Genomic DNA, 115,343 nt, shown 5'->3' on the forward strand with positions numbered 1-115,343 from the left:
CATCACGGGCGACCAGCCCGCGAATTTCGAGGATGGTGATCTCCGAGAGCAACGCTGCGGGGGGCATCTGCACCGCGTGGGCGAGAAAGTCCGTGAGCAATGGCGTTTCCGCGTCCTGAAGGGCGGCGACGATGGCCCGTTGGCCGTCCGTCAGGTTGAGTTCGCGCAACGATGGCGCGCCGTTGGGCGGCGCGGCGGCGGCCTCGAAGGCCCCCCGCACCAGGTGTCCGGCCGACTCGAGCTGCGTCAGAACGTCCGCGTGGCTGAGCACCATGCCTGCCCAGCCGTCGCGGATGGCCTCGAGGCATCCCATCGCCGACGGAGAATCAACCCGACCGGGCAGCGCCATCACCTCGCGTCCATGCTCCTCGGCGGCGAGGCGCGCGGTGATGAGCGCCCCGCTGCCGCGACCCGCCTCGATGACCAGCACTCCCAGCGACAACCCGGAGATGATCCTGTTCCGCCGGGGAAAGTGCTCGGAACGCGGCATGACGCCCATGGGGTACTCGCTGACGACCGCGCCGCGCTCGACGATGTGCATGAAAAGGTCGGCATGCTCCGGCGGATAGTCGTGGGCGAGTCCGCAGCCGCACACGGCGATGGTCCGTCCACCGGCGCGCAGCGCCGCCCGATGGGCCTCGGCGTCGATGCCCCTCGCTCCGCCGGAGACGATCGTCAGCCCGCACTGGGCCAGCATGGAGGCGAACCGCGCCGCCTGGTCCCGTCCGTACGCGGAACAGTGTCTCGATCCCACGATGGCCAGTGCGATCGAGTCCTCCGGCGCCAATGTGCCTCGGACCCACAGCGCCACGGGAGGGTCGGCGATCGACTCCAGCAGCGGCGGATAGTCAGAATCCCCCCGCAGAATGATGCCCACGCCGCGCGCCGACATGGCGTCTCGTTCAGCATCAGGGGTGGTTCTGGCCAGTTCCTCTTTCAATCGAACCGCGCGGGTGGGGCCGATGCCTTCCACCGCGGCAAGTTCCGTGGCGGATGCGCCGACGATTGCGGCCGCGCCGCCCAGTCGCGCCATCAGCCGTCGATACGTGACCGGACCGATCCCCGAGGTGAGGGCCAGGCGGAGATGGGCATCGTCGATCTGTTCGGGTGTCCGGGGCATGACGATCTGGTGGAAGCATCGCATCCTACCGGATCAGCCCGCGGCGTCCCAGCGTCGTGGCCAACGAGCGGGGGCGAGGTACGGTTGGTTCGTGGGGACGCCCGCGCTCAGGCGGGCTCGGGACCGAGGCGCTCGACCGCAGATGCCGGCGCGGGGTTCGTACGCATCGTGTCAGGATGATGCTCAAGGGCCTGATCAGGCGCCTCGATGCGAACGCTCTCGGAGCGTGCCTGGCCCGAGGGACCAAGCAGGAGTCCGATAAACAAGGCGGCGATGGAGCCCGCCAGAACCCAGTGTCGATGCTCGCCGGTCACCAGTTCGACGAGATCGGACTGAACAGGGTCATGGGGTCGGAACTCGACAGGTGGAACGGTGGCCTCGATCCACTCCGTCACCGGAGCAGCGGCGGAGCCGGCCGCCAGAATGGGCACGTCGCCCGCTGGCGCCAGGTTGAGCTGGGCGGCGGCCAGGCGGCGAAGCAGCACCGGATCGCCCTGCTCCAGTCGCTCGATGAACTCGGCGTAGGCCCGCAGTCGCTCCACGCCCACGCGTTCATGCTCCCGGAGCAGGCCCAGTTGATCCCGCATCTCAGCCAGTTGCCGCTGAGGCGGGATGAGAACGGCCGCGCAGACCATCACCAACCCGGCGGCGATGAACAGCCAGCCGGGGTCCAGCCGCACCAGTGGACGGGTGACGCGCATGGCGTCATTGATCGACCATATGGGACGGTTGGATTGAACGACTCGAACCGGGATTCTCGGTCCCATCGACACGGGCCGCGCCCGTCGCCCGCGTCGGCGCTCCTGACGGCGGAGATGGGTGTTGCGGACCGCGACGTGGGCCGATCATGCTGCATGATGGCCGATGAACGCACCGATCCCGCCCTTCTGAGACTCGCCGCCCAGGGAGTCAATCAGCGTCAGACGGGTCGTCTGCCGCAGGAGTCGCTGGCGTGTTCGCTCGGCCCGGTGCTGGACTTTTCCGCCGGGGGAATGCGCGTGAAGACCCGGCGCGTTCCGAAAGGCCGGTTCGAGGTGGAGCTGTTCGGGTTGGGCGGGCGCATCACCGTGCCTGCCGAAGTGATCTGGACGAAGCGATGCGGGCTGTTTTCGCGGATTGTGGGCGTCCGCTTCGTCAACCTGGATCAGGGCATGCTGGCGACGCTGAAGCGGATGTCCTCGGAGAACCGATCCCGGCGTCTGCTGGCGTCCGAGGTCAAGAAGGCCGCCTGATCCCCGATTCCGTACCTGCGAAGTCAATCATTCTCGATCAACCGGACGTCTGGCCGCTCGCACCTCCGAGGTGGCGGCCGCAGATGGCCAGCAGTTCGTCAACCCTGGCCTTGAGTGGTTCGATGGATTCGACCTTGGGGGCGGCCTGGGCGATGCCCTGGGCGGCCTCTCCCACGTCGTCCATGCCGTATCCGACGGCGCGGGTGCGCACCGCGTCGCACAGGATTCGAACCGACTCGCGCCATCCTTCATCATCCAGGGCCTGCTTGAGCGAGTCGACCTGGGCGCGGATCTCACCGACGAACTCGTCCGTCAGGTCGTCCGCTTCCGGGCAGTAATCACGGATGCGGATGGGGGACTCGAATCGCACGCCCACTTCATGGACGCCCTGTCGCAGGTAGCGGCAGGCGACGACCCGCCCCTCGATGTGACGTGTCTCCCCATTCCGCGCGGTCAGCGCCACGCGGGCGCAGACGCCGGGATGAATGAACGCCCCGTGCAGCAGCGAAATGCCCATGACGCTCAGATTGCGCGTCTCCATCAGGAAGATGCGGGGGCGCACCTCGGCCCGAGGCCAGATTTCGACCCGCCCGCCGGAGCCGGAGCGGAATGACGGCATGGTGCTCGGATCATCCACGTGCCAGAGCAGCACTTCGCAATGACGCTGGCGAAAGCGGAATCGTCTGAACTGCCTGCGCGACACCTTGGGGCGATTGAAGCCATGCTCCAGCTCGCCCAGCAGATGCTCCATCTGGTGGCGGTCGATCCTGAGTGTCTCTCGCGCTTCGTACCTCTGCGTCATGCCTGGGCACCCTTGTGCTGGAATCCCGGTCAATCGTGGACGGATCCCTGGCGTGAGACGCGCCCGCATTCATGTCGGCGACGACACCACGGCTCTCCCCAGGCGTGAGATCGTCACATGGTCACGACGGATTGAGGGTTTCTCCCGATCATCACGCGGAACTGGCGCAAAGATGGAGGCCCGATTCATCAAGCCATGCTGTTATGGGGACTTCCGTTGGCCATGCCTCACCGCCAGGCGCGGCGGCTGGTCAGCTCGGATCAGTCCAGCGGCATCGGTCGACGAGGGCCTTGCACTCACGCTCGACCGGCTCCAGGTTCTCGGACGAGGCCTGGATCACTTTCAGAAGCGACTCGGCGCCCTCGGCGATGGCCTGATACCCATATCCCAGGGCGCGGGTTCGGACCGCTTCGCCGAGCACGCGCAGGGCGGCGATGTTGCCCGCCTCGACTTCGAGAGCCAGCCCCTCGGCGCGGGCCTGGAGTTCGGCCAGGAAATCGCGGGACATGGCGTCGGCTTCGGGACAGTACTCGCGCAGGCGGATGATGGCGTCGAAACGCACCCCCAGTTCATGCACGCCGCCGCGCAGGTAGCGACAGGCGACCACCACGCCGTCCACCGGCCGGCGCTCTCCCTTGCGATCGGTCAGGGTGACGCGGCATCGTGTTCCCGGATGCACGAATACGCCATGCAGCAGTGAGATGCCCTGAATGCTGAGGTTTCTGGACTCCATGACGAATGGACGTCCTCCGCTGGCGGCTGAGCGCCACACGTCCACCTCGCCGTGCGTTCCGGTTCGGAAGTGACGCGCCTCGCCGGCGGTCGAGTGCTGCCACAGCAGCACCTCGCAGTCGCCGCGCCGATAGGGCAGACGAACGGACTGTCGCCTGGATGACGCAACAATCCGGGCATCGCGCCCCAGTTCATGCATCAGCTGATCGACGTCCGACGGTTCGAGACGAAGCGTTCGTTGCGGCAGTGGTTGTGTCATGACATGATGCCCGAAGGGCGTTCATGCCGGTGTTGGGATCGTGCCCCTTGCAGGATCCCGATTACCTCCCCGCAGAGGTCCGGAATGAGTCTCCCATCGCGCCATCGGCGAAATCAGGCGGCATGTTGACGATGCACGCCATCGTGCGTGTACGTCATGATCCGATCGCGTCGCGCAACCCCGCCAGGATGTCATCCGTGTTCTTCTTGGCGTCGCCGAAGAGCATCCGCGTATTCTCCATGTAGAACAGCGGATTATCGACCCCGGCGTAGCCGCTGGCCATGCCGCGTTTCATCACGATGGCGGTCTTGGCCTTCCACACCTCCAGCACGGGCATGCCGGCGATGGGGCTGGCTGGATCGGTCAGTGCGCTGGGATTGACGATGTCGTTGGCTCCGATCACCAGCACCACGTCGGTGTGCGGAAAGTCGTCGTTGATCTCCTCCATCTCATGCACGATGTCGTATGGCACGTTGGCCTCGGCCAGGAGCACGTTCATGTGTCCCGGCAGTCGTCCCGCCACCGGGTGAATGGCGAACAGGACGTCGATTCCCCGGGAGCGCAGGATGGAGGTGATCTCGGCCACCGGGTGCTGGGCGCGGGCGACCGCCATGCCATACCCCGGCACGATGATGACCCGCCTGGCCTGGCGCAGCAGGGCGACCGTGCCGGGTACGTCGATGGCGTGGACTTCACCGACCGGGGCGGCGCCTGCTCCGGCGGCGGGCGCAGCGCCCTCGCCCGCGCCGAATCCGCCCAGAATCACGCTGAGGAACGATCGGTTCATGCCGCGGCACATGATGTAGCTCAGAATCGCGCCGCTGCTGCCCACGAGCGCCCCGGTGATGATGAGCAGGTCGTTGGAAAGCATGAACCCCGCCGCCGCCGCCGCCCAGCCGGAATAGCTGTTGAGCATGGACACGACGACGGGCATGTCGGCCCCGCCGATGGCCATGACCAGGTGGATGCCGATCAGCCCGGTGAGGATGGCGGCCAGAAGCAGGTCGATTGTTCCGCCGCCCTCGCCGGCCGAGACGAACCGCACGCCCAGCCAGACGGTGACGGCGAGCGCGAGCAGGTTCAGCCCGTGTCGCGCGGGCAGCAGAAGCGGCTTGCCCGAGATGAACCCCTGGAGCTTGCCGAACGCCACCACGCTGCCGGTGAACGTGATCGAGCCGATGCACACGCCCACGTAGACCTCGATGGCGTGGATGACGTGCGCCGCGGAACTGGCGGTCAGCTCCGCACCGCTTCCTGGCGGAGCCCCGGCGGTCAGGTGGCTGGCGAAGCCCACCAGCACGGCGGCCAACCCCACGAAGCTGTGGAGAATCGCCACCAGCTGGGGCATGGAGGTCATCTGCACGCGCGAGGCGAGGAACGCGCCGATCAGCGCCGCGGGAAGAATCGACGCCGCCAGGATCGCGTACCCGCCGCCGGAGACGCCGGGACCGAGGATGGTCGCCGCCAGCGCGATGGCCATGCCCAGCATTCCGAACAGGTTGCCGCGACGCGCCGTTTCCGGGTGCGACAACCCGCCCAGCGAGAGGATGAAGAGCACGCCGGCGGTCAGGTAGGCGCTGGTGACCAGTTCGTGGGAGAGCAACCGTCACCTCCGGAACATGGCGAGCATCCTCGACGTGACGAGGAAGCCGCCGGCGATGTTGATGGCCGCGATGAAGACGGCGACCGCCCCGAGCACCGTGGGGGCCGAGAGCGGCGCGCCCGACACCTGCAGCATGCCGCCGATCAGGATGATGCCGCTGATGGCGTTGGTCACGCTCATCAGCGGGGTGTGCAGCGCGGGGGTGACGTTCCACACCACCTGCCACCCCACGATGCACGCCAGGATGAACACCGTGAAGTGATTGAGAAACGAGGAGTCGCCCACCAGACCCGCGGCGATCAGCCCGAGGCCGGCGAGCAGCGTCCACGCCAGTCCGCCCGATCTCCTGGTCGTGGCGGCAGCACCCCGGGCGGCGAGTTCCTTCGGCTTGACGTCCACCGATGGCGGGCGTTCATGCACCACCGGCTGCTCGGCCGGCTTGGGCTTCGGGGGCGGCCAGGTGAGCCGGCCCTGATGAAGCACCGTGGCGCCGCGGACGACCTCGTCCTCCAGGTCGATGTGGAAGTTCGTGCCGCCGCCCATCTCCTCGAGCAGGTTCACCAGGGTGGTGCCATACAACTGGCTGGCGGTGCTGGCCATGCGGCTGGGCAGGTCGGTGTAGCCGATGATGGTCACCCCGGAGTGGACGGTTTTCTCGCCCGGCGTGGTCAGGGCGCAGTTGCCGCCCTGCTCCGCCGCCAGGTCGACGATGACCGAGCCCTCCTTCATGCTCTCCACCATGCCGGCGGTGATGAGCTTGGGGGCCTCTTTTCCGGGAATCAGGGCGGTGGTGATGATGATGTCCACGTCCATCGCCTGCTGGGCGAAAAGGGCCATTTCGGCCTCGATGAAAGCGTCGCTCATGACCTTGGCGTAGCCGCCTTCGCCGGAGCCCTCCTCCTCGAACTGAAGTTCGAGAAACTCCGCGCCCATGCTCTGAATCTGCTCCTTCACCTCGCGTCGCACGTCGAAGGCCCGCACCACCGCGCCCAGCCCGCGGGCCGCGCCGATGGCCGCCAGACCCGCCACGCCCGCCCCGATCACCAGCACCTTGGCTGGGTTGATCCTGCCCGCGGCGGTGATCTGCCCGGCGAAGAAGCTGGGGAACGCGTTGGCCGCCTCGATGACCGCCCTGTACCCCGCCAGGTTGGCCATGGCCGAGAGGGCGTCCATCTTCTGCGCCCGCGTGATGCGGGGCACGCAGTCCATCGCCAGCGCGGTGACCTTTCGCGACCCCAGCAGGGCCAGCAGGGGTTTGTTCTGAGCCGGCCAGAGGAAGCAGATGAGAATGCCTCCCTCGCGGATCAGGTCCGCCTCGAACATGCCCGTGGCGGGGTTGGCTTCCGGAGCGCGGACCTTCAGGATGATGTCCGGCTCTCCCCACACCTTCCGCGGGTCGGACTCGATGGTCGCGCCCGCCTCGGCGTAGGCGGCGTCGGAAAAATCGGCGGCCTTGCCGGCGCCCTGCTCCACCACCACCTCGAAACCCATCTTGACCAGGCGCACCACGGTCTGGGGCGTGGCGGCGGCGCGACGTTCGCCAGGCGCGACTTCTTTCGGGATGCCGATCTTCATCAACGGTGATCCGGGTGCGATTCCAAGACCTGCGGGACGGTGTGCCGGAGTCGTGGGAAAGGACTATCGTGCCCCGGTCGCGGCCGGAATCAACCTTCGGCGATTCCCTGATTCGACTGTACGTTTTGGCCTGTCGGGACGTGTCGCCTGTCACAGGCGCCGGATTCCTGGGTCACGGATGGCCCGCGGCGGTTATAGTGGAGGCGCCTCCGGACTTCCGGTTGCGAGGAGTCGCCGCATGGTGAGTTTCACGTGGTTCGTGACGGGCATGGTCGCGGCTGCCGCCGGATCGGGGTCGCCTGACAAGGTGGACTTCGTCACCCAGATCAGGCCCATCTTCGAGTCGCGCTGCATCGAGTGCCACGGCGAGCGGGTCAAGAAGGGCGGTCTGCGGCTGGATCGACGAAGTCAGGTGTTCCACGCAGGCGGGCCTGACAAGTGGGCCATCAGGCCGGGTGATCCCGCCGGCAGCGCGGTGTTCGAGCGCATCTCGCTGCCCGCCGACGACCTGGACATCATGCCCGCCGAGGGCGACCCGCTGACTCCCGCGCAGATCGACCTGATCCGCCGCTGGATCGAAGAAGGGGCCGAATGGCCCGAGGACGCTCCTGAGCAGGGCAAGGAGGACGCCCGCGTGGTCATTCCGCCTCTCACGACGGCGGAGCAGGCCGCCGAAGCCGCGGCGATCGAACGCCTGCGCCAGCGCGGCGTGCTGGCGCAGCGCATCGCCAGCGACACCAGTGCGTTGTACGTCAATTTCTCCCTGTTGGGGAAGGAACTGACCGGCGATGACCTGACGCTGCTCGCCGGGCTGGAGCCGACGCTGGCGTGGCTCAATCTGGGGCGCACGCCCGTCAAGGATGAGTGGCTTTCGCACCTGCCGCGCTTCAGGCAGTTGCGACGCATTCACCTGCAGCAGAGCGGTGTGACGGATGAAGGGCTCAGGCACCTGGCGCCGCTGGAGGAACTGCGATACCTCAACCTCTACGGTACGAATGTGACGGACGCCGGGCTGGCCCACCTGCGGAAACTCGCCAAACTCCGCAACCTGTATCTGTGGCGGACGGGCGTGACGGAGGAAGGCGTGTCGGCGCTGCAAGCCGTGCTGCCCGAACTGCGCATCGACACGGGAAGGGGCACGCTGGTGACGCCGGTGGAAACCGCGGCGGAATCGGCTCAGCGCGAACTCACCTGCTGTGAGAAAGCCAAGGCCGCGGGCAAGGAGTGTGACCACCCCTGCTGCATCGAGGCGGCGAAGAAGGGTGAGGTGTGCCTGAAGTGCAACCCCAAGGGAGCGCCAGGGCCGTGACGGGGCGGGCGCGGGCGAGCGTGGTGGCTGCTCTCGTCGTCACGGTGGGCGCAACCGTGGGTGAAAGCCGCGTTTCGCCCGATCCGATCGTGATCGACTTCACCCGCGACATCCGCCCGATCCTCTCGAACAACTGCTTCAAATGTCACGGGCCGGATGAGGCCACGCGCCAGGCGGGTTTGCGGCTTGATACGCGCGATGGCGCCGTGGCGGCGCTGCGCTCGGGAGCGTTCGCCGTGACTCCCGGCGACCCTGCGTCCAGTGAGCTGCTCGCGCGCGTCCTGCACGTCGATGACGGGAGACGGATGCCGCCGCCCGAGACGGGACGCGCGCTGAGCGGGGGCGAGATCGACCTGCTCCGCCGGTGGATCGAGCAGGGGGCCGAGTACCAGCCGCACTGGGCGTTCGTGCCGCCCGTGCGGGCTGAGCCGCCCGCGGTGCGGCAGCATGACTGGCCGACCAACTTCATCGATCACTTCGTTCTGTCCCGGCTGGAGCGGGAGGGGCTGGCGCCGTCACCGCCGTCGGATCGGGCCACGCTTCTTCGACGACTTTCGCTGGACCTGATCGGGCTGCCGCCCACGCCGGAGGAGGTCGCCGCGTTCGAGCGGGATGAACGCCCGGATGCCTACGAGCGCGTGGTGGATCGGCTGCTCGCTTCTCCTCACTACGGCGAGCGCTGGGCCCGCGTATGGCTCGACCAGGCCCGCTACGCCGACACCAAGGGGTACGAGGCGGATCGGCGGCGCACCATCTGGCCCTGGCGCGACTGGGTGATCGACGCCCTCAACGCCGACATGCCATTCGACCAGTTCACGCTGGAGCAGCTCGCCGGCGATCTGCTGCCCGATCCATCGCCATCACAACTGGTGGCGACGGCCTTTCATCGAAACACCATGAACAACGACGAGGGCGGTACGGATGACGAGGAGTTCCGCGTCGCCGCCGTGGTGGACCGCGTCAATACGACCATGCAGACGTGGATGGGTCTCACGATGGGCTGCGCTCAGTGCCACACCCACAAGTACGACCCGATCACGCAGCGCGAGTACTACCAGTTCTACGCGGCGTTCAACCAGACGACGGACGCCGATCAGCCCGACGAGTCGCCCACGATGGCGGTCATCACGCGCGACCTGGCGCGGCGGCTCGGCGCGATCGACGCGGAGCTGGCTGAAGCAAGATCGCAGCTCGAAGCGGAGACGCCGGAGATTCGCGCGGAGCGTGAGCGGTGGATCGCCGCCCATGCCGGACGCGCCGTGGAATGGGTGACCCTGACGCCCGAGTGGATCATGTCCACGCACGGGGCGGAGTTGACGAAACTGGACGACGGATCAGTGCTTGTTCACGGCGCGTCCGTGCCGTCGGATGAGTACGTCATCTCCACGTCCACGTCGCTGCGCGGCATGACGGCGCTGCGGCTGGAAGTGCTGCCGGATGACCGGCTGCCGGGCCCCGGCCCGGGCCGCACCGCACATGGCAACTTCGTTCTGACGGAACTGCTTGCTTCGGCGTGGCCGAGCGGCGCGACGCACCGCGCGCCCAGGGCCCGATTCGTGCGCATCGACCTGCCGGGCTCGGGGCGCATCCTTTCGCTGGCGGAGGTGCAGGTCTTCAGCGGGCTGGACAACATCGCACCGAGCGGCAGGGCGGATCAGTCCAGCGTGGACTTCGAGGGTGACCCGTCGCGCGCCATCGACGGCGTCGTGAGCGGGCGGTACGAAGACAACTCCGTCACCCACACGCGGACCGAAACCGACCCGTGGTGGTCGCTCGACCTGGGCGAAGCGCGGCGGATTGAGCATCTCGTGATCTGGAATCGCACCGATGGCGCGCTGCACGAGCGTCTGCGTGGCGCGCACGTGACGCTTCTTGATGACAACGGAGCGGAGGTGTGGCGTGCGGAGATCACCAGGCCGACGCGCGAGCGCCTGATTCTTGACACCGCGGGTGACCGACTTCTGCGATTCTCGGCCGCCCAGGCGACCTTCAGCCAATCAGAATGGGGTGTCGAGCGCGCCATCGACGGCGACCTGCGCCCGGGCAACGCGAGCCGCGGCTGGGCCGTGGGGCCTCGCTTCGGGGCGCCGCATCATGCGGTGTTCACCCTGGCGGACGATCTGGGCTTCGAGCCGGGCGTGCATCTGTCGTTCCGCCTTGTGCAGCGGTACGGCACGCAGCACACCATCGGGCGGTTCCGGCTCTCCGCCACGTCAGCGCCGCGCGAGATGCTGTCGCTGCCGCCCGAGGTGGCGTCCGCCCTGCTCGTGTCGGACCTCGATCGCCCGTTGGAGCAGCAGCGTGTTCTGAACGAGTACTTCCGCACCATCTCAACGGAACTGGCGCCGCTGCGCGAGCGCGTGGCCCGGCTCGAGCGGGAGCGCGAGCAACTGGCGCGCTCCGCCCCGGTCATCCCCGTCATGCGTGAACTTGAGCCGGAGCGGCGGCGCGTCACCCACATTCAACGGCGCGGCAACCACCGCGACCCCGGCGAAGTCGTCGAGCCGGACGTGCCCGCCGCGTTCCACCCCTGGCCGGAGGGTGCGCCGCGCGATCGACGGGGCATCGCCGCCTGGCTTACCAGTCGGGAGAATCCACTGACCGCGCGCGTCGCCGTCAACCGTTCCTGGGAGCAGTTGTTCGGGATGGGGCTTGTCGAGACGGTCGAGGATTTCGGCGTGCAGGGCGCGCTGCCGACCCACCCCGAGCTGCTCGATGCGCTGGCGGTCGAGTTCATGAACACCGGCTGGTCGATGAAGCAGCTGTGCCGGCTGATCGTCACCTCGGCGACCTATCGGCAATCGTCCGCCATCACGTCCGGGCATCTCACGGTCGATCCACAGAATCGACTGTTGTCGCGCGGCCCCAGGTTCCGTCTCGAGGCGGAGATGATCCGCGATCAGGCCCTGGCGGTGAGCGGATTGCTCAATGCCTCGATCGGCGGTCCGCCGGTGTTCCCCCCCCAGCCGGAGGGCGTGTGGTCGATTGTCTACAGCGACGATCGGTGGGTGACGACCGATGCCGATCGGCATCGGCGCGGGCTGTACACATTCTGGAGGCGGACAAGCCCGTATCCGTCGATGATGACGTTCGACGCAGGCAGCCGGGAATCGTGCCTGCCGCGCCGGCTGCGCACGAATACGCCCCTGCAGGCGTTTGTCACGCTCAACGATCCCGTGTATGTGGAGGCGGCTCAGGCGCTGGCGCGGCGCATGATGCGCGAGGGCGGGGCTGACGGGTCTGATCGTGTACGCCGCGGCATGCAACTCTGTCTCCTGCGTGATCCCACCGGGCAGGAGACGACGACCTTGCTGCGGCTGTACGAGGAAGCGCGGGCCGACCTGGCTGGTCGCCCCGAGGATGCGGATCGACTGGCGGGAGCGCTGCCTCGCGATGGACTGGATGTCATCGACCTTGCCGCGTGGACGACGGTGGCCAACGTGCTGCTCAACCTGGATGAGTTCCTGACCAAGAACTGAGAATCATGCCCGCGAACCCACGACACGACCTGATGCTTGACCCCCGGCTGGAGCATTACCGTCTCCTCACGCGCCGGCACTTCCTGGGTCGCTGTTCACTGGGCGTTGGCGGTCTCGCACTGGCCTCACTGCTGGGGGAGGCGCTGGGCGGCTCGGCCTCCGCGAACGCGCTGGCGGGCGATGGTCCGCTCGATCCGAAGTCGCCGCTCTTTGTTCCGCGTGCCCGGCGCGTGATCTACATGCACATGGCCGGATCGCCTCCCCAGCAGGACTTGTTCGACTTCAAGCCCCGGCTGACGGAACTGAACGGCCAGCCCTGCCCCGCCTCGCTGCTGGAGACGGAGCGGTTCGCCTTCATCAAGGGCCACCCGAAGATTCTCGCCTCGCCTTACAAGTTTCAGCGGCACGGTTCAAGCGGTGCGTGGGTGAGCGAACTGCTGCCGCACTTCTCGCAGGTGGTGGATGACGTCCTGTTCATCCGGTCAATGCACACCAGCGAGTTCAACCACGCCCCGGCGCAGTTGTTCCTGTACTCCGGCGCGCCGCGTCCCGGGCGTCCTTCGATGGGATCGTGGGCGGTGTACGGGCTGGGCACGGAGAACCAGAACCTGCCTGGATTCGTCGTGCTGGTGTCGGGCGGCAACAACCCGGATGCGGGCAAGAGCGTGTGGGGCAGCGGATTTCTTCCGAGCGTGTATCAGGGCGTGCAGTGCCGATCCAGCGGCGACCCGGTCCTCTATGTGTCCGACCCGCCCGGCATGTCGCGCGACCTGCGCCGGCGGGGGCTGGACGCCCTGCGCGAGATGAACGAGCTGGAGCACATCCGCAGCGGCGATCCCGAGACGCTCACCCGCATCGAGCAGTACGAACTGGCCTTCCGCATGCAGATGGCGGTGCCGGAGGTGATGAACATCGCCGACGAACCGAAGCACGTGCTTGATGCCTATGGCGCGCAGCCGGGCGCAAGCGGGGGGGCCTCCTTCGCCAACAACTGTCTGCTGGCTCGGCGTCTCATCGAGCAGGGCGTGCGCTTCGTGCAGCTTTTCGACTGGGGGTGGGACACGCACGGCACGGGGCGGAGCGACGACATCATCCACCAACTGCCCCTCAAGTGCCGGCAGGTGGATCAGCCCATGACCGCGCTGTTGCGCGACCTCAAGCAGCGCGGGCTGCTGGATGACACGCTCGTCGTCTGGAGCGGGGAGTTCGGACGCACCGCCATGAACGAGGAGCGCAACGGCTCCACGTTCCTCGGGCGGGATCACCATCCGCACTGCTTCACCATCTGGATGGCGGGGGGCGGCGTTCGGGCCGGGCATGTCCACGGCGAGACTGATGAGTTCGGCTACCGCATCGTCAAGGCGCCGGTCCACGTGCATGACCTGCAGGCCACCATCCTGCACCTGCTGGGGCTGGACCACGAACGGCTGGTCTACCGATATCAGGGGCGGGACTTCCGCCTGACGGACGTGCATGGCCGGGTCGTTCACGACCTGCTGGCGTGAATCGGAAGGATTTGTCCATCCGGCGCTTGCGGGGATTCGTTAGAATGCGGTGCTTGGAGGTTCTTTCGTGGGCACGCCCCGTCGCGCGATGACATCGTTCGGGCTGACGGCCCTGGCGCTCAGCGCCGGAGCGATCGGCCTGTCATCATTCGGTTCCGCGGCGCTCAGCACCCGGTACGCGGCGCCAGGCGCGTCGTTCCCGGCGCCCTCGAACGAGGGCGCTCGCGGTTCCGAGATCCCCTCCTACAACCGCCAAGTCCGGCCGATCCTGTCGGACAAGTGCTTCAAGTGCCACGGGCCGGATTCGGCCGCCCGTCAGGGGGGGTTGCGGTTGGATTCCTTCGACGGCGCCACGGCGCTGCGCGAGGGTTGGGCAGCGATCATGCCCGGCGACCCGGACGCGAGCGAACTGATCCGCCGCGTCTCCTCAGCCGACCCCGATGAGGTGATGCCCCCGCCATCGGAGCACAAGTCGTTGACGGCGGCGGAAGTAGACATCCTGCGCCGCTGGATCGCCGCCGGGGCGTCATACGAGCCGCACTGGTCGTTCATACCGCCGATCCGTCCCGCTTCTCCGGCGGTGCGTCACGCCGGCTGGGTCCGCAACCCGGTCGATCAGTTCATCCTTGCGCGCCTGGAGCGCGAGGGGCTCTCGCCGTCGCCCGAAGCGGATCGTCGCACGCTCATCCGGCGGCTGTCGCTCGACCTGACGGGCCTGCCTCCGACAGTTGAGGAGATCGAGGCGTATCTCGCCGACACACAGCCGGGCGCGGATGAGCGGCTGATCGACCGCCTGCTCGCCTCCACGCGCCATGCCGAACACATGGCCCGCATCTGGCTTGATGCCGCGCGCTTCGGCGACACGCACGGTCTGCACCTGGACAACTATCGCTCGATGTGGCGCTGGCGTGACTGGGTCATCGACGCGTACCGGCGCAACATGCCATTCAACCAGTTCACCATCGAGCAGCTGGCGGGCGACCTGCTGCCGGAGCCGACGCTGGAGCAGCGCATCGCCAGCGGCTTCCATCGCAACAACGTCACCACCAGCGAGGGCGGGGCGATCGACGCCGAGTACCTGGTGAAGTACGCCGTCGATCGGGCCGAAACGACAGGCACCGTGTGGCTGGGTCTGACGGTGGGCTGCGCCGCGTGTCACGATCACAAGTTCGACCCGATCACGCAGCGCGAGTTCTACCAGTTCTTCGCGTTCTTCAACAACGTGGCCGAGAACGCGATGGACGGCAACCGCCACGATCCGCCGCCCGTCATGCGGGCGCCGACGGCTGAGCAGGCCCGCGAACTGGACGTGCTGCGAGACGCTGTCCGCGCCATCGAGGAACGCATCGACGCGGCTGACCCCGCGATTGACGCGGCCCAGGAGGCGTGGGAGAGCCGGTGGCGAACCACTCTTGGTTCGACGTGGCAAGTTCTGTCGGACATCTCGGTCGAATCCACGGGCGGAACCGCGTTCACGCGGCTGGAGGATGGCTCATACCTTGCGAGCGGCGTCAATCCCGATCGGGATACCTACGAGATCGTCGCGCGCATTCCTGAAGGGTTGACCCACGCGCTGCGGCTGGAGGCGCTCACGCACGAGTCGCTGCCGCACAACGGCCCGGGTCGGGCGGACAACGCCAATTTCGTGCTCAGCGAAGTCGAAGTGACGGCCGTCAGCACCGCCGATCCGGCACGATCGAAGCCCGTCGAGTTCGTGATGGCGGCGGCCGATCATTCCCAGACGAGCGGCGAGTTCCTCGTCCGCAAGGCGATCGACGGCGTGACGGACGCCGCCAACGGGTGGGCCGTCGAGGGATACGCACGTCGTGAGCCGCGCGTGGCGCTGTTCATTCCGAGCGAGCCAATCGGGTTCGAGAACGGCACGGAGCTGCGCATCCGGCTGCGGCACGAAACGCAGTTCAAGGGGCACGGCATCGGGCGGTTCCGCCTGTCGGTCGCCGCCAGCGACGAGGTGCGAACTGCGCTCGCGCCGTCCGTCGCCGGGCCGTGGCACATGGTCGGGCCGTTCGCCGCGGAGGCGGGAGTTGATCCGTTCCTGGCGGACTTCGCGCCGGAGAAGTCCCCGGGCCAGTTTGACGAGGCGCAGGTGTTTGAGGGCGGCCGGGCATGGCGGCCGAGGCCGGAGTTCATCGACGGCAAGGTTCACATGCTCTCTGGCGAACAGTGCGCCACGTACCTGGCGCGGGAGATTCACTGCGATACGGCGCGGCGGGTAGCGGTCTCACTGGGGAGCGACGACTCGATCCGCGTGTGGGTGAACGGCCGCGCGGCGCATGACCAGCCCGCGAAGCGGCCCGTAGGGCCGGATCAGGATCGCATCACGATCGACCTCTCACCCGGTCGCAATGTCATTCTTCTCAAGGTCGTCAACTATTCGGGCGGCTACGGGTTCTTCTGGTCGCCGGGGGAGCATGATCACGCCCACGCGGTGGCGGCCGTGCTGCGGCTGCTGGAACGCGACCCCGCCACGCTGGCGACGGATGAGCGTGAGTCGATCCGCCGCTTCTTCCGACGCAATCACTCGCCGGCGATCCGTGGGTTGTACGACGACCTGGCGGCCGCCGAGGCGCGTATGGCGTCATATGAGCAGTCGCTGCCCGTTACGCTGGTGATGCAGGAGCAGATGACGCCGCGCCCGACGCACGTGCTGCACCGGGGCGAGTATGACAAGCCGCTGGATCGGGTGATGCCGGGCATCCCCGCCGCCCTGGGGGCGATCGAGTCCGATGGCGCGGCCTCCTCGCGTCTCGACCTGGCCCGTTGGCTGGCGGATCGCAACAACCCGCTCACCGCCCGCGTGGTCGTCAACCGTCTCTGGCAGCAGATGTTCGGCATCGGGCTGGTGAGCACGGCGGAGGACTTCGGTCTTCAGGGCGAGTGGCCCTCGCATCCCGACCTGCTCGACTGGCTGGCGGTGGAGTTCGTCGAAAGCGGTTGGGACGTGCGGCACATGCTGCGCCTGATGGCGTTGTCGGCGACGTATCGGCAGAGTTCGCGTGTCGCGCTCGACCTGCTCGGGCGCGACCCGGCCAACCGGCTGCTGGCGCGAGGCGGACGCTTCCGGCTGGACGCGGAGGTGATCCGTGACCAGGCGCTGTTCATCAGCGGGTTGCTGGTGGAGAAAGTCGGCGGGCCGAGCGTGAAGCCCTATCAGCCCCCCGGCATCTGGGAGGCGGTGTCGTACCCGTCAAGCGACACGGCCCGGTACCGGCGGGACTCGGGCGAGTCGCTCTATCGGCGCAGCATGTACACGTTCTGGAAGCGCACTGCGCCGCCCGCCAACCTGACCACGTTCGACGCCCCCTCGCGCGAAACCTGCACGGTGCAGCGCGTCCGCACCAACACGCCCCTGCAGCAGTTGGTGCTGATGAACGATCCGCAGTTCGTCGAGGCGGCCCGCGGTCTGGCCCAGCGAGCGCTGTTGCGGTCCGGTGCACTGTCCGACGTGGATCGACTGGCATGGGTGTTTGAAGCCGCCACCAGCCGAACACCGGCGACGGATGAACTGGACGTGCTTCTGCGCCTGCTGGCGACTCAGCGGGAGCGTTTCTCCAATGACGCCGACGCCGCGGCTCGATTCATCGGAGTGGGCGAGTCGAAGCCCGACCCGTCACTGGCCCCGGCGGAACTGGCGGCGTGGACCACCGTGACGGGCACGATTCTCATGCTGGATGAAGTGATCACCAGGAACTGACGCATGGACCCGCGACTGGAACAGTGGATGCTCTGCAATCGACGCCAGTTCTTCGGGCGATGCGCCTGCGGCATCGGCACGGCGGCGCTGGCGTCGCTGCTCAACCCGGCGGCGCTCGCGGGAGCCGCGGCGGACGCACAGCGCCGCGGTGGGGGCGGCGCGCTGGGCGCGCCGCACTTCGCGCCCAGGGCCAAGCGCGTGATCTATCTGTTCCAGAACGGCGCGCCATCGCAGCTGGATCTCTTCGACTACAAGCCGGGCATGACGGACTGGTTCGACAAGGATCTGCCTGACTCGGTCGTCAACGGCCAGCGATTCACGACCATGACCTCCGGCCAGGCGCGGTTTCCCGTCGCGCCTTCCATCTTCAGGTTCACCAGGCACGGGCAGAGCGGCGCCTGGGTGAGCGAACTGCTGCCCAACATCGCCCAGATCGTCGATGACGTCACGTTCATCCGAACGGTTCACACCGAGGCCATCAACCACGACCCGGCGGTCACCTACATCCAGACCGGCCACCAGCAGCCGGGCCGCCCCAGCATGGGCGCCTGGCTCAGTTACGGGCTGGGCAGCGAGAACAGGGATCTGCCCGCCTTCGTGGTGCTGATCTCGCAGGGTTCATCCAAGCGCGACGCCCAGGCGCTCTTCTCCCGGCTGTGGGGCACGGGATTCCTGCCCTCGGAGCACCAGGGCGTCTCGCTTCGGTCGCAGGGCGACCCGGTGCTGTATCTCACCGATCCGCCGGGGGTGGACCGTGCGACGCGCCGGCACATGCTCGATGCGCTCGCGGCGCTCAATCGACGCCAGTATCACGAAGTGGGCGACCCGGAGATCAACGCCCGCATCGAGGCGGCGGAAATGGCGTATCGCATGCAAGTGTCGGTGCCCGAACTGACCGACCTGCGCGATGAGCCGGAGGAGACCTTCCGACTCTATGGCGAGGACGCCCGCAAGCCCGGCACCTACGCCGCCAACTGCCTGCTGGCCCGCCGGCTGGCGGAGCGCGATGTGCGCTTCATCCAGCTGTATCACCGGGGGTGGGACCAGCACGGCAATCTGCCCAGCGACATCCGGCTTCAATGCGGCGACGTGGACCGCGCCTCCGCCGCCCTGGTGATGGACCTCAAGAACCGGGGCATGCTGGATGACACGCTGGTCATCTGGGGCGGCGAGTTCGGCCGCACCATCTACTGCCAGGGGACGCTCACCAAGCAGGACTACGGGCGGGACCACCACCCGCGCTGCTTCACGGTGTGGATGGCGGGAGGCGGAGTCAAGCGCGGCTTCACCTACGGCGCCACCGACGACTTCAGCTACAACATCGTCGAGAACCCGGTGCATATCCACGACCTCAACGCGACCATCCTGCATCTGCTGGGCATCGACCACGAGCGACTGACCTATCGTTTTCAGGGGCGCGATTTCCGCCTGACCGACGTGCATGGCCGCGTCGTGCATGACATTCTCGCATGAGACCCGTTCGACTGACGTCAGCCCGAACGTGGGGGATGGCGCTTACGATCGCATGGATCGCTGGCGTGGCGCGCGCCCAGCCGACGTCAACCGCTCCATTCTGGTTCGGCGACTTCGAGCGGGAGATCGCCGGACTGCACGATCCGGTGGACGCGGCCGTGGATGGCGAGGGTCGCATGCACGTGCTGGAGCGTCTTGCCGCGCGCGTGTCGGTGTATTCCCGCGGCGGTGAGCGGCTCGGCGCATGGGGCGTGCGCGGCGACGCGCCGGGAGAGATGCTCGCTCCGCGCGGCATCGCTCTGGCCGCGGGGCGTGTGTTCATCACGGATGAAGGGCTTCACCGCGTCTGTGTGTTCGCCCCCGACGGGACGTTCATCAGTTCCTGGGGCCGTTTCGGATCGGAATCAGGCGCGTTCTGCGACCCGTCCGGCGTCGCGGCGGACGCGGAGCGCGTCGTCGTCTGCGATACCGGCAATGATCGCGTGCAGGTGTTCGACCACGAGGGGCGGCTGGTTCGCGTGATCGGCTCGCGCGGGACGGGCGAGGGCCAGTTCCGAAGGCCAGTCGATGCCGCCATCGCGATGGACGGGTCGATCCACATCGTGGACGCCGACAACGCGCGGGTGCAGGTGTTCGACGCGAACGGACGGTTCGTGCGCGCGTTCGGCGAGTGGGGGCCGTTCGTCGGGCTTCTGGATGATCCCACGGGCATCGTGCTGCACGGCGGCGAGGCGCTGGTGGTCGATCATCGCAATCACCGCGTGCAGGCCTTCAGCAGCGCCGGGGGTTTTCTCGGCGCGTGGGGCATCCATGAGGTTGAACTGCACGAGGGCCAGGGCAAGGTGCATTACCCCACCGCGCTCGCCGTGGACCCGCGAGGCGCCTTCGCCGTGCTCGTCGAGCGGGTCGAGGACCGGGTGCAGGTCTTCGGCGCGGTCGTTCCGCCGCCGGGGCTGGATCGGACAAGCGCGCTGGTCACCCCGCCCAAGGCGGATCAGACGCACTTCGGCAGGGCCATCACGGCGGACGGCCCGCTGCTGATGCTCGCCGATCCTGAGAATCACTTCACCGTGACGTACGACATGCGCCACGAAGCGCCGGTCATCATCAACCAGTTCGGCGAGCGGGGGGATCGGTCGGGCCTGCTGCGGCTGGCGTCGTGCTTCGACCTGGACCTGTCGCGCGGGCGGCTGCTGATCGCCGACCCGGTGCAGCAGCGGCTTCAGGAGTGGTCGATCACCTATGACGCCGCCGCGCCGCTCAAGTTCGATCCCGACATGGCGTCCTTCTCCGGGGCGATCGACCTGGACCGCCTGCGCGCCAGCGTCTCCGATGCTCCGCTCGCCCACGCGATGGAGCCGGTCGGTCTGGGGCGGCTGAGCGGCGGCGAACTGGTGGTGCTGGATCGCCGCAACCGACGAGTCGTGCTGTTCGACCGAGCGATGAACTTCGTGCGCTCGTGGGGCCGCATGGGCGGCGTCGGCGGCGGTGAGTTTCTCGACCCGGTCGCCCTCGCCGTCGATCGAGTGCGAAGCGAGATCGCCGTGCTCGATGCGCTGCGGCGCGATGTCCAGATATTCGACGACGCGGGGATTCTCCGCCGCGTCTGGCGCGTGATCCCGCCCGAAGAAAGCCGGACGCCGACCGACGAGACGACGGCCCCGTCCGGGCTGGCCATCGCCCCGAACGGCGATGTGCTGGTGACCGACGCGGGCGGGTGCCGGGTGCTTCGATTCAGCCGGGATGGGGAGTTCAAGGCGACGTGGGGCAAGCGCGGCGTGGGCATGAGCGAGTTCTGGAAGCCCGGCGCCTTGACCGTGGCGCACGATGGTTTGATCGTTGTCGTTGATCAGGGCAATCATCGGGCGCAGTCGTTCGAAGGAAGCGGCGAGTGGATCGCGACGTTCGGGCTGGGCCGGGCGTTCACCCGAAGCAACCCGCCGCGACAGGTCCGGGAGGAGGGCGACGACGATGACTGATCGGTTCCGGTGGTGTGTGATGGTGGTGACGGCCGCCGCGGCGCTCGGGGCCTGTCGATCCGGCTCGACCAGCGGCGAAGGGGCGTCAGCCGGATACCCGGATCCGCCGGTCGCCATCGAGTCGGCCCGGGACGGCGACGGCGCGTGGACGGTCCTGCGCACGCCGCGCTCCGGGGCGGAGGTACGGTATCGGAGCGATCCTTCACCGATCCCGCTCAACGAACCTTTCTCGCTCGAAGTCGAGCTCCGTTCAGCGGACGGCGCCGCTCCGCTGGAGGTTGAAACGCTCGAAGTCGATGGGCGCATGCCGCACCATCGGCACGGCATGAACACCGTTCCGCGCATCACGTCGATGGGCGGGGGCCGATACAGGGTGGACGGCATGTTGTTCCACATGCCCGGTCGGTGGGAGCTTTCCTTCGATCTGACCCGCGACGGCGTGACCGAGCGGGTGCTGCAAGTGGTGATGCTCGACTGATGCGAGGCGCATGGGCTTCCATCGCGGTCATCGGCGTCGGCGCCTCGGCGCTCGGCTTGGCGCGTGGCGGCGCCGGTCCGACGTGGGGCCACCAGGTTGATCGGGCGTCCACAGGCGACGCGCCGGAGTTCACCGAGATCGAGATCCGACGCATCCTGCAGCACGAGTGGCGTGCGATCCCGCCTGACCCGACCAACCGATTCGCGGATGATCCGCGGGCTGCTCACTTTGGCCAGTATCTGTTCTTCGACACGCGATTCTCGGCCAACGGGCAGGTATCGTGCGCCACCTGCCACGACCCCGCCAAGGGGTTCGCGGACGGGCTGCCGCTCGGCAAGGGGCTGGCGGAGTTGACGCGCCACTCCATGACGCTTTGGAACGTGGGGCGCAATCGCTGGTTCTTCTGGGATGGCCGGATCGACACGCTCTGGGCGCAGGCGCTCCAGCCCTTTGAGAACGCGATGGAAATGGGAACCAATCGCGTGCGCGTGGTGCGTCAGATCGCGTCTGATCCCGTTCTGCGCGAGGCATATGAGGCGCTCTTCGGCTCGCTGCCAGGCGGCGAGGCGATGTCGCAGTTCCCACCGGATGCCCGACCCGTCCCCGACGATCCCGATCATCCGCACCACAAGGCATGGGAATCCATGCCGGAAGAGAACCGGGAAGCCGTCAACCACGCCTTTGTGAATCTGGGCAAGGCCATCGCGGCCTACGAGCGGCGGATCGTCAGCCGCAACGCGCCCTTCGACCGCTTCGTCGAAGGGTTGCGCACGGGGGATGCGGCGTTGCGTCAAGCACTCACCCCGCAGCAGCAGCAGGGGTTGCGTCTGTTTATCGGGCAGGCCAACTGTCGTCTGTGCCACTTCGGGCCTGACTTCACCGATCACGAGTTCCACAACAACGGGGTGCCACCCTTGAGAAAGGGTCTGCCGCAGGACGCGGGACGTTTCGACGGCATCGGTCGGCTGCGGTCCGACCCGTTCCGGGCTGAGTCGTCGTACAGCGATGATCCGACAGGCCCGGTAGCGCAACGAGCGGGCTTTCTGGCGCGGACGCCGGAGTCATGGGGGCAGTTCCGGACCCCGACGCTCCGTAACATTGGGCAAACCGGCCCGTACATGCACCAGGGACAGTTCGAAACACTGGAGGATGTGGTAGAGTTCTACTCGACCCTGCAGGGGCAGGTACGCATCGGGCATCATCAGGAGACGATTCTGACGGCGTTGAACCTCTCGACGGAGGAGAAAGCCGACTTGGTCGCGTTTCTGAAGTCGCTGACCGGCGAACCCCTGCCGGAACGGCTCCTCCTAAGGCCGGATGATCCCCGGTGGCTCGGGGATTGACAATCGGACCTGTTCCTGCGATACCACTCGTGCGGGGTGTTGAGGAGACATCCGTGATCACACGCAGCATGGTGGCGGTTCTGGCTGGTTCCATCGGGTTTCTGGGGCTGGGCTCCCTGTTCGCACACCCCGACGACCCCAAGGAGCGGGATCGCCAGCCGCGCTACGAAGGCCCCGCATGGCGTCTGGATATCGACGGTCAGGGCGACACGCCCGGGCCCGCGTTTCCATCGCAGAACATCCAGTTGATGAGCTGGCTGCCCCTGGGTGAGTTCGGCAATCACACGTCGGGCAACAGCGTGTGGGGGTACGTTTCCCCCGGCAAGCGGGAATACGCGATCATGGGGTTGTCGGGCGGGACCGGATTCGTGGATGTGACCAATCCCGGCAACGCCCAGATCGTCGCGGTGCTTTCCGGTCCCACCAGCACCTGGCGCGACATGAAGACCTACGGCCAGTACGCCTACGCAATCAGTGAGGGCGGCTCGGGCATCCAAGTCTTCGACCTTTCCCGTATCGACGAGGGCATTGTGACCCATGTCAACACGGTGCTGACCGGCGGCACCGCGGCCACGCACACGCTGGCCGTCAATGAGCAGAGCGGCTACCTCTATCGCGCCGGCGGCGGAAGCAACGGCATCCGCATCTACAGTCTCGCCGACCCCGCCAACCCGGTGCTGGTCAACCAGTACACCGAGCGCTACACCCATGAGGCCACGGTCGTCACCTACACCGAGGGGCCGTATGCAGGGCGCGAGATCGCCTTCCTGTGCGGCGGCTTCAATGGCGGATGGAACCAGACCGGCCTGACGATTCTGGACGTCACCGACAAACAGAACTTGCAGGTGCTCGCCCATCTCCAGTACTCCGACAACAACTACTCCCATCAGGGCTGGCCTTCCGCTGACATGCGGTATTTCTACCTGAACGATGAACTGGACGAACAGAACGTCGGCTTCACCACGCGCACGCGCATCATCGACATCAGCAACCTGAACAACCCCACCGAGGCGGGGTGGTTCACCAACGGGCTCCGCGCCGTCGATCACAACCTCTATGTGCTCGGCAACCTGATCTTCGAGTCGAACTACCGCAGCGGCTTGCGCGTCTTCGATAACTCCGCGGACCCGCTCAATCCCGTCGAGATCGCCTACTTCGACACCTACCCGGACAACGACAATCCCAACTTCAACGGGCTTTGGAACAACTATCCCTTCCTGCCCAGCGGCACCATCCTCGGAAGCGACATCGAACGTGGGCTCTTTGTGTGGCGGCTGGTGCTGCCCCTGCTGGCCTTCGACTATCCGGACGGCCGACCCGACCTCGTCGATCCGCACGGCGGAACCCGCATGCTGGTGCAGGTCAGCGCCGACCGGGAGACGCCGCAACCCGGCACCGGCGTGCTGCACGTGTCCGTCAACGGCGGCGACTTCGTCGAGTTTCCCATGACTCACCTGGGGAATCACCTGTACGAGGCGACGTTCCCCGAGGCGCCGTGCGGATCAACGGTGCGGTACTACGTCAGCGCCGAAACCACGCGCGGCACGCGCTTCACCAATCCCATCGGCGCGCCCGCCGACGCCTTCAGCGCCGTCGCGGCGGTCGGGTTCGCCACCCTCTTCTCCGACCCCTTCCAGACCGACCAGGGCTGGACGGTGCAGAACGTTCAGCTCACCGACGGCGCCTGGGAGCGAGGCGTGCCCGCCGGCGACGGCAGCCGCGGCGACCCCACCAGCGACTTCGACGGCTCGGGCGCCTGCTACCTCACCGGCAACCGGGCCGGCAACAGCGACGTGGACGGCGGCCCCACCCGCCTCCTCTCGCCCGTCATCGACCTCTCCAGCGCCCCCGAGGCGGAGGTCTCCTACGCCCGCTGGTTCACCAACGACGACCGCGACATCGACCGCCTCGACACGCACATCTCCAACGACGGCGGGCAGACCTGGGTGCTGGTCTCCAGCGTGGGCCACTTCGACGGCTGGCAGGAGCACGCCTTCCGCGTCGCCGACTTCGTGACGCCGACGAACCAGGTGCGTCTGCGTTTCAGCGCCACCGACAACCCCAACGACTCGGTGACCGAGGCGGCCATCGACGCGGTGCGCATCCGCACGATTCAATGCGACTCGACCGTGCTGACCGGCTTCACGGTGTCGCGCGGCACGCTGATGTCGGGCACGCTGGATGACCTGCGCGAGTCCGACGACGCCTCGCTGCGCGTCAAGTCGGGCTTCGGCAACACCTTCACCGACCTGCACAGCATGTTCCTGCGCGTGGACGGCGAGACGACGAACGCCAGCCCGGCGGAAGTGGACGTGCGGATCGAGACGCGCATCAGCCACCAGACGGGCATCGGCCGCGTGATGATGCAGAACTGGAACACCAGCCAGTTCGAGCAGGTGGGCACGTACGCGGTTGGTCAGACGGATGTCGTGGCCAACGTGAACGGGCTGGACGCGGGCAAGTACGTGCGCGCCGGCGACGGCCGGGTGCGGGTGCAGATCCGCCACATCGTGGTGGTGCCGGTGTTCGCCTTCACCTTCGACACGTGGGTGGACCAGGTGCGCTTCACGGTGCGGTGAGCGACGGCGTCCGGCGGTCGGCGCCGGGTGCCGCGCGGGGTGCGTCGGTTGGTCGCGGTTCCGGCCGAGGTCGCCAGCCGACCGCCTTGCTGCCTGTCCGTGGCGGCCCTCGTACAATCACCCTCGGTGCGCCCGTAGCTCAGCTGGATAGAGCGGCGGTTTCCTAAACCGCAGGTCGGAGGTTCGAGTCCCCCCGGGCGCGTTGGCGGCCCCGCATGCGTCGCTTGATCGCCATGCGGCTGTTCTCTCGTCCCTATCGTCCGTTCAGCGCCGCGGCCAGGGCGCGCGCCTCGTCACGAATCGCCCGCAGGGCTTCGAGGTGCTCCGGCCTCCACGCCGGGCGTGCCGCGAGATTGACGCGCTGATTCTCCCGCCGGTCCGTTGATTGGACCGCCTCGGCGCGTGATGCCCGTTCCTCATCCCCCAGCCCGGCGGACTTGGACTGTTTCAGCCGCGACAGGATCAGATCCCGCAACGCCGGGGCATCGGCCACGCCCTCGATGCGGGCCTGGTTGCCCACGCCCGCGCCGCCCTTCTGCACTGCGGCGGCGCCGGCGGTCTCGATGATCACGTCCGCGATGCCGAAGTGCCGCTGCACCGGGCCCTGCTGCACCTTGACGTTCTGCACGTTCTCGAACGTCACCGTGGTCTCACGGATGCTGATGATCCCGCGGCGGATGCGGATGCTGCGGTCCGTCATGACATACCACGTGGCGTCGTATTTCAGGTGAATGGCGATGAACGCGATGATGTCCGGTACGATGATCAGCACCAGCACCGGCGGCAGCAGCAGGGCGGCCACCCACCACAGCCCCTCGAAGATCAGCGCCGCCGCCGCGGCCACATAGCCGATCGCCAGACCGATGTCCGTGATCGCCAGCACGATCCAGAACCAGAACTTCATGTACTTCAGCCACCCCGGCGCGGGCTGGAAGGATCGCACTTCGCCGCCTCGCGACGAGTTCACGGGAATGGTCGGCGGCTCCTTGGGAACCCGCAGCAGGGGCACGATGACCGCCCACAGCCCGCGGTACATCTTCTCCGTTGCTTCCTCGATGGGCCGGCTCATGCGTCGCCCTCCGGTCTCCCGCCGGGGGCGGCAGCGGCACTGGCGCGGGCGGAACGGATCTCCCACAGGGTGTCGCGGATGTCGCGCAGCAGCGCCAGGGCTTCGTCGTCGGGGTCGTCACCTCGGCCCGTCCTCGGTGCTGACGTAGTGCAGTCCGGCGCGGCATCGCCCTCGTCATGCCCATCGCCTGATTCCAGCCCTCCGACGCCTTTTGCTCCTGCTGCGACCGGTTCGGAACCATCGTTCAGCGAGGCCGCGTCATCCTCCACGCCCCTCATGCGGGCGTAGAGGAAGTCCCGCAGCGCCTCCGGGTTGCGGATGCCCTCGATGGTCATCTCCGCCCCGGACGAGCCGCTGGCGGTCTGCACCGCCACGTCCGCAAGCCCCAGCCAGCGGTGGAAGATGTTGCGCGTGACGTGGATGTCCTGGATCCGCCGGTAGGTCAGGTAGACCTCCTTGCGGAAGAACATGCCGTACGCCATCGACACGCCCTTGTCATCGAACTTGTAGATCAGCGTGCGGTACTTGAGCCACCCCGCGATGGCCACGAAGGGGAAACCCACCAGCGTCAGGGCCGCCACCAGCAGGTAGTAGGTCATCAGCGCAGGGTCGGGGCGTTCGGCGTCGGCGGGGTTGAATCCGGCCGCCGGCACCGGGGCGCCGGGCTTGGTCGTGGTGGTGGCGGCTGCGGCGTCCCGTGTCATGGCGTCTCTCCGACATCATCTTGGGAGAAACGCGATGCGATTGCAAGCAGGGGTTCAACACCGAGGACTACGGAGAGCCACGGAGAGGTGGTGGAGCAGGATCAGGAACGCCGCGACGGCTCAGGGGGACACGACGAATCGCGTGCCGCTTTCCACGTAGCAGTTCCACAGGTCGCCTTCACGGAACTGATCGATGGCGTTGTCCTTGTGCAGCGTCATCCACGCAGGGACGGTCAGGTCGAGCAGCACCCGGTTGTTGGCGGCGTCCACCGCCAGCACCGCGCCCTGCACGATGCGCGGGGGGCCGTACACCGGCTCGATGAAACAGCCGCCGGTATCGCTGCGGTGCATGCGCAAGGCGCGGGCGTGAATCTCGCCGCTGACCCGCCGGCCGATGTGCGAGGCGTCGATTACGCCGCCGTCGCGCACCAGGTGAAGTTCGTAGTCCGTGCCGGGCACGCACAGGATCAGCAGGTCGCCCTTGATCTCCTTCAGCCGAAGCGAGACGCGGGCGCGGGAAGAAGCGGCGGCGGGTGCGGACATACTGGACACGGGAAACCTCCGGTGTGAACGGAGGCGAGTATATGAGCATGTGACGCCGGTGTGCAGGCGCCGCATCGAAGCATCGAAACGCTGAATGACGCCGGTCGATCTCCGTCCGTGTTACCGACCGCCGCCGGCGTTGCCGCCTCCGCCGGGACGACGGGGCGGGGTGGTGCGGCCTTCGTCCGTCGCGGGCGGGCGATCTGTCCCATCCGCGGGCGGCTGCCCGGGTCGCTGGGGCCTGGCCTGCTGTCCGCCGCGTCGGCCCAGCGGCCCGTCATCGCCCGTGGCCTCGGCGATGCGCGTCACCACCGGGGCAAGCGCGCCGCCGAGATGCCGGTCGAAGAACTCGGCGCAGCGGATGGTCGAGTCGGCGTCGCGGAAGCCGTGTCCCGCGCCTTCCACCACGATCAGTTCCGCCTTCACGCCCGCCTCGTGCAGGGCCTTCTCGAAGATCTCCGACTGGCTGAGCGGCACCAGATTGTCCTGCGAGCCGTGGACGATGAGCACGGGGGGGTCGTCGGCGTCCACCCAGTGAACCGGGCTGGCGCGTCGGAGTTTCGTTTCGATGTCCTCCACCGCCTCGCCGAAGAGCTGGGTGCGCAGACGCTGAATGTCGCGTCCGCGACCCGTGAAGAGCGATGGGAAATCGGTGGGTCCGAAGTAGTCGATGACGCAGGCGACGGATGAGTCGACCTCGGGCGTCTCGCCCACGTCGCCGTGGGTCTCGGGCGCGTTGCCGGTGACGCCCAGGTAGGCGGCCAGGTGGCCGCCCGCGCTATGCCCCCACACGCCGATCTTCTTCGGGTCGATGCCCAGTTCCTCCGCGTTGGCGCGGAGGAATCGCACCGCCGCCTTGCAGTCGTGCATCGCCGCAGGGAAGCGACCCTGCTGCAGCAGCCGGTACTGGATGGTGCAGGCGAAGTACCCGCCCGCGGCGACGATGGCGCTCAGTTGGTCGCCCGCCTCGCGCGAGCCGCCGGTGAAGCCCCCGCCGTGGATGTAGATGACCACGGGGAGTTTCCTGCCCGCGGAGTCCTTGGGAAAGTAGACGTTCATGTGCAGGTCGAGGTCGCGGCCGGCATCCGTCCTGACCGTGGCGTAGACCACGTCACGCACCTGCTCGACGTTGGGGAGCAATCGCAATGGCTCGCCGGACTGACGGACGCCGGGACGCTGCGGCTCACGCTCGACGGGGGGCTGGTCTGCCGGGGGGCGATCGGATGGGGGGCGCGTCGGGGGGGAATCTGGTGGGGGGGAACCCGGCGGGGGGGTTTGCGCCATCGCTCCGCCCGTCAGAATCGAGACGAGCGACCAGCACAGCACGCGTTTGTTGAGCATCGGACGGCTCCCGGTTCAGGTGCGACAGGTCAACGAACGGTCGATCAAGGGTATTGCGGGTATTGTTCAGACGGCTCAGGGCGAACCGCAGGGGTCACCGGCGGGATGCCGGCGCCACAGAACTGCGCCGTCGAACCGGGTCGCCAGCCGGAAACAGGCGCCACCTGCTCATGCTCATTCTCCTCATCGACAACTACGACTCGTTCACCTACAACCTCGTGCAGCGGATCGGCGAGTTGAGGCCCGACTCGCCCCCGCCCATGCGCGTGGTCCGCAACGACAAGATCACCGTCGCCCAGGCGGCCGATCTGGTGCCGACGCACCTGATCCTTTCGCCCGGCCCCTGTACGCCCAAGGAGTCAGGCGTCTGCCCGGACCTGATCGCCCACTTCCGCGGGCGCATCCCCATCCTCGGCGTGTGCCTGGGCCATCAGACCATCGGCGATGTGCACGGCATGACCGTCAGGCGCCACCACACGCTCATGCACGGCAAGACCTCCGAGATCTTTCACGACAACCGGGGCATTTATCGCGGTCTGTCCAACCCCTTCGTCGCCACACGGTACCACTCACTCATTGTCGAGCGGGATACGGTGCCGCCCGCGTTCGAGGTGAGCGCATGGACGAAGGACGGCGAGGTGATGGGGCTGCGGTGGCGGAGAGAGGGAGGAGCCGTCTGCGTACAGCAGGCAGCCGAGCGGCGTGAGTCGATGGCGCCGGCGGCCTCCCTGGACGGCGTGCAGTTCCACCCGGAGAGTTTTCTCACGGTGGAGGGGCCGCGCCTGCTGGCGAACTTTCTGGGCATGGCGGCGGCATAGAACTCCGCGGCGCGGGCGGGCGATGCCCGGCGGGCAGCACCGTTCATCGCGCACCAAGCGACTTCAGGCGCCGTCGCGCCACCTTGATCGCCTTCGCGCTGCGGTCGATGCCGACGGCGTTGCGCCCGGTCTGCAGGGCCGCCACGAGCGTGGTTCCGCTGCCGCAGAAGGGGTCGAGCACCGTTCCGCCTGGCCGGCAGCAGGCGTTGACGAGGAGCGTGAGCAGTGCCAGCGGCTTCTGCGTGGGATACCCGGTTCGTTCGCTGGCGAGGTTGTTGAGCGCGGGGATGTCCAGCACATCCGTGGCCTTCTTCTCCCGACCAGCCATGCGACGACTCGTCGCGGGCACGCGCGGCGGCGCGAAGAAGTACCGATCCGACCGGGCGTAGTACAGGATGTCATCGTGCTTGCGCGCGAAGCGGCGCGGCGAGGAGCCGCCCAGCCCGTAGCGCCAGATCAGGTGGTTGACGAATCGCTCGGGCCCCAGCAGATCATCCAGCAGCAACCGCAGGTGGTGGCAGGCGCGCCAGTCGCAGTGGAGCAGGATGGCTCCATCGGGCGTGAGCGTGTTCAGGGCGGCGATCAGCCGCGGCCGCAGGAAGCCCAGGTACGAGGCGATGTCCGGCCAGCGGTCGGCGAACGCGCCGGCCCGACCGGACTTCGGGCGACCCGTGTTGAAGGGCGGGTCGAGGTAGAGCAGATCGACGCCGCCTGCCGGGATGGATGACAGTGCGGTAAGACAGTCGCCGACGCAGAGTCGCAGTCGCGCGACAGGCAGCGAGACGTCGCTGGGACGAAGCGGCGGCCTCATGCCTTCCGATCATCCGGGCCCCGGCGCTGATTCTTGATCGTCATGGACAAAGCCGTCAGCGCGCTGATGGCCTCGCGCACCTCGTTGATGTCGAGTTCGGAAATCTGGCCGTCGCTGATGGCGACGATGGCTTCGGCGCACTCGCGCACGGCGTTGACGGCGGCCATGTCCACCGCTTCCATGCGGACGAAGTGGCCGCCCATCTCCTGGCAGATGTAGTCCAGGGCCTGATCGCCGGCGTCCACATCCGCGCTCTGGAGCGACCTGATGAGCCGCTCGATGGGGTTGGGCTGTGCGCCGGAGAGAATCCGGTTGACCTGTCGCGTGGAAAGCCCCATCGAGGCGGCGAAACGCTTGATGCCCACGCTCTCCACGAGCGCGGCGAACCGGCACAGGGCGTCGTGCTCCAGCGAGTCTCGGGATGAACGGTTGGTGCCCCGCATGAACCCTGCTCCACGGTGTCCTTCCAGCATACCACAGGACGCCCGGCGTGGACGCTTCAGAGCAGCGGACTGAAGAGCCCAGCCACATTCTGGGCCAGCCGACGCGGCCAGGGGCGCTTCGCCCACCGGAGCGGGTCGATCCGCCGGGAGCGGCTCATGTAGGTGCGCTGCAGCAGCCGCAGGTGGCCGGTGAAGTCATCATCATAGACGATCACGCTGGATTCGAAGTTGAGGAACAGCGAACGACGGTCGAGGTTGGCGGAGGACATGATGGCCAGTTCGCGGTCCATGGTGAGCGTCTTGGCGTGCAGCAGCCCGGCGGCGTATTCGTGGATGTGAACTCCCGCCTCCAGCAGCGGTTCGTAGTAGGCGCGGCTGGCGGCGGCCACCAGGCGCGAATCGTTCCGCTTGGGCACCACCAGTTCCGTGGTCACGCCGCGCCGCGCGGCGGTGGCCAGCGAGACGACCGTCGCCTCGTCCGGGACGAAGTAGGGAGTGGTCAGGATCAGTTCCTCTCTGGCGAGCTGGCAGGCGGCCAGGTACACCTGCCGCATCGCCTGGTTGTAGGCGTTGGGGCCGGTGCCGATGAACTGGGCGATCACCCCTCCGGGAATGGGAGAGGGGGGGTTGAGCAGCGTCTCACCCAGCCATTCGTCGGTGTCCAGGTACCAGTCCTCGGCGAACAGCCGCGCCAGGTCGTGGACGAGCGGGCCTTCAATCCGCACCGAGGCGTCCACCCACGGGGCGTAGCGACGTTTCGGGGCGAATGCCGCGTCCGCGATGTTCTGGCTCCCGGTGTGCCCGATGCGTCCGTCGATGACCGCGATCTTGCGATGATTGCGAAGATCGAAGCGGGCGAACTTGGAGCGCAGCGGGTTGACCGGCAGGGCGCCAACCACCTGCACGCCCTCCATGCGCATGGCGTCGCACAGGTCGGAATCGAGAAACGCCGCCGACCCGACCGAATCCACCAGCACGCGGCACTGCACGCCCCGGCGCTCGGCGCGGATCACGGCGTCGGCGACGGCCCGGCCCGTGGCGTCGGTGAGGTAGATGTACGTGACGATGTGGCAGTGATCACGCGCCTGGTCGATGTCGCGGATGAGGGATCGCATCGACTCCTCGGAGTCGCCAAGCAGCGTCAGCACGTTGCCTTCGGCGGGGAGGTCGCCTCCCACGGATTCGGCCAGCAGAGCGATCTGGCGCAGGGGCTCGGCGATGACCGGCGCATGGCCCGGAGCGGGCGGCGTATTGGCCGTCTCGCGCCGCGTGAGCACGACCTCGCGGTGGCGCCGGATACGCCGTCCGCCCAGGCGGGCCTCTCCCACGAGCAGGTAGGCGATGATGCCGACCACCGGCAGCAGCACCAGCACGGTGAGCCACGCCAGCCGCGTGGCCGGGTCGAGATTGCGCCGCAGCAGCACCGTGACGACCAATGCGCCGACGGCCAGCACTTCCGCCGCGATCAGGGTGATGGTGAGGGTCACGCCCAGCAAGCCGCCCCCTTGCTTTGCCGCGCCTGCCCGGCGGCGTGCTGCCGCGGAGCCCGTCGGCGCGCGCCCCGGCGCTACAGCAGCTCGATGATCTCGAACTGCTTGGGTCCGCGCGGCAGATCGACGCGGATGGTCTCACCCACCCGCGCTTTCATGAGCGACACGCCCATGGGCGAGTTGGCCGAGACTTCGATGTACTCCAGCGTCATGTCCACCTTGGCCTCGCCCACCAGCCGATACACGTCCTCGTCGCCGGTGTCGGCGTCGCGCAGCCGCACGGTCGCGCCGATGAAGACCATGCCGTCGGGAATCACGCTGGAATCCGCCACCTTGGCGGTGCGGAGCTTCTCTTCGAGCTCGCGGATGAGCCGGTCGTTGAAGGCGTGGTCCTCGCGGGCGGCGTGGTAATCCGCGTTCTCGCGCAGGTCGCCCTTGGCGCGGGCCTCCGCGATCCGGTTGACCAGGTCCAGCCGCTTGGCGTGCAGCTCCGCGAGCCGGGCTTCGAGTTCCTGCTTTTCCTGGGCCGTGATGAAATCCATGTCGCTCCGTGCCTCCCGGGGAGACTGGCTGTCCGCCTTCGACAGAATATGGGTCAAGCCGCCACGCCGCCACTGGCGGCGAGCGATTGTGGTCGGCGCGTCAGGGCCAGGGCGATCCACGCCGCCACCGCCGCCACCCACAGCCACGTGATGGACGCCCACTGAGCCGGGGTGATGGGCGCGCTCTTGCCGTCCCCCAGCGTGTTGATTGACAGCAGCGGACTGAGGTCGATCAGGTCCAGCGCCTCCACGCGGAACTGCAGCCCGAGCCAGGCCGCCAGCGGACCCGCCAGACAGAGTCCCAGGCATCCCAGCATCCCCAGGACGCGCACCCTTCCCGGTCTGGCGCCGAGCGTGGAAGCCACCAGCGCGCCGGCCAGCAGCGTCCAGGCGATGATCGTCAGGTCCATGGCGGCGGTGCGCTCGCGCGTCCACGACGTGATCAGGCGCAGCGGCCAGATGACCACCTGCGTCATCGACAGCATCACCGTCAGATCCAGCAGCGTCTGGCGGATCGGGGCCAGCGAGCGCGGCTGTGAGAGCCGGTAGAGCGGCCACGCCACCATCAGCCCGATCACCACGCCCAGCAGCATGCGCTTCACCCCCGGCTCGTAGCTGGCCGCGCTCGGAAACACCGGCGGACGGACACCGATCGACGCCGACCACGACGCCACCAGCCACAGGAACGACAGAAAAATCAGCCCGCGCGGCAGCGTCACGGGCGTTGCGGCATGGTCCATGCCATCATGCTACGCGACCCCGGTCTACCGGGCGTACACGCGGTCCGTGACCAGGTCCAGTTCGCGCAGATCGCGGTCCACCCGTCCGTAGTCCCGGTGCAACTGCTCAAGGTACGCGAACTTGGTGGTGGCGGGCACCTCGATGCCGCGTTCCTCCCCGGGCGGGCGCCCCCAGAGCAGACGAGCGCCCTTGTTGGTCGTCAGCCAGAGCGCCTCGGTGCGGTTGTACTCCGAGGCGTCCACTTCGACGATCTGCGACAGCCACGGACGAGCGCCGCGATCATCGGGACGCTCCAGGAACGACACCAGTCGCAGAGCGGCGGCCACGTCCTTGCCCTCCCACTTCATGCCCGGCTGCGACGGACGGGCGAAGCGGACGCCGGTGATGACGGGCAACCGCGCCAGGCGCGACTTGGCCGGGTAGTGCAGGGGCAGCAGGCGACCCTGTTCATCCACCAGGTGGCTGCCCTGTGCGTCGCGCACCATCGTGAAGGGCTGCACGAAAGTGGCCTCGATGACCACCAGGCCGGGCTGATCACGCCGGATCGAATCCACGGACTGGAACCAGCCCGTCGCCATGAGCGATTCCCGCGTGGCGATCAGATCGCCACGCACCAGCGGATCGCGCCCAAGCCGGGCGCGGGCGGCGGTGGAAATCTCCTCGATGATTCGCGCCTTCACGCCGTTGACGAACTCGACCGTGCGCCCGGTTTGCTCGCCGGTGTCCAGCACCTCCAGCCAGGCGGGCAGGGGGGGGAGGCGGATTTCGATGGCCTCCACGCTCAGCTTTGACGCCGCGTAGGAGCGCAACTCCGGGTAGCCGTACACCGCGCCGAATCCCAGTCCGCCCAGTCCGGCGATCCACATCAATCCCAGCAGGGTGCCGCGCACCGCGCCGTCCGGCATCCGCGGCCAGGTCCGACCGGCGGCGGGCTTGTCCTTCATCGACTTCGATTTCTTCGCGCTCTTTTTGCGCATGAACAACCCTCGAGCGGCTTCGGGGCACGCGTGACGACCGCCGACCACACCCATCGGCAGGGGGAGCGCTCGATGTTCGGAAATCCCGGCGGAGACGCCGGGGCGAACCGCGTCACGCCGCGTCGTGATCGACCTGGGGTGATTCAGAAGTCCACGCGGTTGCTGTCGCCGCCTTCCCGCTTCGGGGTGGCGCCGGCGCCGTCCTTGAGCCGCGGGGCCTCTGTGGGCGGATCGAGTCCGGCCACCGTGCCGGGCGAGCCGATGTCCTCCGCGCTGAACGCTCCGGCCGCCCGACTCGCCCGAGCCCCGTGCTTTCCCGCTTCGGATTTCATCCACCCTCGACCGTCATTGAGTTCCACAACCTTGGCGCTCGTCAGTGCGATGCTCGGTCCGCCTCGACCCGTCACGGACGGCCACAGTCCACCGGACTGGAAATTCACCTCGCACACCACCTCGCCCCTGTCATTCCTGACCTGCAGAATCTCATTCTGCTCATCCGGGCGATTGGCCAGACTGCCCCAGGTCACCGGAATCACCAGGTAAGGCGGCGGTTCGGGTTCGCCTTCCTTCGGCGCAATATCCCACGCCTTGCGGAAGTCCTGCTCGTTCGTGCCGTCCCTGTTGATCAGCACCACGACGCCCCCCGGCGGTAGGACGCAGCTGAAGGTTCCCCAGTCCAGCGAATCCTCGTCATCCAGCTTCCAGTCTGTGATCTCCACCGCGGCATCGCCGACGTTGGCGATTTCCACCCACTCCGTCTGCCCCTTGTCCTCAACTGACGCGGGGTTGTACATGATCTCGGTGATGATGACCCGCCCCTGGGCGCCCGCAGGTGCGGCGAGCAGACCGACGACCATCGGAACGAGGATTCGTGGCGCCATGCGATGACTCCGGGAGTGACTCCATCCTAACCGGAACCCGCTCGCCGGGCGTGCGATTCAGGCCGAATCCTCCGGGGACGGATGCTCCGGTGCCCCCTACAGTGGCGCATGCCGCCGCGCCGCGGCGTCCTGGAGAGACCGATGAAGTACCGTCGCATGGGCATGTGGGGGATGAAACTGTCGGAGATCGGGTTGGGGTCGTGGCTTACCTCCGCTGCGCACGGACAGGAAGGCACGGACGCCCTGCACCGCGCCGCCTACGAGCAGGGAATCAACTTCTTTGACACGGCCAACGTGTACGGCTCGGGCGAGACGGAGGTGATGGTGGGCAAGGCCCTGCGCCCGTTCCGCCGCGACACCTTCGTGCTCGCCACCAAGGCGTACTTTCCGTTTCAGAAGGACTGGCCCTTCCCCGGCGCCAACGACCGCGGACTGTCGCGCAAGCATCTGTTCGAGCAGTGCCACGCATCGTTGAAACGACTTGGCGTCGAGTACATCGACCTCTACCAGTGTCACCGATTCGATGAGGAGACGCCCCTCGTTGAAACCTGCCGGGCCATGAACGACCTGGTCAACCAGGGCAAGGTGCTCTACTGGGGCGTCAGTCAGTGGACGCACGATCAGATCAGCGAGGCGGTGGAGATGTGCCACGACCACGGCTGGCATCCCCCGGCGTGCAATCAGCCGCAGTACAACATGCTGCAGCGCGGATGGGAGCCGCATGTGTTTCCCACGTGCGAGCGGCTGGGGCTGGGAATCGTCTGCTACTCACCCCTGGCCGAGGGCCTGCTGACGGGCAAGTACAACGCGGGCGTGCCCGCCGGCAGCCGCGCGGCGGATCCCAAGCAGAGCGTGTTCATCAAGGACAAGATCAACGAGCAGAACCTGGCGATCGTCGCGCGGCTGACCGATCTGGCCAGGGGGCTGGGCGTGGAGATGAGTCAACTGGCGCTGGCGTGGTGTCTGCGCCGACGCGAACTCACCAGCGCGATCATCGGCGCCAGCCGACCTGAGCAGATTGTCTCCAACGTGAAGGCGGTTGATATCACGCTGGATGACGAGGTGCTCGACCGGATCGAGGCGATTCTGGCGAAGTGAGCAGGGGTGGAAGACATCAGAAGTGGGGAGTGGGGCGTCGATTGGCGCGGTCGGTTTCGGCGTCAACCGAGGCCGCGCCCCATCGCAGGCGACCGACAACCGAGGACTGACAACTCACCATGTCTTCCCCCGTCGGCCCAATTCTGGAGCGTCTGGACGCTGCGCTGAGCGCGCTGCCGGGCGTGTTTTCGACGGCTCAATGGGGCGGGCGGGCGTACAAGCTCCCGGGGCCGGGGGGCTCGCTGAAGAAACCCAAGCTCCTGGCCTTCGTGGTGGTGCTGAAGGGTGATGAGGGGGTCGAGATTTCCTTCAAACTGACCAGGGAGCGGGCGGCATCGGTCGTGAACGCCAGTGGTTTCATCCGCCCCAACTCCTTCGGCTCCCTGGGCAGAGCCGGATGGCTGGAGGCCCGCGTCACGCGCCTCAGGCAGGTGGAAACCCTCAGGCCGCTGCTGACGGAGTGCCGGGCGATGTTCGGGGGAGTCGAAGCGGGATCCGGTTCAACGGTGTCCGTCGAGTTGTCTGGCCGCATGGCGCCGCGCGGCGCAGCCAAGACCGCGGGGCGCGATCGCCGGACGCCCGCGCCCGCCAACCCCGTGGCGGCGCACATCGCCCGGGTGGTGGAGCAGGCGCGGCATGAACTGGGATGGTCACCTGGCGATCGGGACGACTTCTGATCGGTCTCTGCATGTCCCGACATCGCGGTACGATGCCGACATGCCGCTGCGCCGCGAATCACGTGCTCGATCAGTCACGCCTCCGCTTGCGCCAGAGTTGCTGATTCACGCGTATTCGATAGGCGTTTTTCCGATGGCCGACCCGGACACGGGTGAGATCGGCTGGTACAGCCCCGATCCACGCGCCCTCTTCCCGCTGGATGACTTCCACGTTCCGCGCAACGTCGCCCGGCTGACGCGGCAGGGACGGTTCGAGATTCGCACCGACACACGCTTCGAACAGGTGATGCGGGCCTGCGCCTTCGACCGCTCCCGGGACAACCGCTGCTGGATCAGCGAGGAGATGATCCGGGCCTATGCACAACTGCATCGCCACGGACTCGCTCACAGCGTCGAGGCCTGGCGGAACGGTCAACTGGTCGGGGGGCTGTACGGCGTACACCTGGGCGCGGCGTTCTTCGGCGAGTCGATGTTCTGCCGTCCGGATCTTGGCGGTTCTGGCGCATCAAAGGTCTGCCTTGTCCACCTGGTGCGGATGCTCCGCGAGGGCGGATTCATGCTGCTGGATACGCAGTTCACCAACCCCCACGTCGAGCAGTTCGGCTGCGTGGAGATTCCACGCGAGGCGTACCTGGAGCGACTGCGGCTCGCCATCCAGGCGGATGGGGCGTGGCCCGCACCAGGAACAATGAACGCCTGACCAGGGCCGCACCCTCCCCCGACCGCACGCCGCGCCGATTCACGGAATCACGCATGGCCGACGAACTCGCAATCACCAACGCACGAATCTGGACCGCCGACCCGGCGCGCCCGTGGGCGCGCTGCCTGACGGTGCGGGACGGCGTCATCACGTCGATCGACGACGAGCCACGCGCGGAATCGGCGCGGCGTCGTCTGGACGCACGGGGTCGGGCCATGACGCCGGGCCTGATCGACACGCACGTTCACCTGCTCATGGCGGGCGAGTCGCTGGGGCAGTTGGACCTTTCAGGGGTGCGCTCGCGCCGGCAGTTCGAGCAGGCCCTCGCACGACGTCACGCCGCGATGCTGGAGTCGGAGCAGGCCGACGGCGTTCCGCACGGGACGCGATGGCTCCGCGCCCACGGCTGGTCGCAGGAGAACTGGGGCGGAGCACTCCCCGACAAGTCGTGGTTGGCGGCGGCTGGCGATCGACCCGTCGTCGCCTACCGCATGGATTCGCATGTCTGCCTGGTCAACAGCGCGGTGCTGTCCCGCTGCGACGTGTCGCGCGATCCCGAGGGTGGACGCATCCAGCGCGACGCGCGAGGCGAGCCGACCGGCCTGATGCTCGAAGCCGCCGCGTGGCAACTGGTGAATCCCGTCATTCCGCCGCTGAGCGCGACGGAGAAGCAGGCGGCCCTGCTCGCCGCCATGCATCACGCTCACGCGCTGGGGCTGACGACCGTGGGCTCCATGGAGTACCAGCGCGAGATCGAGGCGGCCTACCTGCCCCAGCGCGATCACCTGACGCTGCGCGTGCGGCTGACGCTGCTGGACCGTGACTGGCCGCTGGATTTCACCTTCGGCGAGTCCTTCGCCCATGATGACCGGCTGGCCGTGATCGGCTACAAGTCGTTCGTCGACGGCACGCTCGGCTCACGCACCGCCCGCATGCTGGAGGCGTACGACGATGCGCCGGACCATCGCGGGCTGTGGTGCGAACTGGCGGCGTCCGGGGATCTCGACGCCTGGGTGCGCGAGGTTGCGCGGCGGCGGTTCCAGCCCTCGATGCATGCCATCGGTGACGCGGCGGCGCGGCGCGCGCTTGACGCCGTCGAGGCGGCGGGCGCGCCGACCGCCACCGCCGCGGTCCGGCCGCGCATCGAGCACGCTCAGACCCTGCATGTCCACGATGTGCCGCGATTCGCCCGCCTGGGCGTCATCGCCTCCATGCAGCCGCTCCACAAGGCGGATGACGGCCGCTACGCCCGGCGGCGGCTCGGCGAAGCCCGCATGGTCGGCTTCTTCGCCTTCCGCCAGTTGCGCCGTGCCGGGGCGCGGCTGGCCTTCGGGTCCGACTGGCCCATCGTCACGTGCGATCCGGTGGCGGGCATCCGCGCCGCGGTCACGGGACTGACGCTCGATGAAACCCCCGTGCGAACCGAGGAGAACCTGACCATCGACGAGGCCCTTCGCGCCTACACCATCGACGCCGCGGCCGCGCTGCGATTCGAGGATCGCATCGGCTCCATCGAAGTCAACAAGCTCGCCGACCTGACCATGTTCGATCACGACCCGTTCACGGCGGATTGGATGAAGCAGCCGCCCCGTGTCGCCATGACGGTGGTGGGCGGCAGGGTGCTGCATGAGGTCGCATGATCGGGCTTCGAGCGCGACATGATGCACGCGGGCAAGGTCGTCCGGGTCGCCGGACTGTGCCGGGGGCCGGGTGATCCCGCCCTCCGTCACCTGGCCGGCATCACCGCGTATTCGCCTGCTCGCCCAGCAGCCGCATCTTCAGCGCGTCATCAATGCCCAGGTACTCGCACATGTAGCGGTCGTAGGTCTGCTGGTCCTCATCGCGCGAGAAATCCAGCCGCAGTTCGTTGATGACCTTGGTGCCCTGACCGATCCAGCCCTGCCAGGTCTCGGCGGAGATGTTCTCGTGAATCCACTTTCCGATCGGGCCCCGGAACGGCGGCGCCGGGAGTTGCGTGCCTTGGCGGCCGGTGCGGTGACAGATGAACCCCGACGCCGCACCCCCCGCGCCGCCCGCCCCTTTCGTCGTGCCCGCGGCGGTCGCCGGCGCGCGTAGGGGGGGCGGTTCGCGCCCGATCGACCTGAGCAGGTCGGCCATCGCCTGCTGGGGCATCCGGTCGCCCTTGCTCGCGGCGATTTCGTAGCCCTTGTTCAGCACCTCGACGGCCTTGTCGCTCCAGCCCGCCTTGATGAGGGCCTCGCCCGCCATCTGCCACGCCTTGGACATGTCCGGGTTGAGGGCGGTGCAGCGATGGAAGGACGCGGCCGCCTCCGCCGCCCGCCCCGCCTGAAGGTAGGCGCTTCCAAGGGAGAAGTGGGCCATCTCGTTGTCGGGGTCGGCCCTGGCCATGTGCTCGAAACGCGCGATGCGGTCGTCCAGTTCGCTCATGTTCGATCCTAGGCCCTCACGCTCGTGATTTCGTGATCGTCCCGCCTATCGTCACGCCGCATGGCGGACCTGTCGGTTCAACTCGCGGGGGTGACGCTGCGGGCCCCGGTGATCGCCGCCTCGGGCACGTGCGGCTACATCGATGAACTGGCGGACGCCGTGGACCTGTCGCGCTTCGGCGCGGTGGTGACCAAATCCATCACGCGCGAGCCGCGGCAGGGCAACGCCACCTGGCGCATCCTCGACGCCCCGCACGGCATGCTCAACGCCATCGGGCTGGCCAACATGGGGCTGGAGCGGTTCCTGGCGGAGATCGTCCCGAGGATTCCCGCCGCCCCCACCACGGTGATCGGCTCCATCGCGGGCGGGTCGATCGACGACTACGTGACCGTGGCCGCCGCGTTCGACCAGTGCGGCGCGTTCCGGCTGGTGGAGCTCAACGTCTCCTGCCCCAACACGGCGGATGGGCTGGTGTTCGGCGAGAACCCCGCCGCGCTGGGGGAACTGCTGCGCGCGGTGCGCCCCGCGCTGAGCCGCACCAGGATGCTGGTGAAACTCTCGCCCAACGTGGGCGACATCGTGGCCCTGGCCCGGGCGGCGATCGATGCGGGCGCGGACGGGCTGACGCTCATCAACACCGTCAGCGCCATGGCGATCGACGTGGAGACCCGCGCGCCCCGGCTGAGCAACGTGACGGGCGGCTACTCCGGCCCCGCCATCCACCCCATCGCCGTGCGGATGATCCACGCCGTCTACCGCGGCGCCGCCCGCGAGGCGGGCATCCCCATCATCGGGCTGGGCGGCGTGATGACCTGGCGCGACGCCGCCCAGTTCATCCTCGCCGGCGCCAGCGCGGTGGGCATGGGCACCGCGCTCTTCGTCAACCCCCGCCTGCCGCTCAAGGTGATGCGCGGGCTCGACGCGTGGGTGACGCGCCAGGGCGGCTCGAAACTCAGCGACCTGGTGGGGCAGGTTGACCCCGGCGCGGGGAGAGCGGCATGACCCCCGCCGAGCGCGACCGCTTCGACGCCCTGCTGCAGGAGGAGATCGACGCCCTGCCGCCCGCCATCCGCGCGCTGCTGGATGAATCGCCCGTCATCGTGGAGGACCACCCCGACCCCAAGCTCCTCACCGAACTGGGCATGGAGCCGGACGACATCCTCTGCGGGCTGCACACGGGTGTGCCCATCACCGAGCGGTCGGTCGAACACCCGGACATGGAGACCATCCACCTCTTCCGCGAGGGCATCCTTGACATGGCGGGCGGCTGGGATGAGGATATCGATGAGGACGGCCACCCCTTCGGCGGCGAGGAACTGATCCGCGAGGAAATCCGCATCACCCTCCTCCACGAAATCGGCCACCACTTCGGGCTGGATGAGGAGGATCTGGAGCGGCTGGGGTATGGGTGATGTTGATCGTGTCCGCGGACGCCCGCTCGCCTTGGAGCATCGTGTGAGGAAAGCCGACAAAGGAGCGCCGTCATCCATGGTCAAAGGCGCCGTGACCGAATCCATCGCCCGACAGCTGGCGTGGTACTTCGACCGCAACGGGTACGTGCGTCGCCCGCGCCCCGAGCGTCGCGCCGACGCTGCGAAGGGGGTCTACAGGAAGGGCTACGAGGTCCGTCTGACGGCCGAATCGCGGGCCGAGCTGGCCGAGATCCGGCGGCTGCTGCGGGCGGCCGGGTTCAAGCCGGGCCGCCCGTTCCGCAAGGCGCTTCAGTTCCGCCAGCCGATCTACGGCCGCGCGGACGTGGCGCGGTTCCTGGAGATGATCGGGGAGCCAGCGGACGCCTGACATGGAGCCGCGTGAGGCAAGCCCGATCCGTCGGTGAGCGCTGACCCTCGGACCCTTTTGTGTGTTGCCACGCACCCTGCTGTGTGACCGCAGCCGCCTATGCCCGACACCCTCATCTCCCAGTTCGGCCACCACCACCCCGACGCCGCGTACACCCTCCGCCCCGGCGGGTACGCGGTCATTGTGTCGGAGCGCGGCGAGGTGGCGGTGGTGCTGGTCAACGGGCGCGGCTTCCTGCCGGGGGGCGGGCAGGAGGCGGGCGAGTCGCCTGAGCACGCGGCGGTGCGCGAGGCGCGGGAGGAGTGCGGGCTGTCGATCCGACTCGGCCAGCCCATCGGTGTGGCGGATGAACTGATCCACGCCCGAGCCGAGGGGCGGCGCTACCGCAAGCGCGGCACGTTCTTCCGGGCCGAGGTCGTCAGCCACGAGCCGCGCGAAGGCGAGGCGGATCATCGGCTGGTGTGGCTGCCCCCGGCCCAGGCGATCATCGCGCTGCATCACGAGAGTCAGCGCTGGGCGGTGAGGCAAGCGATCAACCCGGCGGCGCGGTGAATGCACTCCAAAACTCTGCCGCAGGCGGGACGCCTGTGCCACTGGGTCTGTCACTCGAACCGCGTCTGTCCCGGCATCGGCACGGGCGGGAAGGGGCGCTCCGGCGTGGTCCAGTCCGTCGGCGTGTACGACCGGGTGGAAGCCATCATCTGCTCCCACGTGATGGTCTGTCCGGTGTACGCCGCCTCGCGTCCGAGGATGGCCAGCATGGTGGAGTCGGTCATCCACTGCCCGTCGTTGATCGGCTCGCCCGAGCGGATCGAGGCGAAGAGTTCGTTGTGCTCCTGCTGGTACATGTCGGGCGGGTTGATGGGGCGGCCGCGTTCGTCGCGCGGGCGCTCGTAACGCCAGGGGTTTTCGCCCTCGATGACGCACGCGGGCGACCAGGGGTTGGTGGAGCACGTGCCCTTCGTGCCCAGCAGGTGGGCCGTGTTGTCGTTGCTGCAGTTGGCGATCTGGCGGCACATGTGGTAGGCGCGGGCGCCGCCTTCGTACTCGTAGATCACCGAGAAGTGGTCGTACATGTTGCCCGTCCATTCGCCCGAGCGGCACTGCCGCCCGCCCACGGCGAAGGCGCGCGCGGGCATGCGTCCGTTGAAGGCCCAGTTGATCCAGTCGATGGCGTGGACGGCCTGCTCGACGATGTGGTCGCCGCTGACCCAGTTGAAGGCCTTCCAGTTGCGCAGTTGCCACTCCAGGTCGCTCCAGCCGGGCTGGCGCGGCACGTCGCCGAGCGGGCCGGTGTTGTAGGTGGTCTGCACCGATCGCACGTCGCCGATGGCGCCGTCGTGGATGCGGCGGTACATCTCGCGCTGCGGCTGGTGGTAGCGCCAGCAGAAGCCGGAGACGAGGGCGAGGTTCTTCTCCCTGGCGATACGGGCGCTCTCGAGCACGCTGCGGATGCCCGGCGCATCCACCGCCACGGGCTTCTCGCAGAAGACGTGAACGCCCCGCTCCACCGCGTACCGCAGGTGCATGGGTCGGAACACCGGGGGCGTGGCCAGCAGCACCACGTCCACGCCGGAGTCGATGACCTGCTTGTAGTTGTCGATGCCCTCGAAGCAGTCGGCCCGCTGCACCCTGATGCGTTCGGCGAGCCGCTCGCTGGAGCGAAGCCCGCTCATCGCGCCTTCCACGCGGTCCATGAAGACGTCGCCCGCGGCGGTGAGGATCGCGTTCGGGTCGGCGTTGAGCGCCTGCTGGGCCGCGCCCGTGCCGCGCCCGCCGCATCCCACCAGGCCCACGCGCAGCGTGTCGGTGTGCGACACATGCACCGATCGCGCGAAGGCGGGCAGGACGAACGAAGCGCCCACCGCGGCCGTGGCGGACGACTTCACGAAATCACGACGGGTGATGGGGGCGGGCTTCTTCATGATCGATCCTGATGCGGGATGGAACCACGGATGAACACGATGCGGGCCGGAACCACGGATGAACACGGATGGACACGGATGGTCAGTTGAGGCGGGTGAACAGAGCAAAGAATCAGTCCGGCGTTGCGACGCACGTGAAACGCTGCAAGTCACTCGAAGCGACCCCCAAACCCGGAATCACCGCAGAGCCGCAGAGAGCGCAGAGGATTTGAGCGCCTGCGGTGTCTTCTCCGCGCCCTCTGCGGCTCTGCGATGAATATTCGATGGAGTGCTGGGGAAGTCGCCTGACTCACCCTCACTTCTTCCCATCCTTTCCATCCATGTTCATTGGTGGACTGTTCGCGTCACCGGACTTCTCCGGCACGCACACGACGCGGAAGCCGACGAACGGACAATCCGCCAGCCACCACCTGCTCTTGGGAATCTGCGGGTCGCTGGAGTTCCACGAGCTGTCCTGCGCCAGACGCGCGTCGCACCGCAGCGCTGGGGGCGCGTCGAGGTGGTTGCCGCCGCGCGTGATGGGCTTGCCGTCGGCGCCGTTGCACCACTCCGACACGTTGCCGTGCATGTCGTGCAGCCCCCACGCGTTGGGCTTCTTCTTTCCGACCGGCTGGGTCTTCCAGTCGGCGTTGTCCTCGAACCAGGCGTAGTCTCCCAGCGCCGCCGGGTCATCGCCGAAGGAATAGGCGGCGGTCGAGCCCGCGCGGCAGGCGTACTCCCATTCCTGCTCGGTGGGCAGCCGGAAGGTGCGGCCCGTCTTGGCGCTCAGCCACTTGCAGAACTGCTCGGCGGCGTGGTGCGTGACGCTGATGACGGGGTAGCCCTCGTGCCCGTAGCCGCGGTCAGGCGGCACGTAGGGGCGGCTGGGGCGGGCGATGGCGTCCACCTCGGGCGTCGTGTCGCCCGACTTCCTGTCCAGTTCGTACACGAACACGTCGTACAAGTCCCACACGATCTCGGTCTTCGCCATCCAGAAGGGGCCGATCTCGGCTTCGGCGCCCGGCAGTGTTCCGGCGGGAATGGCGATCATTTCCAGCTCGTATGCCGCGCCGGCGATCTTCTGCTTGAATGATTCGATGCTGGGTGGTTCGACAGCGCCCGGGCTGACGCCATGCGGGGAGACGGCGCATCCCGTGAGCGCCGCTACCATGGCGACGATGGATGCGAGTTTCACGATCCTCCGGCTTCGACGGCTTGTGCTGCTCATGCCGCTCCTCGTGTGTGCGTCCTGTGCCGCCCCGCCGGCGAGACACGAGTTTAGTCGCCTCGTGATGGGGGTCGAAGCCCGAATCGTCATCTGGCACGCGGACGGCGAGGTCGCCGAGCGTGCCGCCGTCGCCGCCTACGACCGGCTGGGCGAACTCAACCGCATTCTCAGCGACTACCAGGTCGACAGCGAGCTCAACGTCCTCTGCGACCGCGCCGGGCAAGGCGCTATTCCCATCTCCGGTGATCTTTTTGCCGTGCTGCACCGCGCCCAGGAGTTCGCTCAGGCCAGCGACGGGGCGTTCGACGTGACGATCGGCCCGCTGTCGCGCCTATGGCGCGAGGCCCGTGGCCGCGGACGCCCGCCGACGAGCGAGCAGGTGGAGGCCGCCCGCGCCCTGGTCGACTGGCGACGGCTGACCCTCGATCCCTCTACCCGCACGGCCCGGCTCGACACGCCCGGCATGAAGCTCGATCTGGGCGGCATCGGCAAGGGATACGCCGTTGCCGAAGCGCGGCACGAACTCATCCTGCGCGACTGCCAGTCGTGCCTGGTGGAGCTGGGCGGCGACGTGGCGTTCGGCGATCCGCCGCCGGGAACAGATGGATGGACCATGCTCCTGCCCGCACGTGATGGTTCATCCCGGAGCGAACGACTCGTCCTTTCCAACGTCGTCGTCTCCACCTCGGGCGACTCGGTGCAGTACCTGGAATGGGAAGGTCAGCGCTACTCCCACATCATCGATCCGCGCACCGGGTGGGGCGTGCGGAACATGGCGCACGTCGTCGTCATCGCCCGCGACGGCATGACCTCGGACGCCCTCGCCTCCACCATCAGCGTGCTCGGCGGCGTCGAAGTGAACTCGCTGCTCAGCCGCCTGGGCGTCGGACCGGACGTGCGCGTGATCATCCTGGACTGACGCCTGAACCGGGCGGCATCTACGATTCCCCACCATGCTCCGCATCGGCCCCGTCCAGCTCGAAACCCCCATTCTCCTTGCGCCCATCGCGGGGCATACCGATCTGGCGTTTCGGCTGCTCTGTCGGGCGCTGGGCGGCGTGGGACTGGCGTGCACCGACCTGCTCAACTGCCACTCCATCCTGCGCGGGCACCCCAACGCCATGCGGCTGGCCAAGACCTGTGCCGACGATCGACCGCTGGCGATGCAGCTCTACGGCAATGACCGCGACCCGCTGCCCGAGGCGGCGCGGTGGGCTGTCGATCACGGGGCGGTCATCGTCGATATCAACATGGGCTGCCCGGTGGACAAGGTCGCCAAGAAGAACGGCGGCTCGCTGCTGCTCTGCGATCCGGATTCCACCACCCGGCTGGCGGAGCGGATCGTCCGCGCGGTGGAGCAGCACTCCGGCGGACGCGTGCCGGTGACGGCCAAGGTGCGGCTGGGGTGGGATGATTCGCGCATCGTCGCCCCGTTGCTGGCGAGGCAACTGGAGGAGGTGGGCATCGCGGCCATCACCGTGCATGGCCGGACGACGGAGCAGATGTTCAAGGGCCGCGCCCGCCTCGACGGCATCGCTCAGGTGGTGGCGGCGGTCCGCTCGATCCCCGTCATCGGCAATGGCGACATCACCGAGCCGGAGCACGTGCCCCACATGATGCGGGCGACGGGCTGCGCGGGCGTGATGATCGCGCGCGGGGCGATCCGCACGCCCTGGCTGTTTCGGCGGGCGTGGGATCTGCTGCGCACGGGCGTCGCGTCTCCCGAACCATCGCAGATCGAGAAGGTAGGGATCATCCGCCGTCATCTGGAGTTGATGGTGGAGCACGAGGGCGAAATGCGGGCGGTGCGCACGCTCAACAGCCGCATCAGCTGGTACGGCAAGACGATGGGCCACGTGAAGCCGCTGAAGGAAGCGATTCGGACGGCGAGCAGCGCGACGCGCATCTTCGAAGTGCTGGATGGGTGGGAGGCGGCTGCGGTTGGCAGTGAAAACGAGAATGACGCGGTGACGGGTGAGGTGGTCGGACAGGTCGGACTCTCCCATGCGAGCCGCGACCGTGAGGGAGCGGTGGCCGGGGCGCTGGTGTGAAGCTCGATCGGCCAAGGAGGCAAAGTGAGCCGCGACCGTGAGGGAGCGGTTGCGGCGCACGCAAATCAAACCGCTCCCTCACGGTCGCGGCTCGATTCGGCGGGGAGGCGCGGCTCATCAGCGCCTGGCGACTGGGAGGCCGACGCCGCCGACCTATCATCGGGAACAACCGCAGTTCGGCCGCGTCTTTCTTCGTGGAGCAACCGATGGCACAGCCCACCCGCGTGAATCGACCGTGGATGCCGATGCTGGCGACACTGCTGCTGGGAGCGGCCGCGCCGGTGCTGGCCCAGACTCCCCCGCCACCCCCACCAGTGGAGAAGGTCGCGGAGAAGCCCGCCTATACCGACAAGCAGGTGACCTCGTGGACGCATCAGGCGCGCGCGGTCGTCGCGCGGCATGGCGTGACGGGCGAGGAGGCGGAGAAGATCATCAACCTGAGCGTCGCCTCGCGCAAGCGACTGGCGGAAACGGCGGCGCACCTCCGTCAGGACTGGCTGGAGATGACCGAACAACGACTGCGCGAGATCCGCGAGGGCGGCGGCAGCGGGGCCGGGCTGTTCGACCGCAGCGACCTGCAGCGGTCGATCAACCTGGCCGCCGAGCGGGAGCGCAAAAAGCTGGCGGAGGAACTGGTGAAGATCGTGGACCGGGACAAGGCGCGGCTGATCTTCCCCCCGCTGGCCGCGATGGACGGCAGGGTGGATGGATTGGTGGCGCTGCTCGTGTCCTTCGAGTTGCCGCCCGCGGCGCTGGATGGGTCGATCGAAGCGGTGCAGGCGTGGCATATCCGCACCATCGCCGCGCGGGCCATGCCGCGTGAGAACCGGGTCTTCGCCAACGAGGAGATTCGCCAGGCGCGCGATGCGATGCTGGAGAAGACCAGGGGCCTGCTGAGCGCCGAGCAGTTCAAGACCTTCGCCGCCGCGGTGACGTCCACGAAGCCGGTGGATGAGTGAGACGGGTTTGAGGATCGGGTTCGCCGCTAAGTCGCCGGGTTCGCAGAGAAGTCACAGCAGGGTTTCCTGACTTGGCGCGGTGTGCGGTGCGGTTCCCCAGGGCGCCGATTCACGAGCATCCGTTGTTCTTGCCTCTGCGTCCCCTGCGACTCTGCGGTGAATCCCCGTTTCGGGTGCGGGTAGAATCGCCCCCGCATGGCGAGTGATCGCAAGAAAGTACTCTTCACCTTCGGCAACCACATGCACTGGGTGGACATGCAGTGGCTGTGGGGCTACGGCGTGCTGCCGGGGTCGGTGCGCGACATGCTGCATCTGTGCCGCGAGGCGGGGGTGAAGGGCAACATCAACTTCGACGGCGTCGGCTACGAGAAGATGGCGGCGGAGTGCCCCGAGGCGCTCGCCGAACTGCGCGAGGCGGTGCAGCAGGGCCTCATCGAGCCGGTGGGGTGTTCGTACGGGCAGCCGTACGGGCTGTTTCACGGCGGCGAGTCGAACATCCGCCAGTTCACGTTCGGCGTGCGCAGCGTGCTGCGTCTGCTGGGCGTGCGGCCGCGGGCGTTCTGGGAGGAGGAGTTCTACTTCTTCCCCCAGTTGCCGCAGATTCTGCGTGGGTGCGGCTTCGAGTGCGCCAACCTGTACTTCCAGTGGACGTGGCACACGCCCGAGGTGCCGCGCGAGCCGCACGCGCTGATCCTGTGGGAGGGCATTGATGGCACGCGCATTCCCACGCTGCCGCGCAACGGGCTGAATTTGCACCAGTGGCCGGAGGATTTTGAGTTGCTGGGGGGCGAGGGATCGAGGGATCAAGGCATCGAGGCATCGAGGGAGGAACGGGCCGGGGGTGAGGGCTCTTCGCTCCTGCGCGACCTGCCTCTGCCCGCCATCGTGCAGTGGCTGGAGTTGATGCCGAGCAAGGACTGGATGTGCCGCAGCGAACTGCTGCTGCCGAAGTTGAAGGAACTGCTGGCCCACCCGGAGTACGAGATCGTGCCGGGCACGATGAGCGAGGTGGTGGCGGCGCTGCGCCGCGCGTTCGCCCCCGGCTTGGCCGGGCGTGAGGGCTCTCTGCTCCCTTCTCCCCTTGGGAGAGGGGCCGGGGGTGAGGGCGACTCGCGCGTCGCTCCCACCCACTCACCCCAAACCCCTCTGCCACACCCGGACAGCGAAGAGGGGCTTCCCGTTCGCGCGTACACGATGGATGACGTGTGGCACGGCATGACGCTGGGGAAGAACGGCGATCGGCACCCGCGCGCCAGCCATCGAGCTGAAGGAACGATTCTGACGGCGCAGCAGGCGGCTTCGCTGGCCGGTCTCTGCGGCCGTCCTTATCCGCGATGGGATGTGTACCCCGGTTGGGAACTCGATGAAGCGTGGCGCGAACTGCTCGCCGCGCAGCACCACGACAACCACGAGTGCGAAGGACTGTGCGGCGACATCGGGTCCGACGGGTTCGAGCGAGCCGACGCGCTCGCCCAGGCGGTATGGCAGCGCACCACGCAATTGCTGGCTGGTCGGATTGTCCGTGGTGACCATGAATGCGTGCTCTTCAACACCTCGCCCTGGCCGGCGCGCGGGCTGGTGTCCATCGGTGAAGATCGCCTCGCGGTCGCGCCGGAAGTGCCGGCGCGCGGCTGGACGCGCGTTGATCCACGCGACCCGTCGCTGAAGGAACTGGAGCGTGCCACTGTTCACGATCAGGGAGCGCATTTCGAGGTGCATCGAGGCGATGGCTTGCGAGCATCCATCGACAAGTCGACCGGCATGCTCGCGCAGCTCTGGCATGAGGAGCACGCTCCGCTGGGCGCCTTCGGCGGGGGGCAACCCGCGATGTCGCTGTCCATGCGGCAGAATGGAGAGCCCGTCGTGTTTCGACCGCATCTCTGCGAAGGGGGCTCGGGTCGCGCGAAGGACGGCGTCGCCGTCATCCTCGAAACGCCGTCCGGCTCGCGCCTCTGGCTCTCCCATCGCTTTGATCCGGTGGTCAGCGGCCTCCACGTGCGCATCAAGTCATCGCCCGCGGAATGGTCTCGACCCGATCCGGGGCTCAACGCGGCGCTTCAACTTCACCTTCGGCTGCCGGAGCCGGACGCGCTGTCGCTGGTCGCCGACTCGCCTTTCGCGGTGCATTCGGTTCATCCGAACGGCGTCACTCGGCGAAAGTACCCCTCAGGCGACTGGATGACCTCGCCGCAGTGGTTTGAGTCCATCGAGCGCCCTTTCACGGCGATGTCGTTCGTCGATTGCCTTCAGGACGACATCGCCTCGTCCGGTCGCGGTGTGCTGTGCGTTCACGACGGATCACAGCAGTGTCTGCGAACCGAGCAGGGGATCGCCTTCGTCCTCACGGCCTTCGACCCGTGGGACGAGCATCACCACGACACGCACTTCGAGGCGGAGTTCTGGCTGATCCCGCACGGCCGCCTCACCAACAGTCAGCGAAAGCGACTGGCGGCCGAGTCATTTGCCTGTCCGGAAGTTGTTCGACCCCGTGTGGGTGGCGCCGGACCCGATCTTCCTCCCGCCTTCGCCCCCTTCGACCTCTCCAACGCCCCCAATGTCATCGCCCATGCCTTCTTCCGCGTGAGCGAAAAGGACGGCGAGCACCTGCCGCGCTGGGCCGGTCATCGCATGATGCGGGAGTCCAGGGGCGCCTGCACACACCCCTTCGTCGTCCGACTCGTCGAATGGGATGGCGAGCTGGCCGAGGTCATCCTCAAGTTCCCCGGCGAAATCGCGATGGCGGCCAAGACCAACCTGATGGGGGAGGTCATCGAAGGGCGCGCCGATGGGTGGCGCGCCACCCCGGACACCTGCTGGCTGACGCCCAACTCGACCGAGCCGCCGGAGTGGGCGCGCGGGATCGAGCGGCCCGCGGGCGGACAGGGCGTCGGCACGCCGCTGAAGTGGTCGCAGGTGCGGTTCACCATGCGGCCGCGCGAGATCGCAACGATCATGGCCGACCTCGTCATGGGCCGAAAGCAGTTCCGCGACCTGGACGCCAAGCGCGAGGTCTGGGCCACCGTGCATCGTGAGAAGACCTGAGAGACGGACGGACCGAGTCGTGGAACCCCCGAGCCACCACGTCTTGGATCGATCACGCCCCTCATGCGTGGCGATTCCGATCCAAGAAGACGCTCACTCCAGCCCTCTCCCGGAGGGAGGGAGGGTTGTTCAGAGACCCCTCATGCTGATGTGCCACGGCTGTGTCGGCCGTGGTCGCGCGGATGACGATGCGGTGGCTTGGGGATCGCACGGCTCACAGAGCCGTGGCACGCTGGCGTACGGCTCATGGATCTGCGACATGCGGGGCGATGCGACGCTGGACTCCGCCCGCTTCTCTCCGCGCTCTTCACGCCTCCGCGGTGAATCCTCTCGCTCACCGCTTCTTCTTCAGCCACGCGTGCAGTTTCTTCGCCGGCCATGTGTTGATGCATCGTGGGGGGGTCAGCCAGCCGCGGCGGGCGGTGAGGATACCGTAGCGCAGTTCATCGAAGTGTTCGGCGCAGTGGGCGTCGGTGTCGATGGCGATGAGTGCGCCGCCGTCCACTGCGGCCTTGATGTGGGTGTCGCGCAGGTCCAGCCGCAGGGAGTTGGCGTTGAGTTCCAGCGCGGTGTCATGCTCGGCCGCCGCGGCGGCGAGGGCGTTCACATCCGGGTGGAGCCCATCGCGCTTGCCGATCAGGCGGCCGGTGGGGTGGCCGAGGATGTGGACCAGCGGGTGTTTGATCGCCGCCAGCAGGCGGGCGGTGGCCTTGCCGGGCTCCTGCTTGAGGGCGACGTGGGGCGAGGCGACGACGATGTCGAGCAGGGCGAGGATGTCATCCGCGTAGTCGAGCCGTCCGTCGGAGAGAATGTCCACCTCCGCCCCGGCGAGAATCGTGATGCCCTTGATGCGGGACTGGGCTTCGCGGATGGCCTCGATGTGAGCGCGCAGGCGGTCCTCGTTCAGACCGTTGGCCTGGATGCTGGACTTGGAGTGGTCGGTGACGGCGATGGTGTGGAAGCCGCGCCGTCTGGCCTCGGCGGCGAGTTCGTCGATGGTGAGGCGGCCATCCGAGGCGGTGGTGTGGGCGTGGAGTTCGGCCCTGATGTCGGGCAGTTCGATGAGCGTGGGGGGCTTGTCCTGGAAGGCGGCGTCCAGTTCGCCGCGGTCTTCGCGCAGTTCCGGCGGCACCCAGTGGAGTTGGAGTTTGCGGTAGATTTCCTGCTCGGTTCTCGACGCGACGGGGGTCACGCCGCGCTTGTGGGGAGCGGCGTCGCCATCGTCGGGGAAGAGGCCGTACTCGTTGAGGCGGTAGCCCATTTTGATGGCGCGTTCGCGCAGGACGATGTTGTGCTCCTTGGAGCCGGTGAAGTACATGAGGGCGGCGCCGAAGGAGTCCTCGGGCAGGATGCGGAGATCGACCTGCACGCCGCGCTCGAGCCGCACGGAGGCCTTGGTGCCCCCGGCGACGAGGACTTTTTCGATGCCGGGCATGGCGGTGAAGGCGGCGAAGAGCGCGTTCTCGTCCGTGGTGCTGGCGAGGATGTCGATGTCGCCGATGGTCTCCCTGCCGCGCCGGAGCGATCCGGCGTACTGAATGTGCGTGACCCCCGGAACGGCGCGCAGGCGCTCGACGATGGCTTCGGCGATGGGCAGGGCGACGCCGAGGCGGATTCGCTCGCCGGCCTTGGCGGCGAAGGCGAGCGAGTCGCGGATGTTCTGGACGGTCTTGGCCCCCATGCGGGGGAGTTTCTCGACGACGCCGGAATCGAGGGCCTTCTTGAGTGATTCAAGATCGGTGACGCCCGCCTGCTCCCACAGCAGTTTGACGGTCTTGGGCCCGAGCCCGGGGATTTCCATCACCTGGAAGAGGCCGCGCGGCACCTTCTCGACGAGTTCATCGTGCTCGGCGACCTTGCCGGTCTTGACGAACTCGATGATCTTCCTGGCGGTGCCGTCGCCGATGCCGTCGATGGCGGTGAGTTTCCTGGGGTCATCGGCGAGCGTGGCGATGTCGTAGGTGAGGTCGCCCATGAGTCGCGCCACACGCGCGTGGGCGTTGACGCGGAAGGGATTGGCCCCGGTGAGCTCCAGCACCTTGGCCATCTCGTCGAAGATGCGCTCGAGTTCCGCGTTGGTGGACATGGGGTGATGGTAGATGCGAAGTTCGGCGACTCTCTGTGAAGTCCTTCTCCTTCCGTAAGCCCCTCTCCCATAGGGAGAGGGTTCAGGGCGCTACGCGACGTCACCCAGCCCCAGCGCCTGGCCGTAGGCCTTGAGCAGGCGCTTGCGCAGCAGCGCATCGCGAGGCGACGCGAGTTCGGGGTCGGCTTCGATCCACGCGCTCGCATCGCGCCGGGCCATCTGAAGCAGCGGCAGATCCCTGGGCAGCTGCGCCACGCGGAAGGGGGGCAGACCTGACTGCCTGGTGCCGAACAGTTCGCCGGGGCCGCGGATTTCGAGGTCTTTCTCGGCAATGGCGAACCCGTCATTGCTGGCGGCGATGGCTTCAAGGCGTTGCTTGCCCTCGTCCGTGACCGGATCGCCGATGAGCACGCAGATCGAATGCTTGCTGCCGCGACCCACCCGGCCGCGCAGTTGGTGGAGCTGGGCCAGCCCGAAGCGGTCGGCCTGCTCAATGACCATGATCGAGGCGTTGGGCACGTCCACGCCGACCTCGATGACCGTGGTGGCGACAAGCACATCAATGTCGCCCTCGCGGAAGCGGCGCATCACCTCGTCGCGCTCGTCCTTCTTCAGACGGCCATGCATGGCGGCGAGGCGGCGGCCGCGGAAGTGGCCTTCCGCGAGCCGCTTCAGGTGTGTGTCCACGGCGGTCAGTCCGCTCTCGGTTTCGTCGATGACAGGCACCACGATGTACGCCTGCTCACCCTGGGCGATTCGTCTGGCGAGGTAGGCGTAGACCTCGTCGCACCGCTCGGGCGAAACCACGCGCGTGGCGATGGGCGCGCGGCCCGGCGGGAGGCCGCGGATGGTGGAGACATCCAGGTCGCCGAACACCGTGAGCGACAGCGTGCGCGGAATCGGCGTGGCGGTCATGACCAGCGTGTGGGCGACGAGGTCCGGCTCGGTGGACTTGACGCGCAGCACCGCCCGCTGCTCTACGCCGAAGCGGTGCTGTTCATCGACGACGGCCAGGGCCAGCGATTTGAACTTCACCTTCTCGGCCAGCAGCGAGTGGGTGCCGATGACGAGGTCGAGTTCGCCCTCGCGGAGGCGCTGCTGGATGCTTCGCCTCGCCGCGGCGGGCAGCGCGCCGGTGAGCAACTCCATCCGCACGCGCGAGCCCGCCAGCATGGCGCGGATGGTGGCGTCGTGCTGCTCGGCGAGCACCTCGGTCGGGGCCATGAGCGCCGCCTGGTGGCCCGCCGCCACCGCCAGCAGCATGGCGTAGAGCGCCACGACCGTCTTGCCCGAGCCCACGTCGCCCTGCAAGAGCCGGTTCATCGGGCCTTCGCGGCCCACGTCGGCGACGATCTCCTCGATGACGGCGTTCTGGCTTTCGGTGAGCGGAAAGGGAAATCTCCTGCGGATGCGCTGGTCGATCTGCGGCGTGCGCTTGAGAGACGGGGCTCGATACGCCCGACGGCGGTGCGCGCGCTTGAGCATCACGCCCAGTTGCAGCATGAGAAGTTCATCGAAGGCCAGCCGCCTGCGGCCGAAGGCCACCTCGTCCTCATTCGCGGGCGCATGCACCATGCGGTAGGCCGCAGCCAGTTCGGGCAGGGCGGCCTGATCGCGATATTCGGGGTGCAGGTGGTCGGGCAGGTTCGCCAGCGCGGGCTCGAGCACCTGCTGCACCAGATCTTCGAGAACACTGGACGACATCTCCTCGCTGGCGGGGTAGATGGGTCGCAGCCGGTCGGTGCGGGGCTTGACCTCCTCCTCGATCCTGATCGGCTCCCACCTGGGGTTGACGAGTTGCAGGTAGTCGCCCCGGCGCTTGGCCTTGCCCCAGGCGCGGATGGTCATGCCGGGGTGCAGTTTGCCGCGCAGCCACGGGGCGTTGAACCAGGTGAGAAGCAGCGTGCCGGTGCCGTCGAACAGCGTCGCCTCGGTGCGGGTACGCCGCCCCTGCACCTGGCGGAGCGTGAGAATCTCGCCGCGCACGGTAAGCGTGGCGCCAGCGCCGTGAACGGGCGTCACCGCCTCCGACGCCTCATCCACCGATCGCTCGCCCAGTTCGCGCTCGTAGCGGTGGGGCAGGTGGAGGAGCAGGTCGGCGACGCAGCGGATGCCCATGCGGCGCAGCGCCGCGGCGCGCTGCGGTCCCACACCGCGCAGCGAAGCGACGTTGGTGGTGAGCGTGATGGGGGGCGTCGAGGCGGTCACGCGATGCTCCGGTGGCGATGCGTACCGTATCATGCGCCGCATGGCCCGCAAACGGCTGGACCCATCCATGTTCGCCGGACCGGAGCCCGACCCGCCCCCCGCGCGGCGGGAACGGGCGGCAGCGGCGCACGGCGGGGAGCCGCGCCCCCTCACCGTCTCGCAGGTGAGCGACCTCATCACGCGCACGTTGGAGGAGCGTCTCCCGTCGCCCCTGCGCGTGATCGGCGAGATCAGCAACCTCTCCACGCGCAATCACTGGTACTTTTCGCTCAAGGATGACAAGTCCGTCCTCTCGTGCGTGGCATGGGCTTCAACGGCCAGGCGGCTTTCGTTCACGCCGCGCGACGGGCAGGAAGTCGTCGCCACGGGACAGGTGGGCCACTATGCGCCGCAGGGGCGCACGCAGTTCTACGTGACGGATCTGAAGCCGGTGGGAGAGGGGGCGCTCGAAGCCCGCTTCAAGGCCCTGTGCGAGGAGCTTCGGGCGCTTGGTTACTTCGATGACGCACGCAAGCGCCAGGTGCCGGCGTATCCCGGTCGGATCGCCGTGGTGACGTCGATCAAGGGGGCCGCGCTGCAGGACGTCATCGCCACCGCCGCCCAGCGGTGGAAAGGGGTGGGTCTGCTCGTCTTCGATGCGCGCGTGCAGGGAGAGGGGGCGGCGGAAGACGTGGCTCGCACCATCCGCCGCATCAACCGCGAGCGCGTGACGCTGGGCGTCGAGGCGATCCTGGTCACGCGGGGGGGCGGGTCGATCGAGGATCTCTGGGCGTTCAACGAGCGCGTGGTGGCGGATGCGATCGTCGAGAGCGTGCTGCCGGTCGTGGCCGCCATCGGACATGAGTCGGACGTGACCATCGCCGAACTGGTCGCCGACCTTCGGGCCGCCACCCCCACGCAGGCGGTGATGCGGCTGGTTCCCGCGGCGACGGAACTGGCGCGGCAGATCGACCACCTGGAGCACCGGCAGGCATCCCTGCTCGCGCGGCGGCTGGAACGCGAGCGGGAGCGGCTGGCCCTGCTCTCACGCACCGACCTGCTGCGAGGTCCGCGGGCCGTCATCGAGCGACTGGCCGAGCGGCTGGAGCACCGTCAGGAGGGTCTTTCGCTCGCTCAGCGCCACCTGCTCGCTCAGCATCGGCTTGATCTGGACCGGCTCTCGCGACGACTGTTTCAACTTCGCCCCGCCGACGTGAGCGCCCGCCAGCGGGAACGGCTGAGCGTGGCGAGCAATCGTCTGCGCGCTGCAATCGCGCATCGGCTGGCCCTGGCCCGCAGAGTGCTTGACGGGCGTGAGCAGACGCTCCGCGCCTTCGAGGTTCACGGCGTACTGAGGCGGGGCTTCTCATACACCACGCATCCGGACGGCGGGCTGATCCGCTCGATCAGCGACGTCAACGCCGGTGATCCGATGCTCACCCACCTGGCGGACGGCGTGGTGCGCTCGGTGGTGGGTGACCGGATGGTCCGCAAGCCCCGGCGGGCTGGTTCAGGAGCATCTGGAGGCCTGAATGGAGGGCCAAGTGGGGGGGCGGATCAGTTGGACCTGTTTGCCTCTTCCGAGTAGATTCGTCGCATGGCGTCCAGGCGATCCAATCCGTCCGTCCCGCCCGTCGAGGCCGAGCCCGACCCCGCGTCGATGACCTATGAACAGGCGGTCGAGGCGCTGGAGGCGATCATCCGCCGTCACGATGAGGGGTCGATCGGGCTGGAGGAGAGCATTGCGGCCTATCGTCGCGGCACGGCGCTGATTCGTCGCTGCCGTGAACTGCTGGACAGGGCCGAGCAGGAGATCCGGGTGATCGAGAAGTCGGAGGGTGGTTCGGACGAATCGTGAGGGGCGGTGTAACGGGTCAGCGTGGGGTGGATGCGGCCGGGCGACCGGTCGAGCGAGTGCGGGCGGAGCGTCGAGCAACCACATGATGACGGACAGCGCGCTCTCGATCGTCGCCATCCTGGCTCAGTCGCCGACCCTTCCACTGTGGGTGTACAAGGTGCCGGGGCTGGTGTTCGCCTTCTGCTTCGGCGCGTGCGTGGGCAGTTTCCTCAACGTGGTGGTGTACCGGCTGCCCGCGGGGGTGAGCATCATCACGCCGCCCAGCCGGTGTCCGCGCTGCGGGTGGCGGCTGACGTGGCGCGAGAACTTTCCCATCCTCGGCTGGCTCTGGCTGCGGGGCAAGTGCCGCAAGTGCCGCGCGCCCATCAGCGCGCAGTACATGATCGTCGAACTGATGATGGCGCTGCTGTTTCTCGCGCTCGCCTGGCTGTTCTATGTCGTTCCGCCGGCGACGGCATGGTGGAGCCAGGTCGCGGGACCCTGGTGGTACTGGAATGGTGTGAAGACCGTTCCGCTGTTCATCGCGGTGCTGGTGCTGGCGGCGTCGCTCGTCGGCATGACCATGATCGACGCCCGCACGTTCACCATTCAGATCGAACTGCCGATGGCGGCCACGCTCACGGGCTTTGTCGCGGTGCTGGTGCAGGCGATCATTCAGCAGTCGGGCTCCACCATGCCCCGCACCTGGCAGGCGTGGCCGATGCCGCTGCTGGGGCCTGGCGGCACGTGGGCGTGCTTCGGCGGGATGATCGGTATCGTCATCGCGTGGCGGCTGCTGCGCCGGGGCACGCTGCCGCGCAGTTTTTCGGATTACGACCAGTTCGTCGCTGGCGGATCGGGCGCCCGGACTACTTCCGGGGCGGACGACGACGCGCCCGAGTCGGGGGTTTCCACCGCGGAGGTTTCGTCGTTCGAACTGCTCTTCGGGCTGCCCGTGCTGGCGGGGTTGCTCTCGGTGGGCGTGGTCGGGTTGAAGGGCGCCGGCGCCGTTTCGGTCGGCGTGATGATCGCGGCGCTGGTCGTCCGTTCACTGCGCAAGGGCGGCGTGGACGTTGGCGTGGCGCCTTCCGGGGAGGGCGTACTGGCCGACGACTATCCGCACGCGCGTCGCGAGATGAAGTGGGAGGTTCTCTTCCTGCTCCCGTGCCTGCTGGGCCTGCTCATCGGATGGGCCATCGGCGTGCGCGTGGGCGGCGCGACGCCGTTCATCATGCAGGCGATGGGCGGGGCGTTCGCGGGCTACCTCGTGGGCGGCGGCGTGGTGTGGGGCATCCGGATTCTCGGCACGCTCGGATTCGGTCGCGAGGCGATGGGCATGGGTGACGTGCATCTGCTGGCGGCCGTGGGCGCGGTGCTGGGCTGGCGCGACGCCGCGCTCGCCATGTTCGCGGCGGCGTTCATCGGGCTGGCGTGGGCGATCATCGCCGCCCTGCTTCAGACCTTCATCCGGGGCGTGCGGCGCGAAGCCCCCTTCGGCCCGCATCTGGCGATCGGGGCGGCGGTCGTGTTCCTGCTGCGACCGGAGATCAACACGCGGCTCTGGCCCCAGATCGAGCAGGCGTGGCGGAACATCGTGGGATGATCGCTGCCGACAGGTTGTCCACACCTCGTTCACCGCTGGACACACGCCGGCGGATGGCTTCAATTGCATCAGGGCGTCACCACGGAGGGACGCCTGCACGGACGGTTTCGCACTGAAAGGATGCTCCATGCGATGCACATGGATGGCTGGCGCGGCCTTGGTCGCGCTCACGATGACGGCGGGTGGATGCGGCAGCAAGAAGGATGATTCGGCCCTCCTCCGCGAGGAGGCGACCAATCTGCGCGCCCAGCTGGAGCAGCGCAACAACGCGCTGGCCTCCGCTGAAGCAGATCGACGGACGCTGGCCATGCAGCTCGCCGACCTTCGGCGCCAGCTCGAGGATGCCAACGCCCGCGCCGCCGACGTGGGACGCACCACCGGCTTCGAGGGCATCGAGAACGTGCAGAGCGTTTACGGCGACGGTGAGATCACCCTCATCATCGAGAGTGATGTGCTCTTTGACTCCGGCCAGGCCGCGCTCAAGCAGTCATCGCAGCGGTCCCTTTCGCAGGTGGCCTCGGTGCTCAACTCGCAGTATCCGGGCAACGGCATCCGCATCACCGGACACACCGACACCGATCCGATCCAGAGGAGCGGCTGGAAGAGCAACTTCCATCTCGGCGCCGAGCGGGCGTACGCGGTGATGGAGTATCTCCGTCAGCGCGGCGTGGAGGTGAACCGCATGCACATCGCCAGTTTCGGCCCCAATCGCCCCATGGGCACCAAGCAGGCGAGCCGTCGCGTGGAGATCGCGGTGCTGCAGAACGAGTAGGTCGGTGACCAGCGGCACAGGCGTCCCGCCTGTGTTCAAGTTGCAGTGGGCAGGCGAGACGTCCGCGCCACTGCCTGCGCTGCCGTATCATGGCTCAATGACCGCACCCTTCACCTCGCGCATCACCCACGAAGGCCCCGTGTTTCGGGTCGAGCGGCGGGAGTACGCGCCGCCCGGCGGCCGCGCGTTCGTGCGCGACATCGTCCGTCACCCCGGCGCGGTGACGATCCTGCCGGTGCTTGATGACGGCGGCATCGTCTTCGTGCGCAACTACCGCGTGGCCGTGGATGCGCCGCTGCTTGAACTGCCTGCCGGGAAACTGGAGCGTGGCGAAGACCCGAAGGAGGCCGCGGGGCGCGAACTGGAGGAGGAGACCGGCTATCGCGCCGCCGCGATCGTTCCGCTCGGCCAGTTCTTCACCACGCCGGGTTTCTCGGATGAGCGCATGCACGCCTTTCTCGCCACCGGTCTGACGCACGTGGGTCAGCGGTTGGAGCCGGGCGAGGAGATCACGGTCGAAACCGTGCCCTCGGTGGAGGTGTGGCCCATGATCCGCGACGGAGCGATCCGTGACGGCAAGACGATCGCTGCGCTGGCCCTGTGGTTTGGTTTCGCCGCGACGCCGTCCTGCGCGGCATCCCACGTCGGAACAGCGCGATGAGCTGGTACGAGCGCGACTACAACCGGGAGGGCGGCTCGCCCGGCGGACGACCCGGGGGCGACTGGTCGGGCATGCGCCCCTCGTTCGATAATCCGGCCTCGTGGTCGTTGCCGCTTGCTCGCGTGTGGGGCATTTCGGTCCGCGTTCACATCATTCTGGTGCTGTTCATCGCCTTTCAACTGCTCGAATCGGTGGGCAGCCCGACACGGGGCGTCTCACTCTCACTCGACCTGTTCTTCACCAGCGTGTGGGTGGGAGGGCTGTTTTTCATCGTGCTTCTGCATGAGTTCGGCCACTGCATCGCCTGCCGAAGGGTGCGGGGCGAGGCGGATGAGATCCTCATGTGGCCCCTGGGCGGCCTGGCGTTCTGCCACCCGCCCGGTCACTGGAAGGCGCACCTGTGGACGGTGCTGGGCGGACCGCTGGTGAACGTGATGCTGATTCCCGTGCTGGGCGTCCCGCTCGGGATCATCTCCGGCGCGTGGTGGGGAGCGGCGATCCCACTCCCATTTGGACAGGCGCCGGCGGCGCTGAGCGAAGTGAGCGACATCGTCTTCGCGCTTTACATCCTCGCCCGCGTCAACATGATGCTGCTGCTGTTCAACCTGCTGCCGATGTTTCCGTTGGATGGCGGGCGAATCGTGCAGGCGTTGCTCTGGCCGCGGCTGGGGTACGGGCGGTCGATGCTCTACTCGGTGCGCGTGGGCTACTTCGGGGCGATCGCACTGGGGTTGTACGGGGCTGCGACGTCCCAGTGGGTGCTGGTCGGGCTGGCTTTCTTCGGGGGCTTCACCTGTTATCAGACATATCGCCAGCTCCAGTACACCGATGCCCTGCTGGGGCCCGGTTACGGGGGTGGATACGGGGCCGAGCCGGAGGTCCGGCGGGGACCAAGCAAGCGTCAACTTCGCAAGGCCCAGCGCGAGCGCCAGCAGCAGGAGCACGACGCCCGGGAACTCGACCGACTCCTGGACAAGATCCGCGAAAAAGGCATGGCGTCGCTCAGTTCGTCCGAACAGAAGTGGCTCCGTCGTCATACGGAGAAGCAGCGCCGCGACGGGGGGACTTGACGGCAGGAGCCGCTCTTCATGCGTGACAGGCGACAGCCGGACCAGTTCAGTGCGGTTCCACGTCTGGGTGGGGCCAATGCACCCCCGATGGGCTTTCGCGCCCTGAGCATGGTGTCCGCCACCACGTGGCTCATCGTGATCTGCGCGGCGGTGTTCTTCGTGGATCGCGCGCTGCCGGCGGAGTGGGTGATGGTGGGCGGGCCGTACATCGCGCGCGGAGCGCCGATCAGCGACGTGCGCGACCTCGACTTCGACATGGAGGGCGTGAAGCCCCCCCCCAACCTGCACATCATCCCCGTGCCGGTGGTGGATCGGCGCACCGGCATGGAGGTCGGCTACGCCATGGTCACCCGCATGCACTGGCTGACGCGGGTCATGCACTTCTCCACCACCAGCGGCTTCCTCGGCATCGAGTACTGGCGCTTCATCGGCTTCCAGTTTCTGCACTTCGACTTCATGCACCTGGCTCTCAACATGCTGGGGCTGTTCATCTTCGGACCGATCGTGGAGGAATACCTGGGCCGCAAGCGCTACGTGGCGTTCTACCTGCTGGCGGGCATCTTCGGCGCGCTGATGTACCTGACGCTCAATCTGCTGGGGAACCTCGCACTGATGGCGGGCGTGGAATCGTGGCTGCCGGGGCTGCTTTTCCACGATCCCAAGACGCCGCTGGTCGGGGCGTCGGCGGGGGTGTTCGGCGTGATGATGGCCGGCGCGTTCATCGCGCCGCGAGACATCATCTACTACTTCTTCCTGCCCATCCGGCTCGACCTGTTCGCCTACACGCTCACGGCGCTGGCGGCGGTGAAGGTGATCTTCGGCGGGTACAACGCCGGCGGCGAGGCGGGGCACCTGGGCGGGGCCATCGCCGGGTTCTACTTCATCCGTCGTCCCCATCATCTGCACGGGTTCTTCGACATTCTGGGTCGCGTCGACCCCACCTCGCATCACTATCGGAAGGGAGATGGAGACGCACGCCGCCAGCGCCGCAGCCACGAACAGGAAGTGCGGCGCGTCCTCGCCAAGATCCGTCACGTCGGGATCGAGGGGCTGACGCCGGAGGAGCGCGCCGTGCTGGAGGAGGACGCCAGGCGCAGGGGATGATGGGGTGAGTCGGCGGAATGCTCGACCCTCACATCCTGACGTTCGCCGGGGGCGAGGGGGGAGCAGGGTTCTACCATCCCGCCCGATGTCCGGCCCCTTGTCATTCGAGATTCTGCACCGATGCCCCCTGTCGCGCGCCCGCATGGGGCGGGTGACGACGCCGCACGGGTCGTTTGACACGCCGGCCTTCATGCCCGTGGGCACACGGGCGTCGGTAAAGGGGCTGACGCCCGAACAGGTGCGGGGCACGGGCAGCCAGATCATCCTGAACAACGCCTACCACCTCATGCTGCGCCCGGGGCCGGAACTGATCCGACGTCGCGGGGGGTGCCACCGGTTTATGCGGTGGGACGGGCCGATCCTGACCGACTCGGGGGGGTATCAGGCCTTTTCAATGTCGGATATCAGCCGGATCACGGAGGATGGCGTCACGTTCCGGTCGGTGGTCGATGGTTCGCCGGTTCACCTCAGTCCCGAGCGGTCCATGGAGGTGCAGAACGACCTCGGGGCGGACATCATCATGGCGTTCGACGATTGCCCGCCCGCGGCGGAAGGAGGCGCGACTGCGGAGGATCGCGCCCGTGTTCAGGCGGCCTGTGAGCGCACCATCCGGTGGCTGGAGCGATGCGTCAGAACCCATCAACGCCCGGATGAACAGGCCCTGTTCGGCATTGTCCAGGGGGGCGTCCATCCGGATCTGCGCCAACGGTCGGCGAGTCAGGTGTGCGGGATCGACCTGCCCGGCTACGCCGTCGGTGGAGTGGCGGTGGGGGAGGGAACGGCGGCGATCGCCCGGGTCGTCGAGTTCACCGCCCCCTTTCTGCCGCAGAACAAGCCCCGATACCTGATGGGGGTGGGGTATGAGCGGGATCTTGTCATGGCGGTTCGGGCGGGAGTGGACATGTTCGACTGCGTCCTTCCGACGAGGAACGGGCGCAATGGCACCGCGTTCACGCGGGCGGGCCGCATCAACCTGCGGAACGCCCGGTTTTCAGAGGACGATGGGCCAGTGGACCCCGCTTGCGATTGTTCGACCTGTTCCGGGGGGTTCAGCCGCGCCTACCTGCGGCATCTGTTCACCGTCGGGGAGATGCTGGGGCCGATTCTGCTGAGCGTGCATAACATCCGCCACTTCCAACGGCTGATGCTGGACGTTCGGCGGGCTGTCCGGGAGAATGGCTGGTCTTCCCTGGAGCGGGACTGGCCGGTGCTGTCGGACCCGGTCGCCGGGTCGGCGGAGGCCGGTCCAGCCCGTTCGCGTTGAGTCACACCCATGTGGAACCTTGATTCGATTCCTTCGCTCACGCTGACCCTGTCGCAGGGCGAAGGCGCACCTCCGCCCCCGAACCTGGGCGGCGGTGGCGGAAACGCGACCACCGGCGCGAATGGCGGGACCGGGGGCGCCGCGCCGCCGCGCCCCAATGATCCGTTCTCCAGTTTGTTGCCCATCTTCATGGTGCTCATTCTCATCTTCATCTTCTGGTCGTTCTCGAGTCAGAAGAAGGAGAAGAAGAAGCGGGAGGCCCTGCTCTCGAGCATCAAGAAGCACGACCAGGTGCAGACGATCGGCGGCATCATCGGCTCGGTGGTGGAAGTGAAGTCGAACACCGTGGTGCTGAAGGTGGATGAGTCGTCCAACACGCGCATGACCTTCGCCAAGTCAGCCATTCAGCAGGTGCTGCGGGATTCTCCGGACAAGGCCCCGGAGCCCGCCGACGCGGGAGCGAAGAAGTAACAGGCCGCATGGCTGGCGGCGCGAACGAGCGGCCGGACGTTGCGGCCATCGACGTTCGCATGACCTGAGGGTGGATGCACGATGCACAACTTGCAATGGAGAATCCTCATCATCCTGGTGGTGCTGGCCATCTGCGCCTGGCAGCTGGTCAGCAACGGGATCCGGTGGGGTCGTGACCTCGCCGGCGGCCTGAGCGTCATCTATCAGGTGAAGCTGGAGGACACCGATGACCCCGAGCAGGTGATGCCGCAGGTCGTCGACGTGCTCAAGAACCGTCTCAATCCCACCGGGGCCATTGACCTGAGCGTGACGCGCCAGGGGACCGACCGGATCGAGATTTCCATCCCGCTGCCGGATGAGCGGGTCAAGGCGGCGCAGCAGGCCTATCGGGACGCCATCGATTCCGTTCTGCGCAGCGCCCGCATCGACCCCAACGAACTGGAGTCGCGCCTTCAGGCGGGCGAGGCCGTCAAGGTTTTCGGCGGGCCGGAGGGCACCACGCACTGGGCGCGGATGGACTCGCTGCAGAAGGCCTACGACCGGCAGCGCGCCGCTCGCGCCGCGTACGAAGCCGCCCGCGGCGCCGACCCGCGGGACGAAGCCGCGCTGGCTCGCGCCGAGGCGGAGCTGGCCGAGGCGGAGGTGGTCTACGACGCGCTGCTGACCGAAGCGCTGCGGTACAGTCTGCGCGAGCCGGACCTGCTCCGCCTGGTGCAGCTCTCCAACGAGCCGCGCGATCGCAAGGATCCCGAGACGGGTCGCGTGCTGCTCGATGAGAACAAGCAGCGCATCAAGGACAAGAGTCTCCGCCAGCTCGAGCTGGAGTCGCTGCAGGAGCGATTCCCGCACCTGAAGAATGAACTGGCGGCGGTGGTTGAGAAGTACGACACCTACGCCGGACTGCGCCGCGGCTTCGACGACATCGAGGACCTCAAGCGCATGGTGCGCGGCGCGGGCGTGCTGGAGTTCCGCATCGCCGCCACCGCGGGGCAGAACGAAGGGTTCAACGTCGACCAGATGCGCGAGGCGCTGGCGGAGCACGGACCGACCTTCCGCGCCTCGGACATCGTCCGCTGGATGGCGATCAACGACGTCAAGCAGTGGTACAAGACCGATGAGCAGCTGGCGGCGCTGACGCGCGACCCGGTGGGATATTTCGCGGGGCGCGGCCTGATCGCCGCGGAATACCGAGGCCGCATCTATCTGCTGATCTACGATGCGCCGGGCAAGAAACTGGTGCATGATCAGGCGGGAGCCCCGTGGTCGCTGCAGGCGGCCTTCCCCACCCAGGATTCGCTGGGGCGGCCGGCCGTCGGGTTCCGTCTCGACAGCGCGGGCGGCATTCAGATGGGCCAGTTGACCGGCTCCAACGTCAACCGGCCCATGGCGATCGTGCTGGATGACGAGGTCTTCTCCGCGCCCAACATCAACTCGCGCATCGGCGGCAACGGCATCATCGAGGGCAACTTCTCCGCCGCCGAGATCAACTACCTGATCCGCGTGCTGGCGTCGGGATCGCTGCAGGCGCGTCTGCTGCCCGACCCCATCGCGCAGAACGTGCTGGGACCGTCGATCGGGCGCGACAACCTGGAGCGCGGACTGTGGGCGTGCCTGTGGTCGATTCTGGCGACCTGCGCGTTCATGATGGTCTACTACTTCTTCGCCGGGGCCATCGCCAATTTCGCTCTGCTGTGCAACGCACTCATCATCTTCGGCGTGATGGCGATGCAGCAGGCGTCGTTCACGCTGCCGGGCATCGCTGGCGTGGTGCTCACCATCGGCATGGCGGTGGACGCCAACGTGCTCATCTACGAGCGCATGCGCGAGGAGATCTTCGCGGGCGAGAAGGATCTGCGCTCCATCGTCAAGCTCGGATACTCCAAGGCGCTGAGCACGATCATCGACGGCAACCTGACGAACCTGATCGTCGCCTTCGCGCTCTATCAGACGGCGAGCACCGAGATCAAGGGCTTCGCGCTGACGCTGGGCATCGGCATCGCCTCCACGCTGTTCACCGCCCTGTTCGTCACGCGGACGATCTACATCATCTACGCCGACAAGCTCCGCATCAACAAACTGGAGATGCTGCCCACCGCCGTGCCGGCCATTCACCGGGCGCTGGAGCCGAACATCAACTGGGTCGGGCTGCGGCGCATCTTCATCCCGATGAGCTTCGTACTGGTGGTCGCCAGCGTCGTGATGGTGGGCTACCGAGGCCAGGAAATCTACGACACCGAGTTCCGCGGCGGCATCTCGGCCACCATGCAGACCAGGCCGTCCGATCCCGGCGATCCGCAGTCGCCGCGCATTCTGCTCGACCGTCGGGAAGTGCAGGAGCGCGTGCAGGCCATCGCCGATGGTCCGCGCGCCCAGGAGGAGCCGATCCTGCAGGCCTTCCGGCGGGCGGTGGTGCTCACCGCCGGCGCGGGTCAGCAGGGCGCCCGTTCCGACAGCTTCCAGATCAAGATCGCGGTGGACGCCGAAAACGTGACGGACACGCAGAAGATCGTGGACGCCATCGTGAGCGCGTTCGCCGCGGAGCTGGGCCAGACCTCGTCGCACGACTTCCGCGGCGCGGCTGAACCCACGCCGCCCGTGGGCGCGACGTATCCCATCAGCGGGGCGCGGTACCTGTCGCAGGTCATCGAGCGCCCCGGCTTCGACCGCTCCGTGGCGGCCTACGACGGGGGCGTGGCGATCGTCATCGACGAGATCAATCCGCCCGCCGCCCTTTCAGACGTGCGCGATCGCATCGCCCGCATGAGGCAGCAGCGCGACTTCAGCGACACGGTGGGGCGTGATTTCGACGTGATCGGGCTCACCCCCGCGCCGTCGGGCGATGGCTACACCTCGCTCTGCGTGCTGGTCGCCGATCCGGCGCTCAGGTTCGCCGATTCGGCGGAACGCTGGGAGAGCTTCCTGGCGACGCGCGAATGGCAACTGGTCGGCGCCGCGCTGGCCAGGCCGGCCTCGCTGGAGCAGGTCAGCTCCTTCTCCGGTTCGGTGGCCGACACCCTCTTCGCCAACGCCGTCACCGCCGTGGCGCTGAGTCTCATGGGCATCCTCGTCTACATCTGGATCCGCTTCGGCTCGCTTCGCTACAGCGTCGCGGCGGTGGTGGCTCTGGTGCATGATGCCGCCATTGCGCTGGGCGCGCTGGCATTGACGCACTACATCTCCGGATCGTCCATCGCCAATCTTCTGCTCATCGAGGACTTCCACATCAACCTCGGCGTGGTGGCCGGACTCCTCACGATCATCGGGTACTCGCTCAACGACACCATCGTCATCCTCGACCGCATCCGCGAGAACCGCGGCAAGCGCCCGCTCGCCTCCGCCGAAGTGGTGAACGCCTCGATCAACCAGACCATCAGCCGCACCGTGCTCACGGGCGGCACCACGCTGATCGCGGCGATGATTCTCTTCGCCGAGGGCGGCACCGGAATCCGCGACTTCACCTTCGTGCTGATCGTCGGCCTGATCGTGGGCACCTACAGCTCGGTCGCCATCGCGGCACCGATCGTCTACAAGGCGTCCAATGGCGGTCAGGGAGAGCCGCAGGAGGAGCCGACCACGACCGGGGCCGGAGCACTGGCCCGAACCACGTGATCCGGTGTACCATGGATGGTGCATGGAAGGGCAGATGGACCCTACGGATGGAGGTCCGAACATGTCGAGTGGCGCCAAGATCGGTCTCTTGCTGGCTCTGGTGATCGTCGGTGTGGTCGGGGCGTACTTCGCCTTCGGCCCAGGGTCGGATGGTTCACCCCCGCTTCAGGCCAATGCCTCGCACTCGGAGAGCGATCCGCTCTCGCTCGAGGCGCCGCGCGGCGAACCGATGCGCCCGGTTGACCCATTGGTGCGCAGGCCCGATTCGCCCCCGGCTGGTGATGGCGGCGGTCCGCTCACCGAGTCAGTTCGTGACCGCTTGAATGCGACAGATCAGAAGCCGCCATTCGTCATCATCAATCGTCTGGCCGGCGCTTCATCCGGCGAGGACGTGCTGCCGGTTGAGCCGCCATCAAGAGGGGGAGCGGGAGGCGGCGCGCCTGGCACATTGATCGGCACCGACCTGCCGCCCATTCCACCCGATGACGAACTTCCGCCGCGTCACGCCGACGGCGGCAAGGACGGGTGGACGCCGCCACCGGCGGAAGATGAGAGCCATGACTCACCGCCGGCTGATTCCACCGAGCCAGCGTCGCCGCCCCGGAACGATCCGACGCCCGTCGCACCGCCGGCGCGGACGCCGACGGACTACGTGGTTCAGGCGGGGGACAACTTCTGGTCGATCGCGGAGATGTGGTTCGGCGACGGCTCCCGGCATCACCTGATCGCCGCCGCCAACCCCGGCGTTGATTCATCCAAGCTGCGCATCGGACAGACGCTGAAACTGCCGCCCAAGGACGCCGCGGCAGCGCCGCAGCCCCCGACTCCGACCACTCCGCCCCCCGCCCAGCCGGGAACGTACACGGTTCAGCCGGGCGACACGCTGGTCTCCATTGCGCGGCGGCTGCTGAAGGACGAGTCGAAGTGGAAGCAGCTTTACGACGCCAATCATCGCGTGATCGGTGCGAACCCCGACAACCTCAAGGTCGGCATGGTGCTGACCATCCCGCGGTGACCGTGCCTCGCGTCCGGTTGACCCGATATCGTCATCACGGCGCATGAAGCGCCGCAGTCGCCGCGCGGCAGTTGTCGCGCAGATGATTGAGATTGAGCCCGCCCACCACCATCGAGTGGACGGCGGGATTTCCGAGCACGAAGGGAATCGCCCGGTCGGGCGTCAGCATGCCCGACGCCAGCCCTTTCTTGACCACAACGCCCACGCCGCGCGAAGCCGCCTCGGCGATGACCGACTCGTGCGAGCGATCGTTGACGTGATACGTGACCATGATGGCGTCCGCCCAGGCGATCGCCAGCCGGGCGCCGTCAACGGTCTTTCCGGAGAAGCCGATGGCCCGGATCACGCCGCGATCCTTGAGCGCGCGCAGAGCGTCCACCGCGCCGGAGTGCTCAATGATCTCCCGGTCGCGTCCGTCGGAGTGGATGAACACCAGGTCGAGCACGTCCGCGCGGAGTCGGAAGCGGCTGCGCTCAACACTTGCCTCGATGGCGCCGCGGGAGAAGTCGTAGCGCGAGCCGGTTTCGGGCGAGAACTCCTCGCCTGCCTTGGTGGACAGGACGAACTCGTCACGCCGCCTCGACAGGAACCGGCCGATGCGCTCCTCGCTCAGCCCGTAGGCGGGGGCGGTGTCGATCAGGTTGACGCCCAGGTCGAGCACGCCGTGCAGCAGGCGCTCCGCGGCGGCGTCATCGGGCAGGTCGTAGGACGCGGCGTATTTCGTCCCGACGTTGCGGCCGATCTTGAACGCGCCGAACCCGATGGGGGAAACGCTCAGACCCGAGTTGCCGAGGTGGCGGCGATCCATCGTGGAGCAGTCTCCCAAGGGGGCGGGGCGACGGGGGGGCGGGGCCAGTCGATCATCTCGGGCGAGGGGGCGGCCTCGCCGCGCGGTCGATCGAGCGCCTCGGCGATTCGCTCCGCCACGCGCGGAGCCAATGCCAGTTTCGTGGGCCACGCAGTGATGAACGGGCCTTCACGTCGCACGAACACGTCATCCGGCCGCACGCCCGACCCCGTGGCGGCCTCGGCCCGGTCCACACGGTAGGTCGCCCACTCGACATCCGGACCGGGATCGAATCCGCCGAGCGCCTCGTGGCTCTCCCGGCAGGCGTGCGCGATGAGGGTTGCCTCGTCCATCGTGACGCCGTCCTCCGCGATCTGGCCGCCCACCTGCCAGATGACGCGCCCGACGGAGTCGGACGCGCTCGTGATCGTCACGCGCGTGCGCCGACCATCCACGCAGTGGCCGTTGAGGATGGGGAGCCGTTCGCCTCGCGCCATCACCATGTGCAGCGGGCGGCGCTGCATCATTTGCACCGGAAGATCGACCAGACGGCGCAGATCGGCGTTGCCAGCCCCGGCGGCGAAGATGCAGGCGGGGGCATGGATCGAGGCCGAACGTGAACCGTCTTGCACAAGAACGTCGACGCCGTAGAACTTCGGAACAATGCCGATCCCACCGTCGGGGACGGGACCGATGACCCGCGCGTGATTCCGCGCCAGCAGGTCGCCCATCAGCGACACCGGGTCGATCACCTGCTCATCCAGCCGCGCCACCGTGCCGGGCACGTCGCGCAGAACGGGTGGACGCTCCTGCGGTGCGACTTCGACCGGCCTGATGCGCAGCCCCACCTTCGCCCCGATCATGCCCAGCCGCGATGAAACCGATTCGGTGTTCCACAAGTGGCAGAACTGGCTGCGGACGGTGGTGCCCGTCAATCGCGGCTCGCGCTGACCCGCCAGGCATTCGCGCCAGATGAGCGGCATGTCGCGGATAGCCCGCGCCGACTCGCTGAACAGGCCCGCCAGCGAGTACTTCAGCCCGCCGTGGATGATGCCCTGCGAGGCCACGGTCTGCCCGGCGCCGAGGGCTTCGCGCTCGATGAGCAGCGCCGCATAGCCCCGGCGGGTCAGCTCATCCAGCGTCCACAGCCCGGCGACCCCTCCGCCGAGGATGACGGCATCGAGTTGAATCGTCCCATGCGTCAGCACGTCACAGGCCGCCTCGGTCGAACGTGTCGAGTCGCCGCGTCGCGGGTCGTTGGGTTGAACAATGTGGAATGCGTGTGTGCCATTGACCGGCCCCCGCTTTTCGCGCCAGGCGCTGTGAGTGTCGGAGATCAAGGATAGGGTTCGGGATCGACGCTGGCCGGGCCGGAGCGAGGACGGGATCATGCGGGACATCGAGGGCTTGTCCTCAGCCACGATTCCTCTCTCTCACCACCCCCTGATCGCCAGCGTCAGGAAGATCACGAACGCCGCAACGTGAACGAACCAGATCGCCGCGGCCAGGCAGACCTGTCGGCCGCGGGAGAGCGCCAGGAAGCGGTGACGTTTCCACGCCAGCGCGATGGCGAAGAGCCCGCTGGACCAGCCGAACAGGTCCAGCCCGGCGAGGAGCGGATCGACATAGTTGTTGAAGAGCAGCTGCCCGCCCAGGGGGATGAGCACAAAGCACGCCGCGATGCCGGAGAAGAACCCAGGGGCCAGGGCGACGAGCAGCCAGCCCAGCCGCAGGTTCACCACGCCCACGGTGAGGGTGAGTTGCTGCCGGCACTCCGGGCAGACAGGTCGCGTCAGGGCCCGCACGTTGTAGCCGCACGAGGGACAGCATGCGTCGTGGTCGCTCAGGAAGTCGAGCAGCAGCGTCTGGGCTCGAGTGAGCGCCGGCGGCGGGTTCGACTGGACGGGGTCGGCCATGCAGGTGGTTCGGCGGAACGGCGCGGGGGAGGACGCGGAGTGGCGGGATGGTGTCGGGGCGTGGTGTGACGCTCCGCGTCGTGCGGCTCACTCCTACGGTCGGCCAGACGGGTCGGTTCGCTGGAGACGATGTGAAGGCGTCACGGCCGCGCAGCCGTCAGCCGACAGTCAGCACGGTATACTCTGGCCACCGGCCCATCACACCATGTTCCGCAACATCGATCAGATCCTGCGCCGATTCAGTTCGTACCCGTGGTACGAGGTGTTGGTGGAGATCGTGCTGATCGCCGCGTGCATGTATCTGGCGCTGCGTTTCCTTCGCGGTACGCGCGGGGCGGGGGTGGTGAAAGGCGTGGCCTTCATTCTGATCATCCTCACGCTGGGCATCCGCGTGCTGGGCGGGGTGACGGACGCCTTCACACGGCTGAACTTCCTGTACGGCAAGTTCATGGGCCTGGTGGCGATCATGCTGATCGTGGTCTTCCAACCGGAGCTGCGCCGCGCCCTGGTGCGGCTGGGCGAGGCGCCGCTGCTGCGTCGCTCGCACCGCGCGGTGCAGCCGGTGGTCGAGGCGGTGGCGGAGGCGGCGGCGTTTCTGAGCAAGAGCCAGTTCGGCGCGCTGATCGCCATCGCGCGCCAGGGCACGCTTGAGCCGTACGCGGCGACCGGGGTGGCGCTCAACGCCAACGTGAGCAGCCAGCTGCTTCAGTCAATCTTCTGGCCTAACAATCCGCTGCACGATCTGGGAGTGGTGATCCAGGGGGGGCGCGTGCTCGCGGCGGGGGTGCAGTTTCCCCTGATCGAGGAGGGCGCGGTCCCTCCGGACCTCGGCTCGCGACACCGGGCGGGTCTGGGTCTGTCGGCCGAAACCGATTGTCTCGTGGTCATCGTGAGCGAGGAGACGGGCCGCATCAGCATCGCCGAGGGAGGTCGTCTGGAGCGCGACATCCCCCGCGATGGGCTGAAGGACGTACTGCTGCGGCGGCTGCATGCCGGCGTAACGGCGCCCGCGGCCAGCGGGCATGCACCGGAGGACGGCCTCGTGGACGCCGCCGACACCCCCGACTCGGCGCGAGGCGATGCGGTCACCCGGCGCTCGGAGGCCGCCTGACATGGACGCACGTGAACATGTCTGGACGCTGATTCTCGCCCTGTTGCTGGGGTCGTTGGTGTGGCTCTGGGCCGAGGGCGAGAATCGCGCCAAGCAGCCGATGGTGGTGGACGTGGAGTTCGTCGTGCCCTCGGGGCGTGATCGTTTCCTGGTGCGGGCCGTCTCGCCCTTGGACGGCGGCGTGCTGGTCCACTCGATCAGCGTGCGCCTGGAGCTGGAAGGCCCCAACCTGGGGCTGTCGCGCGTCATCAGCCGCGTCGCGGGCACCACGCTGCGCGTGCCGGTGGAGGATCCGGGCGGCAATCGCCAGCGCGTCATCCGGCTGGACCGGGCCATCGAGGAGCTGCCCACCCTTCGGGAGTTTGGCGTCACCGTGGCCTCGGTGGATCCGCTGGAGGTCGCGGTGGAGATCGACGAGATCATCCGCCGCACGGTGCGGATCGGGACCAGCGTGCCGGGCGTCGAGTTCGACCAGATTCAGGTGACGCCCGATCGACTGGACATCGCCCTGCCGCAGGACGAGTGGGACTGGCTCCTGCGCGACGTGGGGGACCAGTTCATCATGCTCGATCTTCCGCCCTCGCGTCTGCGCGACCTGGCGCCGGGCGAGATGGTCACGCTGCGCGACATTCCGCTGCGGATGGATGATCGGCTGGTGCGGCGCGGCTCGCTGAACGTGGATCTGCCTCGCGTCACCGCGGAGCTGCGCATCGCCCGGCGTCAGGTGGAGCGGGCCTTCCCGGTGCCGATCAAGCTGAACCTGCCCATCCGAGACATCGGGCGATACAACGTCACGGTGCTCGACCTGGACGCCGGTGACCTGCTGCAGAATGTGCTGATCACCGGCGATGACACGCGCATCCGCCAGTTGGAGAATCGCGAGATCGCCGTGTTCGCGGTCATCAACCTCACCAGTGAAGACCTGGAGCGGGGCATCACGTCCAAGCGCATCGAGTGGTGGCTGCCGCCGGGGCTGACCGCGCGAATGGCCGACGAGGCGGCGCCGGTCGTGTCGCTGCAGATCTCCCCGCGCGGACCGGAGCAACCGTGACGGCGACGGGAGGCCGTGCAGGTCAGTCCCGGATCATGACGGCCGCCCAGGTCTTCTTGCCGCGTCGGAAGAGCGCCACGCCGCCAGGCAGGACGTGGTCCGGCAGCAGGGTCGAAGCCGGGTCGGACACGGGTCGCCCGCTGACGGTGACGGCGGCCTTCTGGATGAACTCTCGGGCTTCGCGCTTGGACGCCGCCGCGCCCGACGCCACCAGCAGATCCACGACCGGCGCGCCGATCACCTGATCGCGCGGCATGGCGACGTGTGGGATCTCCTGGCAGATCATGCGCAGCGACGCCGCGTCCAGTTCGCGCACCTCGCCGGAGAAGAGCGCCCGGCTGGCGGCTTCGATGCGCGCCGTCTCCGCCGTCCCATGCACCAGCGTGGTCATGTGCCGCGCCAGGGCGCGCTGAGCCGGGCGATCCTGCGGGTTCTGCTGCTGCTGCGCCGCCAGCGATTCGACCTCGTCGCGGGGCATCAGCGTGTACCACATGATCCACTGGACCGCGTCGGCGTCGGGCAGGTTGATCCAGAACTGGTAGAAGGCGTACGGGGTGGTTCGGTCGCGCGTGCCATCCGACATGAAGATCGCCGTCCCCTCGGACTTGCTCATCTTCTTCCCGTCCGAGCGCGTGACGAGCGGCACGGTGACGCCGAAGGCGCGCCCCTTGTCCGGGGCCCCGGCGTGCTCGCGGCGGATCAGATCCATGCCCGAGACGATGTTGCCGTACTGGTCTGCGCCGCCCACCTGCACGGTGCAGCCCAGGGTGCGGAAGAGATGCAGGAAGTCGTACGCCTGCAGCAGCATGTAGGAGAACTCGGTGTAGGAGATGCCGTGATCGCGCTGCTCCAGCCGCTTCCTGACGCTGTCGCGCTGAATCATCTCGTTGACCGAGAAGTGCTTGCCCACGTCGCGCAGCACGTCAAGAAAGCCGAGGGTTGTCAGCCAGTCGGCGTTGTTGACGATGATGGCCCCGTTGGGGCGCTTGCGGTCGAAGTCGAGGAACTTCTCCAGGATGCGCCGCTGCGAGGCGACGTTCGCCTCCACCTGCTCGCGCGACATGAGCGTGCGCTCGCTTTCGCGTCCGGACGGGTCGCCGATCAGCCCCGTGCCGCCGCCCATCAGCACGATGGGCTTGTGTCCGCACTGCTGCCAGTGCATCAGGGCCTTGGCGGGGATGAAGTTGCCGATGGTGAGGGAGTCGGAGGTGGGGTCGAACCCGGCGTAGGCGACGCGCATCACCCCGCCCTGCGAGGGCGATCGCAGATGCTCCTCCAGCCCCTCGCCTGCTGTCTGATGAAGCTGGCCCCGCCAGCGCAGTTCCTCGAGAAACGAAGTCATGTGGCGCTCCCGTGTCCGCCGGGGTGACGGTCCCGCCGTCGCCTGGCGATCGACCCCAAGGGTAGGGTGGCCTCGGTCCGGGTCGACCGCCGCGCGGACTGCGCGGCGCATCGCCCCTATCGTCTTTCAGACACGACTTCCCGCATCATTCCTGTCCGCATCGAGAGGTGACTCATGGCCTTCACGCTTCCCGCCCTGCCGTACCCCTCCAACGCCCTCGAGCCGCACATCGACGCCCGCACGATGGAGATCCATCACGGCAAGCACCACAACGCGTACGTGACGAATCTGAACAACGCCATCGCGGGTCAGGCCGCGCTGGAGTCGAAAACCATTGAGCAGCTCTGCGCCGACCTGAACGCCGTGCCGGAGTCCATTCGCGCCGCGGTGCGCAACAACGGCGGGGGGCACTACAACCACTCGCTGTTCTGGACCATCATGAGCAGTCCCGCGTCAGGCGGAGGCGGCAAGCCCTCGGGCGATCTGGCGCACGCCATCGACAAGCACTTCGGCTCGTTCGACGCCTTCAAGGAGCAGTTCGCCAAGGCGGCGACGACGCGATTCGGCTCCGGCTGGGCATGGCTGGGCGTCAAGACCGACGGCTCGCTGTGCGTGTGCTCCACGGCCAACCAGGACAACCCGCTGATGAAGGGCGTGGTGGACTGCCTCTGCACGCCGATCCTGGGTCTGGACGTGTGGGAGCACGCCTACTACCTCAACTACCAGAACCGCCGCCCGGACTACATCGCCGCGTGGTGGAACGTGGTGAACTGGTCCGCGGTGGCCAAGCGGTACGAGGCCGCGCGACGTCAGCCCGTGGGCGTGTGATCGCTGAGGGCTGGGTGACTGCTTGTCGCCGGGTGACGGTGGCGACCGGCTGTCATGGCGATTGGTCGATGCTGACGGCTGACAGCCGACGGCTCTTCCCCCTACCCTTCGCCCATGTGCGGCATCGGCGGTATCGTGCGCACCGATGGTCAGCCCATTCCCGAGGAATGGCTGGACGCGATCGATGCGCGCATCGCCTACCGCGGGCCGGACGGGGCGGGCCGTTTCCGCGACCGCGTCGAGTTCACCGATGAGAAGGGCGAGAAGCGGGTCATCGAGGTCGCCCTGATCCACCGGCGGCTGTCGATCATCGACCACACTTCCGGGGGGCAGCCGATGGTCAGCGAGCGCGGCCGCACCGAGGCCGAAGGGCTGGTGGCCGTGGTCTTCAATGGCTGCATCTACAACCATCGCGAACTGCGGCGGGAACTGGAGGCGAGGGGCCGCCGCTTCGTCACCGATCACTCGGACACGGAGGTGCTGATTCATGGGTGGCGGGAGTGGGGTGAAGCACTGCCCGATCATCTCGAAGGGATGTACGCGTATGCGGTGTGGGATCGGACTTCCGCGCAACTGTTTCTTGCTCGCGATCAATTAGGCGAGAAGCCGCTTTTCTACCGTGCGTGGTTGGAGGAACCGCATCTGCCGCAAAGCCCGCCGCGCGGGATGGCGTTTTCCAGCGATTGCTGGGCCTTGATCGCCATTCCATTCACAGAGGAAACGCCCGATTCAGCCACGCTTGTGCATTGGGCTGTTCGATATGCCGCATTCGGATATTCGGGTCGGATGTCGCAACCGTACGAGGGTGATGGAACCATCTGGGAGATTGATCCCGGCCAAGCAATCAAGAGCGATGGAGCGAAGACGTTCCATCGAATCGCGCGTGACTCGCTCTCGAATCCAGACCCCGCACCCCCAAACCCTCTCCCAGAGGGAGAGGGGAGTCTTGAATCCCTTCTCGAACGCGCCGTCGCCCGCCGCCTCGAAGCCGATGTCCCCCTCGGCTGCTTCCTTTCAGGCGGCGTCGATTCATCGCTCATCGCGCACTTCGCCAAGAAGCACAAGCCGGACCTGATGACGTTCACCGTGCGCATGCCCGACCCGCGGTATGACGAGTCGGCGCACGCGGAAGCGGTCGCCCGGCATCTCGGGACGAATCACCGCACGCTGGATGTGGCGATGAAGCCCGCGGAAGATCTCGTCCACCTCATCGACCTCCTCGGCCAGCCCTTCGGCGACTCCTCCATTCTGCCCGCGTACTGGGTGAGCAAGGCCGCGCGGCAGCACGTGAAGGTCGCCCTCTCCGGCGACGGGGGCGATGAACTGTTCCTTGGCTACGAGCGATACATGGCCGCGCCGTTCCTCGCGAGGCACTGGCGGTGGCTGCGGCTGCTGCCGGTTGGTTTCCTGCACGGCGCCCATCCGAAGTCGCGCTGGAACAAACTGGCGCGGCTGGCGGACATGGCCCGCGACTACCCGAGCATTGGCCTGACGGCGATGGAATCCATCTTCACGCAGCGGCAGTTGCGCGAGCTGATCGACCTCCCCTCTCCCTCCGGGAGAGGGGCCGGGGGTGAGGTCGTTTCCGAAAGAGACTGGTCCGTTCCGCACCAACCGCTCCCTGATGGTCGCGGCTCACTTCCAGCGGGTCGCGGCTCACTTTCAGCCATCGAAGCACTTCGCCATTTCGACCTCAACCACTACCTGCCCGGCGACCTGCTCCGCAAGACCGACACCGCCTCCATGGCGGTCGCCCTCGAAGTCCGCTGCCCTTTCCTCGACCGCGACCTGGCCCGCGCGGTGCTGGCCATGCCCATCCAGCAGCTCATCCCCGGCGGCGAGCGCAAGGGGCTGCTCAAGCAGATCGCCCGCAAACACCTGCCGCGCGAGGTGGTGGACCGGCCCAAGATGGGATTCGCCATCCCCATCGGCGAGTGGTTCCGCGATGACGACCTGCCCCACCGCGGCGCGGGGATGAAGACGCTGCTGCTCGACCACCTCAACTCGACGGAGCCCTTCGGCCCAATTCAACTCAACCCCAGAGCCGTGCGGCGACTCATCGACGAGCACATGACGGGTGGATTCCGGGGGCGTGACCACTCGCACCGCTTGTTCACGCTTCTCACGTTGTCGATCTGGGCGCGGGGGGTGGGCCGCGCTGCGACGCGCGGCTGAGGGCTGCTCAGTTCCCCGCCGAATCGCTCGGGCACGGCAGGTCGCCCTCGCCCAGCAACCGGAAGTTCTTGCGCCGGAGAATCTGCCCCGCCAGCACGTGGTCATCCACCGCGATGGCGATGGTCGGTCGTCCGTTTGGGCGCAGCATGAGCGGGTAGACGAAACGAATGTTCAGCTCGGCTCCCAGCAGGTACAGGCACAGCGACGTGAGCGTGTGGCCCTCTGAAAGCTCGAGAACCAGCAGATCGACCTCAGAAAACGCCAGCCGGTGGGCGCGGAGCAGGCGACGGGCGGCCTCGGCGTTGTTGGGGATCATCCGCACCACGGCGTGGTCGGAGGCCTCCACCACGCTGAACCCGCACAACTGCACATCCGGCGCTTCATCGAACAACTGAACAACGTCCAGCAGCCGCCCCGGTTTGTTCTCGAGGAAGACGCTGAACTGCCTGACGCTGGGGGCGTCATACCCCTGCATCGTGTGTCCGGGTACTGCCTGGCTCATGGATCGGCCCAATCGGCCCACAAGGGGGCGCCCGCGGCGGCATCCGCGACCTTGCACCCCGCTCTCATGGTATCCGTCAGATGCCTCAGGCCGCAAGAGGAAACCGCCCAGTTTGACGGCGACGCAGGTTATCAGGACACAGCGGGGCACAGCCCGCGAGCCGCCCCGTGGGCGATGAGGGCGTCGATCGCCTGCCGACCACGGTCACCCATGTCACGGGTCATCTCGTTCACGTACATCCGCACAAAGGCGTCGTTGTCGGCGTCAGAGATGCCCCTCCCGAACCGCGACGCGTGTTTCAACGCGGCAGTCCGGTGCGACAGTCCGTACTCGATGGATGCGGACAGGTGTCTTTCAATGGCGTCGATCGTCCCCGGTCCCCATTGGTCATCCAGGTCACGACGGATGACGTTCAGGCCGAGCGGCAGGGGCAGTCCCGTCTCGCCCTCCCACCACGCGCCGAGGTCGAGCACCAGGTGCAGACCGGCGCGTTCAAAGGTCAACTGGCCTTCGTGAATCACGATGGCCGCGTCGAACTCGCCGGCAAGCGTGCGGTCGATCGTCTGCTCAAACGGAACGGGCGTGAGCCGCTCGGGGCCGACGTCAAGCGCCAGCATGGTGACGAGGGCGGCGGTGGTGCGCGAACCGGGCGAGGCGATGCGCACGCCCGACCTGGCCAGCGCCTCGGCGCCGATGGGTCGCCGGGCGACCAGTCGCGGACCGTAGCCGATGCCGAATGATGCGCCGCAGCAGGTGACGCGGTATCGCCCGGCCACGGAAGGGTACGCCCCCGCACTGATGCCGGTGATCTCCAGGTCGCCGACTCGCTCGGCGCGATCATTGAGGGTCTGCACGTCGGCGACGACCGGTTGGAAGCGGTAGGGGGGCGTCGGCAGTCGAGCCGATTCCCCTGGCGAGGCGATGGCCCACCACATGAAGGCGTCATCGGGATCGGGGCTGTAGCCGAGTCGGAGCGCGTGAAGCCCATCAGTCGAGGCGGTCATGCGCGATGGTAGGAGCCGCCTGACGCGGCACGGCGTTCCGCATCGCGCGGGTCGGCGGTGCGGCCGTCCATCGTACAGCGGCGCAGGTCGTGGCGCGGTCAGTGACGCAGGCGTCTGGCCTGCATGGGTTCACAGGTCAGACCCTCATCGTGCGCGAACAGCGGTCGTCCATTGCGTGCGGCCGCGATTGGAGAGACGCACGAAACTGATGCTCACCGCGTCACCGGGTCTGACGCCCTCAAGCAACTCCCCCAGCTCACCTGCGCTGGCGGGGAACTGGCCATTGACCGCCACCAGGAAGTCTCCCGTCGCCATGTCAATGGTTGCCGCCGGGCTCCCCGGCTCGACCTCGCGCACGCGCAGAGCGCGGGCTCCGCGCAGTCCCGCCGCGGCGAGCTGCTCCGCCGTCAGTTCCTCCAGCCGCACGCCCAGCCGGGCCCGCGCCAGGGCCAATCCGTCAGGCAGGGGTCGTTCGCGCAGTTCGAGGGTCGTCATCAGCGTTCGCCCGTCGCGATGGAGTCGCATTTCCACCTTGTCGCCCGGCCTGTGACCGAGGAGCGCGATGTGATAATCCACGAGTCCCCTGGCTGGAGTGTCCTCAACCCGCGCGATCACGTCGCCCGGCCGAACTCCCGCGTCGGCGGCGGGTGAACCGGGGGCGACGCGCTCGACGACCACGCCTCCTCCGACTTCGCCGACCCCTTCGCGCAGCGACAGCCCCGTCTCGACGCGGTAGCGGCGTTCGATCGAGAGCATCTCAGGCAGGCGCTTCTTGAGTTGATCAACGGGAATGGCGAACCCGATGTTCTGGGCGTCGCCTCGGATCGCCGTGTTGACGCCGATCAGTTCTCCCAGAACGTTGAGCAGCGGACCGCCCGAGTTCCCGGGGTTGATGCTGGCGTCGGTCTGAATAAGCCCGGCGAACCGCAGGCGATCGTTGATTTCGATGGTGCGGTCCAGCGCGCTGACCACGCCGGCCGTGACCGTGTGCTGGTATCCCAGCGGGTTGCCGATGGCGATGACGGTTTCGCCGACCATCAGGTCGTCGCTGCGACCGAGCGGCAGCGTCTTGAGCGGGCTGGTCGCGGCGATCTTGAGAATCGCCAGATCGTGCTCGGTATCGAGCGCGACCACTTCGGCCTCATGCTCCTCGCCGTCGCCGAACACCACCTTGCGCTCCGCCGTGCGAGCCACCACGTGGGCGTTGGTGACGATGTAGCCCGAGGGATGGAGCACGAACCCGCTGCCCATGCTGGTCTGGCGAACCGTTCGGCGCGGACCGATGGGCAGTTCGAAGAAATCATCGAAGAGCCGGTCGAAGTCTCCCAGACCACGCCGCTCGACGAACTGCGTCGCGGCGATGTTCACCACCGCGTCCCGGCACTGCTCGAAGACATCCACCACCGGGGTGCGCCGGGCCTCGCGCCGGGCCTCATCGGCGACCGGCTGGGCCAGACAGGGGATGGCCGCCACGACAGCCAGGCACACGGCGGGAGCAAACGAACGCAACAGTTTCCTTGACATGGGTTTAGGCACCTTCACAATCCATGCTTCCAACCCCCCGCTGAAGACGCCCCACGGAGGGCACGCCGTCACAGAATGAGACGCCTGGCGAGGATGGATTCTTCCGGCGTCGCGCAGGGTGTCGAATAACGCCGCCTCGCCTACCGTTATGCTCTTGACGGCTTCTGAACCAGCACTTTCCCCCGAAAGGACCAACACCATGACACGCTCTCTCCTTCGCTCCGGACTTTTCGCCTGTCTCGCGGCCTGCGCCCTCGGGCTTTCCGCCTGCTCCTCCGGCGACAAAGCCACCAACGAGACCGCCAGCATGGGTGTGATCAACTCGCACTGCCCCATGATGGCCGAGCACGAGGTGGACACGGCCGTGACGCCGGCGGAGTACAAGGGTCACAAGATCGGCTTCTGCTGCTCCGGCTGCCTGAACGGCTGGAACAAGATGACCACGGAGCAGAAGGACGCCTTCGTCTCCAAGTCTCTGTCCAAGGCGAACATGGGCGCGGTGGGCGGCGCCTCCTCCAAGTCGGGCTGCTCCGGCGGCTCGTGCAGCGAGTCGGCGGGCTCGTGCAGCGGCGAGAGCAAAAGCCAGGCCTCGCCCGGCGCGGTGGGGGGTTCCTGCTGCTCTTCCGGCAAGTGAGGTAACGAAACCAATCCTTGGGTGAACAAGGGTCGGCGTGAGGTGATGGCCTTGCCCCCTCTCGCTCGACCTCCCAAGGTCGAGCACCCTCGATCGCACCCGTCGGCTTCGGCCGGCGGGTGCATTTTTATTCCGCGGACCGCCGGCTATCGACTCTCGATCAGTGCGGAACGGGCGCGGACCGGAATGCGCGGCGGCCGCGTCGGCGTCGCCAGGGCCTCACGATCAGCGCGGCAGCCCACCCAATGCTCCGGCTCCACCTCCAGCAGCACGCCGCCAGAAGCGTTCCGGGCCGGGCTGTCGCCGACCGCGTTCCGCGCCGTCGCCGGCCACCACGGCACGCCGCGCACGTCGCGCACCCCGACGTCGTGGAACTCCTCGGGACGCGAGGTGATTTCGTCCACCGTCGTCAGTCGGTTCCGGCGGCGACCCACCACCGGAATCGACTGAAGCAGCCCCCGTGTGTAGGGATGCAGCGGACGATCGAAGATCACGGCGGTGCGGGCATACTCCACCACGCGACCGGCGTACATGACGCATACCACATCGGCGTGCTGAGCGACTACGCCCAGGTCGTGCGTGATGAGAATCAATCCCATGCTGCGCGATCGCTGCAGCGACTCCAGCAGGTCGAGCACCTGCTGCTGGATGGTCACATCCAACGCGGTGGTGGGCTCGTCCGCCAGCAGCAACCTGGGTCTGCAGGCGAGGGCCATGGCGATCATCACCCGCTGGCGCATGCCGCCGGAGAACTCATGCGGATAGGCGATCAGGCGCGAGACCGGGTCGGGGATGCCAACTTCGCGCAGCGCTTCCACGGCGATCGCCCGTGCCTCGGCGAGCCGTCGCGTGCGATGAAGCCGCGCCGCTTCGATGATCTGCTCGCCGATCGTCATGACCGGGTTGAGCGAGGTCATCGGCTCCTGAAAGATCATGGCGATTTCGCGCCCGCGGACGCGGCGCAGGTCGGCGGGCGGCAGCCGCGACAGATCCCGTCCGTCGAAGATGATCCGGCCTCGCTCCATGTGACCGGGCGGCGGGATCAGCCCCAGCACGCTCAAGGCGGTCATGCTCTTGCCGCAACCGGATTCGCCCACGATCGCCAGGGTCTGTCCGGCGTAGACCGAGAGCGACGCCCCATCGACCGCCGCAACTCCCTCGAAAGTCACCGCCAGGTCTTCGACTTCCAGCAATGGTTCAGGGGCATCGGGCATCAGCGACATGGCGCAGGACGGTAGCGCGGGAGGTGAAGGCCGGGGAGATGGGAAACAGTGGTTTTGAGTGATGAGGCGTGAGTACCGGCCTTCGGTCGCCGGTGCCGGCGGCCGATCGGTGTCAACGGCCCGTTTGGCGTCATCCGTCGTCCCCGCCTCTTGCCCCTTCACCCGCCGGGCAGGTACCCTGCACGTCATGAAACACTCCGGCCTCATCACCTTCCTGATGATCAGCGGCCTGGTCCTGGGCGCGCTCTTCGGCCAGTACGTGCTTTTCAACCCGGATGACCTGATCCCGACGAACCACTGGACGAAGGAAGTCGGTACGCTCATCCTGATCCGACCGCTGATGATGCTCATCGTCCCACTGGTCTTCGTGAGCGTCACGCTGGCCATGACCACCATCGGCGACCCGGCCAAGCTCGGCCTGCTGGGCGGCTCGACTCTGCTGTTCTACATCGTCACGATGGTCTGCGCCGCCACGCTGGGTGCGATCATCGTCACCACGTTCCGCCCGGGCGATCTGCCCCCGGAGACGCGGGCCGCCATGACCGCCCGCGCCGAGGCGGACTATACCGCCAGCGACGTGGTGGCCAACGTGGAGCAGGCCAGGAAGGAATCCAAGACCAGCATGGGCGGCGCGTGGATGAACCTGTTCCAGCAGTTGATCCCCACCAACGTGGTCAAGGACATGGCCGAGGGGCGCACGCTCGGCGTCATCGCCTTCGCGATTCTCTTCGGGCTGGCGCTGGCGGTGGGAGGCGAGCCGTGCCGACCCGCGGTGGCGGTGCTGGAGGCGGCCTTCAACGCCATTCTGCGCATGATCTCGTGGGTCATGTGGGCGGCGCCCGTCGGTGTGTTCCTGCTGGTGGCGGCGTCCGTCGGTCGCGTCGGCCTGGGGGCGCTCTCCGGACCCCTCATGTGGTTCATGCTCATCGTCATCGGCGGGGTGGCGACGTTCGGCGTGGTGGTGCTGCCCGCGGTGCTGCTGATCTTCGGACGCACCAACCCCGGCCGCTTCGCGTGGCAGATGCGGGGCGCGCTGCTCACGGCGTTCGGCACCGCGTCCAGCTCGGCCACCATGCCCATCACCATGGAGAACTGCGTCACGGAGGGCGGCTGCTCCAGGCGCGCCACCAACTTCGTGGTGCCGCTGGGGGCGACCGTCAACATGAACGGCACCGCGCTCTTCGAGGCCGTGGCGGTCATCTTTCTCTGTCAACTGTACGGCATCGACCTGACGTTCGGGGAAGTGCTGATCGTGGTGATGACCGCCGCGCTGGCGGCGATCGGGGCGGCGGGCATCCCCGCCGCCGGGCTGGTGACGATGGTCATCGTCATCGGTGCGGTCAACAAGGCGCTGGTGGCGCGGGGTCAGCCCACGCTGCCGGAGTCGGCCATCGGCGTCATCATCGGCGTGGATCGGATTCTCGACATGTGCCGCACCACGCTCAACGTGTGGGGCGACATGGTGGGCGCCAAGATCATGACGCGACTGGCGCCGGACGACGTGGAAGAGCGCGAGAAGGCGCTCTCGTAATGCGCCAGCCGGGCTGAGGACCACGCCCCACCATCACGCCGTTTTTTCGGCGGGAAATCGGGCCCGCGAGCGCGGTGCGCCCCTACGCTGGAAATCATGTCGAAGAATAATCTGCTGACCGTCCTGATCCTCGCGGGTCTGGTGCTGGGCGTGCTCGTGGGGCAGTTCGTGCTCTACAATCCGATTCCCGACCAGCGCATCGACGACGCCCACTGGACCAAGCAGATGGGCGACCTGGTGCTGATCCGGCCGCTCACGCTGATGATCATTCCCCTGATCCTGGTCAGCGTGGTCTCGGGCGTGACGCGCATCGGTGATCCGTCGAAACTGGGCGTGGTGGGCGGCGCCACCGTCACGTACTACCTGGCCACGATGTTCGCGGCGGTCATCCTGGGGGCGATCCTCGTCACCACGATCAGACCCGGCGCCGGACTGCCGCCCGACACCGTGGCGGCGCTCAAGGCCGAGGGGGTCGAGCGCTACGCCGGCAGCGAAACGGTGCGCGCCGCCGCCGAAACCGCTCAGTCCACCACGCTGGGAGAGGCGTGGCTCAACATTCTGCGCCAGATGGTGCCCTCGAACATCGTCGAGGAGATGGCCAACACCCGCGCCCTGGGCGTCATTGTCTTCGCCATCCTCATCGGGCTGGCCATCGCCGCGGGAGGTGAACGCACCCGGCAGGCGGCGGCGTTCTTCGACGCCATGTTCGAGGCCATGATGCTGCTCGTCCGCTGGATCATCTGGCTCACGCCGATCGGCGTCTTCATGCTCGCGGCGTGGACCGTGGGCAAGATCGGGCTGGGCGAACTGCTGGCGCCGCTGGGCAGGTACATGCTGGTGGTGCTGGTGGGTCTGGCGATCCACGGCTTCATCACCCTGCCGGCCGTGCTGTACGTGTTCACGCGGGTCAACCCCTACCGCTTCATGTGGCGGATGAGGCGGGCGCTGATGACCGCCTTCGGCACCGACTCCAGCTCGGCCACGCTTCCCGTCACGATCGACAACGCCGAGCGCGAGGGCGAATGCTCCAGACGTGCTTCCAACTTCGTGCTGCCGCTTGGCGCCACGGTCAACATGGACGGCACCGCGCTCTACGAAGCCGTGGCGGTCGTCTTTCTGTTCCAGCTCTACGGCGTGACGCTCAGTCTCGATGAACTGGTGATCGTCGTCATCACCGCCACGCTGGCGGCGATCGGGGCGGCGGGCATCCCCTCCGCCGGGCTGGTGACGATGGTCATCGTCATCGCGGCGGTGAACGGCAGTCTCGCCGCCACCGGCGGCGCCAGCGCCCCGCAACTGCCTATCGCGGCGATCGGCATCATCCTCGGCGTCGATCGCATCCTCGACATGTGCCGCACCACCATCAACGTGTGGGGCGACGCCGTGGGTGCGAAGATCATCACGCGGCTGGCGCCCGATGAAGCCGATGACCGCGGGAAGGCAATGGCGTGACCACGATCGAGCGATTCTCAACCCACGGCCGCGGCGACATCGCAGCCGTACGATGCTGCTCATGCCGCAGAATCAACCGGACATCCCGTCGCCGGGCGACGCCGCGGAATCGAGTTTCGTTTCCCGCGCGGGCGTGAAGCTCGCTCATGCCCTGAACATCTTCGGGCTCGACCCGCGGGGCCTGCGGTGCGCGGACCTTGGCTGCAACGTCGGCGGGTTCACGGATTGTCTGCTGCAGCGCGGGGCCGCGAGCGTCCACGCCGTGGACACCGGGTACGGCGTCCTCGACTGGCGGCTGCGCAACAATCCGCGCGTGACCGTGATGGAGCGGACCAACGCCCTGCACCTCGTCGAGAAACTGCCGGGCGCGACCTTCGACCTGATCGTGATCGACCTGGGGTGGACGGCGCAACGGCTGGCCATTCCCGCCGCGCTCCGAGTGCTGCGGCCGGGCGGCGCCATCGTCTCGCTGGTCAAGCCGCACTACGAAGTCTCGGCGGAGGTGAAGGCATCGCTGCCGCGCGGCGGAGCCCTGTCCGACGCGGCGGCCAGACAGGCGTTGGATCGCGTCATCGCCGCCATGCCGGGACTGGGGTTCGAGGTGGCGGGGGTCACCGAATCACCCATCCGCGGCGGCAAGAGCTCGCGCCAAGGCGCGGGCAACGTGGAGTACCTCATGTGGGGACGCCCGTTGGCGCCGCAGGAGCCGGGACACGCCGTCGCGGTCCACGTGGCGTTGTGACCGAACCATCAGCCGGTGATGCCCAGGGGCGCAACGTTGTATCGCGGGAAGACCGCTGCAAGGTCCAGTCCGGGATTGTTCCGCGCAAGTATCGGCGCCAGCACGTCGCGGTAGTTGATGCCCACCGGAATGTCGCCAGGTCCGATGAGCTGGGCCTGATCGACGTTTCGCCAGCGCGACACGACCTGCCCGCCGCGGATGCCCGGGCCGATGGTGAACATCACGCTCGCCAGCCCGTGATCGGTGCCCAGCGAAGAGTTCTCGGCGACGCGGCGACCGAACTCGGTCATCACGACCACCGTCACGCGGCGCGACTCGGGGCCAAGATCCGTCAGAAAAGCGTCGATACCCTGGGCCAGGGTGCGCATGAGCCCGCCGATGAGCGCGTTCTGCCCGAAGTGCGTATCCCAGCCGTCCAGATCGATGGTGCTGGCGACGAGCCCCACGTCGGCGCGGATGATGCGGGCCAGCTCGCGCAGCCCCCGCCCGAATGATCCGTCCGGGTAGGCGGCCCGATTCCGTGGTCCGGGGTCATCGGCCCTCAGGGCGCGGAGGCGGCGGATGGCCTCGATCGTGTCGCGAGCCGCCTGCCCAAGGGGGCCGCTCTCCGCCGCGTACAGCCGCGCGAGCTCCTCGGTGAAGGTTCGTTCGACAGGTTCATCGCCCAACGAGAAGTCACGCACGGTCTGGATGACCGCTCCGCCCGGCGCGCCGCGGAGCGACTCGGGCAGCGTGGTGCCGATCGACACCGCGCACAGCGCCCCCGCGCCGCCCGGCCGGGCGCGCAGGTAGCGCGCCAGCCAGCCGCCTCCCGTGTTGCCGGCATGCTCCATGAAGTCCTGGGCCTCGAAGTGCGATCGCGTCGCGTCCTCCGACCCCACCCCATGCACGATGGCCAGCTCGCCACGTTCGTACCACGGCATGAGCGGCTTGAGATCAGCGTGCAGCGAGAAGACATCGTCCAGCGCCATGGCGTCGCGCGGCGACACGCCAATCGTCGGGCGGGCGCGGTGGTAGCCGTCATCGTTCACCGGCGGTACGAGCGTCAGCCCGTCCGCCCCGCCGCGCAGAAAGACGACGACCAGCACCTGATCCTCGGGCGTCTGCGGGTCGAGATAGTCGTGTCGGATTCGCATGGCTTCTTCTGAGCTGAAACGCGGGGGGAAGACCAGAGTCAACACAGAGCAACACGAGAGAGACACAAGAGAAGAGAAGCACGGAGGGCTACGGAGGGAAGGTCAACTCAACACAGAGGTGAATGTGAGCAACGCGAGAAAAGGGAATCGTCGTTTGGACGTACCATGCCTGCATTCAGCGCGAATGTGTTCGAGTCGATGCGTCCCATGCACGCGCGGATTTGCGTTTTCGGCGTCCTGATAAGCGATGGTTCGCCACCTGCTTCATCCCGACGCCTTGGCGGCCTCGTCTGTTATGCATCCCAACTTCCTTCACCACCTGCGTCCGTTGCGTATCCCTTTGTGTTGATCTGTTTGTCTCTCCGCGGCCCTCCGAGGCCCTCCGTGTTTCAACATTCCTGACTTCTCTCGTGTCTCTCTCGTGTGTCTCTGTGTTGAATCATGCCCTCAGCATCGCTGAAACGCCGGTGAGGCCAGCAGCAGCGACACCGGATGCTCGGACGCCTCGATGACCTGCCGCTCGCTCTCGGTCAATGCGCGTCCCAGCGCGTGGGCGGCCACGCCTTCCCGCGAGCCGATGCGCCGCACCAGCGCCTCGCCGTCGAACGAGGTGCCCCGTAGGCGACGCCCTTCCAGCGCCAGCACGAAGTTCCAGCGCCACAGCAGGGTGCCCATCCACGGCTGTGGTTCGATGGGGTACCCGTCCGGCGTGGGATACTGGAACGGCGCGTGACCCATGCGCTCCAGGTATTCGATGAGTCGCGGCCCGCAATCCGTCGTCGCCTCCACGGCCCGAAGCGCGGACGCGACGAAGTGGAAGGGCCTCTTGAACATCCCGCCTCGCATGGTCCAGAACGCCTCGGTTTCGAACAGTGCTTGCAGGCCCGCGCGAATGCTCCACTCGTTCGACGTGAGCGCCGCCGCCACCGCCTGAACCGCCTCCGCGGGCGGCTCGTCAGCGATGAAGCGGCGGCAGAGTTTCCACGCGATGTGCCGCGCCGTCGCGGGGTGATCGCACACGATCCGCAGCACCCGGTCCAGGTCGGACGCACCGCCGCCCGCGGGGATGTGCACGCCCAGCACCGTCTTTTCGCCGTCATCGTGGAAGTCGGGGTTGAAGGACACGCGGTCGGGCCGCAGAAACGAGTGGCCGTACGTCCACCCGCTCAGGCAGCGGGCGACTTCCATCACGTCCTGCTGCGTGTAGCCCCCATGCACGCCGAGGGTGTGCAGCTCGAGCAGTTCGCGGGCGTAGTTCTCGTTGGGACGGTCGTCCGGCCTGGCGACCTTGTTGTCGTGGCCATCGAGATAGATGAGCATCGCCGGGCTGAGGGCGCTGGCCCGCAGCAGCGTGCGGAAGTCGCCCAGCGCGTGCTCGCGGATCACCTCGCGATCATCGGCGGCCTTGAGCCACCGGCACTGGTCCTTCGACATCACGATGTTGAAGTGATCGGTCCAGAAGTCCACCATCACCTCGTAGAGCTGGCGGCGGCTGTAGACGGCCCGCATGAGTTTGGCGCGCGTCAGATCCTGCAGCAGCTGCCGGGGGTGATGGCTGAACAGGTCCCCGCGCGAAGCGTGGATTGACTCCAGTCCGTTCACCTTCCATTCCGCGCGTCGGTCGCCGATCTTCTCGGGATGCAGTTGCTCGTTGATGAACGCCCGGACGCCCATCTGCGACACGCGGGCGTGATCGCCGGGGCGCGGGCCGTACGTCAGCCGGTTGATGACGTGCGACGCATCGTCGATCTCAGCGGCGGACGGCGGGCGGAAGTCATCTGACCCAGGGTCCAGCGCCACGGCCAGCGAGTCCACCGCGTCGTCACATCCGGCGAGCGCCGTGGCCAGCCCGCCGGCAACTCCGCCGGCGCCGAGCAGTCGAACGAAATCGCGGCGAGTGGTGGGCATGGGGAGAGATTGGGCGATCAGGTGATTCGGCGATCTGGCGAGTCGGTGCAAGCCGAGAACGAAGGGGGCGGGTTGAGGGTTCGAAACCCGCCGCGAGGAGTCCCGAGCGAACGTCGGTTCAAAGCGGTGGCAATCCCAAGGCGTCGTCCCACCTACGAGAACCGCCCCTCGTCAAACATCACGAGACCCGGCTGGCCGCCCCCGCCCCCCGCGCCGCCCCCGAACGCGCCTGTGAACTCCACCGCCGCGGGCCTGCGCGGCAGCATCCCCAGCAGCAGACATCCGACGCCGGTGGCGATCGAGAGAGGCAGCACGAAGAACCAGCCGATGAGCGGCAGCATCCACGCCAGCGTGATGAGCAGTCCGCCGCGGATGGTCGCGTGCGATGGTCGACGGTCATCGCCGCCGCGCCCTACGTGAAGCGCCAGGCCGCCGCCGCCGACGAGTCCGCACAGAATCCACAGAAGTCCGATGACGCTGCCGATTCCCGCCACCGGCCCGCCCCGGCCCATCATCCCAAGCGCCACCACCACCCACGGCAGCGAGATCAGCACGCCGACGAGCGCCGCCAGCCACGGCCGCTGCCCGAACCGCGCCGCGGCCCGTTCGCTCAGTCCCGGCAGCAACGCCGCGGTGACCGTGTAGTACGCCGTGACGACGAGGATGATGCCGACGTGGATGAGCAGAATGGCCCAGACCTGAGCGGTGGTGAGCATGATGGAACTCCAGGGTGTCGATGGGTAGTGACGTCGGGATAGAGGGGGTTTAGGGCGGGTAGCTGGGGGTGTTGGTTTCAGTTGTGCTTGTCGGCGCTGGGAGTCACCCGGGCAACCCGCGTTCGGTGCTGGGTTCCGCTCACCATCCCTATCATGCCGCCCGACGATTGGAACGGAGAGAATCATGCCTCTGACCCGCGATGAGATCACCCGCCGCGCCGCCAAGGAGCTGCGCGATGGCATGTACGTCAACCTCGGCATCGGCATGCCGACGCTGGTGGCCAACCACATTCCGCCGGGCATGACGGTGTGGCTTCAATCTGAAAACGGGCTGCTGGGCATGGGGCCGTTTCCGAGCAGGGACGAGGTCGATCCCGACCTGATCAACGCCGGCAAACAGACGGTGACAGGCGTGCCCGGCCACTCGTTCTTCTCATCCGCCGACTCATTCGGCATGATCCGGGGCGGGCACATCAATCTCGCCATCCTCGGCGCTATGGAAGTCTCCGAGCATGGCGACATCGCCAACTGGATGATTCCCGGCAAACTGGTCAAGGGCATGGGCGGGGCGATGGATCTGGTGGCGGGGGTGAAGCGCGTGGTGGTGACGATGGAGCACACCAACAAGAAGGGCGAGCCGAAAATTCTGCGCGCCTGCACACTGCCGCTCACGGGCCGGGCGTGCGTGGACATGGTCATCACCGACCTGTGCGTACTGGAGATGAACAGCGAGAAGCGGCTCTTCGAGCTGCGTGAACTGGCCCCGGGCGTGACGGTCGATGAAGTCAGGGCCAAGACCGCCGCGCGGATCCTGATCCCGGAGCACGTTCGGGAAGTCGCGCTCGCCTGACGGGGACGTGCCCGCCGGGGTGCGAAAACACACGACGGCGGGTTTGTCCCGCCGTCGGTTCAGAGGGTCATGTGAAGATGAGGCCCCGCGGCTTACTCGTCCGTGGTGCGATGCTGCATCTGGGCCTTGAGCCGGGCCAGAATCGAGGAGTGCATCTGGCTCACGCGCGACTCGGACAGATCCAGCGTGGCGCCGATTTCCTTCATGGTCATCTCCTCGTAGTAGTAGAGGATGACGATGAGCCGCTCGGCGCGGGAAAGCCCCTTGGTGATGAGGGCCTTCAGATCGTCGCGCTGGATGGTGCCCAGCGGGTTCTGCTGACGATCATCCTTGATGACGTCGATCTCGCGGACGTCCTTGTTCGAGTCGGTCTCGTACCACTTGCGGTTGAGCGACACCACGCCGACCGGGCGGGAGTCCTTGCAGAGTTTGTCAAACTCCGCCTCATCCACGTTGAGCCGCTTGCACAGTTCGGCGTCGGTGGGCTTGCGTCCCAGCTCCATCTCGAGGGACTTGCGGGCCCGCTCCACCTTGGCGGTGCGGCTGCGGACGAGCCGCGGCACCCAGTCCATGGCGCGGAGTTCATCGAAGATGGCGCCGCGGATTCGCTGCGTGCAGTACGTCTCGAACTTCACGCCCCGCTCCACGTCGAAGGCGTCGATGGCGTCCATCAGGCCGAACAGCCCGGCGGACATCAGATCCTCCACGTCCACCTCGTTGGGCAGGCGCATGTGCATGCGCTCGGCGGTGTAGCGCACCAGCTCCAGGTACTTCTTCATCAGGAAGTCGCGGATTTCCTGGGAGTGCGTGCGGGCATACTCGGCCCACACTTCCTCGATGGGCATGTCCGCCCACGAGAGCACCGCGGTGTTGCGACGTGAGGTCGTCCTGGTCTTCGGCATCGGTCGGCTCCTTGACCTTCGAGCCCGCCTGGTCCTTGGCGGGCGAAGAGATGTAGGCACACTATACCGCAACCGGCGCGCCGGAAGCAAGCGCTCAGGCGGGGCGCGTCTCAGAAACTGAAGAGGCCTCCGGATCACGACGCGATTCGACCATCGAGGCCGATGCGTCCATCGTGCGTCCGTCGGCGGGATGCGCCGACCGGTACGACTCCATGTGACGCTCCACCACCCGCTCGCACACCGATCCGACGAGCAGGCCCACGGGATAGCACAGCATGAGCGCAACAACCGCGCGGAGCAGGATGGTCATCGCCTCGTTTCCCGACGCCAGACCCGCGACCACCGCCACCGCGAAGGCGCACAGGGCGAAGCAGGCGGCCAGAACGTGCGTGGCGCTGCCGCGCATCACGACCCTCCAGCGCGGACGCGATGAGCCACTCCATTCGCGGGGAACGACGTGCGAACGGAACTGGCGCCGCGACACGGCGCATTGAACCACCTGTTATCGGCCGACCCGGCGTTCGCCTTGAACGAATCCATGCCTCAGGTTCTCTTGGCGCTGAAGCGGCGCAAGAACCGCGCGAGGAAGCCGCCGGTGGAAGCATCCGGAGCGGCGTCCGGCTCCGCCAGCCGACGCGCCAGAGCGGCGACGGCGCGCGACGCCGGCGCCTTGGGCGCGTAGAGCGAGAAGGGCGCTCGAACACGCACCGCCTCGCGCACCGCCTCGTCCATCGGCACCGTGCCGGCGAACTCCACGGCGCGATTGAGAAACGTGCGCGACACACGGTCGATCCGGGCCGCCACCGCCTGGCCCTCCTTTGCGTCATCGCACATGTTCACGACGATCTCGAGCCGGATGTCCCTCGTGCGCCGCGTCAGCGCCTTGATCAATCCGTAGCCGTCGGTGATGGAGGTCGGCTCGGGCGTCACGGTCACCAGCACGGTGTGGGCGGCGGCGGCGAAATCCAGCACCGAGCGGTGGATCCCCGCGCCGGTGTCAATCACAATGACGTCCATGGCCCGCTCGAGGATCGCCAGTTTTCGCAGCAGGTGCTCCTGACGGTCGATCGGCAGGTCGGCCATGCGGGTGACGCCCGAGGCGCCAGGCACCAGGCGAAACCCTCCCGGCGCCTCCAGGACCGCCTCGCCCAGCCGACACCGGCCGTGCGCCACGTCGTCCAGCGTCAGTCGCGGCTGCACGTTGCACAGCACATCGGCGTTGGCCAGACCCAGGTCGGCGTCGATCAGGCACACCCGCTTCCGCATCGCCGCCAGCGCGACGCAGAGGTTGACGGCGAGATTGGATTTCCCCACGCCACCCTTGCCTGACGAAACCGCGATGGCCCGCGCCATGCGCACCGGCGCGGGACGCACCGGCTCGACCGTGCGCGGCTTGACCGGCTCGGGGCGGAAGCTCACCTGGCCGGTGCGCACGCTTGGCGGCACCACCAGGGCCACGCCGCCGCCGTCGTCGGCCACGCCCGACCCCTGCACGAGCCGCCGCAGACGGGTGGCCTGGTCGCTCACGCGCGGACCTCCTCGCCCAGCAGCAGTCCGGCCAGGCGCTCGGGTCGGCCCGGCTCGATGTGATCCGGCACTTCCTGTCCGGTCGTCAGGAAACTCAGACCCTTGCCCACCTTGCGCACCACGTTGATGAGCATGCCGAAGGAGACCGCCTCATCCAGTTTCGTCAGGATGATGCGGTCGATCCGCACCCGCGAGAATGACTCCGCCTCCTGCATCAGCACCTTCTCACCGGCGGTGCTGGAAAGCACCAGATGCACTTCGTGCGGGTTCGCCGCGGCGATGAACGAGCCGAGTTCATCGAGCCGTTCGTGATCCTTCTGCGAGCGCCCGGCGGTGTCGATGAGAATCACGTCGCAATCCCGCAGCTGATGGCAGGCCTGCGTCATTTCGTCGGGTGTGAGCACCACCTTGAGGGGCAGGCCGATGATGGTGGCGTAGGTGCGCAGCTGCTCGACGGCCGCGATGCGGTAGGTGTCGGAGGTGATCAGCCCCACGCGCCGCTGATGGCGCAGCTTGAACGTGGCCGCCAGTTTGGCCAGGGTCGTCGTCTTGCCCACGCCGGTGGGACCGATGAGCGCAATGGTGCGGGGACGCCCGTCATTCGTGGGAAGCGCCATCGGCTCTTCCGCCGTGGGGACCAGGGCCATGAGCCGCCGGCGCGCCGTCCGCCGCACCGCCTCTGGATCGGCCAGCTCATCCGCCGAAAGGTCCGCCTGCACCTGCTCGATCACTTCACTCGCCAGTTCCTCCGAGAGATCCTGCCCGATGAGCTGCAGATAGGTGTCGAACACGTGCTGAGGCATGGGGGCGGCCGGCTGACGGACCAGCCCGCCTCCCCCGTGGCCCGTCGCGCCCAGGGTCTGCTGCTGGAAGATCTGGCTGACCATCTGGTGGATGGCGTGCAGTTCACTCTGGGCGGCGTCTGTTCCGGGCACCGGCGATCGGGTCATGCCACCGGGCGACGTTGCAGGCGCGACGTGAGGCCGTGCTGCCGTGGAGTGCGGCTGGCTCGCCTGCGCCATGATCTCCGCGTCGCCCGCGGGTTCGGATTCGTCCGCGGGCTGCAGGATGAAGCGCTGGGCCACCGGCGCGACAGGTTCGGACTGGAGCGCGACCTTGGGTTCGATCTCCGGCGCAACGGAAACGGTTGGCCTGGGTTCCGCCGCCGCGGGAGCGGGCGTGTTCGTGATCGCAGCGAGGCGGGGCTTCTGTCCCGATGGTTCCGTCGTCGCGGCTCGTCGGGCCGGGGGCTGGGAGGCGCTGCGTTGGTGCTCCTCGATGGCGGCGAGCAGGTCGATCTTGCGCGCCTCCAGGTTGGAGATCGGTCGTCCCGGCGTCAGTTTCGCCCCGCCATAAGCCCGCTGCGCCGCCTGGGCCGGAGCGGCGCTCGTTCGGCGTGAACTGGTGGTCCGACCACGCCCCACGGTGCTCGCGCCCGCAGCGTCGTCACCCGTGGCCACGGTGACCTCGACGACCGTCTGTCGCCACAGCCCGAAGAATCGCCCCCGCTTGAACGACCGCGTATTGAGGATGGTGGCACGGGCGCCAAGATCCCGCTTCACCGCGGCGAGCGCCTCGGCCATCGTGTACGCCCGGTACGTCCTCAGACTCATGCGCGTGCCCTCCCTGGCGTGCGCGAACGGTGCAACCGGCGCCTCCAGCGCCGGGGCGACGATCCGCGGATCATAGCCGATTCTCACGCGAACGTGGACAGGCCGCGGATCGACCACTCACACTATCGGCCGCCCATCCGGCGCGCCTGCCGAAATGGCGACCCGACGTGAGTACGTCCCGCATCGTCTCACGGTGCGGAGCGCCGCGTTGCCCCATCAGGTGGCGATGTGAAGGTTCGCCATCGGCTGATGGCTGGCGGTTTCTCCCTCACCCTTTCCACTCACGCTACCGCCGCGGCGGCTCTCGGGTAGGCCGCCCGCTCCTCCACCTGCACCAGCCCGAGCGACTCCACGTCAACTTCCTTGACGATCTCGTTGTACCCCAGCACGACGGCGTTGGGGAAGCGGCTCTCGACGATCTGCCTCACCTGCGCCCGCACGGTGGGGGAGGAGAGAATCACGAGTTGATGGCCCGAGGAGACGAGCGGCTCCGCCGCCTGCGCCACGGCGCGCACGATGCGGTTGGCCACGTCCGGCGGCATGGACATGCTGGTGCCCCCCGGTCCGCGCTCGATGTATCCGCTGATGAGATCCTCCGCCGCCGGGTCCATGGTGATGCAGTGCAATCGATCGCGTTGACCCTCCTGCCTGGTGGCGAACAGCGATGAGATGGTCCGCCGCAGCGCATTGCGGACGTACTCGGTGAGGACGTCCGTGTCCTTGGTGTGCGCACCCCAGTCGGCGAGCGTTTCAAGGATGGTCTCCAGGTCGCGGATCGGCACCCGCTCCTTGAGGAGGTTCTGCAGCACCTTCTGCAGGTCGCCGACCTTGATGACGCCCGGAATGGCCTCTTCGACGATCTTGGGCGACTTCTGTCGGAGTTGATCGAGCAGGTGGTTGACCTCCTGCCGCGTCAGCAGTTCGTCCGCGTGGCCCCGGATCAACTCGGACAGGTGCGTGGCCACCACGCTGGTGGCGTCCACCACGGTGTAGTTCATGTTCTCGGCCCGCTGCTTCTGTTCCGGCTCGATCCAGATGGCTTCCAGTCCGAAGGCCGGTTCGCGTCCGGCAATCCCGTCCGGCTTGCCCGTGGCCATGCCGGAGTCCATCGCCATCAGCAGGTGCGGGTAGACCTCTCCTTCGCCGATCACCGCCCCGCGGATCTTGACCCGGTAGGCGTTGGGATCGAGCTGCATGTTGTCGCGGATGCGGATGGGCGGGACGACGATGCCGATTTCCGCCGCCAGTTGGCGCCGGATCATGGCGATGCGGTCGAGCAGGTCGCCGCCTCGGTTGGCATCGACCATCTGCACCAGCCCGTAGCCGATCTCGATCTCCATGGTGTCCACGCGCAGCAGATCCTCGACCGGGGGCGGCGGGGCCGCGGTGCGGGCGGCCTCCTGACGGGCTTCGGCCTCCTTGAGCACCTTCTGCTGACGCGCGACGAACGTGATTCCCCAGGCCACGCCGCCCACGATGGCGGCCCCGGCCAGCAGCGGCATCGTCGGCAGGGGGGTGAAGGCCAGCAGACCGAAGAACCCCGCGATCAGGAACAGCGCCACGGGTTGCGACGTGAGTTGCGCGGGGATCTCTTCGCCCAGCGTCTGCTTGTCCCCCGCGCGGGCGACGATCAGGCCCGCCGCGATGGCGATGATGAACGAGGGAATCTGGCTGACCAGCCCATCGCCGATGGTGAGGGTGGTGAAGACCTCGAGCGACTCCGTCATCGACCACCCCTTGTCGAAGGCCCCGATGGCGAATCCGCCCACGATGTTGACCAGCGTGATGATGATTCCCGCGATGGCGTCGCCCCGGACGAACTTGCTGGCGCCGTCCATGGCGCCGTAGAAGTCCGCCTCGCGCATGGTCTCGCTGCGGCGTCGCTTGGCCTCGGCTTCGTCGATCAGCCCCGCCGAAAGATCGGCGTCGATAGCCATCTGCTTGCCGGGCATGGCGTCGAGCGTGAACCGGGCCGCCACCTCGCTCATGCGCGTGGCGCCCTTGGTGATGACCACGAACTGCACGACGATGAGGATGATGAAGATGATGATGCCAACCACCTGCGACCGACCCGCCACCACGTTGCCGAACGCCTCGATGACGTGCCCCGCCACCGCCTCGGCTTCCGCCGGGGTGGCGGCGTCGGCGCTGAGGATCAGGCGCGTCGAGGCCACGTTCAGCACCAGCCGGAAGAGCGTGGTCGCCAGCAGCAGCGACGGAAACACGCTGAAGTCCAGCGGACGCTGCATGTAGATCGTCGTCATCAGGATGATCGCCGCGATGGCGATGTTGGCGCAGATCAGCAGGTCCATCACGAACGTCGGCATGGGCACGATCAGCACCACCAGCATCGCCAGGAAGGCGATGGGCAGCAGCAGGTGCCGGTGACGCGCCACGGCGCGCCAGGCGGTCATGAAGGGCAGGTTGGTCGGCGTCAGGTCGGCCATGGTCGGTCAGGTCGGTCGTGCGGCGTCACGCGGGCGTCGCGGCGGGCTTGCGGTTGGCGAGTCGGAACACGTAGGCCAGAATCTCCGCCACGGCCTGGTAGAACTCGGGTGGGATCTCCTGCCCCACCTCCACGCCTCGATACAGGGCGCGGGCCAGCGGCTTGCGCTCCACGATGGGGATGCCGTGCTGCATGGCGATCTGCCGGATCCGCAGGGCGACGTAGTCCTGCCCCTTGGCCACCACCCGCGGCGCCCGCATGGTCTTCTCGTCGTACTGAATGGCGATCGAGATGTGCTCCGGGTTGGTGACGATCACATCCGCGCGGGGAACCGAGGTCCGCAGCCGCTGCATGGCGATCTGCTGCTGCAGCCGCTGGCGCCGTTTCTTGGTCTCCGGGTCGCCGTCGGTGTGCTTCATCTCCTCCTTCACTTCGGTTTTTGTCATGCGCAGGTCGCGCCGGTGTTTCCAGCGCTGCCAGATGAAGTCGATCAGCCCCAGCACCGCCAGCACCGCGAGAATCCGCAGCGCCAGGTCGAACATCATCCACCCCACGACCGCCAGCGCGTGGATCATGGACAGGTTGGGGAGCAGCAGCATGTCGTGCGACATGCCCATGATGCTGAGCACCGCCACCAGCAGCACCGCGGCCACCTTGGCGCTGTCCAGCGTCGCCTTCACCAGCGCCTGCAGCCCGAAGATGCGCTTGAACCCGTTGATGGGGTTGATCTTCTCCAGTTTCGGGGCCAGCGCCTTGCTGGTGAAGAGCCACCCCACCTGCCAGAAGTGCGCCCCGTACGCCGCCAGCCAGGCGATGAACAGCAGCGGGAGCCCGATGCGGACGAAGGCGACCAGCGCCTCACGCGGGGCGTCGCCGATCGCCTCGACGCGGATCAGGTCCAGCCCGGATGAAACCCCCAGGGCCCGCTCCAGGTACAGACGCAGCTCGCCCAGCACCGGCGTCATGGCCACGAAGAGCATCAGCACCACCACCAGCAGCAGGGCGGCGGCGGCGGCGTCCGCGCTCTTGGGCACGCGGCCTTCCTCGCGCGCGTCCTGCAGGCGTTTCGGCGTGGCTTCCTCGGTACGCTCGCCCAGATCCTCAGCCACGGCTCACCCCCGTTTCATGGAGCCACGACAGGATCTGCGCGAACGCATCATTCACGCCGTCGATGAGCACCGCGTCGATGATCAGCAGCCCCGACGCGATGATGAACAGGCCCGCCATGATGCGCACCGGGAAGCCCAGCGACAGGATGTTGAGCTGCGGCACGGTCTTGGCGAGGAATCCCATCGCGATCGTCTCGAGGAAGATCATCGCCAGCAGCGGCGCCGCGATGCGCAGCGCCATCTCCAGCGAGGCGATCAGCACCCCGGCAATGAGTTCCAGCACGCCGATGTCGGTGGCGTACGCGCCCAGGGGCACGTGCTCGAAGCTGTGCATCAGGCACAGCAGCATCTGTTCATGCCCACCCACGGCAAGGAACCCGCCGATGGCCAGCAGAAAGAGCGCCTGTCCCACCACGTCCGCCTCATCATCCATGGCCGGGTTGAACAGCCGCGCGAAGCCCAGCCCCATCTGCTGGCCCATCACCAGTCCGGCGGTCTGCGCGGTCACAAGCGGAATGCTGGCCAGGTAGCCCACCAGCGCGCCCAGGGCGATCTCGGCCAGGGCGAGCGGCGCGAGCGTCCACAGGTCGAGGACCACGCCGTCCGCGAAACCCGCACGCGTGCTCAGCAGCGGGTAGGCCGCCAGGCCCAGTACGATCGTCAGCAGCACCCGGATGCGCACCGGCACCACGCTCGACGCCAGCAGCGGTGCGAACACCGCCAGCCCGCCGATGCGGAAGATCACCAGCATCGCCGGGGCCAGATGGGCCGAGATGGTGTCGATGATCGGCACGCGGCGACGGCTCTCCTGACGCGCCTTACGCGCTGAACATCTCAATTGAGAAGTCAAGCAGCCGCGACGCGATCCACCCCAGCAGCACCACGGCCACGATGATCATCGCCGCGATCTTGGGCACGAATGACAGCGTCTGCTCCTGGATCTGCGTCACCGCCTGAAAGAGCGACACCAGCAGTCCGACGACCAGCCCCGCCAGCAGAATGGGCGCCGAGATGATCAGCGCCTCCATCAATGCCTGCTGCACCACGTCCAGTTGATTCGCTTCCATGATTCACGGGCCCGGTCAGGGGCCGCCTCCACCTGCGAGCACGCCCGCCGCGCTCATGGCCGTCGTCGCCGTGTCCGGCTGCACCACGCTCGTCAGCAGCGTGCCCACGACGAGCTGCCAGCCGTCCACCAGCACGAAGAGGAGCAGTTTGAAGGGCAGCGAGATCAGCACCGGCGGCAGCATCAGCATGCCCATCGAAATGAGCAGCGACGCGATCACCATGTCGATCACCAGGAACGGCAGGTAGATGCGGAACCCGATCAGGAAGGCCACCTTCAGTTCGCTGAGCACGAAGGCCGGCACCAGCGTGAGCATGTCCACGTCCGCCCGCGTGAGAGACGCCGGGTCCGACGTGTCCACCCCACGGTAGTTGAGGATCATGTACACCGACGACCAGTTGCCGCTGGCATCGATCTGATCGAACATGAAATCGCGCAGCGGCTGCTTCGACCGCTCCCACGCGATGCCCTGGTCGGGCTGCGCCCCGCTGATGTACGGCCCGACTCCCTCGACATACATGCGGTTGAACGTCGGCGCCATCACCAGCAGCGTCAGGAACACGCTCAGCCCCACGATCACCTGGCTGGGCGGAAGCCCCTGTGTGCCGAGGGCCTGCCGCAGCAGCCCCAGCGTGATGACCATGCGCGTGAAGCACGTGCAGAGGATGAGAATCGCCGGGGCCAGCGCCAGGACGGTGAGCAGAATGAGCACCTGCACCGCGCCGGAGAAGCCGCCCTCGAACCCTGGAACCGACTGCGACGCCTCCTCGACCAGCGAGATGGGATTCAACTCGTCCACCGCCGCGCTCTGCCCAAGTGTCGGCGCGGCGGCGACGATCATCATCAACAGAATGATCGCGCGGGCCGTCATGGGAGCAGTCGCCTCCGCGCCGAGGTGCTGCGCGTCAGGTCGATCGTCTCGACCTCGCCGTCGCGTGCCGCGGCGCCGCCTGCCGTCGCGCCATCGCCGAAACGTCCGCCCGCGCGCTCAAGCAGCAACTGGAACCGACCACCCATCGACTCGCGGTTGGCCGCCTCGATGCGCGACAGCAGCGAGGCCACCTCGCCCGGCTCGCGCAGGTCGGCCAGCGTCGCCATGTTCGAGCCGCTCTGATGCACCAGCAGCACGCGGCGGTCGAGTTTCAGCAGCATCAGGTGCTGGCCGCGCCCGACGGGGTAGCGGGCCAGCACTTCCAGCACGCCCGCGGGACGCCCCGCCCGCAGTGTGCCGCTCAGCCGCCGCGTCAGCATGGCGAAGAGCAGCAGCAGGCCGACGACCACCGCCAGCGCGCCGCCGACGCGCAGCACCTCGCTCAGCCCGGCGGGCAGCAGCCCGTTCGACTCCGTTGCGCTGCCGCTGTCGGACGACTTCGTTCCCAGTCGCAGCGGTCCCGCGTCGCGCCCCAGCGGCTTGAGTTCATTGGACGACGGCGTCGCCACCCCTTCACCCGATGACGTCTCGGCGACTGTGCTGGAGCCCGTCAATCGGTCATCCCGCGACGGCCTGTCCGACCCGGCCTGCTCACCATTCGCGGGCGTCGTGGCCGTTGTCGCCTCGTGCGGCTCTTCCGGCGGCGCCCACGCGCTGCGCCCGCCGTCCAGCCGCACCGGACCGTTGGCGCTGAGCGTGCCGGCCGGGGATGGCGACCGTTCCTCCGAACCATCGGGCTCGGTGCCGGCATCATCACGCGGGGACGCACTGTCTCGCTCAGCCGCGGTGTTGAGGAGCCAGGCACGTGAATCCGCCGACGCGGATGCGGACCACGCCGCGCCGAGCGATCCCAGTACGAGCGCAAGCTGAAGCAGGTTCCGTGGGCCGTCCATGGCGTTCCGGTCGGCTCCGCCGACCGCTCGATCGTTCTCCGCCGCGTCACTCGGCGGGGTGTTCGGCGCGGATGATCTCGCTCACCCGCACGCAGAAGTTGTCGTTGACCACCAGCACCTCGCCACGCGCGATGTGCCGATCGTTGACGTAGATGTCCACCGGGTCGCCGGCGGGCTTGTCGAGCTCCAGCACCGAGCCGCTGTTGAGGCGAAGCACGTCCTCCACGAACATGCGGGTGCGGCCGAGTTCGACCTTGACCTTGAGATGAACGTCGCCCAGCAGACCGATGGCCGCCTGCGTCGATGCCAGGCCGCCTCCACCGAGCGGAGGCAACTCCATGGCCCGCGGCTCGGAGACGCCGGCGCCCGCCTTGAGGTTGTCCGTGGCCTGCTGCGCCCGGCGCAGCGCCTCCTCGGCGGCCTGGGCCGCGGCAGGGGCGCCCGGCTGGCCGGGCGTCGGCTTGGGTTGATCCTTCGGATCGGCCATCCATGGCTCCACGCGACAGGTGCGATGCGCCGGCTCCGCCGACGCTCGCAGTGCATCGGCATGCGCGGGAAACTCACTCGAAAAGTCAAACCTGCGCGGCAGTGATGCGCAACTCGTGCGCTTCGGATCACAGGTGAGCATCCCGCGCTACCGTGTTGCGTGCTGGGTCGCAGGCGGGACGCCTGCGCCGCTGCGAAGGGAGGTTGAGGCAGGGGCAGGGGAGACGCCTGCACCACGGACCTTGGTCCGGATCAACCGTCGATTCGGAAGCCGGGGCCGGCGACGACCACGCACTTCTGGATGATCCGCTCGCCGTTCTCACCCTCGTCGCCGAAGCGCTCGTGCAGCAGCACCTCGATCTTGCGGGTGAGATTCTCCAGCCGCGGCTCGGCGATATGGCGCGGCTCGGCGGCCCGCCAGATCGCCATGATCTGCGACTTGATCTCGTTCTTGAATCGCGTCAGTTCATCGGTCACGCGCGCTTCATGCTTCTTCTTCACATGCGCCCAGATTTCCACGTCGTGGATGTAGTTGGCGCCCGACCGATCGTTGAGCAGCCGGTCCTTGAGCACCTGCACCTCGACGATCTTCTCCTCTTCCGCGTTCACCGCCGGCAGGTCGTCCTTGGCCTGCACCGAACCCGGGCGCCCCACCAGCATGATGGCGCCGATGATGACGACCGCCTCCACCGCCATGAGGGCCGCCACCATGATGAGCGTCTTCTTCCCGCCTGGCGCGGGGGCTGCCGGCTGTGCCTGTTCGGCCATGGTCAAACTCCCTGGAGAGCGATCTTCGTGGATCGCTGCATCGTGAACATCGGCAATTCTCGATTGAAACACGCATCCGACGATCCGGCTGGCGGCGTGAGCGCACGCCGATGCATCGGACGACCGATGCAACTTCCCATCCATGCGAAAGCGGGTCGGGCAGGCCGCTTGGGCTGGAGCGCAACCATCGCGCAGCCGTGTCACCATCGGCTCAGGCATGTCCTGACTTGAGTGTGACGCGAAATCAGACGCCGTCTGGAGGGCGGAACACCCGCAAAGCCCCCGGCAGCACCGAGATTTCCAGTGGCGTCGTCGGGGGCCGTCCCCCCACGACCGCGGGCGGGTCGCCATCCACCTGAAACACCTGCGGCGACTGGGCCTCCACCCGGATCGACCGCCCGCGCCCATGCATCACGCCGCGAGAATTCAGCAGCCGCCTGCGCCAGCACTGGGTGACCCGCCTGAGCAGTTCCCATCGGTTTCGCACGCTGAACAAGACCACGTCCAGCAGCCCGTCATCATCCAGCGCCGTGGATGCCGGGTCGAGCCGCCCCGCGTACTGCCGCGTGTTGGCGACCACCAGCATCCCCGGCCCTGGCGGGTCGAGGTCGGCTCCATCCACCCGGACGCGCAGCCGGGGCGCCCGCCAGTTCAACATCGCCCGCGCAATGGGCATGACGTACGACGCATGGGAGATCGGCCCGCGTCGTCGCGCCGCCAGGTCATGCACCACCGATGCATCCAGTCCGATCGAGACCATCATCAGGAAGACCTCGCCGTTGACCACCCCCACATCCACAGCCCGGCTGCGCCCGCCGGTGACGAGCGAGACGATCGTCTCCACGTCCCGCTCCATGCCGTGCTGCCGCGCGAAGAGGTTCTCCGTGCCGAATGGAAAGAGAGCCACCGGCACGCCCAGCCGCATCGCCAGCGGCGCGGCGAGCCGCATGGTGCCGTCGCCGCCGACGATGATGAGGCCGTCGGGAGGCGGCCCGTCGCCGTCATCGTCGATTCCCGATGAACCCGCCTCGGCACGCTTGGTTTCCCGAAGCGCCACATGGTGCCCGCGATGCACCAGTGCATCCCGCACCGCCTCCGCGGCCGCCCGGGCCTGACCGCGCCCGGCGGCGGGGTTGAAGAGGATGAGGAGGCGCATGAGGCGGGAGTGTAGGGATGTCGTCCTCGCTTGCGACTCAGGTCAGCGCCAATCAGGTGCATGTCTCCCCGCGGGCACTTCCCATGACCCATGCCTTGTGAGTTCACGCACCAGTGGGGCTGAATGTCACCGCCGATGACACGATCCTTACAGCCCGGTGGTCAGGGCGCCTCTCGCTGCAATCCCGGTGGTGGGAGCAGGTCGGCCCTTGCGAATGCTCGCGGACCCGCATGATGCCCTGTCGCACATTTTCTTCACTGCCTCTTGACGCGCCCCCCCGTGTGCGAGTAGATTCATCGCACAGGCCGTCTCAGGGCGGCCAACAGGGGTGCCGTATGACATTGCTGGGGAACTGCGCCTATCGCGCATGGATGATGAGGTTGCTGTGGCACGCTGTCACACTGATCGTGGTGGTGGTTAGTTGTCCGATGGCGGGCGCGCGAGGCGCGGGCCGTGAAGGGCGCCAGCCGGCGCCCGATCAGGGTTCACGCTGGCGAACGACCGCGGAAGCCGTCGAAGCCCGTGTGTTCCAGTCGGATTTTGATCGATTCTGCGCCCGCCTTGAACTTGACGCAGGCCAGCTCATCCTGGCGGCGCAGGTCTTTCGCGAATACCAGACCCGTCTGACCGCGTTGGATCGCAAGGTCAACGATGTCATCCTGAGAGCGACCCGAACTCAGGTTCTGTCCGAAGCATGGCAGGTCTGGAGATCGCTTGATACGCGCGAGGCGATTGCTCTCCGGCGCAAATACATGGACGCACATCGATCGACTCGAGATGAATCGATGCAACTCATTGATGCGCTGGTGAATCAGATCCATGCGATCCTGATCGAAACACAGACCAACGCCTTTGAATACGCCCGACTGGGGCTTCGGCGCGACGTCCTGCTGAATCCTACCTCGGATCTGGAGGGGCCTGACTCCATCGACGACCTTGGCGTCAACGTCGATCTGGTGCGTCTGGTGGAGGCGGCATCGGTGGAAGATGGAGAGTTGACGCCGCTTTTCAGTCCGTCGCCGCCCGCGGATGCGACGGATGAGCTGCTGGATGCGCGGGAACGCGCTCAGGCGGTGCTGGCCGAGTACATCGACACGATCGACCAGATCATCGGCGGCGCATATGCCTGGCTGGACAACAAGTACGCGATCACGGAATCCGGTCCGTTCGACCTGAACGATCGGGAACGCGCCAGGCGATATGACCGGGCCGCGGACGCCTACGTGCTGCGCATCTACCACCTCAACTACCTGACCGCCGCCCGGATTGAACAGATCCTTCGCGAACGGTCGCTGCCCACGCACGCCGCACGCTGGAATGAGCGGGTTCACAGGGCGCACTACCCGCACACACACCGACAGGACCGGGTGGACCGCTTCATCTCCGCCGTGCTGAAGACACTGGACGATGATGCACCGCTGCGCCGGGATCTGACCATCCGTTACGACGCCTACTGGAATGCTCGCGCCGCGCTTCGGGCCACGGCGCGGCAGTTGATGTTCGACGTGCAAACCGAGTCCATGAAGGCCTTCGGCGAGTTCATGGAGCACCCGAAGTTCCACGAACTCGTCGCGAACATGGGCCAACGGGAACGTCTCGAAGAGGAAACGCTGAGCATACTGACGCGCCTGGTCGAGGCGCATTCACGCACACTCACCAACGGTAAGGACACACCATGAACCGTCGTTCACTGCTGGATGTCGCACTGGTCGGCCTCGTGAGCACCGTGGTTGGAGGGTTCACATACGCTCAGGTCATTGTGACTGGCGTATTTCCCAAAACCAAATGTACGTTCATCACCAATTGCGTGGGAGCAACCACCATCTGCCCGACACCTGGCGCCGCATGCTCGTGGTGCACATCACCCCAGACACAGAAGCGATGCCTGAACGACGCGAAGACGGATTGTACCGAAACGACGTGGGGCCCGAACAATGGGTGTGGCGCCGAGTTTACAGGAACCTGCCCGAATCCGCCCTTCTGGCCCGCCCCATGTGCTGGGCCATTCCTGAATACCGGTTGGTGCCCGATGCTGATGTGTTTTGACCGTTGAGCGGTCATGTGCAACCGATCGCTTCGCCGCATGACCACGGTACTCTCACGCCACGTAAGCAGGAGAGATTGTAGTGTTCGAAGTGCGTAGTTACCCGGCGGCACTCGCGGCGTCCATCGCGATATTTGCTATCCCATCGACACCCAGTTGTGCGGATACGCCGTTCCCGCCTGAGGAACTTGGGCGCTTGGTCGAACAGTTGCTGAGCCGTGACACTCCCTTGGTCACGCAGGTTCGCTGTCGGACTTCACCTCTGTATCTCGACGATGCTCCGGCTCCTCCGCCTGATACGTGGGAGATCCAGCAGACCTTCACCTCGACCTACTGGAAGGACCGTTACCACCAGTCCATCGCATCGGAATACCGCCCAACGGGGCTGCCCTCCAGTACGACACTCATCACCAAGGCCTGGAACGGAACCTTCGGGTTCCAACTGGTCGATGGTGACGCGGGGGTGTCGATCTCCGGAAGGGCGACCGCGGCTGACAATCACCAGTTCGGGTTTCTCTTCGATCTGGTGGCGGAGCGATTCCCAGCCGCCAGTCATCTGACGGACTTCTTCCCCACGGCGACGATCCTTCAATCCACAATCGACACCGACGGAAAGGTCACCTGCTCCTTTCATCCCGAGAACGCGCCGGACGTGATCTTCACGATCGAGGCGTCAACCAGGCCGGTTTTCCGTCTGAAACGCATCCTGCGGGAAATCAGGCGCGACGGGCCAACGCCGTTCATCAACCGGAACGACTTCTTCATCGACGAGTGGATGGAGGTTGACGGTCTTGACTTGCCGAAGCGGGCGACACTCTACTGCTCCGAACTTGGTCGAGCCAGGTACGAGCGGAATTGGATCCGCACGGTCACGCGATACGAGCGGCTGTCGTGCAACTCCCTGACCGAGGCGCCGTCCGACACCCTGTTCGAGATCCAATACGCGCCCGGCATGGGGGTGTATGACGAACGACTGAATCTGTCCTTCACGGTGGGCGGCACATCGCTTCATCTGGACGGCGTGGCCTATGTGACGACATCCCCGCTTCTGGCGCACCCCGGCGATCAGTTGGCCGAGGTGCTTCGTACGGCGCGGCGAATCGAGCCAGTTGCCCGATCGCCTCAGGCGACGATCACGCCCGCGCCGCAAGTCAACAGTCGAGCGATCCTGATCGCGATCCTCGCCGCCCTCGGGGCTGGGCTGGTTCTCTTTGCGGTGCTTCGAATGGCACGGCATCGGAAGCCGGGGACATCGCCATGAATCGGAACGCGATCATCGTGGTGGCGTTATTGGGCGCGGCGTGCCTTGGCGCAGCCGTCATTGCGGCCATGGCGCAGTCCCGCTCACCCGCCGCGTTCGAGGGGCTGCTGCGCCACGACTTCGGGTTGGTTCCCATCCAGCCCGGCGAAACGGTGTATCGGAATCACCAGTTCGTGCTGCGAAACGCGTCGGGGCGCGCCCTGACAATCGCGCGAGTGTTCACCACCTGTGGATGCGCCGTCGCGGAGCCGGACGAGCGGCTCATACCCGACGGTGGCGAACTGCGGATCGACGCGACGCTGGCCTTCACCCATTCCGGGAGACTTGCGGAACCGGTGCAGGTGGACCTCGGGAAGGATGGGGTGCTCACACTCGTCCTGGAGGGCACGGGCCGCCTGGCGCGGAGCATGCAGATCGTGCCGAATTCGTTGACTGTCGTCGCGGGCGGCTCGTCGAGCGTTGAGTTGTTTTTCCTCGATTTCGAGTCTGAGGCGGCCCCTCCCGATCTCGCAATGGATTTGCCTGAGGGTGTCAACGGGACACGCAGCCCGTGGGAGTTGATTCACCCATCCAAGCCATCTGATGGCGTCCCGGCGAGATGGCGCACGACGGTTCAGTTCTCAGCCAAGCCGTCGGTGACACCCCGCCGAACGTCGGCAGCATTCACCCTGCCTGGAGGCGTATCGAGCCGTGTGCCGCTTCTCATCGCGGCGCCTGAAACTGGCGGCTGATGGACGACCCCCAGCATCCGAACGTCTTTCGCACGCCCACAGAGTGTTCCTCCCGGATCCCATGCCAGCGCGCGCCCATGCGAGGGCGTCCCTCCAGCCCCGCCATCATCCTGCGTGTGCTGCCGACCCCGCCACCGTCCCACCGGGCGGCTGGCGTCAGTGTGGTCGTCCGGGGTTGCCGGCGGCTGATGGTCTGCGCCAGTTGGATCGGGAGCCGGCCCGCCGAGATCGGGATTCACTGGTTCGTGGCGTCGTCGCGAACCGGCCATGGCCCCCTTGAGTCCCGCAAGGTGCCGTGCTACCCTCACGTTCCGTCCGGTTCGGCGCTGTTCGAGCCGGGCGCGAGGGCAAGTGTAGCTCAATTGGATAGAGCAACGGCCTACGAAGCCGTAGGTTGAAGGTTCGAGTCCTTCCACTTGCGTTGGCTGAAGAGGACGCCCCGGCGTTGGTCGGGGCGTTGTTCTTTGCATCGCCACCCAGTCTTCCGGGATCAGGCCGGGAACCCGGAGAAGACTCCACCGTGGGGTCGCGGAGAGCGCGGAGCCCGGAACTTCTGTCGTTTTCTCTCTGCGCCCTCCGTGCCTCAGCGGTGCATCCGGTCTTCGCGCCGCTATTCCCACACCGTCACCTCAACGTGGTCGATCCACTTCTGGAACGGGCCGCGCCAGGCGGTTCGGACCATCCGGATGCGGATGCGGATCAGGCCGTTGGTCTGGCGGATGTGGTCCTGCGGGTTGGGGATGTTCTCGATCGCCCGCGTGAACAGCCGTCCTTGCCGCCGAGCTTCTCCTGGAGCCACTTCAGGACGACCCGTTGATCGTCGATGGCGGCGCGCCTGATCTGGCTGAGCAGATGCACTCGATCGGGTTTGGGAAGCGCCGTGTTCTGCAGCCCCTCGTTGCAGTTGCTGCAGACGGCGCGGAGATTGCCTGGTGAGTCGTCGCCGCCCTTGGACTTATCCTTGATGTGTCCCATCGTCAGCCGGATCGTTCTGGTCGGATTCAGTGGATCGGGGTCGCCCGCCGCGGCGCCGCACATCTGGCAGGTGTATCCATTCCGCTCGAGAACGAACGCTCGATTCTGCTTCGAGATACCGCGCTTGAAGGCCGGGACGCGCTTCGCGGTCTCCATGAGATACTGATTGGGCTTGAGGTCGGCGCGGTCCTTGTGGGAGAGGATCAGGTATCCGTCCTCGTTTCGCAGTTCACGGACGCGGCGAGCCCATTCCACGGCACCGCCCGAGGCCGCTTGAATGTCGCGCGATTCGGCGACTTTCCCCAGGTTACTGAGGAAGAAATTGAGGATTCGTTGCTTGGACCCGGGCTTTCGATCCATGTCGAACTCGCTCCTGACTGATGGCCGAGTAGTCGGGATTGATCTCGATGAGAATTGCCCGTCGCCCGGTTTCACAGGCGGCCACCCCGGTCGTGCCTGAACCGCCGAATGGATCAAGCACGAGATCGCTCTCGCGGCTGCCGAGGAGGATGCAGCGTCGCGCCAGTTCCCTGGGGAATGCCGCGGGATGCCCGTTGTTGGCCGGGTCCGGGCCGAGAACCCAGGCGTTTCGGAGATTCGCCCCGCTCTCAGCGCGGACGGCCATGTGGTCGTAGTAATACCGAGGGGACTTCGTGAACAGAAAGATGTCCTCGGTGGCGTTGGTGGGCCGATCCCGGACGCTTTCCGGCATCGCCGTTTTCTTCACCCACGTCACTCGCGATCGGAGGTACCAGCCATCCTCCTGAAGTGCGAAGGCGACGCGCCATGGCAGGCCCATGAGATCCTTGTCCTTCAACCCCCAGCAGTCGGGCACCTTGCAGTTGCGCTTCTGAATGAGTTTTCTCGTGTTGCCCACAATCGCGTTGGGCCCGCAGTTTCCAGTGCCGCCGTTGCGCGCGTAGCCGTCGCCGACGTTGAGCCAGAGCACGCCATCGGACCTGAGCACCCGCCTCACCTCGCGGAATACCTCCACGAGGTTCGAAACGTACTTCGTAGGCGACGGCTCGGCTCCGATCTGATCGGGATGTGCGTAATCGCGCAGTCCCCAATAGGGTGGCGATGTCACGCAGCATTGCACACGACCCGAATCGAGGCCGCGAAGCACAGTTCGACAGTCGCCGGTCAGGACTTCAACCTGCTGAGCCCTGCGATTCTTGGTCGTACCATTCGCACCAGGATGCACGCGGTTTCCTCCAGCCCTAGGGCGTTGATTCGCATTTGACCCAAGATGTAGTGGTGTGTCAATCCGGTGGGGTTGTCCACAAGGTACTTCTGGAAGCGCCATGATCGCTGACAGCCGTTGCCGTGGCCGAAGGTCACTTGAGAAGATGATACGCGGGATGACCCAAACATCCACCAAAAATCTGGTGATTATATACTTGACTCATCATTTCTGGATTTGATGGGGTCGAATAGTCGTCCGTTCGATCCGGTCAACTGGCCGGGTCGTTCTGGTCGTGGTCCAGACCGCCGCTTGCCTATCTCGGTCGAATGGGTTATCATCGCGCGTACGCCGATCCGAACTACGTTCACGGATGGACGCCATGACCCGCCCACACGAAACCGATTCGATCGAACTCGCCGAGAAACAGGCCCGCGCCGAGTATGAGGCGGCTGTTTCTGACGCGAAATTGCGCCTCGACCTTCGGCTTGAGACTCTTCGCTGGGCCCGCTCCAATGGCCATCCTGATGCCCCAACCACCAAGTCCGTGCCGATCGTGCCAGCCAGTCCGCATCGCCACGGTTCATCGTCGGTCAACCTGTCGGCGACGGCCGCCGCGATCGTCCAGACGATGGACGAGCCGTTTGACGTGAATGATGTCTGCCGGGCTATGGAGGCCCAAGGCATCGCGGTCAATCGTACCGCGGTGATCTCGGCGATGAAGCGGATGGTGGCTTCCGGTCAGATCATCAGGGTGACGATCGGCAACAACCGGCAACCCGGCAAGTTCAAGCGTGCGCCGGGGAACGCTTCGCCTCCCGGCGCGAAACGCCACTGATCCCCATTCCATCATGGAGAAAGGATGCTCAATGCACTGGATAAGGAGGGTTCTCGGTCCCCGACAGAGCCCGTCACCGACTGAATCGGCGACCCCGAAAAAACCATAAGCCCCAGCGTTAGCCGGGGCTCAGGTGACTTCTACCCGAACCTGGGCGTCCCTGAAAGGGGCCGCTCAGGAATCCAGCCATCCTATTCATCGGTCGTCCGCCGTTCAAGGGCTACTTGGACTTGGCGGCGGCCCGCCTTTTGGCCGCCCGTTCCCGCTTGGCGGCCTTGGCGAGTTCGTACTTGGGGACGCGGATCAAACCCCGCATGGCCCTGTCGAAGTCGGACTCGCCCGGAGGCGCCGGTTCTGGTTTCTGCCTGTCCGCCATGTCCAGAGTTTAGCACGTCTTTCCGGTCAAGGTCGCGTAAGTCAGCCGCCGCCCGACCACGTAACGCATGACCGCGTGAAACCGCTGGGCATCGGTCAACTTCCGAAGGTTGAACCGGCGGCAGAACTCATCCAGATAGCGGTTCAACTGCCACGGGGCGACCGCCACGTAGGTGCCGCGCAGGGACCGCTTGAGCAGACTCCAGAAGTTCTCAAGGGAGTTCGTGTGGATCTCCCCGTTCACGTACTCGATCGCGTGGTTGACCTGTTGCAGGACGTACTCGGCCTCCAGTCCCCGGTACCACGACCCTATGTCGGAGTAGAGGATTGAACCCGGTTCCACGTTGGCCCGGATGCCCGGCTGAATGTGGCGGGACTGGTTGTTCTTGACCACCTGCGCACGGACTTCGCCGCCGCGCTCTAGCACGCCTTGAACGATGGTCTTGTTCTTCCCTTCCGGCCCGAACTTGGCCTTGATCCGGTCCCGGTCGGCCTTGTGCTTGAACTTCACCAGCCCGCCGACGTGGGTTTCGTCAGTCTCGACCTTGCCGCTGATCCGGCGGTAGGTCGGGGTCTGCATGGCCAGCCGAATCCGATGGAGCATGTGCCAGGCGGACTTCTGGGTGACGCCGATCGTCCGGGCCAGTTCGCAACTGCTTATCCCGTTCTTCGCGCACACGATGCACCACACGGCCACCAGCCACTTGTCCGGTCCGAGCGGTGAATCCTCGAAGATCGTCCCGACCTTGACGGAGAACTGCTTGCGGCATCCCTTGGCCTTGCACTGGAACATCCGGCGGGACTTGATCTCGCCGACATGATCGCCCCCGCAGTCCGGGCAAGTCACCTTGCCGTCCGGCCACTTGATCCCGACCATGTAGGCATGGCAGGTATCGGGGTCGGAGAAGTGGCGGACCGCCTCTAGCAGCGTCCGGGGTTCCGACTTGTGGGTGTGATTCTCGTTCTTCATGCATCCATTGTACCCCGTAGATGTGATGAGTCAAGTATATAATCACCAAAAATCTTCCAAAAATATCCCGAACATCCCTTGACACCGCCGATCATCCCCGGCATCCTATCGGATACCGAACAGCATTGCACCCCACAAGGAGATCGGCTATGGTGGCCACCAAGGCACGGGCGGGCGAGCGGGCTTCACGCAACGGCAGCGCGGGTGACGAGAACACGCGACAGGAAAGGCACATCATGGCCAAGGGAAACGTCATCATGGAAGACAAGGGCAGGCGTCAGGCCCTCGATCGGGCTCTCGGGCAGATCGAGAAGACGTTCGGCAAGGGCTCGATCATGCGGCTGGATGATGACCCTTCCAAGGTCGTCCCCGGCATCTCCACCGGCTCGATCTCGCTGGACCTGGCCCTGGGCGGCCGGGGCATTCCCCGCGGGCGCGTGGTGGAAATCTTCGGGCCGGAATCGTCGGGCAAGACCACGCTGGCCCTGACCGTCGCCGCCCAGGCCCAGAAGGCGGGCGGGGTGGCGGCGTTCATCGACGCCGAGCACGCGCTCGACCCCACCTGGGCCAAGCGGCTGGGCATCAACCTGGAGGAAATGCTCGTCTCCCAGCCGGATACGGGCGAGCAGGCGCTGGAAATCTGCGAACTGCTGGTGCGCTCCAACGCGGTGGAGGTGATCGTGGTGGACTCGGTCGCCGCCCTGATCCCGCGGGCGGAGATCGAGGGCGAAATGGGCGACTCGCACGTGGGCCTGCAGGCGCGGCTGATGAGCCAGGCGCTGCGCAAACTGACGGGCGCGATCAGCAAGAGCAACACGGTGGTCATCTTCATCAACCAGATCCGCGAGAAGATCGGCGTGATGTTCGGCTCACCGGAGACCACGCCGGGCGGGCGGGCGCTGAAGTTCTACTCGTCGGTGCGCATCGACATCCGCCGCACGGCTTCGATCAAGGAAGGCGAGATCGCGGTGGGCAACCGGGTGCGCGCCCGCATCGTGAAGAACAAGATCGCGCCGCCCTTCCGGGATGCCGAGTTCGACATCATGTTCGATGAGGGCATCTCCGCCGCGGGCGACCTGCTGGATCTGGCGGTGAACGAGGGCGTGTGCCAGAAGTCCGGCTCGTGGTTCAGCTACGGCGACGTGCGGCTGGGCCAGGGCCGGGAAAGCGCCCGCAAACTGCTGCGTGAGAACGAGGAGCTCTTCAACGAGATCAAGGCCAAGGTGCTGGAGCGCCGGGGCGTGGGCAAGGCGGTGGTGGCCGGCGTGGCCGAGACGGACGAAGTGGGCGACTTGGACGACGAGACGGAGGAAGAGTGAGCCGCGACCGTGAGGGAGCGGTCGGGGTTGGTTGCTCGCGGTGCGTGGGAAAAGAGCCGGGAGCGGTGCGCCGGGTCGTCGTCGGCAAGCGACGGCTTGGCGCGGCCTTTCTGCGGTAATCCGCGCCGGAACACGGGGCCCGTTCCGGCGCGGCAGCGATGGATGGGAGAGAAGGTGGAAGGCGGCGACGCACACTGTCCCGTGCGTCTTGTACCCCTCAGGCCACGCTGCGCCTGCGTCGCGGTGCAACGAGTCCCGCCAGCAGCAGCACGCCTGTGGCGGGCGCGGGAATCGTGTACTCCACGGTCAGCACGGGGCGGAACTCGGTGGTCGGATGCTCGCGCGTGTCGAATCGCTTCGCGGTGGATGTGGTGGATTCGTCACCTCGCAGCAGCCAGCCGTGATTGAGCGCGGGGTTGTCGAGCCATTGCTGCACATCGACCACCATGCCCGGATTGCCGAGGACGGATGACCACGTGTAGAACCCCACGTCGCCAACCAGCAATCCACCACTGGCGGCCGCGTCGAAGTCACCACCAGGCGTGGTCCAGAACTGCGTGTCGTGAAAGGTATGTCGCCACGTGGCGTCGCCCGGCTGGGCCGGGGCGCCGTTGCCCTCCTCGCCCGGGGCGTCGCTGGCGCCCTCGCCCCACGCGGTCAGTATGCGATGCAGCGTCATCATCCGTGGAGCCGGGTTGGCGCTGGAGAGATGCAGGGTGAGCGAGACGCCTGTGATCGTCGCTCCAGCGGGCACGGCCCCGACGATGTCGAACGCGAGCAACCCGCGCCGGAGGTTGTTCTGCGAGTTGACGCCCGCGAAGAAGTGCTGCCCGGCTCCGTTGCTGATGGCGCCTTCCGCGTGGAAGAACAGCGTGTTGTCGCGCATGGCGCCGATGTGGACCGTGTCAGCCGGCGCCTGTCCCGCGAGCAGTGCGGCTGCGATGGCTGACGTCATGAAGCCCTGGTTCTGCACGAATCTCTCCTTGAGTCTCCGAGTCGCTCCTTGCGACCCGTTCGGTCCAAAGTTCAATGTGCCTCAGCATACCGGGTCGTGCAAGTCGTCTGCGACTGTTCACACTTGGGTGCGAGCATGGGAACTGGCGCGGCTGGGCGCTTTCGGTAAGATGCGACGCGATCAGAAACCGTCCCGCGATCCTCCCGGTTCAGCCCGTTGTTCTCACTGAAGGACGAAGGCATTCATGGCCATTCCCTACCATGATGACCGCCG

99 protein-coding genes and 2 tRNA genes (2 of these 101 cut by a window edge) are annotated in these 115,343 nt (G+C 67.2%); 51 read left to right on the forward strand and 50 right to left on the reverse strand.

What is annotated here, in order from left to right; translation table 11 throughout:
* Both dprA and HRU76_10245 read right to left on the reverse strand, forming a co-directional pair.
* Positions 1-1,120: the 5' portion of a DNA-protecting protein DprA gene (gene dprA / locus HRU76_10240; GenBank protein ID QOJ17939.1), read on the reverse strand. The gene continues 41 nt to the left of window position 1, outside the view; 1,120 of the gene's 1,161 nt are visible here — the first part of the coding sequence; the start codon lies at positions 1,118-1,120; its stop codon lies off the left edge, out of view.
* 107 nt (positions 1,121-1,227) lie between these two features.
* Positions 1,228-1,821, reverse strand: a complete 594-nt coding sequence (locus HRU76_10245; GenBank protein ID QOJ17940.1) for a hypothetical protein — start codon at positions 1,819-1,821, stop codon at positions 1,228-1,230.
* A gap of 153 nt (positions 1,822-1,974) precedes the next feature.
* Here HRU76_10245 and HRU76_10250 point away from each other — a divergent pair, with 153 nt between their 5' ends.
* The gene (locus HRU76_10250) at positions 1,975-2,352 is read left to right on the forward strand and encodes a PilZ domain-containing protein (GenBank protein ID QOJ17941.1); all 378 of its coding nucleotides are present in this window, start codon (positions 1,975-1,977) and stop codon (positions 2,350-2,352) included.
* Between the two features lie 37 nt (positions 2,353-2,389).
* On the opposite strand, the gene HRU76_10255 is transcribed toward HRU76_10250, so the two are convergent.
* The 4 genes from HRU76_10255 to HRU76_10270 form a co-directional block, all read right to left on the reverse strand.
* Entirely contained in the window at positions 2,390-3,154 is a 765-nt protein-coding gene (locus HRU76_10255) for a hypothetical protein (GenBank protein QOJ17942.1), read from the reverse strand.
* 250 nt (positions 3,155-3,404) lie between these two features.
* Positions 3,405-4,145 (reverse strand): PilZ domain-containing protein, encoded by a 741-nt coding sequence (locus HRU76_10260; protein QOJ17943.1) that lies wholly within the window; start codon positions 4,143-4,145, stop codon positions 3,405-3,407.
* A 154-nt stretch (positions 4,146-4,299) separates the two neighbouring features.
* A complete protein-coding gene (locus HRU76_10265; protein QOJ17944.1) occupies positions 4,300-5,748 on the reverse strand; it encodes an NAD(P)(+) transhydrogenase (Re/Si-specific) subunit beta in 1,449 nt (482 codons plus the stop codon).
* A 3-nt stretch (positions 5,749-5,751) separates the two neighbouring features.
* Positions 5,752-7,323 carry a Re/Si-specific NAD(P)(+) transhydrogenase subunit alpha gene (locus HRU76_10270; GenBank protein QOJ17945.1) on the reverse strand — a complete coding sequence of 524 codons (1,572 nt, stop codon included), beginning with the start codon at positions 7,321-7,323 and terminating at the stop codon, positions 5,752-5,754.
* Between the two features lie 238 nt (positions 7,324-7,561).
* On the opposite strand from HRU76_10270, the gene HRU76_10275 reads away from it, so the two are divergent.
* From HRU76_10275 to HRU76_10320, 10 genes are all read left to right on the forward strand, one after another.
* On the forward strand, positions 7,562-8,632 hold the full coding sequence (locus HRU76_10275) for a hypothetical protein (GenBank protein ID QOJ17946.1): 1,071 nt from the start codon (positions 7,562-7,564) through the stop codon (positions 8,630-8,632).
* Positions 8,593-12,111: a DUF1553 domain-containing protein gene (locus HRU76_10280; protein QOJ17947.1), complete on the forward strand. Its 3,519-nt coding sequence runs from the start codon at positions 8,593-8,595 to the stop codon at positions 12,109-12,111. The genes HRU76_10275 and HRU76_10280 overlap by 40 nt, the downstream gene beginning before the upstream one ends.
* A 32-nt stretch (positions 12,112-12,143) precedes the next feature.
* Positions 12,144-13,616 carry a DUF1501 domain-containing protein gene (locus HRU76_10285; GenBank protein QOJ19167.1) on the forward strand — a complete coding sequence of 491 codons (1,473 nt, stop codon included), beginning with the start codon at positions 12,144-12,146 and terminating at the stop codon, positions 13,614-13,616.
* 67 nt (positions 13,617-13,683) lie between these two features.
* Entirely contained in the window at positions 13,684-17,331 is a 3,648-nt protein-coding gene (locus HRU76_10290; protein ID QOJ17948.1) for a DUF1553 domain-containing protein, read from the forward strand.
* A 3-nt stretch (positions 17,332-17,334) separates the two neighbouring features.
* Positions 17,335-18,804, forward strand: coding sequence for a DUF1501 domain-containing protein (locus tag HRU76_10295; protein QOJ17949.1), 1,470 nt, complete (start codon positions 17,335-17,337; stop codon positions 18,802-18,804).
* A 65-nt stretch (positions 18,805-18,869) separates the two neighbouring features.
* Positions 18,870-20,783, forward strand: a complete 1,914-nt coding sequence (locus HRU76_10300) for a 6-bladed beta-propeller (protein ID QOJ17950.1) — start codon at positions 18,870-18,872, stop codon at positions 20,781-20,783.
* Positions 20,776-21,261 (forward strand): FixH family protein, encoded by a 486-nt coding sequence (locus HRU76_10305; GenBank protein ID QOJ17951.1) that lies wholly within the window; start codon positions 20,776-20,778, stop codon positions 21,259-21,261. The genes HRU76_10300 and HRU76_10305 overlap by 8 nt, the downstream gene beginning before the upstream one ends.
* Positions 21,261-22,604, forward strand: coding sequence for a hypothetical protein (locus tag HRU76_10310; GenBank protein QOJ17952.1), 1,344 nt, complete (start codon positions 21,261-21,263; stop codon positions 22,602-22,604). The genes HRU76_10305 and HRU76_10310 overlap by 1 nt, the downstream gene beginning before the upstream one ends.
* A 53-nt stretch (positions 22,605-22,657) precedes the next feature.
* Positions 22,658-25,183: a choice-of-anchor B family protein gene (locus tag HRU76_10315; GenBank protein QOJ17953.1), complete on the forward strand. Its 2,526-nt coding sequence runs from the start codon at positions 22,658-22,660 to the stop codon at positions 25,181-25,183.
* Positions 25,184-25,311: 128 nt separating this feature from the next.
* Positions 25,312-25,385: transfer RNA gene (locus HRU76_10320), tRNA-Arg, on the forward strand.
* A gap of 51 nt (positions 25,386-25,436) precedes the next feature.
* Here the strand turns inward: HRU76_10320 and HRU76_10325 are convergent.
* The 4 genes from HRU76_10325 to HRU76_10340 all read right to left on the reverse strand — a co-directional run bounded on the left by HRU76_10325 (position 25,437) and on the right by HRU76_10340 (position 28,840).
* Positions 25,437-26,252, reverse strand: a complete 816-nt coding sequence (locus tag HRU76_10325; protein QOJ17954.1) for a PH domain-containing protein — start codon at positions 26,250-26,252, stop codon at positions 25,437-25,439.
* Positions 26,249-26,956 (reverse strand): PH domain-containing protein, encoded by a 708-nt coding sequence (locus tag HRU76_10330; protein QOJ17955.1) that lies wholly within the window; start codon positions 26,954-26,956, stop codon positions 26,249-26,251. The genes HRU76_10325 and HRU76_10330 overlap by 4 nt, the downstream gene beginning before the upstream one ends.
* 120 nt (positions 26,957-27,076) lie before the next feature.
* The gene (locus HRU76_10335) at positions 27,077-27,508 is read right to left on the reverse strand and encodes a hypothetical protein (GenBank protein QOJ17956.1); all 432 of its coding nucleotides are present in this window, start codon (positions 27,506-27,508) and stop codon (positions 27,077-27,079) included.
* A gap of 111 nt (positions 27,509-27,619) precedes the next feature.
* Positions 27,620-28,840 carry an alpha/beta hydrolase gene (locus tag HRU76_10340; GenBank protein QOJ17957.1) on the reverse strand — a complete coding sequence of 407 codons (1,221 nt, stop codon included), beginning with the start codon at positions 28,838-28,840 and terminating at the stop codon, positions 27,620-27,622.
* Positions 28,841-29,010: 170 nt separating this feature from the next.
* Here HRU76_10340 and HRU76_10345 point away from each other — a divergent pair, with 170 nt between their 5' ends.
* Positions 29,011-29,658: an aminodeoxychorismate/anthranilate synthase component II gene (locus tag HRU76_10345; protein ID QOJ17958.1), complete on the forward strand. Its 648-nt coding sequence runs from the start codon at positions 29,011-29,013 to the stop codon at positions 29,656-29,658.
* A 43-nt stretch (positions 29,659-29,701) separates the two neighbouring features.
* On the opposite strand, the gene HRU76_10350 is transcribed toward HRU76_10345, so the two are convergent.
* The 7 genes from HRU76_10350 to HRU76_10380 form a co-directional block, all read right to left on the reverse strand.
* Positions 29,702-30,469 carry a site-specific DNA-methyltransferase gene (locus HRU76_10350; protein ID QOJ17959.1) on the reverse strand — a complete coding sequence of 256 codons (768 nt, stop codon included), beginning with the start codon at positions 30,467-30,469 and terminating at the stop codon, positions 29,702-29,704.
* Entirely contained in the window at positions 30,466-30,912 is a 447-nt protein-coding gene (locus tag HRU76_10355; GenBank protein ID QOJ17960.1) for a hypothetical protein, read from the reverse strand. The genes HRU76_10350 and HRU76_10355 overlap by 4 nt, the downstream gene beginning before the upstream one ends.
* 56 nt (positions 30,913-30,968) lie before the next feature.
* A complete protein-coding gene (gene cls, locus HRU76_10360) occupies positions 30,969-32,408 on the reverse strand; it encodes a cardiolipin synthase (protein QOJ17961.1) in 1,440 nt (479 codons plus the stop codon).
* A gap of 71 nt (positions 32,409-32,479) precedes the next feature.
* Complete coding sequence (locus tag HRU76_10365; GenBank protein QOJ17962.1) at positions 32,480-32,944, reverse strand: transcription elongation factor GreA; 465 nt, start codon at positions 32,942-32,944, stop codon at positions 32,480-32,482.
* A gap of 53 nt (positions 32,945-32,997) precedes the next feature.
* Positions 32,998-33,684 (reverse strand): hypothetical protein, encoded by a 687-nt coding sequence (locus HRU76_10370; protein ID QOJ17963.1) that lies wholly within the window; start codon positions 33,682-33,684, stop codon positions 32,998-33,000.
* 24 nt (positions 33,685-33,708) lie between these two features.
* Positions 33,709-34,662 carry a hypothetical protein gene (locus HRU76_10375; protein ID QOJ17964.1) on the reverse strand — a complete coding sequence of 318 codons (954 nt, stop codon included), beginning with the start codon at positions 34,660-34,662 and terminating at the stop codon, positions 33,709-33,711.
* Between the two features lie 143 nt (positions 34,663-34,805).
* On the reverse strand, positions 34,806-35,543 hold the full coding sequence (locus tag HRU76_10380) for a lamin tail domain-containing protein (protein ID QOJ17965.1): 738 nt from the start codon (positions 35,541-35,543) through the stop codon (positions 34,806-34,808).
* A gap of 141 nt (positions 35,544-35,684) precedes the next feature.
* On the opposite strand from HRU76_10380, the gene HRU76_10385 reads away from it, so the two are divergent.
* The 4 genes from HRU76_10385 (at position 35,685) to HRU76_10400 (ending at position 39,658) form a co-directional block, all read left to right on the forward strand.
* Positions 35,685-36,641 (forward strand): aldo/keto reductase family protein, encoded by a 957-nt coding sequence (locus HRU76_10385; GenBank protein ID QOJ17966.1) that lies wholly within the window; start codon positions 35,685-35,687, stop codon positions 36,639-36,641.
* 119 nt (positions 36,642-36,760) lie between these two features.
* The gene (locus tag HRU76_10390; GenBank protein QOJ17967.1) at positions 36,761-37,318 is read left to right on the forward strand and encodes a hypothetical protein; all 558 of its coding nucleotides are present in this window, start codon (positions 36,761-36,763) and stop codon (positions 37,316-37,318) included.
* A gap of 40 nt (positions 37,319-37,358) precedes the next feature.
* Positions 37,359-38,018: a leucyl/phenylalanyl-tRNA--protein transferase gene (locus tag HRU76_10395; GenBank protein ID QOJ17968.1), complete on the forward strand. Its 660-nt coding sequence runs from the start codon at positions 37,359-37,361 to the stop codon at positions 38,016-38,018.
* Between the two features lie 53 nt (positions 38,019-38,071).
* Positions 38,072-39,658, forward strand: coding sequence for an amidohydrolase (locus tag HRU76_10400; GenBank protein QOJ17969.1), 1,587 nt, complete (start codon positions 38,072-38,074; stop codon positions 39,656-39,658).
* Between the two features lie 100 nt (positions 39,659-39,758).
* On the opposite strand, the gene HRU76_10405 is transcribed toward HRU76_10400, so the two are convergent.
* Positions 39,759-40,427 (reverse strand): Fe(2+)-trafficking protein, encoded by a 669-nt coding sequence (locus HRU76_10405; protein QOJ17970.1) that lies wholly within the window; start codon positions 40,425-40,427, stop codon positions 39,759-39,761.
* A gap of 60 nt (positions 40,428-40,487) precedes the next feature.
* On the opposite strand from HRU76_10405, the gene HRU76_10410 reads away from it, so the two are divergent.
* The 4 genes from HRU76_10410 (at position 40,488) to HRU76_10425 (ending at position 42,779) form a co-directional block, all read left to right on the forward strand.
* Positions 40,488-41,429, forward strand: coding sequence for a dihydroorotate dehydrogenase (locus HRU76_10410; GenBank protein ID QOJ17971.1), 942 nt, complete (start codon positions 40,488-40,490; stop codon positions 41,427-41,429).
* Complete coding sequence (locus tag HRU76_10415) at positions 41,426-41,839, forward strand: metallopeptidase family protein (protein ID QOJ17972.1); 414 nt, start codon at positions 41,426-41,428, stop codon at positions 41,837-41,839. The genes HRU76_10410 and HRU76_10415 overlap by 4 nt, the downstream gene beginning before the upstream one ends.
* Positions 41,840-41,915: 76 nt before the next feature.
* Positions 41,916-42,227, forward strand: coding sequence for a hypothetical protein (locus tag HRU76_10420; protein QOJ17973.1), 312 nt, complete (start codon positions 41,916-41,918; stop codon positions 42,225-42,227).
* Between the two features lie 99 nt (positions 42,228-42,326).
* Positions 42,327-42,779 (forward strand): NUDIX domain-containing protein, encoded by a 453-nt coding sequence (locus HRU76_10425; GenBank protein QOJ17974.1) that lies wholly within the window; start codon positions 42,327-42,329, stop codon positions 42,777-42,779.
* A 50-nt stretch (positions 42,780-42,829) separates the two neighbouring features.
* On the opposite strand, the gene HRU76_10430 is transcribed toward HRU76_10425, so the two are convergent.
* Both HRU76_10430 and HRU76_10435 read right to left on the reverse strand, forming a co-directional pair.
* Entirely contained in the window at positions 42,830-44,152 is a 1,323-nt protein-coding gene (locus tag HRU76_10430) for a Gfo/Idh/MocA family oxidoreductase (GenBank protein ID QOJ17975.1), read from the reverse strand.
* Between the two features lie 295 nt (positions 44,153-44,447).
* A complete protein-coding gene (locus HRU76_10435) occupies positions 44,448-45,359 on the reverse strand; it encodes an SUMF1/EgtB/PvdO family nonheme iron enzyme (GenBank protein QOJ17976.1) in 912 nt (303 codons plus the stop codon).
* A 61-nt stretch (positions 45,360-45,420) separates the two neighbouring features.
* On the opposite strand from HRU76_10435, the gene HRU76_10440 reads away from it, so the two are divergent.
* The 4 genes from HRU76_10440 (at position 45,421) to HRU76_10455 (ending at position 51,411) form a co-directional block, all read left to right on the forward strand.
* On the forward strand, positions 45,421-46,278 hold the full coding sequence (locus HRU76_10440) for an FAD:protein FMN transferase (GenBank protein QOJ17977.1): 858 nt from the start codon (positions 45,421-45,423) through the stop codon (positions 46,276-46,278).
* A 34-nt stretch (positions 46,279-46,312) separates the two neighbouring features.
* Complete coding sequence (dusB, locus tag HRU76_10445) at positions 46,313-47,410, forward strand: tRNA dihydrouridine synthase DusB (GenBank protein ID QOJ17978.1); 1,098 nt, start codon at positions 46,313-46,315, stop codon at positions 47,408-47,410.
* A gap of 206 nt (positions 47,411-47,616) precedes the next feature.
* Entirely contained in the window at positions 47,617-48,369 is a 753-nt protein-coding gene (locus HRU76_10450) for a hypothetical protein (protein QOJ17979.1), read from the forward strand.
* 195 nt (positions 48,370-48,564) lie between these two features.
* Entirely contained in the window at positions 48,565-51,411 is a 2,847-nt protein-coding gene (locus tag HRU76_10455; protein QOJ17980.1) for a hypothetical protein, read from the forward strand.
* Between the two features lie 334 nt (positions 51,412-51,745).
* Here HRU76_10455 and polX read toward each other — a convergent pair whose 3' ends face one another.
* Both polX and recG read right to left on the reverse strand, forming a co-directional pair.
* Positions 51,746-53,497, reverse strand: coding sequence for a DNA polymerase/3'-5' exonuclease PolX (polX, locus tag HRU76_10460; GenBank protein ID QOJ17981.1), 1,752 nt, complete (start codon positions 53,495-53,497; stop codon positions 51,746-51,748).
* Between the two features lie 90 nt (positions 53,498-53,587).
* On the reverse strand, positions 53,588-55,738 hold the full coding sequence (recG, locus tag HRU76_10465; protein QOJ17982.1) for an ATP-dependent DNA helicase RecG: 2,151 nt from the start codon (positions 55,736-55,738) through the stop codon (positions 53,588-53,590).
* Between the two features lie 7 nt (positions 55,739-55,745).
* On the opposite strand from recG, the gene xseA reads away from it, so the two are divergent.
* The 11 genes from xseA (at position 55,746) to HRU76_10520 (ending at position 69,090) form a co-directional block, all read left to right on the forward strand.
* On the forward strand, positions 55,746-57,272 hold the full coding sequence (gene xseA / locus HRU76_10470; protein QOJ17983.1) for an exodeoxyribonuclease VII large subunit: 1,527 nt from the start codon (positions 55,746-55,748) through the stop codon (positions 57,270-57,272).
* Positions 57,273-57,281: 9 nt separating this feature from the next.
* Positions 57,282-57,542: an exodeoxyribonuclease VII small subunit gene (gene xseB / locus HRU76_10475; GenBank protein QOJ17984.1), complete on the forward strand. Its 261-nt coding sequence runs from the start codon at positions 57,282-57,284 to the stop codon at positions 57,540-57,542.
* A gap of 82 nt (positions 57,543-57,624) precedes the next feature.
* Entirely contained in the window at positions 57,625-59,124 is a 1,500-nt protein-coding gene (locus HRU76_10480) for an A24 family peptidase (protein QOJ17985.1), read from the forward strand.
* Between the two features lie 127 nt (positions 59,125-59,251).
* On the forward strand, positions 59,252-59,896 hold the full coding sequence (locus HRU76_10485) for an OmpA family protein (protein ID QOJ17986.1): 645 nt from the start codon (positions 59,252-59,254) through the stop codon (positions 59,894-59,896).
* A gap of 97 nt (positions 59,897-59,993) precedes the next feature.
* Entirely contained in the window at positions 59,994-60,557 is a 564-nt protein-coding gene (locus HRU76_10490; protein QOJ17987.1) for an NUDIX hydrolase, read from the forward strand.
* Positions 60,554-61,627: a site-2 protease family protein gene (locus tag HRU76_10495; protein ID QOJ17988.1), complete on the forward strand. Its 1,074-nt coding sequence runs from the start codon at positions 60,554-60,556 to the stop codon at positions 61,625-61,627. Before HRU76_10490 ends, HRU76_10495 begins: the two co-directional genes overlap by 4 nt.
* 18 nt (positions 61,628-61,645) lie before the next feature.
* On the forward strand, positions 61,646-62,731 hold the full coding sequence (locus HRU76_10500) for a rhomboid family intramembrane serine protease (GenBank protein QOJ17989.1): 1,086 nt from the start codon (positions 61,646-61,648) through the stop codon (positions 62,729-62,731).
* An 85-nt stretch (positions 62,732-62,816) separates the two neighbouring features.
* Positions 62,817-63,995 carry a tRNA guanosine(34) transglycosylase Tgt gene (gene tgt, locus HRU76_10505; GenBank protein ID QOJ17990.1) on the forward strand — a complete coding sequence of 393 codons (1,179 nt, stop codon included), beginning with the start codon at positions 62,817-62,819 and terminating at the stop codon, positions 63,993-63,995.
* Positions 63,996-64,004: 9 nt separating this feature from the next.
* Positions 64,005-64,466 carry a preprotein translocase subunit YajC gene (gene yajC, locus HRU76_10510; GenBank protein QOJ17991.1) on the forward strand — a complete coding sequence of 154 codons (462 nt, stop codon included), beginning with the start codon at positions 64,005-64,007 and terminating at the stop codon, positions 64,464-64,466.
* An 81-nt stretch (positions 64,467-64,547) separates the two neighbouring features.
* Positions 64,548-68,075 (forward strand): protein translocase subunit SecD, encoded by a 3,528-nt coding sequence (gene secD, locus HRU76_10515; protein ID QOJ17992.1) that lies wholly within the window; start codon positions 64,548-64,550, stop codon positions 68,073-68,075.
* 61 nt (positions 68,076-68,136) lie between these two features.
* On the forward strand, positions 68,137-69,090 hold the full coding sequence (locus HRU76_10520) for a LysM peptidoglycan-binding domain-containing protein (protein QOJ17993.1): 954 nt from the start codon (positions 68,137-68,139) through the stop codon (positions 69,088-69,090).
* Positions 69,091-69,124: 34 nt separating this feature from the next.
* Here HRU76_10520 and HRU76_10525 read toward each other — a convergent pair whose 3' ends face one another.
* The 3 genes from HRU76_10525 to HRU76_10535 all read right to left on the reverse strand — a co-directional run bounded on the left by HRU76_10525 (position 69,125) and on the right by HRU76_10535 (position 71,793).
* On the reverse strand, positions 69,125-69,898 hold the full coding sequence (locus HRU76_10525) for an aldo/keto reductase (protein ID QOJ17994.1): 774 nt from the start codon (positions 69,896-69,898) through the stop codon (positions 69,125-69,127).
* Positions 69,865-71,085, reverse strand: a complete 1,221-nt coding sequence (locus tag HRU76_10530) for an FAD-dependent oxidoreductase (protein QOJ17995.1) — start codon at positions 71,083-71,085, stop codon at positions 69,865-69,867. Before HRU76_10530 ends, HRU76_10525 begins: the two co-directional genes overlap by 34 nt.
* Before the next feature lie 225 nt (positions 71,086-71,310).
* Positions 71,311-71,793 (reverse strand): hypothetical protein, encoded by a 483-nt coding sequence (locus HRU76_10535; protein QOJ17996.1) that lies wholly within the window; start codon positions 71,791-71,793, stop codon positions 71,311-71,313.
* Positions 71,794-71,998: 205 nt separating this feature from the next.
* Between HRU76_10535 and HRU76_10540 the strand changes: the two genes are divergently transcribed.
* Both HRU76_10540 and HRU76_10545 read left to right on the forward strand, forming a co-directional pair.
* On the forward strand, positions 71,999-72,904 hold the full coding sequence (locus tag HRU76_10540) for a diadenylate cyclase (GenBank protein QOJ17997.1): 906 nt from the start codon (positions 71,999-72,001) through the stop codon (positions 72,902-72,904).
* A gap of 1 nt (position 72,905) precedes the next feature.
* Complete coding sequence (locus HRU76_10545) at positions 72,906-73,955, forward strand: hypothetical protein (protein ID QOJ17998.1); 1,050 nt, start codon at positions 72,906-72,908, stop codon at positions 73,953-73,955.
* A 22-nt stretch (positions 73,956-73,977) separates the two neighbouring features.
* Here HRU76_10545 and HRU76_10550 read toward each other — a convergent pair whose 3' ends face one another.
* The gene (locus tag HRU76_10550) at positions 73,978-75,297 is read right to left on the reverse strand and encodes a tyrosine--tRNA ligase (GenBank protein QOJ17999.1); all 1,320 of its coding nucleotides are present in this window, start codon (positions 75,295-75,297) and stop codon (positions 73,978-73,980) included.
* A 174-nt stretch (positions 75,298-75,471) separates the two neighbouring features.
* On the opposite strand from HRU76_10550, the gene HRU76_10555 reads away from it, so the two are divergent.
* On the forward strand, positions 75,472-76,125 hold the full coding sequence (locus HRU76_10555; protein QOJ18000.1) for a superoxide dismutase: 654 nt from the start codon (positions 75,472-75,474) through the stop codon (positions 76,123-76,125).
* Positions 76,126-76,239: 114 nt separating this feature from the next.
* Positions 76,240-78,300 (forward strand): asparagine synthase (glutamine-hydrolyzing), encoded by a 2,061-nt coding sequence (asnB, locus tag HRU76_10560; GenBank protein QOJ18001.1) that lies wholly within the window; start codon positions 76,240-76,242, stop codon positions 78,298-78,300.
* A gap of 7 nt (positions 78,301-78,307) precedes the next feature.
* Here asnB and HRU76_10565 read toward each other — a convergent pair whose 3' ends face one another.
* From HRU76_10565 to HRU76_10575, 3 genes are all read right to left on the reverse strand, one after another.
* Positions 78,308-78,802, reverse strand: coding sequence for an acetolactate synthase (locus HRU76_10565; GenBank protein QOJ18002.1), 495 nt, complete (start codon positions 78,800-78,802; stop codon positions 78,308-78,310).
* A gap of 131 nt (positions 78,803-78,933) precedes the next feature.
* The gene (locus HRU76_10570; protein QOJ18003.1) at positions 78,934-79,806 is read right to left on the reverse strand and encodes an ABC transporter substrate-binding protein; all 873 of its coding nucleotides are present in this window, start codon (positions 79,804-79,806) and stop codon (positions 78,934-78,936) included.
* A gap of 144 nt (positions 79,807-79,950) precedes the next feature.
* Positions 79,951-81,330, reverse strand: coding sequence for a trypsin-like peptidase domain-containing protein (locus HRU76_10575; GenBank protein ID QOJ18004.1), 1,380 nt, complete (start codon positions 81,328-81,330; stop codon positions 79,951-79,953).
* Positions 81,331-81,529: 199 nt separating this feature from the next.
* Between HRU76_10575 and HRU76_10580 the strand changes: the two genes are divergently transcribed.
* Positions 81,530-81,964, forward strand: coding sequence for a hypothetical protein (locus HRU76_10580; protein QOJ18005.1), 435 nt, complete (start codon positions 81,530-81,532; stop codon positions 81,962-81,964).
* A gap of 146 nt (positions 81,965-82,110) precedes the next feature.
* On the opposite strand, the gene HRU76_10585 is transcribed toward HRU76_10580, so the two are convergent.
* Positions 82,111-83,178, reverse strand: coding sequence for an ABC transporter ATP-binding protein (locus HRU76_10585; protein ID QOJ19168.1), 1,068 nt, complete (start codon positions 83,176-83,178; stop codon positions 82,111-82,113).
* Positions 83,179-83,374: 196 nt separating this feature from the next.
* Here HRU76_10585 and HRU76_10590 point away from each other — a divergent pair, with 196 nt between their 5' ends.
* The 3 genes from HRU76_10590 (at position 83,375) to HRU76_10600 (ending at position 86,912) form a co-directional block, all read left to right on the forward strand.
* A complete protein-coding gene (locus tag HRU76_10590) occupies positions 83,375-84,718 on the forward strand; it encodes a dicarboxylate/amino acid:cation symporter (protein QOJ18006.1) in 1,344 nt (447 codons plus the stop codon).
* A 96-nt stretch (positions 84,719-84,814) separates the two neighbouring features.
* Complete coding sequence (locus HRU76_10595) at positions 84,815-86,170, forward strand: dicarboxylate/amino acid:cation symporter (protein QOJ18007.1); 1,356 nt, start codon at positions 84,815-84,817, stop codon at positions 86,168-86,170.
* A gap of 61 nt (positions 86,171-86,231) precedes the next feature.
* Positions 86,232-86,912: a methyltransferase domain-containing protein gene (locus HRU76_10600; protein QOJ18008.1), complete on the forward strand. Its 681-nt coding sequence runs from the start codon at positions 86,232-86,234 to the stop codon at positions 86,910-86,912.
* A gap of 8 nt (positions 86,913-86,920) precedes the next feature.
* Here HRU76_10600 and HRU76_10605 read toward each other — a convergent pair whose 3' ends face one another.
* The 3 genes from HRU76_10605 to HRU76_10615 all read right to left on the reverse strand — a co-directional run bounded on the left by HRU76_10605 (position 86,921) and on the right by HRU76_10615 (position 90,672).
* Positions 86,921-88,048 carry a DUF1501 domain-containing protein gene (locus HRU76_10605; GenBank protein ID QOJ18009.1) on the reverse strand — a complete coding sequence of 376 codons (1,128 nt, stop codon included), beginning with the start codon at positions 88,046-88,048 and terminating at the stop codon, positions 86,921-86,923.
* A 447-nt stretch (positions 88,049-88,495) separates the two neighbouring features.
* Positions 88,496-89,956, reverse strand: a complete 1,461-nt coding sequence (locus HRU76_10610; GenBank protein QOJ18010.1) for a DUF1800 domain-containing protein — start codon at positions 89,954-89,956, stop codon at positions 88,496-88,498.
* 152 nt (positions 89,957-90,108) lie between these two features.
* Positions 90,109-90,672: a hypothetical protein gene (locus tag HRU76_10615; protein QOJ18011.1), complete on the reverse strand. Its 564-nt coding sequence runs from the start codon at positions 90,670-90,672 to the stop codon at positions 90,109-90,111.
* Positions 90,673-90,856: 184 nt separating this feature from the next.
* On the opposite strand from HRU76_10615, the gene HRU76_10620 reads away from it, so the two are divergent.
* On the forward strand, positions 90,857-91,522 hold the full coding sequence (locus tag HRU76_10620; protein QOJ18012.1) for a CoA transferase subunit B: 666 nt from the start codon (positions 90,857-90,859) through the stop codon (positions 91,520-91,522).
* A gap of 92 nt (positions 91,523-91,614) precedes the next feature.
* Here HRU76_10620 and HRU76_10625 read toward each other — a convergent pair whose 3' ends face one another.
* The 13 genes from HRU76_10625 to HRU76_10685 all read right to left on the reverse strand — a co-directional run bounded on the left by HRU76_10625 (position 91,615) and on the right by HRU76_10685 (position 104,419).
* Complete coding sequence (locus HRU76_10625; protein ID QOJ18013.1) at positions 91,615-92,424, reverse strand: FliA/WhiG family RNA polymerase sigma factor; 810 nt, start codon at positions 92,422-92,424, stop codon at positions 91,615-91,617.
* Between the two features lie 94 nt (positions 92,425-92,518).
* Positions 92,519-92,830: a hypothetical protein gene (locus tag HRU76_10630; protein QOJ18014.1), complete on the reverse strand. Its 312-nt coding sequence runs from the start codon at positions 92,828-92,830 to the stop codon at positions 92,519-92,521.
* 137 nt (positions 92,831-92,967) lie between these two features.
* Positions 92,968-93,951, reverse strand: a complete 984-nt coding sequence (locus HRU76_10635) for a MinD/ParA family protein (GenBank protein QOJ18015.1) — start codon at positions 93,949-93,951, stop codon at positions 92,968-92,970.
* Positions 93,948-95,564: a flagellar biosynthesis protein FlhF gene (flhF, locus tag HRU76_10640; protein QOJ18016.1), complete on the reverse strand. Its 1,617-nt coding sequence runs from the start codon at positions 95,562-95,564 to the stop codon at positions 93,948-93,950. The genes HRU76_10635 and flhF overlap by 4 nt, the downstream gene beginning before the upstream one ends.
* Positions 95,565-95,845: 281 nt before the next feature.
* Positions 95,846-97,978: a flagellar biosynthesis protein FlhA gene (gene flhA, locus HRU76_10645; protein QOJ19169.1), complete on the reverse strand. Its 2,133-nt coding sequence runs from the start codon at positions 97,976-97,978 to the stop codon at positions 95,846-95,848.
* 58 nt (positions 97,979-98,036) lie between these two features.
* Positions 98,037-99,119 carry a flagellar biosynthesis protein FlhB gene (gene flhB, locus HRU76_10650; GenBank protein QOJ18017.1) on the reverse strand — a complete coding sequence of 361 codons (1,083 nt, stop codon included), beginning with the start codon at positions 99,117-99,119 and terminating at the stop codon, positions 98,037-98,039.
* Positions 99,112-99,912 (reverse strand): flagellar biosynthetic protein FliR, encoded by an 801-nt coding sequence (locus tag HRU76_10655; GenBank protein ID QOJ18018.1) that lies wholly within the window; start codon positions 99,910-99,912, stop codon positions 99,112-99,114. Before HRU76_10655 ends, flhB begins: the two co-directional genes overlap by 8 nt.
* A 25-nt stretch (positions 99,913-99,937) precedes the next feature.
* Positions 99,938-100,186: a flagellar biosynthesis protein FliQ gene (gene fliQ, locus HRU76_10660; protein QOJ18019.1), complete on the reverse strand. Its 249-nt coding sequence runs from the start codon at positions 100,184-100,186 to the stop codon at positions 99,938-99,940.
* A gap of 15 nt (positions 100,187-100,201) precedes the next feature.
* Positions 100,202-101,056 carry a flagellar type III secretion system pore protein FliP gene (fliP, locus tag HRU76_10665; GenBank protein QOJ18020.1) on the reverse strand — a complete coding sequence of 285 codons (855 nt, stop codon included), beginning with the start codon at positions 101,054-101,056 and terminating at the stop codon, positions 100,202-100,204.
* Positions 101,053-102,009: a flagellar biosynthetic protein FliO gene (locus HRU76_10670; protein QOJ18021.1), complete on the reverse strand. Its 957-nt coding sequence runs from the start codon at positions 102,007-102,009 to the stop codon at positions 101,053-101,055. The genes fliP and HRU76_10670 overlap by 4 nt, the downstream gene beginning before the upstream one ends.
* A gap of 46 nt (positions 102,010-102,055) precedes the next feature.
* The gene (gene fliN / locus HRU76_10675) at positions 102,056-102,349 is read right to left on the reverse strand and encodes a flagellar motor switch protein FliN (GenBank protein QOJ19170.1); all 294 of its coding nucleotides are present in this window, start codon (positions 102,347-102,349) and stop codon (positions 102,056-102,058) included.
* A gap of 398 nt (positions 102,350-102,747) precedes the next feature.
* Positions 102,748-103,263, reverse strand: coding sequence for a hypothetical protein (locus HRU76_10680; protein ID QOJ18022.1), 516 nt, complete (start codon positions 103,261-103,263; stop codon positions 102,748-102,750).
* A gap of 244 nt (positions 103,264-103,507) precedes the next feature.
* Positions 103,508-104,419 (reverse strand): hypothetical protein, encoded by a 912-nt coding sequence (locus HRU76_10685; protein QOJ18023.1) that lies wholly within the window; start codon positions 104,417-104,419, stop codon positions 103,508-103,510.
* Positions 104,420-104,754: 335 nt separating this feature from the next.
* On the opposite strand from HRU76_10685, the gene HRU76_10690 reads away from it, so the two are divergent.
* From HRU76_10690 to HRU76_10705, 4 genes are all read left to right on the forward strand, one after another.
* Positions 104,755-106,098, forward strand: a complete 1,344-nt coding sequence (locus HRU76_10690) for a hypothetical protein (protein QOJ18024.1) — start codon at positions 104,755-104,757, stop codon at positions 106,096-106,098.
* A gap of 594 nt (positions 106,099-106,692) precedes the next feature.
* Positions 106,693-107,724, forward strand: a complete 1,032-nt coding sequence (locus tag HRU76_10695) for a hypothetical protein (protein QOJ18025.1) — start codon at positions 106,693-106,695, stop codon at positions 107,722-107,724.
* A complete protein-coding gene (locus tag HRU76_10700; GenBank protein ID QOJ18026.1) occupies positions 107,721-108,455 on the forward strand; it encodes a DUF1573 domain-containing protein in 735 nt (244 codons plus the stop codon). The genes HRU76_10695 and HRU76_10700 overlap by 4 nt, the downstream gene beginning before the upstream one ends.
* Before the next feature lie 347 nt (positions 108,456-108,802).
* Positions 108,803-108,876, forward strand: a tRNA-Arg gene (locus tag HRU76_10705).
* Between the two features lie 278 nt (positions 108,877-109,154).
* On the opposite strand, the gene HRU76_10710 is transcribed toward HRU76_10705, so the two are convergent.
* Both HRU76_10710 and HRU76_10715 read right to left on the reverse strand, forming a co-directional pair.
* The gene (locus HRU76_10710) at positions 109,155-109,790 is read right to left on the reverse strand and encodes an HNH endonuclease (GenBank protein QOJ18027.1); all 636 of its coding nucleotides are present in this window, start codon (positions 109,788-109,790) and stop codon (positions 109,155-109,157) included.
* Positions 109,738-110,736, reverse strand: a complete 999-nt coding sequence (locus tag HRU76_10715; protein QOJ18028.1) for a site-specific DNA-methyltransferase — start codon at positions 110,734-110,736, stop codon at positions 109,738-109,740. Before HRU76_10715 ends, HRU76_10710 begins: the two co-directional genes overlap by 53 nt.
* A gap of 250 nt (positions 110,737-110,986) precedes the next feature.
* Between HRU76_10715 and HRU76_10720 the strand changes: the two genes are divergently transcribed.
* The gene (locus tag HRU76_10720) at positions 110,987-111,451 is read left to right on the forward strand and encodes a hypothetical protein (protein ID QOJ18029.1); all 465 of its coding nucleotides are present in this window, start codon (positions 110,987-110,989) and stop codon (positions 111,449-111,451) included.
* A gap of 385 nt (positions 111,452-111,836) precedes the next feature.
* On the opposite strand, the gene HRU76_10725 is transcribed toward HRU76_10720, so the two are convergent.
* Positions 111,837-112,796 (reverse strand): IS1595 family transposase, encoded by a 960-nt coding sequence (locus HRU76_10725; protein ID QOJ18030.1) that lies wholly within the window; start codon positions 112,794-112,796, stop codon positions 111,837-111,839.
* 236 nt (positions 112,797-113,032) lie between these two features.
* On the opposite strand from HRU76_10725, the gene recA reads away from it, so the two are divergent.
* On the forward strand, positions 113,033-114,115 hold the full coding sequence (gene recA / locus HRU76_10730; protein QOJ19171.1) for a recombinase RecA: 1,083 nt from the start codon (positions 113,033-113,035) through the stop codon (positions 114,113-114,115).
* A gap of 217 nt (positions 114,116-114,332) precedes the next feature.
* Here recA and HRU76_10735 read toward each other — a convergent pair whose 3' ends face one another.
* Positions 114,333-115,088 carry a DNRLRE domain-containing protein gene (locus HRU76_10735; protein QOJ18031.1) on the reverse strand — a complete coding sequence of 252 codons (756 nt, stop codon included), beginning with the start codon at positions 115,086-115,088 and terminating at the stop codon, positions 114,333-114,335.
* Positions 115,089-115,314: 226 nt separating this feature from the next.
* Here HRU76_10735 and HRU76_10740 point away from each other — a divergent pair, with 226 nt between their 5' ends.
* Positions 115,315-115,343, forward strand: partial view of a hypothetical protein gene (locus HRU76_10740; protein QOJ18032.1) — the start only. The gene runs 1,189 nt beyond the window's last position; the window shows 29 of its 1,218 coding nt (coding positions 1-29); the start codon lies at positions 115,315-115,317; its stop codon lies off the right edge, out of view.

Source organism: Phycisphaeraceae bacterium, assembly GCA_015709595.1.
In the GTDB taxonomy this organism is placed as follows: domain Bacteria; phylum Planctomycetota; class Phycisphaerae; order Phycisphaerales; family SM1A02; genus CAADGA01.

Coding starts and splice junctions, on each gene's coding strand:
- HRU76_10245 (QOJ17940.1), bottom strand. CDS start 1,821: ATGCGCGTCACCCGTCCACTGGTGCGGCTGGACCCCGGCTGGCTGTTC.
- HRU76_10250 (QOJ17941.1), top strand. CDS start 1,975: ATGATGGCCGATGAACGCACCGATCCCGCCCTTCTGAGACTCGCCGCC.
- HRU76_10255 (QOJ17942.1), bottom strand. CDS start 3,154: ATGACGCAGAGGTACGAAGCGCGAGAGACACTCAGGATCGACCGCCAC.
- HRU76_10260 (QOJ17943.1), bottom strand. CDS start 4,145: ATGACACAACCACTGCCGCAACGAACGCTTCGTCTCGAACCGTCGGAC.
- HRU76_10270 (QOJ17945.1), bottom strand. CDS start 7,323: ATGAAGATCGGCATCCCGAAAGAAGTCGCGCCTGGCGAACGTCGCGCC.
- HRU76_10275 (QOJ17946.1), top strand. CDS start 7,562: ATGGTGAGTTTCACGTGGTTCGTGACGGGCATGGTCGCGGCTGCCGCC.
- HRU76_10285 (QOJ19167.1), top strand. CDS start 12,144: ATGCTTGACCCCCGGCTGGAGCATTACCGTCTCCTCACGCGCCGGCAC.
- HRU76_10295 (QOJ17949.1), top strand. CDS start 17,335: ATGGACCCGCGACTGGAACAGTGGATGCTCTGCAATCGACGCCAGTTC.
- HRU76_10305 (QOJ17951.1), top strand. CDS start 20,776: ATGACTGATCGGTTCCGGTGGTGTGTGATGGTGGTGACGGCCGCCGCG.
- HRU76_10310 (QOJ17952.1), top strand. CDS start 21,261: ATGCGAGGCGCATGGGCTTCCATCGCGGTCATCGGCGTCGGCGCCTCG.
- HRU76_10325 (QOJ17954.1), bottom strand. CDS start 26,252: ATGAGCCGGCCCATCGAGGAAGCAACGGAGAAGATGTACCGCGGGCTG.
- HRU76_10330 (QOJ17955.1), bottom strand. CDS start 26,956: ATGACACGGGACGCCGCAGCCGCCACCACCACGACCAAGCCCGGCGCC.
- HRU76_10340 (QOJ17957.1), bottom strand. CDS start 28,840: ATGCTCAACAAACGCGTGCTGTGCTGGTCGCTCGTCTCGATTCTGACG.
- HRU76_10345 (QOJ17958.1), top strand. CDS start 29,011: ATGCTCATTCTCCTCATCGACAACTACGACTCGTTCACCTACAACCTC.
- HRU76_10350 (QOJ17959.1), bottom strand. CDS start 30,469: ATGAGGCCGCCGCTTCGTCCCAGCGACGTCTCGCTGCCTGTCGCGCGA.
- HRU76_10355 (QOJ17960.1), bottom strand. CDS start 30,912: ATGCGGGGCACCAACCGTTCATCCCGAGACTCGCTGGAGCACGACGCC.
- HRU76_10365 (QOJ17962.1), bottom strand. CDS start 32,944: ATGGATTTCATCACGGCCCAGGAAAAGCAGGAACTCGAAGCCCGGCTC.
- HRU76_10370 (QOJ17963.1), bottom strand. CDS start 33,684: ATGGACCATGCCGCAACGCCCGTGACGCTGCCGCGCGGGCTGATTTTT.
- HRU76_10375 (QOJ17964.1), bottom strand. CDS start 34,662: ATGCGCAAAAAGAGCGCGAAGAAATCGAAGTCGATGAAGGACAAGCCC.
- HRU76_10380 (QOJ17965.1), bottom strand. CDS start 35,543: ATGGCGCCACGAATCCTCGTTCCGATGGTCGTCGGTCTGCTCGCCGCA.
- HRU76_10385 (QOJ17966.1), top strand. CDS start 35,685: ATGAAGTACCGTCGCATGGGCATGTGGGGGATGAAACTGTCGGAGATC.
- HRU76_10390 (QOJ17967.1), top strand. CDS start 36,761: ATGTCTTCCCCCGTCGGCCCAATTCTGGAGCGTCTGGACGCTGCGCTG.
- HRU76_10395 (QOJ17968.1), top strand. CDS start 37,359: ATGCCGCTGCGCCGCGAATCACGTGCTCGATCAGTCACGCCTCCGCTT.
- HRU76_10400 (QOJ17969.1), top strand. CDS start 38,072: ATGGCCGACGAACTCGCAATCACCAACGCACGAATCTGGACCGCCGAC.
- HRU76_10405 (QOJ17970.1), bottom strand. CDS start 40,427: ATGAGCGAACTGGACGACCGCATCGCGCGTTTCGAGCACATGGCCAGG.
- HRU76_10410 (QOJ17971.1), top strand. CDS start 40,488: ATGGCGGACCTGTCGGTTCAACTCGCGGGGGTGACGCTGCGGGCCCCG.
- HRU76_10415 (QOJ17972.1), top strand. CDS start 41,426: ATGACCCCCGCCGAGCGCGACCGCTTCGACGCCCTGCTGCAGGAGGAG.
- HRU76_10420 (QOJ17973.1), top strand. CDS start 41,916: ATGGTCAAAGGCGCCGTGACCGAATCCATCGCCCGACAGCTGGCGTGG.
- HRU76_10425 (QOJ17974.1), top strand. CDS start 42,327: ATGCCCGACACCCTCATCTCCCAGTTCGGCCACCACCACCCCGACGCC.
- HRU76_10430 (QOJ17975.1), bottom strand. CDS start 44,152: ATGAAGAAGCCCGCCCCCATCACCCGTCGTGATTTCGTGAAGTCGTCC.
- HRU76_10435 (QOJ17976.1), bottom strand. CDS start 45,359: ATGAGCAGCACAAGCCGTCGAAGCCGGAGGATCGTGAAACTCGCATCC.
- dusB (QOJ17978.1), top strand. CDS start 46,313: ATGCTCCGCATCGGCCCCGTCCAGCTCGAAACCCCCATTCTCCTTGCG.
- HRU76_10450 (QOJ17979.1), top strand. CDS start 47,617: ATGGCACAGCCCACCCGCGTGAATCGACCGTGGATGCCGATGCTGGCG.
- HRU76_10455 (QOJ17980.1), top strand. CDS start 48,565: ATGGCGAGTGATCGCAAGAAAGTACTCTTCACCTTCGGCAACCACATG.
- polX (QOJ17981.1), bottom strand. CDS start 53,497: ATGTCCACCAACGCGGAACTCGAGCGCATCTTCGACGAGATGGCCAAG.
- recG (QOJ17982.1), bottom strand. CDS start 55,738: ATGATACGGTACGCATCGCCACCGGAGCATCGCGTGACCGCCTCGACG.
- xseA (QOJ17983.1), top strand. CDS start 55,746: ATGGCCCGCAAACGGCTGGACCCATCCATGTTCGCCGGACCGGAGCCC.
- xseB (QOJ17984.1), top strand. CDS start 57,282: ATGGCGTCCAGGCGATCCAATCCGTCCGTCCCGCCCGTCGAGGCCGAG.
- HRU76_10480 (QOJ17985.1), top strand. CDS start 57,625: ATGATGACGGACAGCGCGCTCTCGATCGTCGCCATCCTGGCTCAGTCG.
- HRU76_10485 (QOJ17986.1), top strand. CDS start 59,252: ATGCGATGCACATGGATGGCTGGCGCGGCCTTGGTCGCGCTCACGATG.
- HRU76_10490 (QOJ17987.1), top strand. CDS start 59,994: ATGACCGCACCCTTCACCTCGCGCATCACCCACGAAGGCCCCGTGTTT.
- HRU76_10495 (QOJ17988.1), top strand. CDS start 60,554: ATGAGCTGGTACGAGCGCGACTACAACCGGGAGGGCGGCTCGCCCGGC.
- HRU76_10500 (QOJ17989.1), top strand. CDS start 61,646: ATGCGTGACAGGCGACAGCCGGACCAGTTCAGTGCGGTTCCACGTCTG.
- tgt (QOJ17990.1), top strand. CDS start 62,817: ATGTCCGGCCCCTTGTCATTCGAGATTCTGCACCGATGCCCCCTGTCG.
- yajC (QOJ17991.1), top strand. CDS start 64,005: ATGTGGAACCTTGATTCGATTCCTTCGCTCACGCTGACCCTGTCGCAG.
- secD (QOJ17992.1), top strand. CDS start 64,548: ATGCACAACTTGCAATGGAGAATCCTCATCATCCTGGTGGTGCTGGCC.
- HRU76_10520 (QOJ17993.1), top strand. CDS start 68,137: ATGTCGAGTGGCGCCAAGATCGGTCTCTTGCTGGCTCTGGTGATCGTC.
- HRU76_10525 (QOJ17994.1), bottom strand. CDS start 69,898: ATGGATCGCCGCCACCTCGGCAACTCGGGTCTGAGCGTTTCCCCCATC.
- HRU76_10535 (QOJ17996.1), bottom strand. CDS start 71,793: ATGGCCGACCCCGTCCAGTCGAACCCGCCGCCGGCGCTCACTCGAGCC.
- HRU76_10540 (QOJ17997.1), top strand. CDS start 71,999: ATGTTCCGCAACATCGATCAGATCCTGCGCCGATTCAGTTCGTACCCG.
- HRU76_10545 (QOJ17998.1), top strand. CDS start 72,906: ATGGACGCACGTGAACATGTCTGGACGCTGATTCTCGCCCTGTTGCTG.
- HRU76_10550 (QOJ17999.1), bottom strand. CDS start 75,297: ATGACTTCGTTTCTCGAGGAACTGCGCTGGCGGGGCCAGCTTCATCAG.
- HRU76_10555 (QOJ18000.1), top strand. CDS start 75,472: ATGGCCTTCACGCTTCCCGCCCTGCCGTACCCCTCCAACGCCCTCGAG.
- asnB (QOJ18001.1), top strand. CDS start 76,240: ATGTGCGGCATCGGCGGTATCGTGCGCACCGATGGTCAGCCCATTCCC.
- HRU76_10565 (QOJ18002.1), bottom strand. CDS start 78,802: ATGAGCCAGGCAGTACCCGGACACACGATGCAGGGGTATGACGCCCCC.
- HRU76_10570 (QOJ18003.1), bottom strand. CDS start 79,806: ATGACCGCCTCGACTGATGGGCTTCACGCGCTCCGACTCGGCTACAGC.
- HRU76_10575 (QOJ18004.1), bottom strand. CDS start 81,330: ATGTCAAGGAAACTGTTGCGTTCGTTTGCTCCCGCCGTGTGCCTGGCT.
- HRU76_10580 (QOJ18005.1), top strand. CDS start 81,530: ATGACACGCTCTCTCCTTCGCTCCGGACTTTTCGCCTGTCTCGCGGCC.
- HRU76_10585 (QOJ19168.1), bottom strand. CDS start 83,178: ATGCCCGATGCCCCTGAACCATTGCTGGAAGTCGAAGACCTGGCGGTG.
- HRU76_10590 (QOJ18006.1), top strand. CDS start 83,375: ATGAAACACTCCGGCCTCATCACCTTCCTGATGATCAGCGGCCTGGTC.
- HRU76_10595 (QOJ18007.1), top strand. CDS start 84,815: ATGTCGAAGAATAATCTGCTGACCGTCCTGATCCTCGCGGGTCTGGTG.
- HRU76_10600 (QOJ18008.1), top strand. CDS start 86,232: ATGCCGCAGAATCAACCGGACATCCCGTCGCCGGGCGACGCCGCGGAA.
- HRU76_10605 (QOJ18009.1), bottom strand. CDS start 88,048: ATGCGAATCCGACACGACTATCTCGACCCGCAGACGCCCGAGGATCAG.
- HRU76_10610 (QOJ18010.1), bottom strand. CDS start 89,956: ATGCCCACCACTCGCCGCGATTTCGTTCGACTGCTCGGCGCCGGCGGA.
- HRU76_10615 (QOJ18011.1), bottom strand. CDS start 90,672: ATGCTCACCACCGCTCAGGTCTGGGCCATTCTGCTCATCCACGTCGGC.
- HRU76_10620 (QOJ18012.1), top strand. CDS start 90,857: ATGCCTCTGACCCGCGATGAGATCACCCGCCGCGCCGCCAAGGAGCTG.
- HRU76_10625 (QOJ18013.1), bottom strand. CDS start 92,424: ATGCCGAAGACCAGGACGACCTCACGTCGCAACACCGCGGTGCTCTCG.
- HRU76_10630 (QOJ18014.1), bottom strand. CDS start 92,830: ATGCGCGGCAGCGCCACGCACGTTCTGGCCGCCTGCTTCGCCCTGTGC.
- flhF (QOJ18016.1), bottom strand. CDS start 95,564: ATGAGTCTGAGGACGTACCGGGCGTACACGATGGCCGAGGCGCTCGCC.
- flhA (QOJ19169.1), bottom strand. CDS start 97,978: ATGACCGCCTGGCGCGCCGTGGCGCGTCACCGGCACCTGCTGCTGCCC.
- fliQ (QOJ18019.1), bottom strand. CDS start 100,186: ATGGAAGCGAATCAACTGGACGTGGTGCAGCAGGCATTGATGGAGGCG.
- fliP (QOJ18020.1), bottom strand. CDS start 101,056: ATGACGGCCCGCGCGATCATTCTGTTGATGATGATCGTCGCCGCCGCG.
- HRU76_10670 (QOJ18021.1), bottom strand. CDS start 102,009: ATGGACGGCCCACGGAACCTGCTTCAGCTTGCGCTCGTACTGGGATCG.
- fliN (QOJ19170.1), bottom strand. CDS start 102,349: ATGGAGTTGCCTCCGCTCGGTGGAGGCGGCCTGGCATCGACGCAGGCG.
- HRU76_10680 (QOJ18022.1), bottom strand. CDS start 103,263: ATGGCCGAACAGGCACAGCCGGCAGCCCCCGCGCCAGGCGGGAAGAAG.
- HRU76_10685 (QOJ18023.1), bottom strand. CDS start 104,419: ATGCGCCTCCTCATCCTCTTCAACCCCGCCGCCGGGCGCGGTCAGGCC.
- HRU76_10690 (QOJ18024.1), top strand. CDS start 104,755: ATGACATTGCTGGGGAACTGCGCCTATCGCGCATGGATGATGAGGTTG.
- HRU76_10700 (QOJ18026.1), top strand. CDS start 107,721: ATGAATCGGAACGCGATCATCGTGGTGGCGTTATTGGGCGCGGCGTGC.
- HRU76_10710 (QOJ18027.1), bottom strand. CDS start 109,790: ATGGATCGAAAGCCCGGGTCCAAGCAACGAATCCTCAATTTCTTCCTC.
- HRU76_10715 (QOJ18028.1), bottom strand. CDS start 110,736: ATGGCGCTTCCAGAAGTACCTTGTGGACAACCCCACCGGATTGACACA.
- HRU76_10720 (QOJ18029.1), top strand. CDS start 110,987: ATGGACGCCATGACCCGCCCACACGAAACCGATTCGATCGAACTCGCC.
- HRU76_10725 (QOJ18030.1), bottom strand. CDS start 112,796: ATGAAGAACGAGAATCACACCCACAAGTCGGAACCCCGGACGCTGCTA.
- recA (QOJ19171.1), top strand. CDS start 113,033: ATGGCCAAGGGAAACGTCATCATGGAAGACAAGGGCAGGCGTCAGGCC.